Origin of the sequence: Bacillus sp. JJ722, assembly GCF_036963345.1 — a bacterium.
In the GTDB taxonomy this organism is placed as follows: Bacteria; Bacillota; Bacilli; order Bacillales; family DSM-1321; genus Bacillus_AD.
In genome coordinates this window covers 1-86,204 of record NZ_JBALMO010000007.1, presented here as the reverse complement: position 1 = coordinate 86,204, position 86,204 = coordinate 1, and the positions used below count along the sequence as shown (strand labels likewise).

Here is an 86,204-nt window from a genome sequence, read left to right as displayed (position 1 = left end):
TACGGAGCAAAACGGCCGCTTCCACTTTTCTTTAGTTCTATTCTTTCGTGTACAAGCATACATTTTGGATAGCATGTACCGGAGGTGTTAATAGTGCGTGTTTCGAATGTGACAGTGCGAAAACGATTGCTTATTTTTTTTCTTATTGGTTTATTAGTATTTATATTGATTGATTTGCGGCTTGGTTATGTACAGTTGTATTTAGGCAATAAGCTAACTGGGAAAGCGAAAGATTCATGGAGTCGAGATATTCCTTTTGAGCCCAAAAGGGGTGAGATTATCGATCGAAATGGTGTAGCACTTGCGACCAATTTAAGTGCACCCACTGTATATGTTGTTCCGAGACAGGTTGAGGATGCAGGTGAAACAGCGGCGAAGCTAGCGAATGCTTTGGATATGAAGGTTGATCAAGTATATAAGGAAATTACAAAAAGTGAAGTGTATGTGCGTCTATCGAAGGGGAGAAAGATTTCTCATGAAAAAGCAAAAGGAATAAAAGCATTGGATTTAAAAGGTGTCTTCATTGCAGAAGATTCCATCCGATACTATCCATTTGGAAAATATTTATCACATGTATTAGGATTTACAGGTATCGATAATCAAGGGTTAATGGGAGTCGAGTTAACCTATGATGAGGAGTTAAGTGGAGAAAAAGGACATGTTCGCTTCTATTCAGATGCAAAGGGTAAGCGGATGGAGAATATGGTTGATGATTATAAGGAGCCAACTAATGGTAAGAACCTGCAATTAACGATTGATAGCAAAGTACAGACAATTATGGAGCGAGAAATGGATATTGCAGAAGCAACCTACAATCCAGATGGTATTGTTGGTATAGCAATGAATCCAAACAATGGTGAAATACTTGCAATGTCAAGTAGGCCTACTTTTAATCCTTCAAAGTATCAAGAAGTCAATCCGGAAGTTTATAATCGTAACCTCCCGGTATGGAGTTCATATGAACCTGGTTCTACGTTCAAAATTATTACTTTAGCTGCGGCACTAGAAGAAAAGAAAGTAAATTTACAACATGAAAGTTTTTATGACCAAGGTTATACGAAAGTGGCAGGAGCTAAACTTCGTTGTTGGAAAGCGGGAGGGCATGGACATCAATCGTTTCTAGAAGTTGTTCAAAACTCATGTAACCCTGGTTTTGTAGAGTTGGGAAATCGTCTTGGTAAAGAAAAGTTGTTTTCTTATATAAAAAACTTTGGCTTTGGAACAAGAACAGGTATTGATTTAGCAGGTGAGGCGACAGGTATTTTATTTGATTTAAAGCGTGTTGGACCTGTTGAACAAGCGACAACAGCATTCGGTCAAGGTGTGTCTGTAACACCGATTCAACAAGTAGCAGCAGTATCAGCTGCAGTTAATGGAGGTACCTTATATACACCTTATGTTGCTAAGCAATTAATAGACCCAGTTAGTGGTGAGGTGACAATGCGCAAAAATGCCCAAGCAAAGCGCCGAGTGATTTCGGAGGAAACATCTAAACAGGTTAGAGTAGCTTTAGAATCAGTTGTAGCGCTTGGATCTGGTCATAAAGCGTATATTGAAGGTTATCGTGTGGGTGGTAAAACAGGAACAGCGCAAAAAGTACAAAATGGCCAATATATTAAAAATAATCATATCGTTTCATTTATCGGCTTCGCCCCAGCAGATGATCCACAAATTGTTGTATATATTGCGGTTGATAATCCGAAAGGAACTGTTCAATTTGGAGGTACTGTAGCGGCACCGATTGTTGGTAATATTATGAAAGATGCGTTGATTGCATTAGATGTAAAGCCACGTAAAGGCGGTTTAGACAAGAAAAAAGATATAAATGATCCTGTCATGGTAGAAATACCTAATGTTGTAGGAATGACTAACCAAGAGTTAGCTACACAATTATCGACCTTAAAGTTGGATATATCAGGATCAGGGAAAAAAGTTGTTAAACAAGCTCCAGAAGCAGGTGTGAAAGTTAAAGAAGGATCTACTATTAGAATATATTTAGGTGATTAAGTAGTATGTTTCATTATTGATTTATGAAATAGTTAATTTTATATGAGTGCACAGCATCTTAAAGAAAGCGACTGATTATTCAGTCGCTTTCTTTAGAAACATAAGAATGATATTTCGAAAAATGTATATTGTTAATAATATATGATATTCACATAGAAAACTTTTTAATTTTACGGTATGATAAACTATGTTTGAAATAAAGATTGAGGAGATTGAAGGAATGAAATTACATACACTACTTTCATCTTTACCTTCGTATAAAGGTGATAACAGTCAGAATCCAACTATTACTTCAATAGAAAATGATACTCGCAAAGTAAAGCAAGGAAGCTTATTTATTTGTGTTAAAGGTTATACAGTAGATGGACATGATTTAGCGCCAAACGCAGTGGAGAATGGTGCAGTAGCTGTAGTTGCTGAACGTGACTTAAATCTTTCAGTGCCTGTTATTGTTGTGAAAAGCACAACTCGAGCAATGGCTGTATTAGCTGATACTTTCTATAAACATCCAACTCAGAATTTATCTTTAATAGGTATTACAGGTACAAATGGAAAAACAACTATAAGTCACTTAATAGAGAAGCTATTACATGATGATCAGAAGAAAACAGGTTTAATTGGCACTATGTATACTAAGATTGGTGATGAGATTCAAGAAACGAAGAATACAACGCCAGATAGTGTGACATTACAAAAAATATTCCATGAGATGGTGGAAAACGGTGTCGATACAGCAGTTATGGAAGTTTCATCACATGCGTTGGAGCTTGGTAGAGTACATCGTTGTGATTATGATATTGCTGTATTTTCTAATTTAACGCAAGATCATCTAGACTTCCATAAAACAATGGAAGCATACAAACATGCAAAATCTTTACTTTTCTCTCAACTTGGGAATGCCTTTGATGAGAATAAACGTAAATATGCGGTTATTAATAAAGATGATGCTGCTGCAAATGATTTTATTAGAGCAACAGCGGCTCATGTTGTTTCGTATGGTATTGATCAAGATGCAGACGTTATGGCAAAAGATATTATCATTACGTCAGCAGGAACTAAGTTTACGATTGAAACAGTAAATGAAGCGTTACCTATTCAATTGCAGCTTATCGGTAAATTTAGCGTGTATAACGTTCTTGCAGCAACTTCTGTAGGTTTATGTCTAGGAATGAGCTTGCAACAAATAATTACCTCTCTAGAAGGCGTTTCCGGCGTATCAGGACGTTTTGAATTAGTAAATGCCGGTCAGGACTTCACGGTAATAGTTGATTATGCTCATACGCCAGATAGTTTAGAGAATGTTCTTGAGACGGTGAATGAGTTTGCAAAAGGAAAAACATATGTTGTCGTTGGCTGCGGAGGAGATCGTGATCGTACAAAACGTCCTATCATGGCAAAAATAGCATGTGAACTGGCTAAGCAACCTATTCTTACATCAGATAATCCACGTACTGAAGATCCAGAAGCAATTCTAAAGGATATGGTAGAAGGTGCTACAGGAGAACTATATAAAGTGATTGTCGACCGTAAAGAAGCGATTAATTGGGCGATACGCCAGGCTAAAACAAATGATGTAATATTAATTGCCGGTAAAGGGCATGAAACGTATCAAGAAGTGAATGGTATTAGAAGTCATTTTGATGATCGTGAAGTAGCTCATGATGCTATTAAAGAAGTTATGGGAAAATAATTTCATTTTCGATTTAAAAAACAATATATTTATGAGTGTGAAAGAATGGTTTAGAATCAAATTGATGCTGACAGTTTTAATGATATAAATTTTTTGCATTAAAGGTATAAGCAATACATTATTATGTGAATCGTTTTACGCACTGAGAAGGGAAGTCAAAGAATAATGATGGAGCAAGTAATTTTTTTCACAATACTAACAGGATTTTTAATAACAGTACTATTATCTCCTGTTTTTATTCCTTTTCTTAGACGTTTGAAATTTGGTCAAAGTATACGTGAAGAGGGGCCACAATCGCATCAAAAGAAAACAGGGACACCTACGATGGGTGGAATTGTTATCCTGTTATCTATCACTGTTACAACGCTTGTAATGGTAGGTAAATATTCTGAAGCATCAACAAATATCTTTCTGTTATTATTTGTTACATTAGGTTTTGGTGTACTTGGATTTTTAGATGATTTTATTAAAGTAGTAATGAAGCGTAATCTTGGATTAACTTCATTGCAAAAACTAATTGGTCAAATTGTGATCGCCGTAATTTTTTATTTAGTTTATAAAGGTACAGCTGGCTTCACTCCAGAAATTGCTATTCCAGGAACAGACATTGCACTTAATGTTGGCTGGTTTTATGTTGTGATTATTATATTCTGGCAAGTAGGATTTTCGAATGCGGTTAACTTAACTGATGGGTTAGATGGTTTAGTTTCAGGTACGGCTGCTATAGCATTCGGAGCGTTTGCTGTTCTTGCATGGAATAACGGGCAATATGATGTTGCAATCTTCTCTGTTGCGATTGTAGGAGCATTACTAGGATTTCTTGTGTTCAATGCACACCCTGCTAAAGTTTTTATGGGAGATACAGGTTCATTAGCTTTAGGTGGAGCGTTAGCAACTGTTGCTTTATTAACGAGTTTCGAGTTACTTCTTGTTATAATAGGAGGAGTATTCGTTATTGAAACACTTTCTGTTATTCTGCAAGTCGCAAGCTTTAAAACAACTGGTAAGAGAATCTTTAAAATGAGTCCTCTTCATCATCATTATGAGCTTAGCGGTTGGTCTGAATGGAGAGTAGTTGTAACGTTTTGGTCAGTCGGTTTATTACTTGCCGTACTGGGAATTTATTTAGAGGTGTGGTTATAGATGAAAACTCCAGAAATATATTTGCGAAAGAAAGTTCTTGTACTAGGACTTGCGAAGAGTGGTGTTACCGCAGCGCAACTACTTCATAATCTAGGAGCCTTTGTTACAGTTAATGATAAAAAGCCATTATCAGAAAACCCTGAAGCAAAAAACCTATTAGAGCAAGGAATAAAGGTTATTTGTGGGGAGCATCCACTTGAGCTTCTAGAAGAAGGCTTTCAAGTCATTGTAAAGAATCCAGGCATTCCTTATAGCAATCCTTTAATTAAAGGAGCAATACAAAAAGGAATTCCTGTTTTAACAGAAGTAGAGCTTGCTTACCAAATTAGCGATGCACCAATTATCGGCATTACAGGTACAAATGGAAAAACAACAACGACGACATTAATTCATGAAGTATTACAAGCAGCAGGAAAAAAACCTCTTATTGCTGGTAATATTGGTACGGTAGCGTCTGGAGTTGCGATTGAAGCAAAGCCTGACAATACAATTGTAATGGAGCTATCATCATTTCAATTAATGGGTACACATTTATTTAAGCCGGAAATTGCGCTTATCACAAATCTATATGAAGCTCATATTGATTATCATGGTGATTTCGATGCTTATTGTGAAGCGAAAAGTAATATTACGAAGCAGCAAACTAAAGAAGATTATTTAGTATTTAATGCAGATCAAGAAAAGGTAGTGGAGATTGCAAAACAATCATCAGCAACTATGGTTCCATTTTCTTCAACGCAAATCGTGGAAGACGGTGCATACGTTGCTGATGATTGGGTTATGTTTAGAGGAGAGAAAGTAATTGCGTTATCTGAAATTGTTCTACCTGGACTGCATAACTTAGAAAATATTTTAGCAACAGTGGCTGTATGTAAGTTAAAAGGTACAGACAATGAAGCAATTTATGAAGTATTAACGACATTCCAAGGTGTTAAGCATCGATTACAATTCGTAAAGAACGTGAATGGTCGTCGCTTCTATAACGATTCAAAAGCAACGAATATTTTAGCGGCTACAAAGGCGCTTATGTCTTTCAACGAGCCAACTATTTATCTTGCTGGTGGATTAGATCGTGGGAATGAATTTGATGAATTAATTCCAGCGATGAAAAATGTCAAAGCAGTTATTACATTTGGACAAACTGCACCAAAAATTGAAAGAGTAGCCAAGGAAGCAGGTATATCGACTATTGTACGTGTCGATACTGTAAAAGAGGCTGTTCCAGTAGCTTATGAGCATTCGATGGAAGGGGATACGATTCTACTGTCACCTGCTTGTGCAAGCTGGGATCAATTTAAAACTTTTGAAGTTCGAGGAGACATTTTTGTAGAAGCTGTGCATAAGCTTAAATAAGAGCTTGTACATGGTGATGACAGGTACTTATTGTAGACAAAGATTACGAATGTAATGGTTTACGAGATGTACATACTTTACTTGAATGAATTTACTAGAGGGCTTTAACAGCTAGAGTAGTGCCATACAAGATTTCAGTCTTCTGTATGGATACTCTAGGTGAGAAAGCCCTTTTTTAGACCACAGAAAGTGAACTGTCACTTCAAAGATTTTTTCTGCTTAGGAACTGGTTCAGGCTCTAATATGATCGTCAGAGGTGTAGTAATGTGCACACAAAAAAAAGCCATCCAGATTTCGTATTAATCATAGTCACCTTAGCATTACTATCCATAGGTTTAATTATGGTTTACAGCGCAAGTGCAATTTGGGCGGCGTACAAGTTCGATGGCGATTCATTTTATTTCGCTAAGCGTCAACTTCTCTTTGCAGGAGTTGGAGTATGTGCAATGTTTTTTATCATGAATATTGACTATTGGACTTGGCGTACATGGGCAAAAGTTTTAATTATTATTTGCTTTGCGCTATTAGTGGCGGTGCTTGTTCCAGGAATCGGCATGGAGAGAAATGGATCGAGAAGCTGGATTGGTGTAGGTGCGTTCTCTATTCAGCCTTCGGAGTTTATGAAACTGGCAATGATTGCTTTCTTAGCGAAATTTTTATCTGAGAGGCAAAAATACATAACCACCATTAAGAAAGGCTTAGGGCCATCATTAGGATTCGTATTTCTTGCTTTCGGTATGATTATGCTCCAGCCTGATTTAGGTACAGGTACGGTAATGGTTGGAACATGTATTGTTATGATCTTTGTTGCGGGGGCTAGAATTTCTCATTTTGCTTGGTTAGGAATAATAGGTGCTGCTGGCTTCATAGCTCTCGTATTGTCGGCTCCTTATCGTATTAAAAGGATTACTTCTTTCCTCGATCCATGGGAAGATCCGCTTGGCTCGGGTTTTCAAATGATTCAATCGCTATTAGCTATCGGACCAGGTGGATTGTTCGGGTTAGGTTTGGGACAAAGTAGACAGAAGTTCTTTTACCTGCCTGAGCCGCAAACTGATTTTATTTTTGCGATACTTTCTGAAGAACTTGGATTTATTGGAGGTAGTTTTGTCATTTTGTTATTTGCTCTATTATTATGGAGAGGTATACGAATTGCTTTAGGTGCTCCGGATTTATATGGGAGTTTTCTAGCTGTAGGTATAATAAGCATGGTGGCCATTCAGGTAATGATAAATATTGGAGTTGTAACAGGATTGATTCCTGTTACAGGAATTACACTTCCTTTTCTAAGCTATGGTGGATCATCGTTAACTTTAATGTTAATGGCTATTGGGGTGTTATTAAATATAAGTCGACATTCCCGTTTTTAATTAGAAGTGGAAGTTCCGGACTGGTTCCTCCGACTGAGTTATGAAGCAACATGATGAGTGGATAAAGTCGATTGGATATTGACTATTTAGGAAGGATAATGAAATCCATTAGAGGTTGCTTGCTTGAGACGGAAATAAGCCTCTTGTAAATGCTTAACCTTAAGAAACCTTGCTAACCAAGTAGGGTTTCTTTTCTTTTTGTAGAATACATATTTCATGAAGAAAAATCGCGACTTATGTACTATTGTTATTACGACCCCTAGCCTTCTAATGCTGTTTATTATGTAGTAGAATGGGGTATATGCATCAAGCATGGTGTATAGGGTGAATTATTATATTGTTAGATTACGTATGAGGTGAATTTATGAAGATTGTAATAAGTGGTGGTGGAACAGGGGGACATATATATCCAGCACTTGCTTTAATCAGAGAAATACAGAAAAAACATAAAGATTGTTCTTTTTTATACATTGGAACTGAAAAAGGACTAGAAAGTCAGCTCGTACCTAGAGAGAATATTCCTTTTAAATCGATACATATTACAGGATTTAGAAGAAAGCTTTCTTTTGAAAATGTGAAAACAGTTATTCGTTTTGTGAAGGGTGTATCAGATAGTAAGAAGATGCTTAAAGAATTCGGAGCAGATGTTGTCATTGGTACAGGTGGTTATGTGTGTGGACCAGTAGTATATGCAGCTGCCAAATTAGGAATTCCTACAATCATTCATGAACAAAATAGTGTACCTGGATTAACTAATAAATTCTTAAGTCGTTATTCTACGAAAATTGCAGTTTGTTTTGATGAAGCAAAAGCATTCTTTCCAGCTGAGAAAACGGTACTAACTGGGAATCCGAGAGCTTCTGAAGTGCTTGCTTATTCTGGTAGAAAAGGCTTAGAGACAGTTGGATTAGATCCGAAGAAGCCAGCAGTATTAGTAGTTGGAGGAAGTAGAGGAGCTCGACCAATTAACGAAGCAATTCTTAAGGTAATGTCTCAGTTAGGTGAAAAACCGTACCAATTATTATATGTAACGGGTGACGTACACTTTGAGAAGGTACAGGCAGAGATGAAGTTAATAGGAAATCCTGTAAATGTAGTAGTGAAACCTTTTGTTCATAATATGCCTGAAGTTTTAGCAGGTGTTGATTTAGTAGTAGCTCGTTCAGGAGCTACGACTTTAGCAGAATTAACAGCTCTTGGAGTACCAAGTATATTAATTCCAAGTCCATATGTAACAAATAATCATCAAGAGAAGAATGCAGACTCGTTAGTCGATAAAGGAGCCGCAACAAAAATTCTTGAAAAAGAGTTAACAGGTTCTAAATTAATTTCTATGATTGATGAAATTCTACTTTCTAAAGATGAGTTGCAAAAGATGAAAGAGGCAGCTAAAGGTCTTGGTGTACCCGATGCAAGTGAACGAGTACATCGCTTAATGGAAGAAATAGTGGCAAAGAAAAAATAAGAAAAACTCGTCTTACCAATCATATATGCGAATGATAGAAGCAGGTGACGATATGTTATGTAACATGTTTCACAATAATAATCCTGTATATATTTGATTGGTAAGATGCCATGTTTTTCTAAAAGTGGAAATACACTACTTCATTTAACAAGTGTAAGTAGTAGCTCGATTGACTTGAGAGGTGAGTGTAGTGGAGAAAGGAAAAATAGTATCATTAGAAGATCGAATACCAAAGTTAAAGCAGCGTAGAAGAAGAAAAGCCAATCGAAGAGCCATTTTTCTTTTGTCTGTTTTCTTCATTCTGCTCATACTCGTTTTATATTTACTCTCACCTTTGAGCGACGTAAAACAAATTAAAATCTCCGGTAATCGCTATCTAACTAGTGAAGCTATTATATCTTCAAGTGGTATTACTAGTTCGACTAGTGTTTGGAAATTGGACAAAAAAGGTATTGTAAAACGCCTTGAGCAGTTACCGGAAGTAAAATCGGCTAGTGTTCAATTAGTGTTACCTAATTCTGTTGAGATTAAAGTAGAAGAATATGACCGCCTTGCCTATCTTGTTCAAGGATCAGATTTTCATCCGATTCTTTCAAGTGGAGAAGTGATTGCGCCTTTGAAAGATGGCCATATACCGGTTCATGCTCCTTTATTAATTGGATTTAAAAAAGGGAAGGAATTAGAATCGATTGTTGAAGCGTTGGATAAACTACCAGAAGAAATCACAAATGCGATTTCTGAGATCCATTATGATCCAAGCGATACAGATGAATATCGTGTCCGATTATATATGAATGATGGATACGAGGTGATCGCAACATCTCGTACATTAGCGGACAAGCTTATTCATTATCCATCGATTATTAGTCAACTTGGACCGAATGATAAGGGTGTTATTGATTTAGAAGTAGGATCTGTGTTTATACCGTATCAATCGTCAGCTTCCAAAAAATCTGATCAAGAAAAAGGAGGTCAAGATAAGAAAGATGAAGCTGAAAGGTAAACGTGTTATTCTTTCGCTTGTCTTCTTAGTTCTAGGTTTTATGATTGCCTTTTCCTATAATCTGACGAGTAAGAAAGAGAAACAGGAAAGTTTAAATGAGAATTGGAATACTGAGTACCAACTTCGAGAGCAATACATAGAGCAAGAGGAACAAAATCGTAAGTTACAGCAGCAAGTTATAAATACTCAAGAGAAAATAGCTAATATGGAAACAAATTTAGCTCAAGAAGAACAAACACTTGCTGATCTTGCCGAAGAAGCAGAGAAATATCGAATGTTTCTAGGGAAAATAAAAGTGCAAGGTGCTGGGGTTGAAGTAACATTATCAGATGGAGAGTACGATGCAGCTAAGTACAACATAAATGAATATATCGTTCATGAACATCATGTATTTAATGTTATTAATGAACTTTATATTTCTGGAGCAGAGGCTGTTGCTGTTAACGGACAAAGATTGAAGCACGATTCTTATATCGTTTGTAATGGTCCTGTAATTACTGTTGATGGCGAGCAACACCCTGCTCCTTTTGTCATTACAGCAATTGGAACGCCTGATGTGTTAGAGGCCGCATTGATGTTGACAGGGGGAATAAGAGATCAATTGGTCAATGACAATGTTGTTTTTGCTCTCGAAAAGAAGGACAAGATTACTATGAATCCAATTATGGGCAGCTAAGTTAGTTGTGAAAGTTTGGTGTTGATTATGAAATGGAACAATCGGATAGGCTTTATACTCGTATCAACAATCATAGGTTTTATGTTAGCTGTCCAATTTAAATCGATTCAAGAGCCTGAAAGAAGAGATACGCGGGATACATGGGAGCTTAAATCAGATTTACTGTATGAACAAAAGCGTCAAGCACAATTACTGAGGGATATTACTGAATTAGAAACTCAACTTGCTAGTTATGAAACAGAGTTAAAAACAAGTAAAGAACAAGCGTTAATAGACGTGGTGGATGGTTTAAAGAAAGAAGTGGGCATTACTGATGTTACAGGCCCAGGCGTTATTATTACAATTGATGCTCTAACAGATGATACATTATTATTACAAGGGGCTAAACGAATTACACCAGATTTATTGAGAAGACTAATAAATGAATTGAATAAATATAATGCTGAACATATTTCAATTGAAGGTCAAAGGGTTGTTAATAATACTGTTATTCGAGATATTAATGGGACAACGAAGATTGATGGGTATGCGCTAAATACTTTTCCGATAGAAATTAAAGTAATTGCTGCAGATGCCGAAATATTAAGGGACCGATTAAAAGTAGCACAAACTGTTGAAGAGTTTTTCATCGAGAATCTAACCCTTACGATATCTCAACCGTTAACGACGGTTACGGTTCCTGCTTATCGAAATAAAATTCATGTAAAAAACATGGAACCTGTGAGGTAAAGAAGGAGGATAATTATCGTGTGGCTTCCAATTTTCGGTTTGTTGATAGGTATTGCAGTGGGATTGCTGACGGATATTCAAATACCAGCAGATTATTCTAATTATTTATCGATAGCATTATTAGCTTCTCTTGATACTTTATTTGGTGGAATTCGTGCGCATTTGCAAAATGTATATGACGAATTAGTTTTTGTTTCAGGATTCTTTTTTAATATTATATTAGCTGCAAGTTTATCTTTTCTAGGTGTACATCTTGGTGTAGACTTGTATTTAGCAGCAATATTTGCATTTGGAGTAAGATTATTTCAAAATATTGCTGTAATAAGACGAATTTTATTGTCAAATTATACAAATAGAAGAAAAAAACAAATACAAAACGAGTAAAGTGTGTTATTTTAGTGAAAAAAGTTTGCTCTAAAAAAGGGATAATCCTCAAAGTGACGAATTGATAGATATAGTCTTTTATTAACATTTATACTATTCTATTTACATAAGCTTTTTTAGGCAGAATAATGTTTATTTATATAATTTTGAGTTAAGGAGGTGCCATGGAATGAGCAACAGTGAAATTTATGTAAGTCTTGACATCGGTACATCCAGTATAAAAGTTATCATTGGGGAAATAGTAAATGATGTTTTTAACATACTAGGTGTTGGTAATGTTAAATCTGCAGGGTTACGTAAAGGTGCAATTGTCGACATTGATGAAACAGTTCATTCGATTCGTAAAGCAGTAGAACAAGCTGAGCGAATGGTAGGCATGGAAATTAGTAAAGTTATAGTAGGAATTAGTGGTAACCATGTGCTACTGCACCCATGTCATGGTGTTGTAGCTGTTTCAAGTGAGAATAAAGAAATAACACAAAATGATATTGTTAGAGTACGTGAAGCTGCAGAAGTTATGACAATTCCTGCGGATCGAGAAGTAATCGATATTATTCCGCTACATTATAAAGTAGACGAGCTTGATGAAATCAACGATCCAAGAGGAATGATTGGTGTTCGCCTTGAAATGAAGGGAATATTAATTACTGGTCTAAAGACATTACTACATAATACTCTACGCTGCGTTGAAAAAGCAGGATTAGAGATTGTAGAAATTGCGCTTCAACCATTGGTAGCGGGATCACTAGTTCTTTCAAAAGATGAGAAGGAATTAGGCGTAGCTCTTGTTGATATTGGTGGTGGCTCTACAACAGTAGCAATCTTTGAAGGTGGACATTTAATTTCTTCCAATGTAATACCTATAGGTGGAGACACGATAACAAAAGATTTATCAATTGTACTTCGAACAACTATGGACAATGCTGAAGATTTAAAGCTAAAACATGGACATGCATACTATGATGATGCTTCTGAAGAAGAAATTTTTCACGTTCCGATGATTGGAAGCGATCAAAAACAACCATGTAATCAATTAATGTTAGCAGAAATAATCGAAGCGCGTTTAACAGAAATTTTTGAGCTTGTAATAGAGCAATTAAGAAAAAATGGCTATCAGGATATTCCTGGAGGGCTTGTGTTAACTGGCGGTGTTGTTAAAATGCCAGGTGTACTTGATTTAGCTCAATATGTATTTCAAAATCGAGTAAGAACAGCAGAGCCAAATCATATTGGTGTGCGTGAACCACAATATACCACAGCAGTTGGGTTAATCAAGCACGCTTGTCAAAAAGCAAAACAACAAGGAATTTCATTAGGAAATTCTACAACAACAATCACAGAAAAACCTGAAAAACGGGTTAAACAAGAACCAGAACCTGTATTGGTGAAAGAAAAAAGTCCAAGACAACATAATGAAAAAGGTAAATTTAAAAAAATAATCGATTATTTCTTTGAATAAGACTAATCCAGGATAATGGTGGAGCTAGGAGGATTATCATGTTAGAGTTTGAGTCTAATTTAGATGCATTGGCAACAATAAAGGTAATTGGCGTTGGTGGAGGCGGAAACAACGCTGTAAATAGAATGATTGAGCATGGGGTTGAAGGCGTAGATTTTATTGCTGTTAATACAGATGCGCAAGCTCTTAATCTATCAAAAGCTGAAGTGAAAATGCAAATTGGTGGTAAGCTAACTCGTGGTTTAGGAGCGGGTGCTAACCCTGAGGTTGGTAAGAAAGCTGCTGAAGAAAGTAGAGAGCAATTAGAAGAAGCACTTCGCGGTGCGGATATGGTTTTCGTTACTGCTGGAATGGGCGGTGGAACAGGTACAGGTGCAGCGCCGGTAATAGCAAATATTGCGCGTGAATTAGGCGCTTTAACTGTAGGTGTTGTTACTAGACCATTTACGTTTGAAGGTCGCAAAAGGGCTACACAAGCGTCAGTGGGAATAGGCTCGATGAAGGAAGCAGTTGATACATTGATTGTAATTCCTAACGACCGCTTACTTGAAATCGTTGATAAGAATACACCAATGTTAGAGGCATTCCGTGCAGCAGATAATGTACTCCGTCAAGGTGTACAAGGTATCTCAGATTTAATTGCTACTCCGGGTTTAATCAACTTAGACTTTGCGGATGTAAAGACAATTATGAGCAATAAAGGTTCAGCATTAATGGGGATTGGTATTGCTTCAGGTGAGAAAAGAGCTGCAGAAGCAGCCAAGAAAGCAATTATGTCACCATTGCTTGAGAAATCAATCGATGGTGCTCAAGGTGTCCTCATGAATATTACGGGCGGTACTAATTTAAGTCTATTTGAAGTTCAAGAAGCGGCTGATATTGTAGCAACTGCTTCTGATCAAGAAGTAAATATGATTTTCGGTTCTGTTATAAATGAGAACTTGAAAGAAGAAATTATTGTAACGGTAATTGCGACTGGATTCAGTGAGTTAGAAGCGCAACAGAAGTCTCCAAAACCAGGTGGCTTTGCAGGAGGGCGTACGCCATTAACACCACCACCTGTTACTGAAAAATTAAGAGCTACAACCCGTACTGAACCAACAGAGCCAACAAGAACAAATAATAGTGGAAGCGATGATTTGTTAGATATACCAACATTCTTACGAAATCGAAATCGTAAATAATAATTAGGTGAGTGATTACCTATAAAAAAATCGTACTTCATAATGAAGTGCGATTTTTTTTATGGAAAAGGTTCTACGATTTTCAACATTAATAGAGAATATATCTATTCCTTTTAAACGCTAATTACTAGTCATAAACTATATTTCGTAACATATAGTGAAACAAACAATGACAAAATTCTTAAAAAAAAACGCTTTTTTAAGAACTATAAAGTGACATACTTTTCCAGTTCTTGTGCGTTATACTTTGGCAATACAGAAGAATTTCAGATAGGAGGGGCGAGAGTGGTAGCGTATATAGATTTAATTATCCTTTTAAACTGGTGCTTTGATAGTTTACTTCTCTATTGGACTTCGATTCTCTTAAAGAGGAAGACCTCTTTTAGACGTATTGTTCTTGGAGGGGGTATAGGTTCTATTTTAATTCTATTTTTTTTTTCACCATTTTATAACTGGGCAAATTCTGTATTTGTAAAAATTCTGTTTTCTTTACTTATGATTTTCATTACCTTTGGATTTTATCGGTTAAAAACTTTTTTAAAGGCAAGTGCAATGTTTTATTTTATAACATTTTTAACAGGTGGAATTTTATTAGGATTTCATTTTCTATTTTCATTTGAATTTTTGGCTGCAGATACTACATATTTTTATACACCGAAGAGCTATGGAGACCCAGTCAGTTGGCTGTTTGTTTTAGGAGGATTTCCTGCAGCTTGGATCTATTCAAAACGAATATTTGGAGAAATGGAAATGACCAATTTATTACATGAAGGTATTTTAAATGTTGAAATAAAAATTAAAGATTGCTTTCTTACTTGTACGGGATTTATAGATACCGGTAATCAACTATATGAACCTATTACGAATACACCAGTCATGATTTTATCAGTTTCACAACTTCAGGAGCGTATTCCAAAGGATGTTATGGAATTACTTCAAGAAACAATAAGCTCTAACAACATTTCTAAAAGCATTCACAGTAGTTGGGGAGAGCGAATGCATATTATCCCTTACAAAGTATTAGGGATGGATCAACAATTACTGATTGCATTTCGACCAGATTGGATTCAGTTGTCTATAGGTGATAGAAGAGGTCGAATTCATAGAGGTCTAGTTGCATTAACATTACAGACGGTTTCTCATGATGAGACGTATAACTGCATCGTTCATCCGCGTATGGCTGCATCAATACAAGCGCGGGATGCATCGTGAAGAATTTCGAGAGCCATTAATACACTATACTCAATAAATTATTCTTTTAGAAGGAGGAAAAACGTGTGAGAAGAGTGCTTTTTAAAATCATGTACTTTTGGTACAAACTTCTTGTGAAGTTGAAAATTAAAACGGATGAGATTTATTATATTGGCGGTAGTGAGGCGTTGCCACCACCTTTAACGAAAGAAGAAGAGGAGGTATTAATTCACCAGCTACCGAAAGGAGATGAATCTGCTCGCACCATTCTTATTGAACGGAATCTTCGGCTTGTTGTCTATATAGCCCGTAAATTTGAAAATACAGGAATAAACATTGAAGATTTAATTAGTATTGGAACAATTGGGTTAATTAAAGCGGTTAATACATTTAATCCTGAGAAGAAAATAAAATTAGCAACCTATGCTTCAAGATGTATAGAAAATGAAATTCTTATGTTTTTAAGAAGAAATAATAAGATACGCTCAGAAGTTTCATTTGATGAGCCTCTTAATATTGATTGGGATGGCAATGAGCTATTATTATCGGATGTATTGGGAACAGAAGAGGATATTATAACGAAGGACTTGGAAGCGAATATTGACAGAAAGCTACTAACAAAAGCTTTGCATCAATTAACAGATCGTGAAAAACAAATTATGGAGCTTAGGTTTGGATTACTGGGTGGGGAAGAGAAAACGCAAAAAGATGTGGCGGACATGCTTGGAATTTCGCAATCTTATATATCTAGGCTTGAGAAGCGAATAATAAAACGATTGCGAAAAGAATTTAACAAGATGGTGTGAAAAAAACTCGGTTAGCAGCCGAGTTTTTTCCCGTGTTAGCTTTAAGTAAACCTCGTTTTCCTCCTTACAAAAAGTCAAAATCAATTCCCTTTTCAACTCTTCGTTCCTTTAATACAGAGGAATGGATAAGTTCATTCAGAGCAAAACGGTCACCTCCACATTTCAATTGTCTAACCTTATGTCTGCCATGCTCGGTCGTAAGCCAATCTGTTTTGAAAACCAAAAGCGAGTTTTCAAGAGCAACTTGTCTTACGCCTGCCGCATGGCTCCTTTTTGGGGTAATGGTAATATGAAAAATGGACTAACAATATGAAGCGTAGAGTTATATGTAAACAACACTTCGACCAAAAAGGAACGACAACGGTTTTTCTTTTGTTCAGTTCCGGTGCCCAACTCCTAGTGGACTTCGCCATACTCCCTACGATAAGTCAACATCGAATCGACTACCGTCTCTACGTGTTTCCTTTATCTCAGTCGAATGGCTCCAGTCCATACGGAGTAAAATACGGTCACCTCCACATTTCTTTTTTGCATATTTTTTTCCGGACAGGGAGATACTGATTTTTGTACAGCATCCCCTGTAAGGAGGGAAATATTTTGTCTCGTAATAAAGTTGAAATTTGTGGTGTAGATACATCGAAATTACCGGTTTTGAAAAATGATGAAATGCGTAAGTTGTTTAAAGAATTGCAAGATGGAGAACTTTCAGCTCGAGAAAAGCTGGTAAACGGAAACTTGAGACTTGTATTAAGTGTCATTCAACGATTTAACAACAGAGGGGAGTATGTTGATGACTTGTTTCAAGTAGGCTGTATAGGACTCATGAAATCGATTGATAACTTTGATTTAAGCCAAAATGTAAAATTCTCAACATATGCTGTACCAATGATAATAGGTGAAATAAGAAGATATCTTCGCGATAATAATCCAATTCGTGTGTCACGTTCATTGCGAGATATTGCTTATAAAGCCCTGCAAGTGAAAGAAAAATTAATGAGTCAAACCTCAAGAGAACCTACAGCTGAAGAAATTGCAAAAGTACTTGAAGTATCTCATGAAGAAATTGTATTCGCTCTCGATGCTATTCAAGATCCAGTAAGTTTGTTTGAACCGATCTATAATGATGGTGGAGATCCTATATATGTAGTTGATCAATTAAGTGATGAGAAAAATCGAGACACTCAATGGATTGATGAAATAGCATTGAAGGAAGGCATGCGAAGACTGAACGAACGTGAAACGATGATTATCCGAAAGCGATTTTTTCAAGGTAAAACACAAATGGAAGTGGCAGATGAAATCGGTATTTCACAAGCCCAAGTATCAAGACTTGAAAAAGCGGCAATTAAACAAATGAATAAGAATATTCAACATTAAATACATAAAGACCAATTCTGATGAATGAATTGGTCTTTTTTCTGTCGTTTTTTATACATTGTACGAACATGATTTTCATATAGTGTATAAAGCTCAGCTTTGAGGGGTGGAAATCACCAATCATTTGTTGAACAGGATAAAATGAGAGACAAGGAGAAATCTTACATGATGAAAATATCTCAATTTCAAACGAAGGACATTGTTAACCTTTCTGATGGGAAAAAATTAGGGATTCTTCATGATTTGGAGATACATTTGCCTACTGGTCAAATCAACGCTTTGATTGTAACAAACCACGGAAGATGGATTAACATGTTTCAAAGGGAAGAAGAAATAATAATTCCTTGGAACAAAATTAAAAAAATTGGTGAGGATCTCATATTAGTGGATTATGGGAGTTCGACTGATCTTGTCAATATATTAGATAAATAATGTTATTACTAGGATGCCATAGGAAACATATGATAAAATATTAAAAAATAAAAAGGGTTGTCATGTATGAGTGAAATATTTAATAAGCAAGAGGAACAATATTTTTCTATCCCACAATGGGAACAGATGAATAAGCAATTAGTAGTAGGTTTTACTACTAAAAATGGTGGAGTAAGTACGGGTGCTTTTAGCACATTAAATACTGGATTTCATGTTGGAGATGAGCAGAAACTAGTTGTTCGAAACAGAGAAGTGATTGCGAACAAACTTAATTTTCCTTTAGCACATTGGGTGGGTGCAGAACAAACCCATAAAACGAATATAGCATGTATATCAGATGTAGAAAAAGGATTAGGGTCCGATGATTATGAATCAGCTTTAAAAGATACAGATGGTTTGTACACTGATACTGCGGGTATATTATTAACGCTTTGTTTCGCAGATTGTGTTCCTATTTATTTCTTTGCACCATCTAAGTCATATATCGGTATTGCTCATGCTGGCTGGAAAGGATCAGTGTCAGGTATTGCAGCTAAGATGGTTCATAAATGGCAAGCAGAAGGTATTGAGCCGAGTGAAATAAATGTCGTAATTGGACCATCAATATGTCAAGAATGTTATGTTGTGGACGATAAAGTAATTAAAGAAGTTAATAAAAGAGTGGAAGAAGACGGTGAAAAGCCATATAATTTAATCAGTGAAGGGCAATATAAGCTGGACTTGAAAAAATTAAATGAAATGATTTTAAGAGTAGCTGGGGTTCAACATATTGCTGTGTCGAATCTTTGCACATCATGTCAAGAAGATGTATTCTTCTCTTATAGAAGAGATGGTGGCAAAACAGGACGGTTAATGAGCTTTATCGGTTGGAAGGAGGCATCTTTGTAAAGTGAAAGTAATAGAAAACCTTTCTGTTATAGAGCGTAAAATACAGGAAGCATGTGAGAGAAGTAATAGAAAGAAAGAAGATATCCATATTATAGCCGTTACGAAGTATGTCTCGCCTGAAAGAACAATAGAAGCTGTAGAAGCGGGAATAGGTCATATTGGTGAGAATCGAATTGAAGGATTAATGAATAAACAACAGCATTTGAAAGAAGGCCCTAAATGGCATTTCATAGGGTCCCTTCAAACGCGAAAAGTAAAAGATATAGTTAATTATGTTGACTACATCCATTCATTGGACAGGCTATCTTTAGCTAAAGAAATTCAAAAACGCGCGAAAGAACAAATACCATGCTTTGTGCAAGTGAATGCATCTGGAGAGGAGTCAAAGCACGGGTTGTCACCTAATGAAGTCATTCCATTCATACATCAATTGCAAGATGAAGGACTAGATAAGATTAAAGTGATTGGTCTAATGACAATGGCTCCATTCATAGAAGATGAGAAGATACTACGCAGTTGTTTCCGTACTTTAAAATCACTGCAACAAGAAGTGATTAATCTACATATTGAAAATGCACCTTGTGAGGAATTATCTATGGGTATGTCGAATGATTTTGAAGTTGCCATCGAAGAAGGCTCAACGTATATTCGTATAGGAACTGCACTTGTTGGTGAAGATTCTTAAGGGAGGCTATATAAATGTCAATTGGTTCAAAATTTAAATCATTTTTTGCTCTAGATGATGAATATGAATATAGAGAAGAAACACAAGAAGTTGAGAAGGAAGCTGAAATTCCTATGAAATCTATGTCTAAAACACAACCTCAAAGTACCCAAGTACCTCAAAATGTAGTAAGTTTGAAAAGTGTACAACAAAATTCTAAAATGGTGCTAGTTGAGCCAAGGGCCTACTCTGAAGCCCAAGGAATTGCTGATCACTTAAATTCAAGAAGATCGGTAGTTGTGAATTTGCAAAGCATTTCACATGATCAAGCGAAGCGAATTGTAGATTTCCTTAGCGGTACAGTGTATGCTATTGGTGGAGACATTCAACGAGTTGGTACAAATATCTTTTTGTGCACACCTGAAAATGTTGATGTGTCTGGAAATATATCAGGCGCTCTCCAAGAAGATGATACTGAAGGTTTAAGGTGGTAAGTGAATGAGTTTAGTATTGAATATAATTTTGAATGTAATTCAAATTTACTCATATGCATTGATTGTGTACATTTTGATGTCATGGTTTCCAAATGCTCGTGAGTCGGCAATCGGTCAGTTTTTAGGTCGTATATGTGAGCCTTATTTAGAAGTGTTTAGACGTTTTATCCCACCGATTGGAATGTTAGATATCTCTCCGATTGTTGGTTTCTTAGTTTTAAATCTTGCTTCGCAAGGTCTAATTCAAATATTCTATTGGTTAGTTTAATTAAACAGTAAATAGAGGCTGACCTACAAGACTAGTGGATGGGCTTGTAGTGTTAGCCTTTATATTTATCCTGTTCTAACTAGCGCTAATACTCCTACTTCAATTAAAAGTTGAGTATAAATAAGTGGGAGATAAGCGCTGGCAAGAACCTGATGAATTCAACGATTCTCCCTTCAATCGAAGTAGTATGCTAGAAAGGACTTTTCATGAGTATTTATCAACATTTTCGTAATGAAGAGAAAAATTTTATTGATACCGTTTTGGATTGGAAAGAAAGTGTAGAAACGTTTTATACTCCGAAACTGACTCACTTTTTGGATCCGCGAGAGCAGCAAATACTTACATCGATTATCGGTCATAATGATGATTGTTTGTTGCGTTTCTTTGGTGGCTATCCGTTAGCAGAGCGTCAACGAGTACTCCTATACCCTAATTATTACAGTCCATCTGAAGATGATTTTCAAATGACATTAATTGATATATCATATAATCGTAAGTTTCATACGTTACAGCATCCACAAATATTAGGAACTCTTATGTCCTTAGGAATAAAGCGTGAGAAATTTGGTGATGTTCTCTTAAATAGTGAAGGGGCACAAATAATTGTTTCGAAAGATATTAATGATTATGTGATTGCTAATGTAACGAAAATCGGTCAAGCTGGTGTTACATTAATTCCGAAAACTTTCAAAGATAGTCTTGTTGTAGAAGACTCTTGGCAGGAAGTGATGATGACAAGCTCTTCATTACGAATTGATAGTTTATTTTCATCAATGGCAAATATTTCACGCAAGAAAGCGCAAGATTATATTGTTGGTGGAAAAGTAAAAGTTAATCATCAACAAATAGAAGCCAATGACTTTGAATGTCATGAAGGTGATATTATTTCAGTAAGGGGCTTTGGTAGATATCGAATTATGTCAATCGATGGAAAGACAAAGAAAGAAAAATGGCGTATAGTGTTTGGGAAACGAAATTAATAGTAAAATTTGAAGCATTTACAAATGTCCTGTCAAAACGTAGAATAAAAGTAATTAATGAGAATATTTTAATTTAATATGGAGGTGCAATAATGCCTTTAACGCCACTTGATATACATAATAAGAGTTTTAATAAAGGCTTTCGTGGATATGATGAAGATGAAGTAAACGAATTTCTAGAACAAGTGATGAAAGATTATGAATTAGTTCTTCGTGAAAAAAGAGATTTAGAAGAACAGTTGGTGAATGCTCGTGAAAAATTAACCCATTTCAGTAACATTGAAGATACTTTAAATAAATCGATTATCATTGCGCAAGAAGCTGCAGAAGAAGTAAAGAGAAATGCGCAAAAAGAATCTAAGTTAATTATTAAAGAAGCTGAAAAGAATGCGGATCGTATCGTTAATGAATCATTATCGAAGGCACGAAGAATTGCCTCTGAAATAGAAGAATTGAAAAAGCAGTCTAAAGTATTCCGCACAAGGTTTACGATGCTTGTAGAAGCTCAATTAGATTTAATCAAAAATGAAGATTGGGACCATTTAATGGCATTTGAACATGATGCAAATGACGTTTTATTTCATGAGGACGAAGAGTAATATTGACGACAGTTATACTTTTCGTATATAATTCCAAACAAGATAATATTATTTAAACGTTGAAAGGGACAGTAGGTTTCTTTATACACTTACAAAAGCAATAGTTAATTGCAACAAGCGAATCGAGGTTGGTGGAAGCTCGATGTAAGAATAGAAACGGAAGATCACCCTGGAGTTCTTAAATGAATCTATTTTTAGTAGTAGTTTAGGCGTGTTGTTCGCGTTAAGAATGTAAATAGAGCGGATGTTAATTTACAATTGAACATCAACCAGGGTGGTACCACGGGAAAAAGCCTTCTCGTCCCTTTTTTAGGGATGAAAAGGCTTTTTTTATTTCGTATTTACCTAGTTAAAATCGCTAAACAGGCGCTTGCGCTTTTCTAACATGAAAATAATATTGAATAGAATTTTTTAGGAGGGTCATAAAAAATGGATTATAAAGATACATTATTAATGCCAACGACAGAGTTTCCAATGCGTGGAAACTTACCAAAAAGAGAACCAGACATGCAAAAAACTTGGGAAGAGATTGACATCTATAAGAAAGTTCAAGATCGTACAAAAGGTCGTCCAATGTTTATATTACACGACGGACCTCCATATGCTAACGGTGATATCCACATGGGGCATGCGTTAAATAAAATTCTAAAAGACTTTATCGTTCGTTTCAAATCAATGAGTGGCTATAATGCACCATATGTACCAGGTTGGGATACGCACGGTCTTCCAATTGAAACAGCTTTAACAAAAAGCGGTAAAGTAAATCGTAAAGAAATGAGCGTAGCGGCTTTTCGTAAACTTTGTGAAGAGTATGCTTATGAGCAAGTTGCACGTCAAAAAGAACAATTTAAACGATTAGGCGTTCGTGGTGATTGGGATAATCCATATATTACATTGAAGCCAGCTTATGAAGCGCAACAAATTAAAGTGTTTGGAGATATGGCTAAGAAAGGCTATATCTATAAAGGATTAAAACCAGTTAACTGGTCACCGTCAAGTGAATCAGCTCTAGCTGAAGCTGAAATCGAATATCAAGATAAGAAGTCAGCATCTATTTATGTTGCGTTTGATGTAACAGATGGTAAAGGTATACTTGATGAGGGAACTAAGTTTATTATTTGGACAACTACTCCTTGGACAATTCCTGCAAACCTTGGAATTTCTGTTCATCCACAACTTGACTACGTAGTAGTTGAAGTAGAAGGAAATAACTACTTAGTAGCTAAAGACTTGTTGTCTGCTGTTAAAGAAGCAATCGGCTGGGAAACTGCAAACGTTGTTAAAACAGTAAAAGGTAACGAGTTGGAATACATTATTGCAAAGCATCCATTATATGATCGCGATTCATTAGTCATGCTTGGTGAACACGTAACAACTGATGCTGGTACAGGATGTGTACATACAGCTCCAGGTCACGGGGAAGACGACTTTATCGTTTCTCAGAAATATAAATTAAAAACTTTATGCCCTGTCGATGAGAAAGGTCATATGACTGACGAAGCTCCGGGGTTTGAAGGTATGTTCTATGATAAAGCAAATAAAGCAATCACAGAAGCTTTGGAAGAAAAGGGAGCGTTATTAAACTTAACGTTTATTACTCACTCTTATCCGCATGATTGGAGAACGAAAAAACCGACAATTTTCCGTGCGACTGCACAATGGTTTGCTTCTATCCATGACTTCCGTGAAGAATTATTGCAAGCTATTAAAGAAACGAAATGGTACCCAGCATGGGGAGAAACTCGACTGTTTAACATGGTTCGTGACCGTGGAGACTGGTGTATCTCTCGTCAACGTGCATGGGGCGTTCCAATTCCTGTTTTCTATGCAGAAAATGGTGAGCCAATTATCACTGACGAAACAATTAATCATGTATCAGACTTGTTCCGTGAACATGGTTCGAATGTATGGTTTGAGCGTGAAGCGAAAGATTTATTACCTGAAGGCTTTACACATGAAGGAAGCCCTAACAGTATCTTTACAAAAGAAACTGATATTATGGATGTATGGTTTGACTCAGGTTCTTCACACCAAGCTGTATTAGAAGAGCGTGACGACCTAATAAGACCAGCTGATTTATATCTTGAAGGCTCTGACCAATATCGTGGTTGGTTTAACTCTTCTTTATCAACAGCTGTAGCAGTGACTGGTAAAGCACCATACAAAGGTGTTCTAAGCCACGGATTTGCACTTGATGGTCAAGGTCGTAAAATGAGTAAATCATTAGGTAACACTATTATGCCTGCGAAAGTAATGAACCAATTAGGCGGGGATATTCTTCGTCTATGGGTTGCTTCTGTTGATTACCAAGCAGATGTACGTGTTTCTGATCCAATCTTAAAGCAAGTGGCTGAAGTTTATCGTAAGATTCGTAACACATTCCGTTTCTTACTTGGAACACTAGATGGTTTCGATCCGAAAGCAGATAGCTTAACATATGAAGAGTTACGTGAAGTTGATCAGTTCATGCTTGTGAAACTGAACAAATTAATTAAAAATGTTACGAAAGCGTACAATGATTATGAATTTGCTAACATTTATCACAATATCAATAATTTCTGTACATTAGATTTAAGTGCATTCTACCTTGATTACGCAAAAGACATTTTATATTGTGAAGCGCCAAATAGTTCAGATCGTCGTGCTATCCAAACAGTATTGTATGATGTACTGCTTTCCTTAACAAAGCTTGTATCACCAATTCTTTCTCATACAGCAGATGAGGTTTGGGCTTATATTCCGAACGTGGAAGAAGAAAGTGTTCAGCTAACAGATATGCCAACACCGAAAGAATATGCAAATGAACAAGAACTAGAAGAGAAATGGAATAAGTTCATGGATCTTCGCGATGATGTTCTAAAAGCATTAGAGGAAGCACGTAACGCAAAAGTTATTGGTAAGTCGCTAAATGCAAAAGTTTCTATGTATGTTACAGCTGAAACAAAAGCATTACTTGAAACAATTCAAGAAAGCTTTGAACAATTATTCATTGTTTCTCAGTTTGAAATTGCAGGAGATAAAGATGCGGCGCCAGCTGATGTTGCTTCATTTGAAAACTGTACAATTGTTATTTCGAAAGCAGAAGGGGAAACATGTGAGCGTTGTTGGAATGTATCAGAGGCTGTTGGGTCTGTGGAAGAACATCCAACATTATGTCCTCGTTGTGCATCAGTCGTGAAAGAAGCATACACTAAGTAAAAACACTAAAGCGTGCTGACTTCCTTTGGTAGTCAGCCGCTTTTTGGTTTAATTATGGTGTTGTTTTAGTATAGCCTACCCCACTATTAAAGAAGATACGGAGCAGAACGGGCGCTTCCGCTTTTCTTACATTGTGTTTATTTTTCACATTGTGCTACAATTCAAGATAGCGAAATTTTTTACAAGTTGGGGGATGACTATCATTTACTATTTATTGGCATTAGTAATAATAGCTCTAGATCAGATTACAAAAATTTTAATTGTGAAAAACATGGATTTAGGGGAAAGTATAACAATCATTGAAAATTTCCTATATATAACGTCGCATCGTAATCCAGGGGCAGCTTGGGGAATACTACCAGGGAGAATGTGGTTCTTCTATATCATTACAGTCATTGTGGTAATTGCTTTAGTGTACTATATTCAAAAAATGGCTAAAACACATATTCTATTAGGTATTTCACTTGGACTGATGTTAGGTGGAGCAATTGGGAATTTTATCGATCGGGTTATTCGAAAAGAAGTTGTTGATTTCGTAGATACGTACATTTTTGGGTATAATTTTCCGATTTTTAATGTAGCAGACGCAGCTTTAACTGTAGGTGTTGCGTTGCTAATGATTTTTATGTTTTTTGAGGAAAAGTTGTTGAAGGAGAAAAAGAATGGATAAAGTATTATACATCGTTAGTGAAGACAATAAAGGCGACCGTTTAGATAAGTTTATATCGGTCGTAAACGATCAGTTTTCACGTACACAAGCACAGTTACTTATTAAAGATGGAAATGTGCTTGTAAATGAGCACAAAGTGAAAACAAATTATAAATGTCAAACAAATGATAAAGTGGAAATTACAATTCCAGAACCAGTTGAATTAGATATTAAAGCGGAAGAAATGAATCTTGATATTTACTATGAAGATGAAGATGTGTTAGTGGTGAATAAGCCTAAAGGTATGGTAGTTCACCCTGCCCCCGGACATACAACAGGAACGCTTGTGAATGGATTGATGGCTCATTGTAAGGATCTTTCAGGCATTAACGGTGTTTTGCGTCCTGGAATCGTTCACCGCATTGATAAGGATACGTCAGGGTTACTGATGGTAGCTAAGAATGATATGGCGCATGAAAGCCTTGTACAACAATTAGTTGATAAAACCGTTACAAGAAAATATCGCGCATTGGTACATGGTGTCATTCAACATGATCATGGAACTATTGATGCACCGATTGGTCGAGACAAGAAAGATCGTCAAAGTCAGACTGTTGTATCTGATGGTAAGCAAGCTGTCACTCATTTTACAGTCATTAATAGGTATAACGATTTTACATTTGTAGAATGTCAACTTGAAACAGGAAGAACGCATCAAATTCGTGTACATATGAAGTATATCGGCTATCCTTTAGCTGGGGATCCTAAGTATGGACCGAAGAAGACACTTGACTTAGGAGGCCAAGCTTTACACGCTGGTGTGTTAGGTTTTGTTCATCCACGTACAAATGAATATTTGGAGTTTTCAGCTCCACTTCCAACCTATTTTAAAGATTTATTAGAAAAACTAAGTAAAGATCATTGACAAAGTAATTTAAAGACAGTAATATATAAACAGTTGAACATGAACCTTTAATAACAGTCCCGTGAGGCTGAGAAGGAAACGGATGAACCTAACGTGCAACACGTCTTTGCCGTGTGCTTAGGTATACCTAAATCCTCTTGCTACGGGCAAGGGGATTTTTTTGTAGAGTATAAGTCGGGAGGTGCCTAACATGAATGAAAAAGCAGTTGTTCTAGATGAACAAGCAATAAGAAGGGCATTGACTCGAATTGCCCATGAAATTATTGAGAAGAATAAAGGAATCGAAGACTGTGTTTTAGTTGGCATCAAAACGCGTGGAATATTCATTGCGAATCGATTAGCGGCCAGGATTGAACAAATCGAAGGAAAAGCGATAGATGTGGGTGAATTAGATATCACGCTTTACAGAGATGATTTAAGTAGCAAGAACAATGATGGTGAGCCATTCGTGAAGGGATCGAACATTCCAATTGATATAACGAATAAGAAAGTTATAGTGGTTGATGATGTTTTATATACAGGAAGAACAGTCAGAGCAGCACTTGATGCATTGATGGATCTTGGAAGACCATCACAAATCCAACTGGGTGTCCTAGTAGACCGTGGACATCGAGAACTGCCAATTAGAGCAGATTATGTAGGAAAGAACGTACCAACTTCACAACTTGAAAAAATCACAGTTTCATTAGAAGAAGTTGATAAGTTAGATAAAGTCAGTATTTACGATAAATAATGACCCTTTTAATGTCAGTCCAGAGAGGCTAACAAAGGGAAGGAATCGTATATAGGACACCTCGAGTAGGTGAAGACTATATGATTGTCCTTACTCCTTTGTGCCCTCGTGAAAACGAGGGTATTTTATTTGAAAAGGTGGGGGAAACATGCAACAGCAACAACAAAAAATCATACTAGACGTAGAGGAAGTACCGAAACCAAGTAAATGGTTAATGCTTAGTATTCAGCACGTATTTGCCATGTTTGGATCAACAGTGCTTGTACCATTCTTAACGGGGATGAGCCCAGCAGTAGCTCTAGTATCAAGTGGTTTAGGAACACTGGCATACTTAATCATTACAAAAGGTCAGATTCCAGCATATTTAGGATCATCATTTGCCTTCATCGCACCAATAATATCAGCGAAAGCTCTTGGTGGGCCAGAATCAGTTATGCTCGGGTGTTTCTTAGCAGGTATCATATATGGAATTATCGCACTTATTATTCGAAAAGCAGGCATAAACTGGTTGATGACAATATTACCACCAGTAGTAATTGGACCAGTTATAATGGTAATTGGTTTAGGCTTAGCGGGAACAGCTGTTAATATGGCAATGTATAGTAACAATGGAGCACCTGCAGCAGAATTAGAATATAGTTTGACACATTTCTCAGTAGCACTTGTAACTTTAATAGTAACAATCATATGTAATGTATACATGAAGGGCTTCTTAAAACTTATACCAATCCTGATAGGAATCATTGCAGGATACTTAATGTCTCTAGCGCTAGGAATTGTAGATTTAAGTGGTGTTAAAGAAGCAAGTTGGTTTACGGTACCAGATTTTCATGTGCCTTTTGTCAACTATGATCCAGCCTTCAACTGGGGAATCGCTATTGCGATGATTCCAGTGGCCGTTGTAACATTATCAGAGCATATAGGTCACCAAATGGTATTAAGTAATGTAGTAGGAAGAGATTTTATTAAGAAACCAGGGCTTCATCGTTCAATTGCAGGTGATGGAGTTGGAATTGTAATCGGATCCCTTATTGGTGGACCGCCGCTTACATCCTACGGTGAAAATATTGGAGTTCTAGCGATTACACGAGCATTTAGTGTATATGTAATCGGAGGAGCGGGAGTTATCGCAATAATGTTTGGGTTTGTAGGGAAAATTTCAGCACTTATTAGCTCAATACCACAAGCAGTAATGGGGGGGATTTCAATCCTGTTATTCGGAATCATTGCTTCAAGTGGATTGCGAATGTTAATAGATAATCGAGTTGATTTCTCGAAAAATAGAAATCTAATGATTGCCTCTGTCATTCTAGTAACAGGAATTGGCGGCGCGGTATTGAATATCGGTGAATTTTCACTATCTGGTATGGCGCTAGCAGCGATCATCGGTGTAATCTTAAACTTGATTTTACCAGGTAAAGAAGAACCAAAAGATATGTTTGGAAATACAGATTCAGTAGCATAATCACCTTTTAAGAAAGTCCGGAGAGATTTATAAGGGTGTAACAGAAATAGTATGCGCACAATCAATAAACAAACCATTAAAATGGATGTCTATTAAGTGCACGGATTTTTCTGTAAAACACCCTAAACGAAAAATGTTTAGGGTGTTTTTTTCTAAAAAATGTTCGTTTAATCGTAAAGGAGAGGAATCACTAATGAACCATTTGCTAACTACGTGTGAATTATCAACAACTGAAATTTATAACATTTTAAAGGATGCTGCAAGCTTTGCAAAAGGGGAAGTGTGGAGGCCAAAGACTCAAATTTTTACAGCAAATTTATTCTTCGAAAATAGCACAAGAACGAAGTGTAGCTTTGAAGTGGCTGAAAGAAAATTAGGATTTGAAGTAATTCCTTTCGAAGTTTCAACATCAAGTGTGCAAAAAGGAGAAACACTTTACGATACGGTAAAAACATTAGAAGCAATTGGAGTTAACGCTGTTGTAATTCGACATCCCGAAGATCAATATTTTGATCAACTTGTGAATAAAGTAAATATTCCAATCATTAACGGAGGTGATGGCTGTGGTCATCATCCGACACAATGTTTACTGGATTTATTAACAATCTATCAAGAATTTGGTGGATTTCAAGGTTTGAAAGTGGCAATAGTTGGAGATATACAACATAGTAGGGTAGCTCGATCTAATGCTGACACATTAACACGATTAGGTGCTGAAGTAGTATTCTCAGGTCCTAAAGAGTGGCATGACGCTAGTATTACTACTGGAGAATACGAAGACTTTGATCAAGCCGTTCGTACCGCAGATGTTGTAATGCTACTAAGAATTCAACACGAACGTCACGATTTTGAAATGATGAGTAGTAAAGAAGTATATTTACAAAAATACGGTTTAACGAAAATTAGGGAGCAACAGATGAAACCGGCAAGTATCATCATGCACCCAGCACCGGTAAATCGTAATGTTGAAATAGATGAAGATTTAATAGAATGTGAACGCTCTAGAATTTTTAAACAAATGGAAAACGGTGTGTATGTTCGAATGGCAGTATTAAAAAGAGCATTAGAATCAGCAAAATCTCAAGGGGGAATTGAAAATGGCACTCATCATCAAGAATGGTCAATTGTTTAATAAGGAAGGTAAACTTGAGGCAAAAGATCTTAAAGTAGTGAACGGACAAATCATAGAGATTGCTAATCAAATTAGTGACAATAGCGCAGAAATAATTGATGCAACTGGTCTTGTCGTTTCTCCTGGATTTGTAGATTTACATGTGCATTTACGTGAGCCTGGTGGGGAGAAGAAAGAAACAATTGAAACAGGAACGAAAGCAGCAGCTCGAGGTGGCTTTACAACAATTGCAGCTATGCCTAATACAAGACCAGTTCCAGATACGAAAGTGACAGTAGAAAGCTTAATGAATCGTATCGAGGAAACAGGCTGTGTGCGTGTGCTACCATACGGGTCTATTACAATTCGGGAAGCTGGTAAAGAATTAACAAACTTTGCAGAGTTGAAAGAAGCAGGAGCGTTTGCTTTCACAGATGATGGTGTTGGAGTCCAATCAGCAGCAATGATGTTAGAAGCAATGAAGCAAGCAGCAAAAATTGATGCAGCAATTGTAGCACACTGCGAAGAAAATACACTCATTAATAAAGGTTGTGTACATGAAGGTAAATTTTCGAAAGAACATGGGTTAAACGGAATTCCTTCTGTTTGTGAATCTGTACATATTGCCCGGGACATTTTATTAGCTGAAGCTACAGATTGCCATTACCATGTATGCCATATTAGCACGGAAGCGTCAGTGCGTGTTGTACGTGATGCAAAGCGCGCTGGAATTAAAGTAACAGCGGAAGTTACTCCGCATCACTTACTATTAAGTGAAGAAGATATTCCGGGTGTGGATACAAATTATAAAATGAATCCACCATTAAGAGGAAAGAGAGATCAAGAAGCTTTAATCGAAGGATTGTTAGATGGAACCATTGATTTTATCGCAACGGATCATGCTCCTCATACAGCTGAAGAAAAAGCAGAGCATATAGAGTTAGCTCCATTCGGAATTGTTGGACTAGAAACAGCATTCCCATTATTGTACACACATTTTGTAGAGAAAGACATTATTACTCTAGAACAATTGCTTGCTTTCTTAACAAAGAAACCGAGTAAAGCATTTAAATTACCTTACGGTGTACTTGAAGAAGGTAGTGTTGCAGACATCGTATTACTTGATCTACAAGAAGAAAAAGCAATTGATGTAAATGAGTTTGCTTCAAAAGGTAAAAACACGCCATTTGGTGGATGGAACTGTAAAGGTTGGCCAGTATTAACAATGGTAGAGGGAACAGTAGTATGGCAAAAGGAGAGCGTAAAAGCATGAAAAGACAACTAATTTTAGAAGATGGTACAGTATTTGTAGGCGAGGCTTTTGGAGCCGATGTAGAGCGTATGGGTGAAGTTGTATTTAATACAGGAATGACAGGCTACCAAGAAGTATTATCTGATCCATCATACTGTGGCCAAATTGTAACACTTACGTATCCTTTAATTGGAAACTATGGGGTTAATAGAGATGACTTCGAATCTATAACACCAGCAATCTCTGGTTTTGTTGTAAAAGAAGTAGCAGACCTACCTTCAAACTGGCGCAGTGAGTGCACGTTGGATGAGTATTTTAAATTAAATCAAATCCCTGGAATTGCAGGTATTGATACAAGAAAGCTTACACGCATTATTCGTCAGCACGGTACTTTAAAAGGTGCGATTACGAATATGGAAAAGAAAGCTGAAGAAGTAATTGAAGTTTTAAAAGCAACGGTATTACCAAATGATCAAGTGAAAAAAGTATCAACGAAGAAAGCATATCCAAGCCCAGGGAGAGGTTCACGTGTAGTACTAGTAGACTTTGGTATGAAACATGGCATCTTACGTGAATTAAACAAGAGAGATTGTGATGTAGTTGTAGTTCCTTACAATGTTACAGCACAAGAAATTTTAAACTTAAGCCCAGATGGTATCATGCTTTCAAACGGTCCAGGAAATCCGAAGGACGTACCACAAGCAATTGAAATGATTAAAGAGGTACAAGGAAAAGTACCATTATTCGGAATCTGCTTAGGACATCAATTGTTTGCACTAGCTAACAATGCGAATACAGAACCATTAAAATTTGGACACCGTGGATCTAATCATCCAGTAAGAGATTTAGAAACGGGTAAAATAGCAATCACTTCACAAAATCATGGTTACACAGTTGAAGAAACATCATTAAAAAATACACCACTAGAAGTTACGCATGTTGCATTAAATGATGGAACAATCGAGGGGTTAAAACATAAAGAGTTCCCAGCATTTACAGTTCAGTACCATCCAGAAGCATCACCAGGTCCTGAGGATGCAAATGGCTTATTTGATAAATTCATTAACATGATTGAAACAGCGAAAGCGGAGGGAGAAAAACAATGCCAAAACGTACAGATATAAAAAGCATATTAGTAATTGGTTCAGGTCCAATCATCATCGGTCAAGCTGCAGAATTTGATTATGCAGGAACACAAGCGTGTATCGCATTGAAAGAAGAGGGCTATCGTGTAATTCTTATCAACTCCAACCCAGCAACAATCATGACAGATACAGAAATTGCTGATGCTGTATACATCGAGCCATTAACACTAGAATTCGTAAGCAAAATTATTCGTAAAGAACGTCCGGATGCGCTTCTTCCAACACTAGGTGGTCAAACAGGATTAAACCTTGCTGTTGAGCTTTCAGAAGCAGGTGTTTTAGAAGAGTGTGGCGTAGAGATTCTAGGAACTAAGCTATCAGCAATCAATCAAGCGGAAGATCGCGATTTATTCCGAAGTTTAATGAATGAACTTGGTGAGCCGGTTCCGGATAGCGATATCATCCATACATTAAAAGAAGCATATACGTTTGTAAATCGTGTTGGTTATCCAATCATCGTACGTCCAGCATTCACACTTGGAGGAACTGGTGGTGGAATTTGTACAAATGAAGAAGAATTAATTGACATCGTAACAAGCGGTTTAAAACATAGTCCTGTTACACAATGTTTAATCGAGAAAAGCATTGCTGGTTTTAAAGAAATTGAATATGAAGTAATGCGCGACAGCAATGATAACGCAATCGTAGTTTGTAACATGGAAAATATCGATCCAGTGGGTGTACATACAGGTGATTCTATTGTAGTAGCTCCAAGTCAAACTTTAAGCGACCGTGAATATCAGTTACTACGCAATAGTTCACTAAAAATTATTCGTGCTTTACAAATCGAAGGTGGATGTAATGTTCAGCTAGCTTTAGATCCAGATAGCTTCAACTATTATATAATCGAAGTAAATCCACGCGTAAGCCGATCTTCAGCATTAGCATCAAAGGCAACAGGTTATCCAATTGCTAAATTAGCTGCGAAGATTGCAGTTGGTTTAACACTTGATGAAATGATGAATCCTGTTACGGGTAAAACATACGCAAGCTTTGAGCCTGCACTTGACTATGTTGTATCGAAAATTCCAAGATGGCCATTTGATAAGTTCGAATCAGCTAACCGTAACTTAGGAACGCAAATGAAAGCTACAGGAGAAGTGATGGCAATTGGTCGTACTTTAGAAGAGTCGCTATTAAAAGCTGTTCGTTCGTTAGAATCAGGTATTTACCACCTTGGATTAAAAGAAGATGAAGTATTCGACGATGCCTTAATCGAAAAACGTATTAGAAAAGCAGGAGATGAACGCTTATTCTACATCGGGGAAGCATTGCGAAGAGGCGTAACAATTGAAACAATCCATGAGTGGAGTAAAATCGACTTATTCTTCTTGAAGAAATTCGAAAATATTATCAAATTAGAAAAAGAACTACAAAATGCTCCATTTGATCTTGAACTAGCAACTAAGGCGAAAGAATCAGGTTTTGCAGATATTACAATCGCTAAGCTTTGGAACACGAAAGAACTCAATGTTTATAACTGGAGAAAAGAAAACAACTTAATTCCTGTGTATAAAATGGTTGATACTTGTGCAGCTGAATTTGAATCTGAAACACCATACTTCTACGGCACTTACGAAGAAGAAAACGAAAGCATTGTAACAGATCGTAAAAGTGTAATAGTACTAGGTTCTGGTCCGATACGAATCGGTCAAGGTGTGGAATTCGACTATGCTACTGTGCATTCTGTATGGGCGATTAAACAAGCAGGATATGAAGCAATTATCATTAATAACAATCCTGAAACAGTTTCAACGGATTTTAGTATTTCAGATAAATTATACTTTGAACCACTTACAATTGAAGATGTAATGCACATCATTGACCTAGAGAAGCCTGAAGGGGTAGTTGTTCAATTCGGTGGACAAACTGCTATTAATCTAGCTGATCAATTAGTAGAACGTGGTGTGAAAATTCTAGGCACATCATTAGAAGACTTAGATCGTGCGGAAAACCGTGATAAATTCGAACATGCACTTACTGAATTGAATATTCCACAACCAAAAGGAAAGACAGCAACATCGGTTAGTGAAGCTGTAACGATTGCGACAGAAATCGGTTACCCAGTCCTTGTACGACCTTCATACGTACTTGGTGGAAGAGCGATGGAAATCGTGTATAAAGAAGCTGAGCTCCTTTATTACATGGAAAATGCAGTGAAAGTAAAACCAGAGCACCCAGTATTAATTGACCGCTATGTAACTGGTAAAGAACTGGAAGTTGATGCGATTTCTGATGGTGTAAACGTAGTAATTCCAGGAATTATGGAACATATCGAACGTGCAGGTGTCCACTCTGGAGATAGTATTGCTGTATATCCACCGCAAAACATCTCTCAAGAAGTGAAAAATAAAATTATTGATTACACAGTGGAGTTAGCAAAAGGTTTAAATATTATCGGACTATTAAACATTCAATATGTAGTAGCTAATGATGAAGTTTTCGTCATTGAAGTAAATCCACGTTCAAGCCGCACAGTACCATTCTTGAGTAAAATCACGAATGTTCCAATGGCAAACGTAGCAACGAAAGTTATTCTAGGTCAAAGTTTAGAAAGCCAAGGATATACAACTGGACTTGTACAAGAAAAGCAAGGGGTATTCGTTAAAGTACCGGTTTTCTCTTTCGCTAAATTAAGACGAGTAGACATTACATTAGGACCTGAGATGAAATCAACAGGTGAAGTAATGGGTAAAGATGCGACACTTGAAAAAGCCCTTTACAAAGGTTTAGTAGCATCAGGTATCCAAATGAAAGAACACGGATCAGTATTGCTAACAATAGCTGACAAAGATAAAGAAGAAGCATTATTACTAGCGAAGCGATTCCATAATATTGGCTTCCAACTAATTGCAACTAGTGGAACTGCATCGAAATTACAAGAACAAGGCATTCCAGTTAAAGTAGTTGATAAAATTGGTTCAGAAGGTCCTAACCTTTTAGACGTAATCCGAAATGGTGAAGCGCAATTTGTTATCAATACATTAACTAAAGGAAAACAACCAGAGCGTGACGGTTTCAGAATTCGACGTGAGTCAGTAGAAAATGGCATTGCATGTTTAACTTCATTGGATACAGCCGATGCAATTCTAAAAGTTATCGAATCTATGACATTCTCAAGCGAATCAATGAACGTGATTAAATAATAGAAAGGTGCAATCTAGTCATGAAAAACGAAAAATTAACGATCGTTAGTCAAAAAGAAATTGCACATTCCATTTTCGAGCTTACCCTTAAGGGTGAGCTCGTTTCTGAGATGAAACAGCCAGGACAGTTTGTGCATATTAAAGTAGCGGATAGCTTTGAACCACTTCTAAGAAGACCGATTTCCATTTGCTCAATCGACCAAGCGAACCATGAGTTTACGATGATCTATCGAGCGGAAGGAAGAGGAACAACCCTACTTACAGCTAGAGTAGCAGGAGAGCAAGTGGACGTATTAGGGCCATTAGGAAATGGCTTTCCTGTTGAAGAAGCGAATGTTGGCGAAACAGCTCTTCTAGTAGGTGGTGGAATTGGAGTGCCACCATTATATGAACTATCTCAAAGATTAGTAGAGCGTGGTGTTAAAGTCATTCATGTACTAGGTTTCCAATCAAAAGATGTGGCTTTCTATGAAGAAAAATTTGCGGCATTGGGTGAAACATACATAGCGACGGTAGATGGCACACTAGGAATAAAAGGATTTGTAACGGATGTAATTGAAAATCAAGGGATTGCATTTGATGTTCTGTATTCATGTGGACCAACACCGATGTTAAAAGCATTAGAAAACAATTACAGTGATAAGAAGTTATTCTTGTCACTTGAAGAAAGAATGGGATGCGGAATCGGCGCATGTTTCGCATGTGTATGCAAAACAAACGACGAACGCCCAGGACATAATTATAAAAAAGTATGTAGTGATGGCCCGGTATTCCGATCAGGAGAGGTGATACTATGAGCAGATTACACGTTGAACTACCTGGATTAAGCTTGAAAAATCCAATCATGCCTGCTTCTGGTTGCTTTGGATTCGGTAAAGAATATAGTGAACTATATGATTTGAACAAATTAGGTTCCATCATGATAAAAGCGACTACGCTTGAAACAAGATTCGGTAATCCTACACCTCGAGTAGCTGAAACACATGCGGGAATGCTTAATGCAATAGGGTTACAAAACCCAGGACTTGAGCATGTGATGAATAATGAATTGAAATGGTTAGAGCGATTCGACCTACCAATCATTGCAAATGTTGCTGGTTCACAAGAAGACGACTATGTAGAAGTGGCTAGACAAATCTCTACAGCTCCGAATGTAGCGGCATTAGAATTAAATATCTCTTGTCCAAACGTTAAAGAAGGCGGCATTGCTTTCGGTACGGATCCAGAAACAGCAAAGCGCCTAACGAAGAAAGTGAAAGAGGTATCGCAAGTTCCTGTTTATGTGAAGCTCTCTCCAAATGTAACGAATATCGCACAAATGGCTTTAGCAGTCCAAGATGGTGGAGCAGATGGATTAACGATGATTAATACATTGTTAGGTATGCGTTTAGATTTAATAACAGCACGTCCAGTTATCGCGAATAAAACAGGTGGCTTATCGGGTCCAGCAATCAAACCAGTTGCAATTCGTATGATTCATGAAGTAAGTCAACAAGTAAATATTCCAATCATCGGAATGGGTGGCATTTCAACTGCTGAAGATGTAATCGAATTCTTCTATGCAGGAGCGAGTGCAGTTGCAGTCGGGACAGCAAATTTTGTTGATCCATTTGTTTGTCCAACAATTATCGATAAACTTCCAGCTTTATTAGATGAACTTGGGTGTGAACATATTTCAGAATGCACGGGAAGGAGTTGGAAATAATGAATAAATCGCTTATTATTGCGCTTGATTTCAGTACAGCAGATGAACTAAAACAATTTCTTGATGGATTTCCAAATGAGCAGCTATATGTAAAAATCGGGATGGAACTATTCTATCAAGCAGGTCCAGCTATTATAAATGAAATTAAAAGCAGAGGTCATAAAATTTTCTTAGATTTAAAACTGCATGATATTCCAAATACAGTGAAGCAAGCAATGAAAGGCTTGGCTAAGTTAGATGTTGATTTAGTAAACGTACATGCAGCTGGTGGTAAGAAAATGATGGAGGCGGCATTAGAAGGCTTAATCGAAGGAACTCCAGAAGGGAAAAAGCGCCCGTTGATTATTGCTGTAACACAGCTGACAAGTACGACAGAAGTAGCGATGAAATCGGAGCAAAGAATCGCTATTTCCCTCGAAGAATCGGTAACATCGTATGCAACACTTACAAAAGAAGCAGGTTTAGATGGTGTGGTTTGTTCTCCCCATGAGGTGGAAAGGATTCATGAATTATTAGGACAAGATTTCTTAACGGTAACGCCGGGCATCAGAATGGCAAGTGAAGATGTACATGATCAAAAGCGCGTAGCAACACCAGAGAAAGCTAGATTACTAGGAACGAATGCAATTGTTGTTGGACGATCCATTACAAAGGCATCATCACCATTAGAAGCATACAAAGCAGTAAATAGAGCCTGGGAGGGAACAGAAGCATGAAAGTAAGCATTGCTGAAAAATTATTAGACATTAAAGCCGTATTTTTACAACCAAATGATCCATTCACTTGGTCTTCAGGTATGAAATCTCCAATATATTGCGATAATCGATTAACTTTATCGTATCCGGCTGTTCGCAAAGAAATTGCGAAAGGCTTAACGCAATTAATTCATGAGTTTTATCCAGGGGCAGAACTTATTGCTGGAACAGCGACTGCGGGTATCCCACATGCTGCTTGGGTAAGCGATGAAATGAACTTACCAATGTGTTACATTCGCTCAAAAGCAAAGGGACATGGAAAAGGCAATCAAATTGAAGGACTTGCCACTCCAGGGCAGAAAGTTGTGGTAGTAGAAGATTTAATTTCAACTGGTGGGAGTGTAATCACAGCTGTTAAAGCTCTACGTGAAGCTGGTTGTGAAGTATTAGGTGTTGTATCAATCTTCACTTATGAGTTAGAAAAAGGTCAAACACAGTTGGATGCTGAAGGCATTATTAACCATTCTTTAAGCAACTTTTCCACTTTAGTAGAAGTTGCTAAAGATAAAGGCTATATTGAAAGCAATGATGTAGAAAAGTTAACAAAATGGTGTGAGAATCCAACTGAAACAGCTTGGATGGAAAATTAATTAAGATATTTAATGTAAAACGCCTTGTCGATGAAAAATTGATAAGGCGTTTTTATATAGGATTATTTATTATTTTTATGTAATGCTTCAAATTCCTCACGTAAAATGGAATATAGCTTAATGTCTCTATGTTTTCCTTTAATGAATAGTCCTTTTCGAATAACTCCTTCTAATGTCATTCCGATTTTTTCCATTACTCTTTGTGAGCCAATATTTTCGGCTAAACACCTTGCTTCGATTCGAATCGTATTCATTTCATGAAAGCCAAACGATAGGACTGCTTGTGCTGCTTCAGTTACGAAGCCTTTATTCCAATAATGTTCAGACAATGCATAACCAATCTCTGCTGTTTGGTGTCTTGGTTGCCAAGCAACGAAATTGATTGTTCCTATTATTTTATTATTCTCTTTTAATTCAATCCCCCATGGAGCCAACCGATGAAGTGTATATTGCTGCAAGACAAAATGAATGTAGCCTCTTGTATCGGTTAATGTGCGGTGTGGTTCCCATGATACATACTGGCTTACGATCGGGTTTGATGTATACTCATACATATCTTCAGCATCTTTCAATGTGATTTTTCTTAGTAGGAGACGTTTTGTTTCAAGTATAGGTAGTTGTTCAAATATCGATCCAATTTCCATACAATCCTCCTATCTCGCTTCATGTTTTCATTATATACGCATGACAATTAAATAAGAAGAGTGTATATTTCTTAAAAAAAGAAAACAGGCTGTCCGAAAAGTGATTGAAAATCACTTTTCGAATGCCCTTTTACGCTTTGTTAGCCCTCCGAAGTAGTTTACGTGAACTAGATAAAACTGCTGATTATGTCAGAATACCTATATTTGGCGCTTTCGTCTAGATGAAACCCATGTTTCTTCTTAATAATTAAGGAGTTACTTTCCAATAAATCAAACAAGTATAGTTAATAGGATTTATCCCGTTCAAACTGGCGCTAAGACTCCCACTACAAAACGAAAGTAAAAGCGAAGACGTTTAAGTGGGAGATGAAGCGCCAGTAAGAACCCGATTGGTTCAACTAATAATCGGTGGGGGATGGACGAAAACCCCCACCGATTAAAGTTTCACTTTATTGGACAATCCCTTTTTCATGTTTTATTTCTTTAGCTTTAATACTCCATCCGCATCTGGTGTAACATAAATAGTATTTTGATTATCATATGTGACAAAGCCAGGTTTAGATCCTCTAGGTTTCTTTACGTGGCGGATTTGCGTGTAATCAACAGGAACACCGCTTGAGTTTCTCGCTTTACTATAGAAGGCTGCAAGCATAGCAGCTTCATGAATCGTTTGATCAGATGGTGAACTATTACGAATAACAACATGAGAACCTGGGATATCTTTCGTATGAAACCAAAGATCATCTCTGCTACTTAGTTTATTCGTTAAATATTCGTTTTGTTTATTATTCTTACCAACAAGGATCGTATCGCCATTTGAAGAAACATATTCATCTAGGACAGGCTTTGTTTCTTTTTTCTTTTTTGAGCCTTTTTTATGGCGCTGTTTTAGATAACCACCTTCTTGAAGCTCCTCACGCATTTCTTCAATGTCTTTTGGTTCGGCTGAGTCGAGCTGTTGTATCAAGGCATCGAAGTATTTTACTTCTTCCGTGGCTAATTGAATTTGCACTGTAACCACTTCAATTGCATTTTTCGATTTTTGATATTTTTTAAAGTAATTTTGTGCATTTTGCGAAGGGGATTTTTGAGGGTTCAACGGAATTTTAACTGTTTTACCTTCTTCATCATAGTAGTTAATTACTTCTATTTCAGACATCCCTTGTTCTAATTGATAGATGTTAGCTGTTAAAAGTTCACCGTATAACTTGAATCTTTCACCTTTTTCGCTTTCTTCTAAGGTTCTTTCAAGTTTAACGATTTTCTTCTCATTTTTTTCTTTTTCATTAATGATAAATCTTTCTAAGTCTTGAGCCTGCTGTTTAATTCGATCACGAGCAGCTTTACCGAAATAGAAACGATCTAACATTTCACTTAACGAATTAAAGTTTTTTGTCTGTCCGGTAATATGCTGTAATGGGATGCAATAAAAAATCTCTTTATTGTCCGTTTGCATAATGCATGGATGATATGTCTCTTGTTGGAAAAGAGACATGACTTGACTAAATGCTTGAACCACTTGATCTTGGGTAGGTAATTTGCTTTGGAATAATATTTCTTTTGCTAATAAAGGTGAAATACCACCAAATGCTTGAACAATTTGTTTATCAAGCTTCCCGGCGTTAAAGTCTAAAGCTTTTAATACATCCTCTGGATTGGCAGTCAGTGGATTTCGCTTGTTCTGTTCTGGAGGGAACTTATATTCCTGGCCCGGTAGGATAGCGCGATATGAATTCACAGCGTATGATACATGTTTAATACTATCTAGTATTAAATTTGTTTCTTTATTTAAAAGAATGATATTGCTATGACGCCCCATGATTTCGACAATTAAACTTTTATAACTAACATCACCTATTTCATCCCGACCTTTAATGTCAAAAATGATGATGCGATCTTGTTCTTTTTGATAAATATTTTCTATGATTGCTCCTTCAAGATGCTTGCGCAGAAGCATACAGAACATCGGTGGATCTTGTGGGTTCTCATATGCTTCGTTAGTTAGCTGTGCTCGGCTGTAACTTGGGTGAGCAGAAAGTAGTAGCTTATGGTTTTTCCCATTTGCTCGAATCATAATGATGATTTCATTTTGGTAAGGTTGGTGGATTTTGTTGATTCTGCCACCATTTATTGTTTGTGTGAATTCTTCACACATCGCTTTTGTAAATAGTCCATCAAATGCCATATTTGTATCTTCCTTTTCTTTTGTCTAGTTAAGGTTTTTGTTAAGTAAAAGTGAATCACTTCACTTCAGAAAGACCAATGATGGTTTTTCGCTGTATAACCTTATATCTGCCGCGTGTCTCCTTTTTATTTGGAAGAAATACAAAAAAGTAAAATCATCAATAAAAAGGAACCTTGACGGTTTTCTTAATTATAGCATTTTTTTACGGTTGTCTGAATAAGCATGGTTACAAGAAGGACAACTCTTAGCTGTTGTTTTGGAGAATGGGAGTGAGAACAATTCATGGTGTTTAGAGAAATGGACAAGGCGGAGCTCGAATCCACCTTGAAAACCAATGTGCAAAGCGGATTAGGTGAAGAAGAAGTAGAAAGAAGGTTGCAAGAGTCAGGTTTAAATGAATTGCAAGAAGGTGAGAAGAGGTCCGCGCTCTTAATGTTTTTTTCTCAATTTAAAGATTTTATGATTCTAGTATTATTAGCAGCTACGTTGATTTCAGGTCTGCTCGGCGAATATATTGATGCCATTGCCATCATTGCTATTGTTGTGATCAATGCAATTATGGGTTTTGTGCAAGAACATAAAGCAGAGAAGTCGCTTGATGCATTAAAAGAAATGTCTGCTCCTCAAGTAAATGCTTTACGTGAAGGAAAATGGTCGAAAATACATTCGAAACAAGTCGTTGTCGGAGATGTTTTGAAGTTTAGTACAGGCGATCGCATAGGAGCTGACCTTCGAATTGTGGAAGCTAGTTCATTAGAAATTGAAGAGTCAGCACTAACAGGTGAATCCATTGCAGTGAATAAAACAGGTGCATCCGTTTTTCATCATGTAAATAGTATTGGTGATGAAGAAAATATGGCGTTCATGGGGACGATGGTCGCTCGAGGAAATGGTGTTGGTATTGTAACGGCAACTGGGATGAACACAGAAATGGGACAAATTGCTGATATGTTGCAATCTGCAAAAGCGATGATTACACCATTACAACATAAGTTGGAACAGCTTGGGAAAATATTAATTGTAGTTGCTATTCTATTAACCATCTTGGTAATTGGATTAGGGGTTTTTCAAGGAAATAGTGTATATACGATGGTGTTAGCAGGTGTATCACTTGCCGTTGCTGCAATTCCAGAAGGGCTTCCTGCCATAGTAACAGTTGCTCTTTCTCTTGGTGTACAAAGGATGATTAAACAAAAAGCCATCGTACGTAAATTACCAGCTGTAGAGACTTTAGGGTGTGCGTCAGTTATTTGCTCAGATAAAACTGGAACTTTAACTCAGAATAAAATGACTGTAACTACTGTCTGGGATAGTGGGCATACATGGCATATTGATGGAAAAGGAAATGAAACGCATGGCTTATTTTCTCTGAATGGTCAAGCTGTCGATAAAATAAGTAAATCCATGCAGCAGCTGCTGACTTTTGGTTTATTGTGCAATGCATCAGAAGTAAGAGAAGTGGAAGGAAAGTTGGTTGTTGAAGGGAGTGCAACGGAAGGAGCAATGCAAGTTGCTGCTATAAAAGCAGGTATAACGAAGGAGCTACTTCTCCAACAATTTACAATTGTGAGAGAATACCCGTTTGATTCTACTAGGAAAATGATGAGCGTAATCGTAAAGGATGGAAATGGTCAATATTTTGTTGTTACAAAAGGAGCACCGGATGTCCTACTAGGGAAGTGCAAATCCATTCTTTGGGAAGAAAGAGCTAAAATAATTGATAATCGAAGCGTTGCAGCGGTTCAAGATGCAATCGATGATTTAGCGTCACAAGCGCTCAGAACCATTGCAATAGGATATAAAAAAGTGACTTCTACCTCAATTAATATGCATGAACGTGAAATTGAGCGAGATTTAACATTTATCGGTCTTCAAGGAATTATCGATCCTCCAAGACCAGAGGTAAAAGATGCAGTAAGTGAATGTAATAAAGCTGGTATTAAAACGATTATGATAACGGGAGACCATGTTGCAACGGCAACAGCTATCGCAAAACAGCTAGGCATTCTACAAAATGATGATATTGTTATTGAAGGTAGAGAATTGAATGAAATGAGTGTGGAAGAATTAGAAGAAGTAGTTGAACATGTTGCCGTATTCGCTCGCGTTTCACCTGAACATAAGTTAAAAATCGTAAAAGCTTTACAAAATAAAGGACATGTTGTTGCAATGACAGGGGATGGTGTTAATGATGCACCGGCCATTAAGGCTGCGGACATCGGTGTTGCAATGGGAATAACAGGTACGGATGTATCAAAAGAAGCTTCGGCACTTGTATTATTAGATGATAATTTCGCCACGATTAAAGCTGCAATAAAGGAAGGACGAAATATTTATGAAAATATTCGTAAATTCATACGTTACTTGCTTGCTTCCAATGTGGGTGAAATATTAGTTATGTTGTTCGCTATGTTACTTGCATTGCCATTACCATTAACGGCTATCCAAATATTATGGGTGAACTTAGTGACGGATGGCTTGCCAGCAATGGCATTAGGTTTAGACAAAGCTGAGGATAATGTAATGAAACGTAAACCTAGAAATCCAAAAGAAGGTGTGTTTTCAAGAGGATTAGGTTGGAAAATTATTTCTCGTGGTTTTTTAATTGGAGGGGCTACATTACTAGCTTTTATAACGGCGTTGAAAAATAATCCTGGCAATTTGGCATATGCTCAAACAATCGCTTTTACGACACTTGTAATGGCACAATTAATCCATGTGTTCGATTGTAGAAGTGAAAAGAATATATTTGCTCGGAATCCGTTCGGTAATAAATATTTAATAGGAGCTGTTCTCCTTTCATTATTAATGATTATTCCAGTCATTTATTTACCATCGTTGCAAGGGATTTTCGGAACAGTTGCTATTGTACCAAAAGATTGGTTGCTCGTATTAGGAATGTCAGCACTGCCAACTTTTTTATTAGCGGGTTCATTTTTCATAAGAAAAACACAATAATTTATGTTATAATTGTAAAGGTAGTAGAGTGTCCTCTATTACCTTTTTGTTTTTTTTACGCTATAAAGTACGATATGAATTTCAATAGAAAGAAGTCTAATTATAAAGTGAAAACTTTGGGCGGACGTTTAATCTTGTGCCTACAAAGCTCGAAACATAGCCCACAATGATGTGGTGGAATTGGAAGTGATTAACATGGTTGTTAGCATGACTGGATACGGTCGAGGAATTAGTGGAAACGAGAATTTGCGGATTATTGTTGAAGTGAAAACAGTAAATCACCGCTTTTGTGAGTATCATATAAGAATGCCTCGGCAGTTACTTGTTTTAGAGGATAAGATTAAGAAACAACTAGGATCTTATATGAGAAGAGGACGTGCTGAAGTTTTTATCACTGTAGAAGGTGATGGACTCATACATAAAAAGCTTGTTGTCGACTGGTCTTTATTAGATCAATATATGAATAGTCTAGATATTATTTCAAATAAGTATCAAATGCACCCGAATAATGCTCTTCATACTATTTCCCAGTTGGAAGATGTTTTTATCATCCAAGAGGAACAAGCTAACTCTCCTGAAATTGAATCGCATATTATGAATGCGGTTAATGAAGCTGGAGAAGAGCTAAAACGTATGCGGCAAGAAGAAGGTATGCAAATGAAAATAGATATTCAGCAACACCTAGATAAGCTTAGAGAAATTGCTGAAAAGGTAAAAGGCTTTGCTCCAATCGTTATTGGGCAATATAGAGATCGATTGCAACAAAGAATGACGGAATTTACTTCTGGAATGGTAGATGAAACGAGATTGCTGAATGAGGTTGCTATTTTTACAGATAAAGCGGATATTAATGAAGAGATTATCAGATTGAATAGTCATATTTCACAAGTGTTTGCAACGTTGAATAGTAATGAGGCAATGGGGAGAAAATTAGATTTTCTTGTTCAAGAAATGAATCGGGAAGTGAATACAATCGGTTCGAAAGCAAATGATTCAAACATTGCAATTAAAGTGGTTGAAATGAAAAGCTTGCTTGAAAAAGTAAAAGAACAAATTCAAAATATTGAATAATCATCGTTTATAGCATCTTAGAGAAGGTCAGACTAGTAATACGATAATTGGAGGATCATCATGTCAATAAAGTTGATTAACATTGGCTTTGGAAATATCGTCTCGGCGAATCGTATTATTTCTATTGTAAGTCCAGAATCTGCGCCTATTAAAAGAATAATACAAGAAGCGAGAGATAAAGGTTCACTAATCGATGCTACATACGGTAGAAGAACGAGAGCTGTAATTGTAACGGATAGTGACCATGTGATCTTGTCTGCCGTGCAGCCTGAAACTGTAGCTTCAAGGTTGCATGATAAAGATGATCAAGTCGAGGAAGGATAAGTGGGAAGAATGAAAGAAAAAGGATTGTTAATTGTATTATCAGGTCCTTCGGGCGTTGGAAAAGGAACTGTTCGAAAAGAGTTGTTTTCACAAGAGGATCTTGGTTTTCAATATTCGATTAGTATGACAACGCGTCAACCTCGTGAGGGAGAGGTTGACGGTGTCGATTATTTCTTTAAATCCCGCGGTGAGTTTGAAGAATTAATCAAGCAAGGTAAGCTTTTAGAATATGCCGAGTTTGTAGGGAACTATTATGGAACACCTGTTGACTATGTTCGTCAAACAATTTCGGAAGGAAAAGATGTTTTTCTTGAAATAGAAGTGCAAGGAGCTCGTCAAATTCGTGAGAAATTCCCTGAAGCATTATTCATTTTCTTGGCACCGCCAAGTTTATCTGAATTAAAAAGTCGTATTATTGGTCGTGGAACGGAATCCGAAGATGTGATTGCCAATAGACTTAAAACAGCAAAAGAAGAAATTGAAATGATGGATTTATATGATTATGTAGTAGAAAACGACACAGTCGAGTCTGCTTGTGATAAAATAAAATCCATTGTTGTTGCAGGTCACTGTAACAGAGAATATGTAGCAAAAAGATACTTAAAAATGTTGGAGGCTGAATAAATATGTTATATCCTTCTATTGATTCATTATTAAATAAGATTGATTCAAAGTATTCACTTGTATCGGTAGCGGCAAAGCGCGCTAGACACATGCAAGTTCACGAAGATCAACGTATTGCAAAACCTGTTTCATATAAAAATGTTGGGAAAGCATTAGAAGAAATTAATGCAGGTATCCTAACATATTCGCATGAAGCACCTGAACATTCTCAAAACTAATATAAACCACAGGAACCTTGTCCTTTTTCGACAAGGTTTTCTGTTTTTTTAAAATGTCTAGCTTCAGCACCCAGCGCCTAGTAGACTTTCCCCCTCCTCCTTACGATAAGTCAACATCGAATCGCTTTTAGCTCGTAGTGTTTATGCGGAGGTGGTCCGGTCTATACGTCGCTAACCAGGTGCTTTTAGCTTTTCTTAAATAGATGAAAAAAAGTTAAGCATCCTTCATAATAGAAACAGAATGTAACGGGAGGAAAGTAGAATGTTAAAGAACAAGAAGATTTTGTTATGTGTGACTGGCGGAATCGCAGTTTTTAAAGCAGCCGCATTTACTAGTAAATTGACGCAACAAGGTGCAGAAGTGAAAGTAATTATGAGTGAATCTGCGACAAAGTTTGTCACGCCATTAACCTTTCAAGCGTTATCTCGAAATGAAGTATATACAAGTATTTTTCAAGAAAACAATCCGAAGGTAGTTGCTCACATTGATTTAGCTGATTGGGCAGATGCTGTCGTAATTGCTCCTGCAACAGCTAATATTATTGGTAAGCTGGCAAATGGAATTGCTGATGATATGATATCAACCATTTTGTTAGCGACAACTGCTGATGTTCTTGTGGCGCCAGCGATGAATGTACATATGTATGCTCACCCTGCTGTTCAGAAGAATATGGATACGTTAAGAAGCTTTGGATATTCATTTATTGAGCCAGGAGAGGGATATTTAGCTTGTGGTTACACTGGTAAAGGAAGATTAGAAGAACCTGAGGCGATGATTGAATACTTAAATCGTCATTTTATAAATAAAATGAACAATCAAGATTTAGTTGGGAAAAAAATCTTGATAACAGCTGGTCCAACAAAAGAAAAAATCGACCCAGTTCGCTTCCTTACAAATCGTTCAACTGGGAAAATGGGCTATGCAATTGCTGAAGTAGCTGCTCAAATGGGTGCCGAAGTAACCCTTGTATCAGGTCCGGTTTCACTTGATGCCCCTAACAATGTAACTATTATTCGGGTAGAGTCGGCTCGCGATATGTATGAAGCAGTCATGAGTCAATATGATGACCAAGATGTTGTTATTAAAACAGCAGCTGTTGCTGATTATCGACCAAAAATTGTTCACGAAAGCAAAATGAAAAAGAAATTCGGGGATTTAAGTATTGAATTAGAACGAACAAACGATATTTTAATGGAGCTAGGTCAAACTAAAAAAGATCAGATTCTTGTTGGGTTTGCCGCTGAAACAGATAACGTGGAACATTATGCAAAAGCAAAATTAGAAAAGAAAAGAGCCGATATGATTGTTGCAAACAATGTTGCAGTAGAAGGGGCAGGCTTTGCAAGTGAAACGAATCAAGTGTCTATTTATAAGAAAGACGGAACAGTTACAGATGTTCCAATGATGAGTAAGCATGATGTTGCTAAAAAAATTCTCGGAGAAATTGCAAGTTTGTTAAAGAAGGATTGATATAAATGGAAATCGCGTCTGTTATTGTGGATGTTCCTACTAGACAAACGGATAACGCATACGATTATTTAGTACCAAGCGCTTGGGAAGGAATGGTTGTTCCAGGTATTAGGGTCATAGTTCCCTTTGGTCCAAGAAAAGTCCAAGGATTTGTAGTTGGTTTAAAAAACAGTAGCGACGTTACAAAATTAAGAGAGATTGATTCTCTATTTGATATAGAGCCCGTCTTAAACGAGGAATTATTACAGCTTGGGGATTGGTTAACGAAGGAAACATTATGCTTGAAAATCGCTGCTTATCAGGCGATGTTGCCAGCTGCTTTAAAAGCGAAGTACAAAAAATTCCTCAAATTAAAAACAGGCATTCAAAACATCGATTGCAATTTACAAAAATATTTCCACCAAAATGAATTGGTTGATTTCGAAGCTGCAATGGAGCATGCATTTGCCAAGCTTTTTAAGAAGGAGATTGAAGCAGGTCATATAGAAGTCGTCTACCAAGTGAAAAACAAAGGCAATAAGAAAACGGAAAGAAGCGTTCGGTTATTGCATAATGAAGAAGAACTTCATAATGATAAACGATCTTTAAATAAGAGTGCTCGTAAACAAATCAAGCTAATAGATTTTTTACTTGAACATCCTGCTACTCAACCTCTTCAAAAGCTGTTACAGATGTCTGGTTGCGGGGAAAGTGTTGTAAAAGCATTAGAGGAGAAAGGGATTGTCGAAATCATTCAAACAGAAGTTTATCGTGATCCTTTAAAAGAACGTGAATTTGCAACTAGCAGCCATCTTCCGTTAACAGAAGAACAATCTATTGTTTTTGAATCTGTTAAGAATAGTCTAGTAAATCATTTAGACGATGTTTTTCTTTTGCATGGAGTAACTGGTAGTGGGAAGACAGAAGTATATTTACAAAGTATTGATGTGGCGTTGAACCAAGGGAAAGAAGCAATTATGCTCGTTCCAGAAATTTCATTAACCCCTCAAATGGTTAAACGATTTAAAGAACGCTTTGGTGATCGGGTTGCGGTATTTCATAGTGGTTTATCCATTGGAGAAAAATACGATGAATGGCGCAGAATATATCGTAAAGAAGTACAGGTTGTTGTAGGAGCTCGTTCAGCTATCTTTTCACCTTTTCAAAACTTAGGAATTATCATTATAGATGAGGAACATGAAGGTAGTTATAAACAAGAAGAAACACCTCGTTATCATACACGAGATGTAGCGATTGAAAGAGGAAAATATCATCATTGCCCAATCATATTAGGGAGTGCTACCCCAACTCTTGAATCATTTGCAAGAGCGAAAAAATACGTTTACAAGCTACTCACATTAAAGAATCGTGTAAATAATAGACCGTTACCAGCAGTAGATATTGTTGATATGCGTGAAGAACTACGAAGTGGTAATCGCTCTGTTTTCTCAAAGCTTCTTTTAGAAAAGATTCAAGATCGTCTAGAGAAAAAGGAACAATCAATATTGCTATTAAATAAAAGAGGTCATTCTTCTTTTGTTATGTGTCGTAGCTGCGGTGATGTGACACAATGCCCGAACTGTGAAATCTCATTAACGTTCCATAAGTATAATAGTATGTTAAAATGCCATTACTGTGGTTATGAAGAACGGATGGGAACGAATTGTCGAGCTTGTGGCAGCGATGCTATTCGCTTTTTCGGAACAGGAACTCAAAAGGTGGAAGAAGAGCTTTTGAAGCTTATGCCAGAAGCAAGGGTTATTCGAATGGATGTTGATACGACTAGCAAGAAAGGAAGTCATGAAAAGCTTTTACAACATTTTCAATCAGGCAAAGCCGATATTTTGCTTGGAACACAAATGATTGCAAAAGGTTTAGATTTTCCAAATGTTACGTTGGTTGGTGTACTTTCTGCCGATACGATGCTTCATTTACCTGATTTTCGTTCATCTGAAAAAACCTTTCAATTACTTACTCAAGTAAGTGGACGAGCAGGAAGACATGAGCTGCCGGGAGAAGTTGTCATTCAGTCTTATACACCTGATCATTACTCAATTGTATTAGCAGCACAGCAGCATTACGAGACTTTTTTCGCTCATGAAATGGTAATAAGAAGGCAGAATTTATATCCACCTTATTATTATATTACACTCATAACGGTATCACATGAGGATTTAATGAAGACTATCTCTACGACAGAGAAGGTTACGAAATATATTAAGAGCGGATTGTCCCCACAAGCGATTGTTTTAGGACCTGCTGCTTCACCCATACCGCGCATTAATAATAGATACCGTTATCAATGTTTGATAAAATACAAACGTGAACCACAATTGAATGAAAAGCTTAAAAAAATCATTGAGCATTATCAACAAGAAATGGGCCAAAAAGGGTTACAAATTATTATTGATCAACACCCACAGATTATGATGTAGAAATGAGGAAGTAAATTGGCATTATTAAAAATTGTTACACATCCCAATGCTATTTTGGAAAAGAAATGTGAAGACGTGACGGTCTTTGACGATAAATTGGCAAAACTGTTAGATAACATGTATGACACTATGGTAAATGCGGATGGAGTTGGTCTTGCTGCACCTCAAGTGGGTGTTGCAAAACGAATTGCCATCGTAGAGATTGATCCTGAAGAAGGTACGTTAGAAATGATCAATCCAGAAATTATAGAAAGTAAAGGCTCTGAAGTGGATGTAGAAGGCTGTTTAAGCTTTCCTGGAATTTATGGAGAAGTAGAACGTGCTTATTCGATTACTATTCAAGCACAGGATCGTGATGGAAAAGTATTTATTCTGCAAACAGAAGATTTCCATGCCCGTGCAATTCAGCATGAAATAGATCATTTGGATGGGATTTTATTCACGTCAAAAGTAACTCGATATATAGATGAAGAAGAATTTGAAGGGTATGAAGAAGAATGACAAAAATTATATTTATGGGAACACCAGATTTCTCTGTTCCAGTGTTACAAAGAGTACTACAAGATGGCTATGAAGTAATTGCGGTCGTAACACAGCCAGATCGACCGGTGGGAAGAAAGCGTGTGTTAACACCGCCACCTGTTAAAGTAGAAGCGTTAAAGCATAACATTCCTGTTTATCAACCAGAAAAAATCCGCAATCGTGAAGATTTAGAAGAAATACTAGCATTGCAACCTGATTTAATCATTACAGCAGCATTTGGGCAAATCCTTCCGAAAGAGCTGCTAGAGGCTCCTAAATTAGGGTGCATTAATGTGCATGCTTCTTTGTTACCTGAATTAAGAGGTGGAGCGCCAATTCATTATTCGATTCTAGAGGGTAAAACAGAAACAGGCATTACGATTATGTATATGGCTGAAAAGTTAGATGCAGGGGATATACTTACGCAAGTAACGGTTGAAATTGCTGAAGATGATAATGTTGGAACCTTACATGATAAATTGAGTGCTGCTGGTTGTGAGCTTCTTTCAGAAACATTACCAAAACTTATTGCTGGCGAACTAACGCCTATTCCTCAAGATGACAGCAAAGCTACCTTTGCATCAAATATTAAGCGTGAACAAGAAAAGATTGATTGGTCAGTTGAAGGAGAAGTAATTTACAATAAAGTACGAGGACTAAACCCATGGCCAGTTGCATATACAACTCTTCAAGGTAAAGTGCTGAAAGTATGGGCTTCTGAAAAAGTAGAAAATCATGTCCAAGGTGCTCCTGGTGAAATTATTGCAATTGAAGAAGATGGATTTATTGTGAAAACGGGCAATAATATTTCTATCAAAGTTACAGAATTGCAACCTTCGGGCAAGAAGAAAATGTCTACATTTGATTTCTTAAGAGGTGCAGGTTCTCAATTGAAATCAGGAGAAAAATTAGGGGTCGAACATGAGTAAAAAAACAAAAAGCAAAAGTGTGAGAGAACTAGCACTAGATTTGATACTATCTGTTGAAAAAAATCAATCGTACAGCAATTTAGCTTTAAATAGTGTCATTAATAAAAATAACTTATCTTCTGCTGATAGCGGGTTATTAACAGAAATAACATATGGAACGATCCAACGAAAACTCACTTTAGATTATTTTTTAGAACCGTTTTTGAACAATAAAAATAAAATTGATGATTGGGTTATAATTTTACTACGATTGTCGCTGTACCAAATGCACTATTTAGATAAAATCCCTGATCATGCGGTTATTTTTGAAGCGGTAGAAATTGCGAAGAAAAAAGGTCATAAAGGGATTTCAAGCATGGTCAATGGCGTTCTTCGAAGCATTCAGCGAAAAGGTGTTCCATCTCTGGATCTAATTAAAGATGCTGAAGAGCGAATTGCGATTGAAACAAGTCACCCACTTTGGTTAGTGAAACGCTGGGCTTCTCAATATGGATTAGATAAAACTAGAGAAATGTGTGCCTTCAATCTGTTACCTCCTCAACAAACAGCTAGAATAAATGCTTTGAAAACAAATCGTGAATCATTAATCAAAGAATTGGAAGAAGAAGGTTATATGGTTGAAGCAAGCGATGTTGTCCCGGATGCAATAATCTGTCTACGTGGAAATCTCGCGCATTCGAAAGCATTCGAAAACGGGCTACTAACTATTCAAGATGAAAGCTCAATGCTTGTTTCTTATGCTCTAGATGCACATAATGATGATAAAGTTTTAGATTGCTGTGCGGCTCCAGGAGGAAAAACGACTTCTATTGCCGAAAAACTTACAAACGGATCTGTTGTAGCGCTGGATTTACATGAACATAAAGTGAAGCTTATTGAACAACAAGCCAATCGACTTGGATTGAAAAATATTACAACTATTGCTTTAGATGCAAGGAAAGCAACAGATACGTTCCAACAAGCGTATTTTGACAAAATATTAGTAGATGCACCTTGCTCAGGGCTGGGTGTAATGAGAAGAAAGCCAGATGTAAAATATACGAAGAGTGAAAGTGATATTCATAAGCTTGCGACAATTCAAATGGATATTTTAAATGCTGCCACTTCACTATTAAAGCCAGGTGGAACATTAGTGTACAGTACATGTACAGTAGACAAAGAGGAAAATGAAAAAGTAGTTCAGCAATTCTTACAGCAACATACAGATTTCATAGAAGACAATAAGATGAAGGATCGACTACCAGAAAGTATTCGTCCTTTTGCAACTGGAAATAAACTACAACTGTTCCCACAAGATGTTGAAAGCGATGGCTTTTACATTGCTTGTTTTAGAAAGAAGGTAAATTAATGAATCAAAAAGAAAATACAACTGTAGAAGTTAAACCATCCATTTATTCTTTACAACCAGATGAATTAAAAGAATGGTTGAAGGAAAACGGTGAGAAACCATTCCGTTCTGATCAAATTTTACAATGGTTATATAAGCAAAGAGTACAGAGTTTTGAGGATATGTCCAACTTATCTAAAGATTTACGTACAAAACTAGATGAGCATTTCACATTAACAACGTTGAAAACAATTATTCAACAAACATCAGCAGATGGAACGATTAAATTCTTGTTTGAATTGCAAGATGGTTACTCAATTGAAACGGTATTGATGCGACATGAATACGGCAATTCTGTTTGTGTAACAACGCAGGTAGGTTGTCGAATTGGTTGTACGTTCTGTGCTTCTACATTAGGTGGCTTAAAACGAAATCTAGAAGCTGGGGAAATCGTTGCTCAAGTTGTAAAAGTACAACAAGCATTAGATGAAATGGATGAGCGTGTAAGCTCGATCGTTATTATGGGAATTGGGGAACCGTTTGATAATTATGATAATATGATGTCATTCTTGAAAATCGTTAATAGTGAGAAAGGGCTTCATATTGGAGCGCGTCATATTACTGTTTCAACAAGTGGAATTATACCGAAAATATATAAGTTTGCTGATGAGGAAATGCAAATCAATTTTGCCATTTCATTACATGCACCAAACAATGAATTGCGCGGTAAGTTAATGCCAATTAATAGAGCGTATAGTCTGCCTAAATTAATGGAAGCTGTAAAATACTATACGGAAAAAACAGGCCGACGAATTACGTTCGAATATGGTTTGTTTGGTGGCGAAAACGATCAGGTGGAACATGCTATTGAGCTTGCGAATTTAATTAAAGGATTAAAATGCCACGTGAATTTAATACCTGTAAACTATGTACCAGAACGTGATTATGTAAGAACACCAAAAGAGCAAATTAAATTATTTGAACAAACGTTAAAGGATAAAGGTGTCAATGTAACAGTTCGTAGAGAACAAGGTCATGACATCGATGCAGCTTGTGGACAACTTCGAGCGAAAGAGCGAAAAGAAGAGACGAGGTGAACAAAATGAAAGCTGTTTTTAAAACAGACCGTGGCAAAGTTAGGCAGCATAATGAAGACAACGGTGGAATTTTTGAAACTGAAAATGGCTTTTTATGTATTGTAGCTGATGGTATGGGGGGACACCGTGCTGGGGATGTTGCCAGTAGTATGACTTTGTCGTATTTAAAGGATTCGTGGAGTCAAGCAGAGAAAATTTCTACACCAGAATTGGCTGAAGCGTGGTTGAAGGAACATATTCAAAAAGTGAATAAGGTTTTGTTTGACCATGCTACTACTCATGAAGATTGCCAAGGTATGGGGACAACGCTTGTTGCGGCTTTATGTACTGATCGGTTTACGACTATTGCTAATATTGGTGATAGTCGCTGTTACATCTATAATGAAAGCGGCTTTAAACAACTCACTGAAGATCATTCGCTAGTCAATGAATTAGTTCGAACAGGACAAATTAGTCGGGAAGATGCGATGCATCATCCAAGAAAAAATGTATTATTAAGAGCATTGGGGACGGAACCAACTGTAGAAATGGATATTTTAACGATTGTGTTTGAAGAGGGAGATTCTCTTTTATTATGTTCAGACGGACTATCTAACAAGGTTAGTGAACAAGATATGCAGGCTGTTATCACGCTGAATGAATCGATTGAGAATCAAGCTGAGAGTCTTATCTCGATGGCAAATGATAATGGCGGGGAAGACAATATTACGCTCGTGCTCTTACAATATAATAGTGATGAAAGAGAAAGCGGGTCATTATCATGTTAATCGGTAAGCGTATATACGGTCGCTACAAATTAGTCCGTATGATCGGCGGAGGAGGAATGGCTAACGTATATCTTGCTCAAGATATGATACTTGAAAGAGAAGTAGCTGTTAAAATCCTCCGCATGGATTTTAATAATGATGAGGAGTTTATTAAAAGGTTCAATAGAGAAGCACAATCAGCAACAAGCCTATATCATCCTAATATTGTTAGTATTTACGATGTTGGTGAAGAAGATGATATCTATTTCATCGTTATGGAATATGTAAAAGGATTAACATTGAAGCAATATATTCAACAGCATCAACATATTCCGGTAGAAAAAACGCTGGATATTATGCAACAAATAACGTCTGCTATTTCTCACGCCCATCAGCATGGTATTATCCATCGAGACATTAAACCACAGAACATCCTAGTAGATGAAGAAGATCATGTGAAAATCACAGATTTCGGTATTGCGACAGCTTTAAGTGCCACAAGTATAACGCAAACAAATGCGGTGTTAGGATCGGTACATTATTTATCACCTGAGCAAGCTCGTGGTGGAATGGCAAATAAGAAATCTGATATCTATTCTTTAGGAATTGTTATGTTTGAATTGTTGACAGGAAGGCTACCCTTTTCGGGTGAATCCGCTGTTTCGATTGCTTTAAAACATTTGCAATCATCTACGCCTTCACCGAAGAGATGGAATCCTCACATTCCACAAAGTGTAGAGAATGTTGTTTTGAAAGCAATGGCTAAAGACTCGTTTCATCGTTATGAAAATGTAGAAGAGATGAAAGCAGACTTAATGACAGCACTTTCGCCGGATCGAATAAATGAAAAGCCATTTATCATTCCAGAAGATATGGATGCTACGAAAGCGATACCCGTTATTACTGAGGATACAGTCATTCCAGAACATGGTGAAACGATAATTGTGAATAGTGATACACAAGAATATCAACAGGACTTTGACGAAGATGATGACGATGATAGTCAAGAAGAAGTTATTATTCATAAACCAAAAGCTAGTAGCCCGAAAGTAAAGAAGGTTAAACCAGCAAAAACAAAAAAAGTTAAGGTGAAGGAAAAGAAACCAAAGGGTAAGCTTATTAAAGGTATTCTTATAACGGTGATCATCTTAGCTATTATGAGTATCGTAGCATTTTTTACATTACCTAGGATAATGGAACCACCTGATGTTGAAATTCCAAATGTTCAAGGAGAAAATGTCAATGATGCTATTGCAATCCTTTTAGAGAAAAACTTCAAAATAAAAACGCATGAAGTTAGTGATGAGGAAATTGAAGAGAATAAAGTAATTAAGACGAATCCAGAAGCGGGAAGGTTAGTTAAAGAAGGAAAAGAAATTGATATCTACGTGAGTAAAGGTAAGAAAACAACAAAAATGACGGACTTCGAAAATCGTCATCTTGATGATGTTGTTTCTACTATTGAAACACTTGGATTTAAAGATGATTATGTGATAAATGAAGTCAATAGTGATGACTATGAAGCTGGTATGGTTATTGATCAAGACCCTTCTCCAGATACAGATGTTATTCCTTCTGAAACAACGGTACATCTAACGGTTAGTAAGGGACCGTCTCAAATTACATTGAAAGATTTATCGGAATTTAATCAAAGAATGCGAGAAGACTATGAAAATGAGACAGGTCTCCGTATTAAGGTTAACAAAGAAATAGATTCTGAAACAGTGGCTGAGGGACTTGTAGTGGATCAGTGGCCTAGGCCGTATGCAAAAGTAGATAAAGGAAGTACGGTACAAGTGGTTCTTTCTAAAGGTAAGAAAGAATTACCACCGAAAATAGTTAAAAGAGAAATAGTAATACCGTATGAACCAGACCCATTACAACCAGGTAAGCCGCAAGAAGTACAAATATACATTGAAGATATGAATAGAAGTATGACTGAACCAGCGGATGTTTTCAAAATTACAGAAAACGTTAAGAAAACAATTGAATTAACTATTCCTCCTGATGGAAAAGCTGGATATAAAATTATAAGAGATAATAGCGTTATTGATGATGAAGCAATACCGTATGAATGATGCAGATATGTTCGTAAACAACAGATGTTTTTTGGGGATATTCCTTGAAAAACATCTTGTTGTATGTGAGTGAATGAAGGCAGAAGACAAAATAGGAGTGAAGGTATGCCGGAAGGAACAATTATAAAAGCGTTAAGTGGTTTTTACTATGTAATTGATGGTGATAAAACGATACAATGTAGAGGTAGAGGTGTATTTCGAAAGAAGAAAATATCTCCATTGGTTGGAGATTCTGTAGTCTATCAATATGAAAATGAGCAAGAAGGCTATATTTTAGAAATTAAAGAAAGGAAGAATGAACTAGTTAGACCGCCAATCGCAAATGTGGATCGTGCGATATTGGTGTTTTCTGCTGTAGAACCATCATTTAGCACACTTCTATTAGATCGCTTTCTAGTCTTAATCGAAGCAAATCATATTGAAGCAATGATTGTCATTAGTAAAATAGATTTAGTTTCGGCTGATGAGAAAGCAACTATTCTACAGTATCAAGAAGATTATCAGAAAATGGGCTACAATGTTATTACCACATCATCTATAACTGCTCAAGGCATGGATGTTTTAAAACCGTATTTAAAGCATACTACAAGCGTTTTCGCAGGACAATCTGGCGTTGGTAAGTCTACGCTATTAAATACGTTAAATCCCCAGTTAGAATTGAAAACCGACGATATTTCTACTCATTTAGGACGTGGGAAACATACGACACGTCATGTGGAATTAATACCGATTGAAGATGGGTTAGTTGCGGATACACCTGGTTTTTCATCACTTGACTTTACTATTGATGAGAGCGAGCTAGCTGCTTGTTTCCCTGAAATCGATGAAATTGGCCAAGGTTGTAAATTTAGAGGGTGTCTGCACAATCAAGAACCAAAATGTGCAGTGAAAGAAGCTGTTGCGAATGGTGACATTAAACAATATCGCTATAATCATTATATGGAATTTTTAGCCGAAATAAAAGACAGAAAGCCGAGGTACTAATTATGGTGAAAATTGCTCCTTCTATACTATCAGCAGATTTTGCAAAACTTGGAGAAGAAATTAAAGATGTTGAGTTAGGTGGCGCTGATTACATTCATGTCGATGTTATGGATGGTCACTTCGTTCCAAATATTACGATTGGGCCATTAATTGTTGAAGCAATTCGTCCAATTACAAAACTTCCTTTAGATGTTCATTTAATGATTGAGAATCCTGATACATACATAGAAGCATTTGCAAATGCAGGTGCAGATTACATTACAGTACATGTAGAAGCGTGTAAACATCTACATCGCACAATTTCATTAATTAAATCTTTAGGTGTTAAGGCAGGGGTTGTATTGAATCCAGCTACACCTGTTAGTACAATTCAACATGTGATCAAAGATATCGATATGGTACTATTGATGAGCGTAAATCCTGGCTTTGGTGGACAATCCTTCATTCCAGAAGTGTTGCCGAAAATTCGTAGTGTGAAAGAAATGGCTGATCAATTTAATCCGACGCTTGAAATTGAAATTGATGGCGGTGTAAATGTAGAAACAGCTAAGCTATGTATCGAAGCTGGTGCAAATGTTTTAGTAGCTGGTTCAGCTGTCTATAATCAGAGTGATCGTAAGAAGGCTATTGAAGCAATAAGAGGTGTATAATAGGATTGAATAAATGAGTCGACAGATTTTTTGTCGGCTTTTTTACAAGATAAGAAAGTATATAATTTTGCGTGGTGTCTAGCTCCAGCGCCCAGCTCCTAGTGGACTTCGCCATCCTCCCTACGATAAGTCAACATCGAATCGCTTATCAGCTCTTCGTGTTTCCTTTATCTCAGTCGAAGGGCTCCAGTCCATACGGAGCTAAACGGGCGCTTGCGCTTTTCTCACATATACTTCGATTAAACAGGACCGGTGACGGTTTTGTAAAATGAAAGTAGGGATATATTAATGAAGAAAATCTACATAATGGCTGGAGGTCCAACAGGGAATATTCCTGATATCTCGCAATTTGAAGAACCAACAATGTGGGTAGGAGTGGATAAAGGGATTAGCACTTTATTATCTTTCGGAATAACTCCCAGCATTGTATTTGGTGATTTTGATTCAATTGATCAGAAAGACTTACAATTCATTACTAATTCTCAAACAAGCATCTTTCAGTTTCCCTCAGAAAAAGATGATACGGATTTAGCATTGGCTTTTGATTGGGCATTGAAACAACAGGTAGACTGTATCAAAATCTTCGGTAATACAGGGGGCAGAATGGACCATGCGATGGGAGGGATTCAATTATTGGTAGATGAGCATACATTACAAAGTTCAACGAAAGTATCGATTGAGGATCGCTGGAACTCAATGTATGCAGTAACCGCGGGTACATATAACCTACAAGAATGGCAAAAGTTCAAATATGTTTCATTTTTCTCTATTTCACCTACAGTTCAAGGTATAACTTTGGAAGGTTTTAAATATCCATTGAATAATAAAGAGTTGCCTTTAGGTAGTACTCTTTGTGTAAGCAATGAACTAATTTCTGAAAGTGGTACTTTTTCATTTATAAGCGGCATATTATTGGTGATAAGAAGCAATGATAGTGATGCTTAAATGAGAAGAAAATCTTTATTATTCATGAACTTATAAAACTTTGGTTTTGTTTTAGTGAGGAGGGAAACAATGAAGTTTTATACTATAAAATTACCGAGGATATTAGGTGGATTAGTGCGGGTGATGTTAGGTGCTTTTCGAAAAGGATAACTACGAGCGATCCTTATAAGGGAATAGGTTTATGTTCACATAAAAAATAAGAGGGTGTTCAAAAGAGATACTTTTGAAACGCCCTCTTATTTATATGTATTTAGTGAAGTCCTTCAACAAAATACAAAGGCATCCAATCCGTTGGATGCCTATTCATTATACGCGTTCAACTTTACCAGATTTTAATGCGCGAGCTGAAACGTACACGCGCTTTGGTTTACCATCTACTAAAATACGAACTTTTTGAAGGTTTGCACCCCAAGTACGTTTGTTAGCGTTCATTGCGTGAGAACGAGTGTTACCTGAAGAAGTCTTTCTGCCAGTAATTACACATTTACGTGCCATATATATATTCCCTCCTAACTAAAGCGAGCTTAAGTATCAATAGTTCTTAAGTCAAATATCAAATACTTAAATAATGTATCATACATAAAATAGAAATGCAATAGTTCTAGACATATGCTTTCAAGAAAAAAGCCTTGACATATTAATTAGGTTGTTGCTTTATAATAAGGACAGAGAAAAACTTTTAAAAATTTTATTGTTATAGTAAAATGTTTGTAGTCAAGCTGTATTTTCCAAAAGGGGGAATAACAAATGTCCATCGAATTAAAAACAAATTACGGACAAATTGATATATCGATCGATGTCATCGCTACAATAGCAGGAGGCGCTGCTGTTGATTGTTACGGTATCGTAGGCATGGCGAGTAAAAAGCAATTGAAAGATGGAATTGCAGAAATCTTAAGAAAAGAAAACTTCACAAAAGGTGTAATTGTTCGCCAAGAGGAAGATGCAGTTCATATTGATATGTACATTATTGTAAGTTACGGTACTAAGATATCTGAGATTGCTCATAATGTTCAGTCAAAAGTGAAATATACCCTGGACAAAACGGTTGGACTTTCTGTCGATTCCGTTAATATTTACGTGCAGGGAGTTCGTGTGACGAACCCGTAATAAGGAGGAAACATTTGTGTCAATAACTAGTATAGATGGAAAGCGTTTTGCAGAAATGATCATCATGGGTGCTCATCACTTGTCTGCCAACGCAAAGTTAGTAGATGCGTTAAACGTCTTTCCAGTTCCAGATGGTGACACTGGAACCAACATGAATTTATCTATGACTTCTGGAGCTAAAGAAGTAGAGAGCAACATTCAAGAACATATTGGAAAAGTTGGTTCAGCTCTTTCAAAAGGTTTGTTAATGGGTGCGCGTGGTAACTCAGGAGTAATCTTGTCTCAATTATTCCGCGGCTTTGCTAAAAAGATTGAATCCAAAGCTTCAATCAATAGCAACGAATTCGCAGCTGCATTTGATGCAGGGGTTGCTACAGCTTATAAAGCTGTAATGAAACCAGTTGAAGGGACGATACTTACAGTAGCTAAGGATGCGGCAAAAGCAGCGGTTCAATCTGCTGAAACAAATGAAGATATCGTTAAAGTGATGGAAGATATCGTTAAAGAAGCGAATGCATCGTTACAACGCACACCAAACCTTTTACCTGTACTTAAAGAAGTAGGCGTAGTAGATAGTGGTGGACAAGGACTAGTGTTCGTCTATGAAGGATTTCTTGCTCAATTAAAAGGTGAGAAACTTGGAGAAGGAATTACTTCATCTCAGCCTTCAATGGAACAGCTTGTAAGTGCAGAGCATCATATGAATGTTAATGAGCATATGAACGGTGAAGAAATTACGTATGGTTATTGTACTGAGTTTATGGTTCGCTTTGAAGCGGATAAAGTAAAAGACCATCCTTTTAAAGAAGAAGATTTCCGAAATACTTTAAGTGAGTATGGTGATTCACTTCTTGTTATCTCAGATGATGAAATTGTCAAAGTTCACATTCACTCTGAACAACCAGGTGAGTGCTTAAGCTATGGTCAAAAATTTGGTAGCTTAATTAAAATTAAAATTGATAATATGCGCGAACAGTTCTCGAGTGTTTATGGAGACGAATCAAGTAAACCACAACAACCGGTTCTTTCTAAGAAGAAAGAGGAGTACGGTATTGTAACTGTGGCTATGGGCTCAGGCATCTCGGATTTATTCAAGAGTATCGGGTCTAAAGCAGTTATCGAAGGTGGACAAACAATGAATCCAAGTACTGAGGACATTGTGAAAGCTATTCGTGAAGTAAATGCGAAGAATGTAATTATCTTACCTAATAATAAAAATATCATTATGGCTGCACAGCAATCAGTGGACCTTGTCGACGAAAATGTAATTGTGATTCCATCGAAAACAGTTCCTCAAGGGATGGCTGCGCTATTAGCATTTAATCCATCATTACAAGCAGAAGATAATGAATCAGCTATGACAGAAGCATTATCACATGTAAAAACAGGTCAAATTACATTTGCAGTTCGTGATACGAGCATTGATGGTCTTGAAATCGAAAATGGAGATTTCATGGGTCTTTCTGAAGGTAAAATTACGAATAAGAGTAAAGACAAGCTTGAAGCAGCAAAAGAATTGTTACAAAATATGATTGATGAAGATTCTGAAATCCTAACAATCATTTATGGTGAAGACGTGAATGGAGAAGAAGTGGAACAACTAGTCGCATTTTGTGAAGAAAACTTTGAAGATGTTGAAGTTGAATTGCATGATGGAAAACAACCACTTTATTCGTTTATTTTTTCAGTTGAATAAATCTTGTTCTATAGTTCACATTATGTAATATAGAAGATTTTATTTAATGAAACAGGTTTAGCTAAACAGGAATAGAAGATTTTTCTTCTATTCCTGTTTTTGGTCTTTTAATAAAAACAATACCTATACTATAATCAAATAGATCAAATGATTCTTTAATAGTAACAAAGGAATCAAATATTAATCGATAATTAGTGAGGGAAAAAATGTGAAATATAGAAGCGTTTTTGATATCATTGGACCAATTATGATTGGCCCATCAAGTTCACATACTGCAGGTGCTGCTCGTATAGGGAAAGTTGCCAGAAGTTTATTTAGAAAACAGCCTAAATGGGTAGAGATCTATTTCTATGGTTCGTTTGCTGAGACGTATAAAGGACATGGAACAGACGTTGCAATTATTGGGGGTATCTTAGATTTTGATACACACGATGAAAGAATCATCAAATCGATCGAAATTGCTAAGGAACAAGGTGTATCTCTTTCTTTCTCAGTTGAAGATGCTGTTACAGATCATCCGAATACAGTTAAAGTAAAAATGGGTGACGATGATGATGAACTAGAATTGGTTGGAATTTCAATCGGTGGCGGAAAGATTGAAATCATTGAATTGAATGGTTTTGTATTAAAGTTATCAGGTAATCATCCGGCAATTCTGGTCGAACATCATGATAAATTTGGTGCAATTGCAAGTGTATCTAACGTGCTGGCTCGTTATGAAATCAATATTGGGCATATGGAAGTTTCTCGAAAAGAGATGGGAAAGAAAGCTCTTATGACAATTGAAGTGGATCAAAACATTGATGATGTTATTTTAGATAAATTACAAATACTACCGAATATAATTAGTGTGACGAAAATCGTCGATTAATACAAAAGGAAGGAGGGGAATCGTTTGTTCAGAAATGTTGCAGAGCTAGTAGAATTAGCCGAAAGTCAAAATAAAAAAATATCAGATATTATGATTGAGCAAGAAATGAAAGTAACTGGGCTATCAAGAGAAGCGATTATCTCGAAAATGGAGCAAAATCTTGATGTAATGGAGAAAGCCATTGAAAGAGGTTTAGCTGGTGTACAATCACACTCAGGTTTAACTGGTGGAGACGCAGTATTATTACAATCGTATATACAGAGTGGTAAAAGTCTTGCAGGTCCCCTACTATTAGATGCAGTTAGCAAAGCTGTAGCTACTAATGAAGTAAACGCTGCGATGGGCACAGTTTGTGCAACGCCAACAGCTGGTTCAGCTGGTGTTGTTCCAGGTACATTGTTTGCATTAAAGGAAAAGCTACAGCCGACGAGAGAGCAAATGGTTGCGTATTTATTTACATCTGGTGCATTTGGCCTTGTTGTAGCTAACAACGCATCTATTTCGGGAGCGGCAGGTGGTTGTCAAGCTGAAGTAGGCTCTGCTTCTGGAATGGCAGCAGCAGCAATCGTTGAATTAGCTGGAGGTACGCCTTCACAATGTGCTGAAGCAATGGCAATTACTTTAAAGAATATGTTAGGTTTAGTGTGTGATCCTGTTGCTGGCCTTGTGGAAGTTCCTTGTGTGAAAAGAAATGCGATGGGTGCTACGAATGCGGTTGTCGCTGCAGATATGGCTTTAGCAGGGATTACGAGTAGAATCCCTTGCGATGAAGTAATTGATGCAATGTTCCGAATAGGTCAATCGATGCCAGTTGCCCTTCGAGAAACTGCAAAAGGAGGCTTAGCTGCTACCCGTACGGGAAAAGCATTAGAAGCATCTATTTACGGGTCGTCGCTAAATAAGAAATAATGATGATACAATCTCATTCTGTTACTGAGTTGAAGGGTGTTGGACCGGAAACGTCAGAAGCGCTGAAAGAAATGGGGATTATCACCGTTTCGGACTTACTAGAATATTTACCTTATCGCTACGAGGATTTTCGACTAAAAGATTTAGAGGAAGCTGCCCAAGATGAGCGAGTAACGGTAGAAGGTGTAATCCATAGTACACCTTCTACTGTGTATTACGCTAAGAAAAAAACAAGGTTATCATTTAAATTACTCGTCGATCGCTATTTGATTACAGTTATTTTTTTTAATCAACCATATTTGAAGAAGAAGTTCGAATTGCATCAAACTGTTACAATAACGGGGAAATGGGATCGAAATAGGCAAACTATTACGGCAAATGACTTCCAAATAGGGCAGAATAAACAACAGCAGAGTTTCGAACCGGTGTATTCGACTAAGGGAAGTGTAACAATAAAAGGTTTGCGTAAATTTATAGGTATGGCTTTTTCACAATTTGAGAATGAAATAATTGAAACTTTACCAGCGTATTTCGTGCAAAGGTATAAGTTAATGAGCCGCAAACAAGCATTGAGAGCAATGCACTTTCCGATTGATGAAAGTGATCTTAAACAAGCACGTCGAAGAATAGCCTATGAGGAGTTATTGCTATTTCAATTAAAGATGCAAGCGTTAAGACGTATTCAAAGACAAGGATCTCCGGGGATAAGTCATACATATGACGAGAATCGATTATCTAGCTATGTGGGAAGCTTACCTTTTCCATTAACTTCGGCTCAAAGTAGAGTAGTTCAAGAAATTCTTCAAGATATGAAGTCGCCACATCGAATGAATCGATTATTGCAAGGTGATGTAGGTTCTGGTAAGACTGTTGTAGCAACTATTGCTCTTTTAGCTTCTGTTACATCAGGCTATCAAAGCGCATTGATGGTGCCGACAGAAATATTAGCTGAGCAACATGCGGCATCTATTCAAGAATTGTTGAAAGATACTGGTGTGAAAACAGCATTATTTACTAGTTCTGTAAAAGGGAAAAAACGCCGAGAGCTTTTAGAAGCATTAAAAGTGGGAGAAATCGATATTCTTATTGGAACTCATGCATTAATTGGTGATGAAGTATATTTCGATCAGTTAGGGCTAGTTATTACAGATGAGCAGCATCGATTCGGCGTTAAACAAAGACGTATTTTACGTGAAAAAGGAGAAAATCCAGATGTGCTGTTTATGACGGCTACACCGATTCCTAGGACGCTTGCTATAACAGTATTTGGAGAGATGGATGTTTCAATAATTGATGAAATGCCTGCTGGGCGAAAGCAAATTGAAACGTATTGGGCGAAGCATAATATGCTTGATCGTGTATTAGGTTTCATGGAGAAAGAACTTCGAAAAGGTAGACAAGCGTATGTGATTTGTCCGCTTATTGAAGAATCTGAAAAACTAGATTTACAAAACGCGATTGAAGTGCATGATATGTTAGTGCAATACTTTGGGACAAACTATCAAGTTGGCTTAATGCACGGTAAACTGCCTACTGTAGAAAAAGATGAAGTTATGAAGCGATTTAGCGAAAATGAAACGCAAGTGCTTGTATCTACAACGGTGGTTGAAGTCGGTGTTAATGTTCCCAATGCAACCTTTATGTTAATTTATGATGCGGAGCGCTTCGGTCTATCTCAATTGCACCAATTGCGTGGACGTGTTGGTCGAGGAAGTGAACAATCGTACTGTGTCCTTGTAAGTGATGCTAAGTCGGAAAATGGTAAGGAACGAATGAGGATTATGACTGAGACGAACGATGGCTTTGTATTGTCAGAGAAAGATTTAGAATTAAGAGGACCTGGTGATTTCTTTGGTAGGAAACAAAGTGGCTTGCCTGAGTTTAAGGTTGCTGACCTCGTTCATGATTATCGAATGCTGGAAGTAGCAAGAGACGATGCGGCGAAACTCATAAATTCCAATGCTTTTTGGGAGGAAGATCACTATGCGCAATTGCGTTCGTATTTAGATTCTACGGGGATTTTAACACAGGATAAATTAGATTAAACTAGCGTAATTTGGTTTGTTATAATAAATAGATTGCAAGAATGTAACTATGTCTTGCAATCTTTTATTAATATATATATACTACTATTAGTACCTAGTCATAATACTTCGGATGGTGACAATATAAATGAGACGGAATAAGAAAGAAAGGCAAAGTATGCTGAAGGAAACGATACACGACAATCCGTTTGTTACAGATGAAGAGTTAGCAGATAATTTTTCTGTAAGTGTTCAAACGATTCGTCTTGATCGATTGGAAATGTCCATTCCTGAATTACGAGAAAGAATTAAGCATGTTGCTGAAAAAAATTATAGTGATGAAATTAAATCGCTGCCGATTGAAGAAGTAATTGGGGATATTATTGATATTGAGCTTGATCAAAGTGCGATATCTATTTTAGATATAAGTAAAGAGCATGTTTTTACTCGTAATGGAATTGCGAGAGGACATCATTTGTTTGCACAGGCAAACTCACTGGCGGTCGCTGTTACTAATGATGAATTTACACTTACTGCGAAAGCTAATATTCATTTTACAAGACCTGTAAAACAAAATGAACGAGTGATCGCAAAAGCGAAAGTAACCCAGCATGAAAACGATTCGAAAAGATCGATTGTAGAAGTAAACAGCTATGTTGGAACAGAACTTGTTTTTAAAGGTTCTTTTGAAATGTATAGATCGAATACGGATAAAAAGGATGACTTCAATGAAAATCGCAATTGATGCAATGGGTGGAGATCACGCGCCGAAAGAAGCAGTGCTTGGAGCACTTCGAGCAGTTAAAGAATACGATGACCTTACTATTTTATTAGTAGGTGATGAAAAGAAAATCTCTGAGTACATAACACCTCATGAACGTATCGAAATTCTTCATACTGAAGAGGAAATTTTATCGACAGATGAACCAGTTCGTGCTGTAAGAAGAAAGAAACAAGCTTCGATGGTACTAGCTGCACAAGCCGTTGCTGATGGTCAAGCAGATGCGTGTATTTCAGCAGGGAATACTGGGGCATTGATGGCAGCAGGATTGTTTGTTGTTGGACGCATTAAAGGAATTGAACGACCGGCTTTGGCGCCGACGCTCCCTACTTTAAATGGTGACGGTTTTGTCTTGCTTGATGTTGGTGCAAATGCTGAAGCAAGACCTGAGCACTTAGTGCAGTTCGCCATTATGGGTTCTGTATACGCAGAAAAAGTACGTGGATTAAAACAACCTCGTGTGGGCTTATTAAACATCGGAACGGAAGAGAAGAAAGGCACTGACTTAACAAAAACTACTTATGCCTTATTACAGGAGGCACCGATTAATTTTGTCGGTAACGTTGAGAGTAGAGATTTGTTAAATGGTGTAGCTGATGTTGTTGTAACAGACGGTTTCACTGGAAATATGGTTTTGAAAACAGTTGAAGGAACAGCGCTTAATATGTTCAAAATGATTAAAGAAGCTATGATGAGCAACCTGAAAAGTAAGCTTGCTGCAGCTGTTTTAAAACCCGAACTAATGAAAATTAAATCCAAAATGGATTACTCTGAGTATGGCGGAGCAGGGCTGTTTGGTTTAAAAGCGCCAGTAATTAAAGCACATGGTTCTTCTGATAGTAATGCATTCTTTAATGCAATACGTCAAACGAAGACTATGGTGCAATACGAAGTAGCTCAAACTATTACGTCATACATGGAAGAGAAAAATTCGAATTAACGTTTGAAGGAGAGAATGAAATGGCAAAAATCGCTTTTGTTTTTCCGGGTCAAGGATCACAGACAGTTGGAATGGGAAAGGAACTTTCTGACGAGTTTGCAAGTGTGAAAACATATTTTGATCGTGCGGATGAGGTGTTACAAGTTCGTCTAAGTGATATTATTTTTAATGGGCCAGGGGAAGAACTTACATTAACAACGAATGCTCAACCAAGCCTACTTACTACGAGCATTGCCATTTTATCTCGTTTAAATGAATTTAATATTCAAGCAGATTATGTTGCAGGACACAGCTTAGGAGAATACAGTGCTCTAGTAGCAGCTAATGTTCTATCTTTTGAGGATGCTGTTATGGCAGTAAGAAAACGTGGCGAATATATGGAAGAAGCGGTTCCAGCAGGCCAAGGTAGCATGGCCGCAGTATTAGGTGCTGAACGTAAAGCATTGGAAGATCTAACGGCTTCCATTACTGCTGAAGGTAATCCTGTTCAACTTGCTAATATTAACTGTCCAGGCCAAATTGTCATATCAGGCTCAGTTGAAGGAGTGAAGCAAGCTTCTGAAGCAGCGAAAAGCATCGGAGCAAAGAGAGCTATGCCATTAGTTGTAAGTGGACCATTCCATTCTAGTTTGATGAAACCAGCTTCTTCTAACTTACAAGCGACTTTTGAAACAATCCATTGGAATGATGCATCTATTCCTGTTATTTCTAATGTGACAGCACAGCCTGTAGAATCTTCTGAGGAAATAAAAGGCTTATTAATTGAGCAATTATATTCTCCCGTTCTATGGCAAGATTGTGTGGAGAAAATGATTGAATTAGGTGTTGATACATTTGTTGAAATTGGTCCTGGTAAAGTATTATCAGGTTTAATTAAGAAAATTAATCGCAGTGTACGCATCTACTCTGTTTCTAATGAAAGTGAAGTACAGGCTGTTGTAACGGCATTAAAGGAGGAAATGTAATCGTGAAATTACAAGATCAAGTAGCACTTGTAACAGGTGCTTCAAGAGGGCTGGGAAGAGCAATTGCTCTTGAGTTAGCAAGCCAAGGAGCATCCGTGATTGTAAACTATGCTGGTAGCGAAGATAAAGCAAAAGCGGTTGTAGAAGAGATTAAAGCTCTTGGACAACAAGCTATTGCTGTTCGTTGTAATGTAGCTAACAGTGAAGAAGTAGCTAGTATGGTAAAAACAGCTGTTGAAGAATTCGGTAAAATCGATATCCTCGTTAATAATGCAGGTGTAACAAGAGATAATTTATTAATGAGAATGAAAGAAGAAGAATGGGATACTGTGCTTGATACGAATTTAAAAGGTGTTTTCCTTTGTACGAAAAGTGTTACAAGACCGATGATGAAACAACGCAAAGGTCGCATTATCAATGTAGCTAGTGTTGTTGGTGTTGTTGGAAATGCAGGTCAAGCAAACTATGTAGCGGCTAAAGCTGGTGTAATAGGATTAACGAAGACAACAGCAAGAGAACTTGCTCCAAGAGGTATAACAGTGAATGCGATTGCCCCAGGCTTTATTACAACTGATATGACGGATCAACTTCCTGATGAAGTGAGAACAGGATTATTGTCACAAATTCCACTTGCTAGATTCGGTCAGCCGGAGGACATTGCGAAAGTTGTTTCTTTCTTAGCTTCTAGTGATAGTGCTTATATGACGGGTCAAACGTTGTGTGTTGATGGTGGCATGGTCATGTAATTGAAATGTTGGAAATAGTTAACTTATTCTAATATAAAAAAACGTATTTATTATCGTATCAAAATACAATATAATATAATGACTTGAAAGGAGGTGATTCGCAGTGGCAGATGTATTAGAGCGTATCACGAAAATCGTCGTTGATCGTCTTGAAGTTGAAGAGTCTGAAGTAAAACCAGAAGCTTCTTTCAAAGAAGATTTAGGTGCTGACTCTCTTGATGTAGTTGAGCTTGTAATGGAGCTTGAAGATGAATTCGGAATGGAAATCTCCGACGAAGACGCAGAGAAAATCTCAACGGTTGGAGACGCCGTTAATTACATAGAAAGCAATATGTAATTTATAATATAGTTAGACAAGGCCAACTCGAAACGAAGAAACGATTGTGATACTAGTAAATAGAACATTCTATTTATAGGTCACCTTTTCTTCGTAAGGGTGAGGTCTTTTTCTTTTCTATAAGCACAATTAACAGATGCCTCTTTCTTTCTGGACGTAATGTCTGTAAACTGTGCATATATAGTGGATTTTTTAAAAAGAATATTTTCTTTTTTTACAATCATTTTATATACTTAAGAATGTTGATTAATAATTTACTATAAAACATAAGCAATTGTTAAAAAGAGGGGTTGTTGTACGAATAATGCACGCATACCCTTTAAATTGTTAGATTTATGGTTTTGGAGGATATTATGCGGAAGAACGGAAAAGAAAGAAGAGCTCCAAGTAAGAATATGAAGTTTGAACATTTTCAAAAAGAAACAGGATTTCGTTTTACGAATGAAAGATTATTAAAGCAAGCATTTACACATTCATCTTATGTGAATGAGCATCGTCGTAAGCCTTATGAAGATAATGAACGGCTTGAATTTTTAGGAGATGCTGTTTTGGAGTTAACAGTTTCTCAATACTTATATAAGAAATATCCATTAATGAGTGAAGGGGAGTTGACGAAATTACGTGCAGCCATTGTATGTGAACCGTCACTTGTTCGATTTGCTCATTCCATGTCATTTGGTAAGCTTGTTCTTCTAGGAAAAGGAGAAGAGCTAACAGGTGGTAGAGAACGCCCTGCCCTACTTGCGGATGTATTTGAGGCTTTTATTGGAGCGCTTTACCTAGACCAAGGTATGGAAAAAGTATATAAGTTTTTACAATTCACAGTATTTCCTAAAATTGACGAAGGTGCTTTTTCTCATGTGATGGATTTCAAGAGTCAACTACAAGAACTTGTTCAGCGCGATGGATCTGGAGTAATTGAATACAAAATCCATCAAGAAAAAGGACCAGCTCATAACAAAGAATTCGTTTCAAAAGTCTCCTTAAATGGTGAAACGATGGGTACTGGTATCGGCCGTTCTAAGAAGGAAGCAGAACAAAATGCGGCTCAACAGGCATTATCAAATTTAAAAAACATCGAGAAGAAATAAATGTAGAGTATTGAAAGGGGAAATATACTTGTTCCTCAAACGTTTAGATATAATTGGATTTAAATCGTTTGCCGAGAGGATATCAATTGATTTTGTAGAGGGAGTTACAGCTGTAGTAGGCCCTAACGGAAGCGGCAAAAGTAATGTTACCGATGCCATCCGTTGGGTATTAGGTGAACAGTCTGCAAAATCATTACGCGGCACGAAAATGGAAGATATTATTTTTGTTGGTAGTGATTCAAGGAAATCGCTTAACTTTGCAGAAGTTACGTTAACTTTAGACAATAGCGATCAGTTCTTAAGCTTTGATTTCCAAGAAGTGAGTGTCACAAGAAGGGTATATCGCTCGGGCGAAAGTGAATTCTATATTAACAAACAAGCATGTCGATTGAAAGATATTGTAGAATTGTTTATGGATTCAGGTTTAGGTCGTGAAGCCTTCTCTATTATAAGCCAAGGTAAAGTTGAAGAAATCCTTAGCAGTAAGGCGGAGGATCGACGAACGATCTTTGAAGAAGCCGCAGGTGTATTGAAATATAAAACCCGTAAAAGGAAAGCAGAGCAAAAGCTTACAGAAACACAGGAAAATTTAAATCGTGTACAAGATATTGTATATGAATTAGAGGGTCAAGTTGAGCCTTTGAAAATACAAGCTTCGATTGCAAAAGACTATTTAGAGAAAAAAGAAGAATTACAACAATATGAAGTTGCGCTAACCGTACATGATATTGAAGTTCTTCATGAGAATTGGCAAACGCTCACACAAAACTATAAAGAGCATAAAGACACAGAAGTTCAAATGAACGCCGACTTGCAGAAGAAAGAAGCTGAAATTGTCAAACTGCGTGATCAAATTACTGCTTTAGATGAATCTGTTAGTGATTTGCAAGAAGTTCTTTTACTAGCAACGCAAGAACTTGAAAAGCTTGAAGGACGTAAAAATGTATTACAAGAAAGAAAGCAAAACGCTACACATACAAAGCAGCAAGTTGAAGATACGATACAAGAAGCAAATAAGCAGATTAAACGTCTACTAGAAGAGCAAGTGGCACAACAGAACATTCTGGATAATGCTAAAAAGGAAGTTGCAGTCATTAAGGCTCAACTAGTTGAGAAAGAAAATGTATTAGGTGTTTATAGTGAAGATTTAGAAGCAGAGATTGAAACATTAAAAAGTGATTATATTGAAATGCTAAATGGACAAGCTGCGGCAAATAATGAATCACGTATGCTAGAACAACAAATGGAACAAATTCTACTTCGAAATAATCGATTAGACCAAGAAAATCAAGGATTCCTGGAAAAACGTTCAGAAATCATCAAAAAAAGAGCTTCGTTATTAGATAGCCTTCAGCAGTTGGTAGAACAAATGGATCAAACGGCTGCTAAGTATTTTGAAAGTAAAACTCAGCTTGAAAAACTACAAGAAAAGTATCAAACGCAAGAATCAAAACTATATCAAGCTTATCAATTTGTACAACAAAGCAAATCTAGAATAGATATACTGCAAGGTATGGAAGATGAGTATGCTGGATTCTTTCAAGGTGTTAAAGAAGTACTGAAAGCCAAAAGTTTACAAGGAATCGAAGGAGCAGTCGCTGAATTAATGACTGTTCCAAAAGAATATAATACAGCTATTGAAATCGCTCTAGGTTCAGCTATGCAACACGTTGTAGTACAAACAGAAGAAAATGCTAGGAAAGCCATTCAGTTTTTAAAGCAGCATTCATTTGGTAGAGCTACCTTTCTGCCACTATCTGTTATGAAAGAAAGAAGTATACCTTCATCTCAGCTACAAACGATTGAACATCACCCTTCTTATGTTGGAGTCGCATCACAATTAATTGGTTATGATTTGAAATACACACCGATTATGACTAATCTACTCGGTACGGTTATCATTACAAGAGATTTGAAAGGTGCCAATGAAATGGCGCGACAGATCGGGTTTAGATATCGAATTGTAACGTTAGAAGGAGATGTTGTAAATCCAGGCGGTAGTATGACAGGAGGAGGCACTAAAGGGAAAAATTATTCTTTATTGTCTCGTAAAGGTGAATTAGAAGATTTAAAAGCGAAACTTCCACTTATGGAAGAGAAGACAGCTAAGCTAGAGCATGAAGTGAAGAAGATTAAAATCACCATTCAAGAGAACGCAGAAGCCTGTGATCATATTAGAAAGTTGCAAGAAGAGCTTCGTCTTCAAGAACAAAGTTTCAAAGGTGATTTACGTGAAGTAGAGATAGAAGAGCGTAATATGAATGATAGACTTTCTCTTTATGATCACGAAAAATCATCACTACAAGAAGAGAAACAACAAAAAGATAAACGTATGTTAGAGCTTGAAGAGTTTTTAACGAATTGCCGGAAAGATATTGATCAGCAAAAGGCACTTATTGAAGAACTCACAACTAAGAAACAAGATCAACAATTGTCTAAAGACGTTGTTCTTCAAGAAATAAATGAATTAAAAGTTCAACATGCATCCAAGAAACAACAGCTTCAAAATCTAGAAGATAAGCATGAACGACTTCTTCAAGATTTACAAGAGTGGCAAACGAAAGAAGCTGAAGCGAAAGAAAACATGACTCTCTTGTTTAACGATATGGAGAGCCATGATAGTGGTGAACAGCAGCTTGAGGCAGCAGTTAAACAAAAACAAAATGATAAAAATGAAACCGTACAACTCATTTCAAAACGAAGAGAAGAGAGAAGCAAGCTTCAATTAGTTCTAGATGATGGAGAATTAGAATTAAAGGAACTAAAGCGAGTTTACAAAGGTCATTTTGAATCATTAAAAGATGAAGAAGTAAAAATTAACCGTCTTGACGTTGAATTAGATAATCGCTTGCAACAATTGCAAGAGGAATATGTTTTGACATTTGAAGCGGCAAAAGAGCAATATTCATTAATCTATTCTCCAGAAGAAACGAGAAAGAAAGTAAAGCTTATTAAGTTAGCCGTCGAGGAATTAGGAACCATTAATCTTGGTGCAATCGATGAATATGAACGAGTTCATGAGCGTTTTAGTTTTCTGACTGAGCAGCGAGAAGATTTATTGGAAGCGAAGGAAACACTGTTCCAAGTTATTGATGAGATGGATGTTGAGATGAAGCGTCGCTTTGAAGATACATTTAATGGTATTCGTGATCAGTTTGAACGAGTGTTTCAACAATTGTTTGGCGGTGGCAGGGCAGAGCTTAAATTAACTAACCCAGATGACTTGTTAAACACTGGTATTGAAATAATCGCTCAACCACCAGGGAAGAAACTCCAAAACTTAAATCTGCTTTCAGGTGGAGAACGTGCACTAACAGCTATTGCCTTACTTTTCTCCATTTTAATCATTCGTCCAGTACCTTTCTGCGTGTTGGATGAGGTTGAAGCGGCATTAGATGAAGCAAATGTTGTTCGCTTTAGTGAGTACTTAAAGAAATTTAGTTCCGAGACGCAATTTATTGTGATCACACATCGTAAAGGTACGATGGAAGCAGCTGATGTATTGTATGGTATTACGATGCAAGAATCTGGTGTATCAAAATTAGTATCAGTTAGATTAGATGATAAAGAAGTAACAGAACATCTGAAATAGGAAGTGAAAGTATGAGTTTCTTTAAAAAATTAAAAGAAAAATTCACATCAACAACGGACCAAGCAGGCGAAAAGTTTAAAGAAGGTCTTGCGAAAACACGTGACTCATTTGCTGGCAAGGTGAACGATCTTGTAGCGAGATACCGTAAAGTAGACGAAGACTTCTTTGAAGAGCTTGAAGAAATTTTAATTACAGCTGATGTTGGTTTTAATACTGTAATGACGTTGATTGAAGAGTTGAAAATGGAAGTCAAGCGCCGTAATATTCAAGATACTAAGGAAATACAATCGGTAATCTCTGAAAAGTTAGTTGATATTTACCGTAATAAAGAAGATTCGGATCCTAACATATCATTACAAAATGATTTAACAGTTATCCTGTTTGTTGGTGTAAATGGTGTAGGAAAGACAACAACAATTGGGAAACTGGCTCATAGCTTTAAGAACGAAGGAAAAAAAGTTCTATTAGCAGCTGGCGATACATTCCGTGCTGGGGCAATTGAGCAGCTTGAAGTTTGGGGAGAGCGTGTAGGGGTTGACGTAATCAAACAAGGTGCTGGTTCAGATCCAGCAGCAGTTATGTTTGATGCGGTACATGCAGCTCGCTCAAGAAATGTGGATGTGCTTCTTTGTGATACAGCTGGTCGTTTACAAAATAAAGTAAACTTAATGAAAGAGTTAGAAAAGGTAAAGAAAGTAATTGAACGAGAAATACCTGGCGCTCCTCATGAAGTTATTCTTGTTCTAGATGCTACAACAGGACAAAATGCGCTAGTTCAAGCAAAAATGTTTAAAGAAGCAACAGATGTATCAGGTATTGTTTTAACAAAACTTGATGGTACGGCTAAAGGTGGAATTGTTTTAGCAATTAAAAATGAACTAAATATTCCAGTGAAATTTGTCGGACTAGGCGAAAAGATGGATGATTTACAGCCATTTGACGCTGAAAAATATGTATATGGATTGTTTGCTGACTTAGTAGACAATGAATAAATGAATGAACAACGGGCGCTTTTTAAAGTGTTCGTTGTTTTTTCTTTATTGTCAAGAAATTCTCTTGACATTGGGCTATTGAAAATGTAAACTATGGTTTGTAAAGGTGTTTTACTTAACAAGAGGGGGTATGTGGCATGACGCTCGAAAAAACAACGAGAATGAATTATCTATACGATTTTTATCAATCGTTGCTAACAGAGAAACAACAAAGCTACATGGCACTATATTACTTAGATGATTTCTCCCTTGGTGAAATAGCCGAAGAATATCATGTGAGTCGTCAAGCAGTATACGACAATATCAAAAGAACAGAAGCGATGCTTGAGCAATATGAAGCAAAGCTTTTACTATTTGAAAAGTTTCAAAAGCGAAGTACTCTAATTGATGAGCTGAAAGAAGATGTGAATAAATCATCATTTGACACAATAAAAATGCTTGATATAATAGCAGAGCTTGAGAAATTAGATTAGGAGGCGGCATGTATGGCATTTGAAGGATTAGCCGACCGACTGCAAGGTACGATACAAAAAATTCGTGGCAAGGGAAAAGTTAATGAAGCTGATGTAAAAGAGATGATGCGTGAAGTAAAGCTCGCTCTTTTAGAAGCGGATGTTAACTTCAAAGTTGTTCGAGAATTCGTTAAGCGCGTAAGTGAGCGCGCAGTAGGTCAAGAAGTTCTCAAAAGCTTAACCCCTGGTCAACAGGTCATTAAGGTTGTTAAGGAAGAATTAACAGACTTAATGGGTGGTGAGCAAAGCAAAATTGCAGTTGCAAATCGTCCCCCTACTGTCATTCTAATGGTAGGTCTTCAAGGGGCTGGTAAAACAACTACAACGGGTAAGCTTGCAAACCTTTTAAGAAAAAAATATAACCGTAAGCCTTTACTTGTAGCTGCCGATATTTATCGTCCAGCAGCCATTAAACAGTTAGAAACGCTTGGTAAACAGATTGATATGCCTGTATTTTCGCTAGGGGATCAGGTAAGCCCTGTTGAAATTGCTAAGCAAGCTATTGAAAAAGCGAAAGAAGAACATTTGGATTATGTTCTAATCGATACAGCAGGTCGTCTTCATATTGATGAAGATCTAATGACCGAGCTGAAAGATGTAAAAGAAATAGCAAAGCCAGATGAAATCTTTTTAGTTGTTGATAGTATGACTGGTCAAAGTGCTGTAGATGTTGCGGGTAGCTTTAATGAGCAATTAGGACTTACTGGTGTTGTATTAACAAAGCTTGATGGCGATACAAGAGGTGGGGCAGCGTTATCAATTCGTTCCGTGACGAACACTCCAATTAAATTTGTTGGTCTGGGTGAGAAATTGGATGCGCTAGAAGTGTTCCATCCTGAACGAATGGCATCAAGAATTCTTGGTATGGGTGATGTACTAACTCTAATCGAAAAAGCACAAGCGAATGTCGATGAAGTAAAAGCAAAAGAGTTAGAACAGAAACTTCGTACACAAACGTTTACATTTGATGATTTTCTAGAGCAGCTAGGTCAAGTTCGTAATATGGGACCACTGGATGACCTTCTGAAAATGCTTCCGGGTGCAAATAAAATGAAGGGGTTGGACAATCTCTCCATTGATGAAAAGCAAATCGGACATGTTGAAGCGATTATTAAATCGATGACATCTAAAGAAAAAACGAATCCAGAGATCTTGAACGCTAGCCGTAGGAAACGTATTGCAAAAGGAAGTGGTACTTCGATTCAAGAAGTAAACCGTCTTTTGAAGCAATTCGATGAAATGAAAAAAATGATGAAACAAATGACAAGCATGCAAAAAGGGAAGAAAAAAGGCTTTAAATTCCCTTTTATGTAAGGTTTTTAACACTGTTAAGAAAAAAACCTTTACAAACTATAAATAACTTTGATAATATATTATCTTGTTGAAACTAATCAGAAGAGGTGCTTTATAAAATGGCAGTTAAAATTCGTTTAAAACGTATGGGAGCAAAAAAATCTCCTTTCTATCGTATTGTTGTAGCAGATTCTCGTTCACCACGTGATGGACGTTACATTGAAATCGTAGGAACTTACAACCCAGTTGCTCAACCAGCTAAGGTTGAAATCAATGAAGAGCTTGCTCTTAAATGGTTACAAGACGGTGCAAAACCATCTGATACAGTTCGTAACTTACTTTCTAAACAAGGCATTATGGAAAAATTCCACAATGCAAAAAACGCTAAATAATAGCAAACGATGATGAAAGAACTCATCGAAACAATTGTAACGTCACTAGTTGATCATCCAGAAGCTGTCTCAATTAAATCAGAAGAAGATGATAACCGCATTACATTTTATCTATCTGTTCATAAAGAGGATATGGGTAAAGTAATCGGCAAGCAAGGGCGTGTAGCTAAGGCGATTCGAACTGTTATCTATGCAGCAGGATCATCACAGCAAAAGAAAATCTATCTAGAGATTTCCGAATAGGAGGGCTAAAACCCCTCCTTTTTTGGTATGATAAAATAAGAGTTGTATATAATAACACGTTTGTAAGATCTGAGAAATCATACATAATCAAGATTTAAGTTGAAAAATTAACTGGGAGGGGTTGCAATGAAGATTCTGCAAACAATAACTGTGAATCAAGTTTTAACTGTCACCAGCAAGAATCAACTCCTTGAAAGATATAAGAAACAGTATAATCAGTTACAAAAAGAAATAGATCAATTAAAATTCGAAATGAAAAAGCTTGAGAAAACGAAAAAGTTTCAGCCTATGACATTAACGAAACACTTCGAGAAAGAAATGTCTAATCGGGCGGAAAAAATGAAGCTTGTTGAGTTTCAAATGGAGCAACTTGATATCCTGCCAATAGGGAGCGAACTGAAGGAAAGGGATGTTCAAGCTTTCATTGATGTAGAAGTTGGAAGCGATTGGGACGAGTTGATGAAACCAAAAACAATCGTAGTAACTGATGGCAAAGTAACAGAAATTCGTTAGAGGTGTGAAAAGTGGAAAAGTGGTTTAATGTTGGAAAAATCGTTAATACACATGGTATAAGAGGGGAAGTTCGAGTTATTTCTCGAACAGATTTCGCCGACGAGCGATACAAAGTAGGAAATGTATTATTTTTATTTCAAAATAATCAAGAAGCTCCTATTGAATTAAAGATAGCATCTCATAGAAAGCATAAAAATTTCGATTTGCTGACATTTGAAGGCTATCACAATGTAAATGATGTAGTAGGATTTAAAGAAGGCCTATTAAAAGTGCCAGAATCCTATTTAACGCCTTTAGATCAAGACGAGTACTATTTCCATGAAATCATTGGCTGTAAGGTGCAAACTGTGGCTGGTGAGGAGTTAGGAACGATTCGTGAAATATTAACACCTGGGGCAAACGATGTATGGATTATTCAAGCTAAAAAAGGTAAAGATATATTAATACCATACATAGAAGATATTGTGAAAGAAATTAATATCCCAAATAAGACAATTATCATTGAACCGATGGAAGGGTTATTATAATGAAAATTGATGTTCTATCACTATTTCCTGAAATGTTCACTGGCGTCTTTGGATCTTCAATCTTGAAAAAAGCGGAAGAGAAAGGTGCGGCATCATACAATGTCTTGAACTTTCGTGATTTCTCAGATAATAAGCATAAGACAGTAGACGATTATCCGTACGGTGGGGGAGCTGGCATGGTGCTTAAAGCACAGCCAATCTTTGACGCTGTTGAACATTTAAGAAATGAAAATAAGTCAGCTAAACAAAGAGTTGTTTTACTGTGTCCTCAAGGAGAGCGCTATACACAAAAGAAAGCTGAAGAGCTTGCAAAGGAAGAGCATTTAATTTTTGTGTGTGGTCATTATGAAGGCTATGATGAACGAATAAGAGAACATGTAGTAACTGATGAGATTTCATTAGGAGACTATGTATTAACTGGTGGAGAGCTAGGGGCTATGGTTGTAATTGATAGCGTTGTAAGGCTTTTGCCGGGCGTGCTAGGTAATGAAGATTCACCTGTTAAGGATTCTTATTCTTCAGGTTTACTTGAGCACCCACATTATACGCGTCCATATGATTACAAAGGACATAAGGTACCTGATACATTAATGTCGGGTAATCATAAGCTTATTGAAGAATGGCGTATGAAAGAAAGCTTAAGGAGAACTTGGAATCGAAGACCAGATCTTCTTGAGTATATGGAATTATCGAAGCAAGAAAAAAAATGGCTGGATGAAATTAAAAAAGAGAATGAGCTATTGCAATAGCATTAGTTATATGATAAGATAATTTTTGTGATTTGAGGAATAAATCCTTGAATTACTTATAACGATGTTCCGCTGTAAGCAAGTAGACTTGTAAGAGCATCCGTAGGAGGAGTTGAAAAAGATGCAACAATTAATTCATGAAATCACTAAAGAACAATTACGCACAGATCTTCCATCTTTCCGTCCTGGTGACACAGTACGTGTACACGTTAAGGTAGTAGAGGGAACTCGTGAGCGTATTCAGATCTTTGAAGGTGTAGTTATTAAACGTCGTGGTGGTGGAATTAGCGAAACTTTTACAGTTCGTAAGATTTCTTACGGTGTAGGAGTTGAACGTACATTCCCTGTACACACACCAAAAATTGCAAACCTTGAAGTGGTTCGTCGCGGTAAAGTACGTCGTGCGAAACTTTACTACTTACGTAGTCTTCGTGGTAAAGCGGCTCGTATTAAAGAGATTCGCTAATTTTCCGAAACTAGCAGCTTAGCTGATATAGGTGGAAATAAACTTACGCAAAGAAAAAAGAGCTTGTTTAACAAGCTCTTTTTTTAACATTTATAGGACAGTAATTAGGTCATGTTTAATCGTTTTTATGGTTACATATACATTGTTTTATATTCATGAACGAAGTTCGTTTGTTATAATAGTATAGGTATAGTCAAAAATAAGAATAAATACCTTTATGGAGTTGGTGAGAAACAAATGACAAAGAAAAAGAATGAAGTTTGGGAATGGTTGAAAGCATTAATAATTGCTGTGCTGTTAGCTGCAGTAATACGCTATTTCCTATTAGCACCTATTGTGGTGGATGGTCTTTCCATGATGCCAACTTTACATGATAAAGACAGAATGATTGTAAACAAAATTGGCTATACGATTGGCGAACCAGAACGATTTGACATTGTTGTTTTCCATGCACCTGAGGAGAAGGATTATATTAAAAGAGTAATCGGTCTTCCAGGGGATAGAATAGAGTATAAAGATGATACTTTATATGTAAATGGTAAGCCATATGATGAACCGTATTTAGATGAATATAAGAAACAACAACAAGAGATCGAAGGTCCATTAACAGAATCATTCACTCTGCAAGAGCTAACTGGTGAGGCAACAGTACCGGAAGGTCACTTGTTTGTTATGGGTGATAACAGAAGATACTCTAAGGACTCTAGACAGATTGGCTTTGTATCTCAGGAAGATGTTTTAGGGAAAACAAGCATCGTTTATTGGCCGATGAAAGACATAAGAATTGTAAAATAGAAAGGTGGATACCAGTGACAATTCAATGGTTTCCAGGCCATATGGCCAAAGCGAGACGTGAAGTAACGGAAAAGCTAAAGCTAATAGATATTATATATGAATTAGTAGATGCAAGACTTCCTCTTTCTTCACGTAATCCAATGATTGATGAAATTATACAGCATAAACCAAGACTTATTTTATTAAATAAAGCAGATATGGCAGATCCTCAAAAGACTAAACTATGGTTGGAGTATTTTGCATCTAAAGGCTTAACTGCACTTGCAATAAATTCACAAGCGGGAAATGGACTATCCCAAATCACAACGGTTTCAAAAGAACTGTTAAAGGAGAAGTTGGACCGCTTAAAAGCGAAAGGTGTTAAGCCAAGAGCCATTCGTGCTATGATTGTAGGTATTCCAAACGTAGGTAAATCTACATTCATTAATCGTCTGGCAAAGAAAAATATCGCTAAGACAGGTAATACACCAGGTGTAACAAAGGCACAGCAATGGATAAAAGTAGGTAAGGAATTAGAGTTGTTAGATACACCGGGAATTTTATGGCCTAAGTTTGAAGACCAAGAGGTAGGGAAACGATTGGCTGTAACAGGTGCTATCAAAGATACTTTGTTAAACCAACAAGAATTAGCGATTTATGCTTTACGCTTCTTAGAAGCAGAATATCCAAATACATTAAAGGAACGCTATCAGCTTACAGAAATTCCGGAAGATGTGGTAGAGTTATTTGATGCGATTGGTACTAATCGTCGTGTTTTAGCTAGTCGTGGAATGATTGATTATGATAGAACAGCCGAATTAGTAATTCGTGATATTCGAGCTGAACGATTAGGAAGATTGACATTCGAACTTCCGTCAAAAGAAGAAGATTTTGCTTAAGCTCCTATTTAGGGGCTTTATTTTTTTGGGTATTAGCCGATAAATGAATTGATGGAAAGTGTGGAAAAGATGACAAAACAAAAGAGCATTAAAGAAATAAGTACATTATTACAAACTATCGATGAACCAAATGATCCATTTCTATTACAATGTAGTAAAGATGATCGAAAAGGTGTGATAAATGCTTTAAATAAGTGGGAGAGAGCATACGCTCAAAGGGAAAAGCTCAAAAGCAAATGGCAAGTAATGACGGAATTTGAGCGAGATGTTTGGGAACAAGGATATCAATACATAGCAGGAGTAGATGAAGTAGGGAGAGGTCCTCTAGCGGGGCCTGTGGTTGCAGCAGCAGTCATACTACCAAGAGAATTTCAACTGCTTGGTTTAGATGACTCAAAGAAAATAAATGAATCAAAGCGTAATCAATTTTATGACCAAATAAAGCAAGATGCAGTAGCTGTAGGTATAGGAGTAATGGATCATGATGTAATAGATGAAATTAACATTTATGAAGCAACGAAAAGAGCGATGCAAGAAGCTATTAATAACTTAATGATTCAGCCTAATTATTTGTTAATAGATGCAATGAAATTACCGGTGTCATTACCTCAGGAATCCATTGTTAAAGGAGACGCAAGAAGCGTATCAATCTCTGCTGCATCCATAATAGCAAAAGTAACTCGAGATCAACTAATGAATGAATATGACTTATTGTATCCCGAGTTTGGTTTTAAGAATAATATGGGTTATGGAACTAAGGAGCATCTTGAAGCATTGATTCAATGTGGACCAACCCCATGGCACCGGAAGAGCTTTGCTCCAGTGAAAGAAGTTATTCAATCAAAAAAATCATAGTATGATGCCAAAGTAGTTGAAAGGAAGTGTTGTCATGCAATCGGCAAGTATAGTTCAAAACCTTATACCGCAGCAAACATCTTCAGCTACGAATGTGTTAAAAGATGGTCAAATGATTACGGGTAAAGTCATTAAAATACATGGTAATAATACAGCAGAGATTAGTATCGGACAATCAAAAATAACCGCTGTAATTGATGCCCCAATTACTGTGGGGGAAAGATATTTATTTCAGGTTCAAAACGGTGGGGATGTCACTTCATTAAAAGTATTACCTTCAAATGGTAGTAATCAAACCGTAAAGGAATTGGCTGCGCAATTATTACAGCATTTTTCTTTACCTCAAACGAAAGAAAGTGTTTCTTTAGCACAATTTTTCCTGAAAAATGAATTGCCATTAACGAAAGAAAATTTCTCCCAGGCACTACAATGGATTCAATCAAATGGGGAAGTATCGAAAAGTCTACATATTATGAAAATAATGCGAGACCTTTCTCTTCCATTCACTAATGATGTTTTTAAAGCAATAGCTGCATTTGAAAATAAGGTGCCATTAAGTGTACTCTTCTCTTCTTTATCACAATCAGTCATGAATAGTGATAGTGAAACAGCTGTTTCTTTAAAGGCAGTACTATCGCAGTTGCTTCTATCAAATGTAGATAAAGCAGCTGAGAAAGTGGTACATAGAATGATTTCTACATGGCTTTCTTCAGATGGTAATGTTAAGGATAGTATGTTCCGACTATTACAAGAAGTAGGATTATTTTCAAAACAGGCTACATCATCAAATGTTTTAAAGCAAAGCTTACAGTTGTTGAATGAAAACAATACAATCGTGCAAAATCCGTCAATTAGAAATGCTGTAGATTTATTGGTGAAGATGCAAACAGCATCTGGAGCTGATCAAGTGAAACCAATACAGAATTCATTTCTGCAATTAGTGAATAACAGAGTATCCGAATTGTCTAGAAATAATAAAGAAATAGGTGTTTGGAAACTAATCCAACAAGAATTAAAAGGTAGTATACCAGGCAGTACGATTATAAATAGTGAACAAAGACTGCAAACAAACAATGCAGAGAGAGCAACAATCTTATCTAACCCAAATGCACTGGGACAAAACTCATATATGAAGATAATAAAGCACCTGTTTTCATATATTATTAGAACTGATCAAAATATGGTCCGATCTCATGAGTTATTACAGTTGTTTGCAAAAGCAGATATAGCTGCCAACCCAGCTAATCTTGATCAAGCAAGAAACTATATTGCCAATCAATTGTTGCAAGCTGTCGAGGGAAGACAAGAATCAGTAATGAAATATGATATTTTTGATAAACAATTATTTCAAACACTCATACAAGAAGAAGTAACAGCGTTAAGTGCCTCTAAATCGTCCATTTTTGCTAGCGAGATGAAAGGTGCCCTACGTATGCTTGGTATTGGTTTCGAACATTATTTGGCCAATATGGATCAATCGACAACTATAAAAGAAAGTGAGTTATTATCTTTAAAACCATTGCTAATAAAAATCATAAATGAAACACAATCTATGACTGTAAAAGATCAGGCAGAGCAATTGTTAAATAAAATTACAGCACAGCAAATTTTATCGCAGTCATCAGGTCCAATTCAGCACCTTATTACACAGTTCCCAATTACATTTCACCGATTTCAAACAGATGTAACAATGCAATGGAGTGGGAGAAAGAAAAAAGATGGAGAAATTGACCCGGCCTTTTGTCGTGTATTATTTTACTTGCAATTAGAAAATATTAATGAAACAATCATTGATCTCGTTGTGCAAAACAAAGTAATGAAGATTTCAGTTATAAACGAAAGAGCTAGTTTATTGCAAAATATCTCTAAACCTTTCATTCAGCAAGTAAAGGAGAGATTAGAAACTATTGGTTTTAAAATATCTTCTGTCTTATTTGAGCCTCCAAGTGCAATGAATCAGCCAGCGTTGCAAATTGAAAGAGAAAGTGCTGTATATGATACATCACCTTATAGTGGGGTGGATATAAAAATATGAAAGAACAAAGAAAAGAGGCCATAGCTCTAAAGTATGACCGAGAGAAAGATACTGTTCCTAAAGTTATTGGGAAAGGAAAAGGGAAAATTGCAGAAAGTATTATTGAGGCTGCAAAAGAAAATGATATACCAATTCAAGAAGATCCTTCTCTTACTGAGTTACTAGGTGAGTTAAATATAAATGAAGCGATTCCTGTTGAGCTATACGAAGCAGTTGCAGAAGTATTTGCATTTATCTACCAGGTAGACCGAGCAGCAGGAAAGTCGAAATGTTAATGAGTATAATCCAATAAAAAAATTTAAATTCACGTTAAAAAAGTGACTTTGGATTTTTTTAATATAAGAATGTAAGCGCAATCATCTTTAGCTTAATAATATTCAGGCTAACTAAATACTGTGAACTATTTTATTTAAAGAAATTTTTGTAATGAACAAAGCTTTTTTAATAAAACAATCAATAATGTATGAATAAAACAGATAATTTTTGTATAAAGAAGAATATATAATTGTTGAAGTAGTGAAAATGAGTTAGTGAGACAAATGAGTTGTTGATAATCATTGTGTGAATATATGGTGATTATTTGATTCTCAAAACTATTTTGAGAAATCTTTTTTTGGATTAAAATTTTGCGGTAATATTATAGAAAAAAATAGAAGTAAATTTATAGATCTTTTCAACTCATGTAAAATTAGATAGAGAAGTAAGCGCTTTTTTAAGAAAATAGATGGATAATCCAGTTATATAAGTGTCTAAAGCAAGTAATACACCTCGATTAAATTTCCGAGGTATATTACCTTTTTTTTGTTGGAAATTAGGGATAAATCGTGAATCACTTAATGTTTCATCTGTGTTAATACACAGAATACTGT

At 36.7% G+C, this 86,204-nt stretch carries 82 protein-coding genes and 1 other annotated feature; of the genes, 78 read left to right on the top strand and 4 right to left on the bottom strand.

All coding sequences use genetic code 11. The annotated features are described in order from the left end of the window. Nucleotides 1-93 precede the first annotated feature (93 nt). The 35 genes from V7014_RS01590 to pyrE all read left to right on the top strand — a co-directional run bounded on the left by V7014_RS01590 (nt 94) and on the right by pyrE (nt 38,836). Nucleotides 94-2,007 (top strand): stage V sporulation protein D, encoded by a 1,914-nt coding sequence (locus V7014_RS01590; protein ID WP_335503388.1) that lies wholly within the window; start codon nt 94-96, stop codon nt 2,005-2,007. A gap of 220 nt (nt 2,008-2,227) precedes the next feature. Next, nucleotides 2,228-3,697, top strand: coding sequence for a UDP-N-acetylmuramoyl-L-alanyl-D-glutamate--2,6-diaminopimelate ligase (locus tag V7014_RS01585; RefSeq protein WP_335503384.1), 1,470 nt, complete (start codon nt 2,228-2,230; stop codon nt 3,695-3,697). A gap of 165 nt (nt 3,698-3,862) precedes the next feature. Next, a complete protein-coding gene (gene mraY, locus V7014_RS01580) occupies nt 3,863-4,840 on the top strand; it encodes a phospho-N-acetylmuramoyl-pentapeptide-transferase (RefSeq protein WP_205060939.1) in 978 nt (325 codons plus the stop codon). After that, nucleotides 4,841-6,193 carry a UDP-N-acetylmuramoyl-L-alanine--D-glutamate ligase gene (gene murD / locus V7014_RS01575; protein ID WP_335503379.1) on the top strand — a complete coding sequence of 451 codons (1,353 nt, stop codon included), beginning with the start codon at nt 4,841-4,843 and terminating at the stop codon, nt 6,191-6,193. 266 nt (nt 6,194-6,459) lie between these two features. After that, nucleotides 6,460-7,563: a stage V sporulation protein E gene (spoVE, locus tag V7014_RS01570; RefSeq protein WP_335503376.1), complete on the top strand. Its 1,104-nt coding sequence runs from the start codon at nt 6,460-6,462 to the stop codon at nt 7,561-7,563. 364 nt (nt 7,564-7,927) lie between these two features. Beyond that, the gene (gene murG, locus V7014_RS01565) at nt 7,928-9,028 is read left to right on the top strand and encodes an undecaprenyldiphospho-muramoylpentapeptide beta-N-acetylglucosaminyltransferase (RefSeq protein WP_335503373.1); all 1,101 of its coding nucleotides are present in this window, start codon (nt 7,928-7,930) and stop codon (nt 9,026-9,028) included. 190 nt (nt 9,029-9,218) lie between these two features. After that, the gene (locus tag V7014_RS01560; RefSeq protein ID WP_335503371.1) at nt 9,219-10,031 is read left to right on the top strand and encodes a cell division protein FtsQ/DivIB; all 813 of its coding nucleotides are present in this window, start codon (nt 9,219-9,221) and stop codon (nt 10,029-10,031) included. Continuing rightward, nucleotides 10,015-10,707 carry a DUF881 domain-containing protein gene (locus V7014_RS01555; RefSeq protein ID WP_335503369.1) on the top strand — a complete coding sequence of 231 codons (693 nt, stop codon included), beginning with the start codon at nt 10,015-10,017 and terminating at the stop codon, nt 10,705-10,707. The genes V7014_RS01560 and V7014_RS01555 overlap by 17 nt, the downstream gene beginning before the upstream one ends. Nucleotides 10,708-10,734: 27 nt before the next feature. Then, nucleotides 10,735-11,436 carry a DUF881 domain-containing protein gene (locus tag V7014_RS01550; RefSeq protein ID WP_335503366.1) on the top strand — a complete coding sequence of 234 codons (702 nt, stop codon included), beginning with the start codon at nt 10,735-10,737 and terminating at the stop codon, nt 11,434-11,436. Between the two features lie 18 nt (nt 11,437-11,454). Continuing rightward, the gene (locus tag V7014_RS01545) at nt 11,455-11,820 is read left to right on the top strand and encodes a small basic family protein (protein ID WP_335503363.1); all 366 of its coding nucleotides are present in this window, start codon (nt 11,455-11,457) and stop codon (nt 11,818-11,820) included. Nucleotides 11,821-11,989: 169 nt separating this feature from the next. Further along, complete coding sequence (gene ftsA / locus V7014_RS01540; RefSeq protein WP_335503360.1) at nt 11,990-13,279, top strand: cell division protein FtsA; 1,290 nt, start codon at nt 11,990-11,992, stop codon at nt 13,277-13,279. A gap of 38 nt (nt 13,280-13,317) precedes the next feature. Beyond that, the gene (ftsZ, locus tag V7014_RS01535; RefSeq protein WP_335503357.1) at nt 13,318-14,463 is read left to right on the top strand and encodes a cell division protein FtsZ; all 1,146 of its coding nucleotides are present in this window, start codon (nt 13,318-13,320) and stop codon (nt 14,461-14,463) included. Nucleotides 14,464-14,748: 285 nt separating this feature from the next. Next, nucleotides 14,749-15,675, top strand: coding sequence for a sigma-E processing peptidase SpoIIGA (spoIIGA, locus tag V7014_RS01530; protein WP_335503354.1), 927 nt, complete (start codon nt 14,749-14,751; stop codon nt 15,673-15,675). A gap of 65 nt (nt 15,676-15,740) precedes the next feature. Beyond that, complete coding sequence (gene sigE, locus V7014_RS01525) at nt 15,741-16,460, top strand: RNA polymerase sporulation sigma factor SigE (protein ID WP_335503351.1); 720 nt, start codon at nt 15,741-15,743, stop codon at nt 16,458-16,460. A gap of 597 nt (nt 16,461-17,057) precedes the next feature. After that, the gene (sigG, locus tag V7014_RS01520; RefSeq protein WP_205060951.1) at nt 17,058-17,837 is read left to right on the top strand and encodes an RNA polymerase sporulation sigma factor SigG; all 780 of its coding nucleotides are present in this window, start codon (nt 17,058-17,060) and stop codon (nt 17,835-17,837) included. Nucleotides 17,838-18,002: 165 nt separating this feature from the next. Continuing rightward, complete coding sequence (locus V7014_RS01515; RefSeq protein WP_335503347.1) at nt 18,003-18,269, top strand: YlmC/YmxH family sporulation protein; 267 nt, start codon at nt 18,003-18,005, stop codon at nt 18,267-18,269. Nucleotides 18,270-18,335: 66 nt separating this feature from the next. Then, the gene (gene pgeF, locus V7014_RS01510) at nt 18,336-19,157 is read left to right on the top strand and encodes a peptidoglycan editing factor PgeF (protein ID WP_335503344.1); all 822 of its coding nucleotides are present in this window, start codon (nt 18,336-18,338) and stop codon (nt 19,155-19,157) included. A 1-nt stretch (nt 19,158) separates the two neighbouring features. Further along, nucleotides 19,159-19,842 (top strand): YggS family pyridoxal phosphate-dependent enzyme, encoded by a 684-nt coding sequence (locus tag V7014_RS01505; RefSeq protein ID WP_335503341.1) that lies wholly within the window; start codon nt 19,159-19,161, stop codon nt 19,840-19,842. Between the two features lie 14 nt (nt 19,843-19,856). Next, nucleotides 19,857-20,315: a cell division protein SepF gene (locus tag V7014_RS01500; RefSeq protein ID WP_335503338.1), complete on the top strand. Its 459-nt coding sequence runs from the start codon at nt 19,857-19,859 to the stop codon at nt 20,313-20,315. A gap of 4 nt (nt 20,316-20,319) precedes the next feature. After that, nucleotides 20,320-20,583 (top strand): YggT family protein, encoded by a 264-nt coding sequence (locus V7014_RS01495; protein WP_335503335.1) that lies wholly within the window; start codon nt 20,320-20,322, stop codon nt 20,581-20,583. Nucleotides 20,584-20,789: 206 nt separating this feature from the next. Further along, the gene (locus tag V7014_RS01490; RefSeq protein WP_335503331.1) at nt 20,790-21,563 is read left to right on the top strand and encodes an RNA-binding protein; all 774 of its coding nucleotides are present in this window, start codon (nt 20,790-20,792) and stop codon (nt 21,561-21,563) included. 92 nt (nt 21,564-21,655) lie between these two features. After that, complete coding sequence (locus V7014_RS01485; RefSeq protein ID WP_335503327.1) at nt 21,656-22,162, top strand: DivIVA domain-containing protein; 507 nt, start codon at nt 21,656-21,658, stop codon at nt 22,160-22,162. A 50-nt stretch (nt 22,163-22,212) separates the two neighbouring features. Next, nucleotides 22,213-22,471: a binding site (T-box leader), on the top strand. Nucleotides 22,472-22,591: 120 nt separating this feature from the next. Continuing rightward, the gene (gene ileS, locus V7014_RS01480; RefSeq protein WP_335503324.1) at nt 22,592-25,360 is read left to right on the top strand and encodes an isoleucine--tRNA ligase; all 2,769 of its coding nucleotides are present in this window, start codon (nt 22,592-22,594) and stop codon (nt 25,358-25,360) included. A 199-nt stretch (nt 25,361-25,559) separates the two neighbouring features. Beyond that, nucleotides 25,560-26,030, top strand: coding sequence for a signal peptidase II (gene lspA / locus V7014_RS01475; protein WP_335503397.1), 471 nt, complete (start codon nt 25,560-25,562; stop codon nt 26,028-26,030). Then, a complete protein-coding gene (locus V7014_RS01470) occupies nt 26,023-26,934 on the top strand; it encodes an RluA family pseudouridine synthase (protein WP_335503321.1) in 912 nt (303 codons plus the stop codon). The genes lspA and V7014_RS01470 overlap by 8 nt, the downstream gene beginning before the upstream one ends. Before the next feature lie 190 nt (nt 26,935-27,124). Next, nucleotides 27,125-27,667: a bifunctional pyr operon transcriptional regulator/uracil phosphoribosyltransferase PyrR gene (pyrR, locus tag V7014_RS01465; RefSeq protein WP_335503318.1), complete on the top strand. Its 543-nt coding sequence runs from the start codon at nt 27,125-27,127 to the stop codon at nt 27,665-27,667. A gap of 148 nt (nt 27,668-27,815) precedes the next feature. After that, entirely contained in the window at nt 27,816-29,132 is a 1,317-nt protein-coding gene (locus V7014_RS01460) for a solute carrier family 23 protein (protein WP_335503315.1), read from the top strand. Nucleotides 29,133-29,325: 193 nt separating this feature from the next. Then, a complete protein-coding gene (locus V7014_RS01455) occupies nt 29,326-30,264 on the top strand; it encodes an aspartate carbamoyltransferase catalytic subunit (protein WP_335503311.1) in 939 nt (312 codons plus the stop codon). After that, nucleotides 30,230-31,516, top strand: a complete 1,287-nt coding sequence (locus V7014_RS01450; protein WP_335503307.1) for a dihydroorotase — start codon at nt 30,230-30,232, stop codon at nt 31,514-31,516. Before V7014_RS01455 ends, V7014_RS01450 begins: the two co-directional genes overlap by 35 nt. Continuing rightward, nucleotides 31,513-32,619, top strand: coding sequence for a carbamoyl phosphate synthase small subunit (locus V7014_RS01445; protein ID WP_335503304.1), 1,107 nt, complete (start codon nt 31,513-31,515; stop codon nt 32,617-32,619). The genes V7014_RS01450 and V7014_RS01445 overlap by 4 nt, the downstream gene beginning before the upstream one ends. Next, entirely contained in the window at nt 32,598-35,786 is a 3,189-nt protein-coding gene (carB, locus tag V7014_RS01440) for a carbamoyl-phosphate synthase large subunit (RefSeq protein ID WP_335503300.1), read from the top strand. Before V7014_RS01445 ends, carB begins: the two co-directional genes overlap by 22 nt. Nucleotides 35,787-35,806: 20 nt before the next feature. Next, entirely contained in the window at nt 35,807-36,583 is a 777-nt protein-coding gene (locus tag V7014_RS01435; protein ID WP_335503297.1) for a dihydroorotate dehydrogenase electron transfer subunit, read from the top strand. After that, a complete protein-coding gene (locus V7014_RS01430) occupies nt 36,580-37,491 on the top strand; it encodes a dihydroorotate dehydrogenase (protein WP_335503294.1) in 912 nt (303 codons plus the stop codon). Before V7014_RS01435 ends, V7014_RS01430 begins: the two co-directional genes overlap by 4 nt. Then, complete coding sequence (pyrF, locus tag V7014_RS01425; RefSeq protein ID WP_335503291.1) at nt 37,491-38,207, top strand: orotidine-5'-phosphate decarboxylase; 717 nt, start codon at nt 37,491-37,493, stop codon at nt 38,205-38,207. The genes V7014_RS01430 and pyrF overlap by 1 nt, the downstream gene beginning before the upstream one ends. Continuing rightward, nucleotides 38,204-38,836 (top strand): orotate phosphoribosyltransferase, encoded by a 633-nt coding sequence (gene pyrE / locus V7014_RS01420; RefSeq protein WP_335503288.1) that lies wholly within the window; start codon nt 38,204-38,206, stop codon nt 38,834-38,836. Before pyrF ends, pyrE begins: the two co-directional genes overlap by 4 nt. A gap of 62 nt (nt 38,837-38,898) precedes the next feature. Here pyrE and V7014_RS01415 read toward each other — a convergent pair whose 3' ends face one another. Beyond that, nucleotides 38,899-39,480 (bottom strand): GNAT family N-acetyltransferase, encoded by a 582-nt coding sequence (locus V7014_RS01415; protein ID WP_335503285.1) that lies wholly within the window; start codon nt 39,478-39,480, stop codon nt 38,899-38,901. 475 nt (nt 39,481-39,955) lie between these two features. Then, nucleotides 39,956-41,665 (bottom strand): Rqc2 family fibronectin-binding protein, encoded by a 1,710-nt coding sequence (locus tag V7014_RS01410; protein WP_335503282.1) that lies wholly within the window; start codon nt 41,663-41,665, stop codon nt 39,956-39,958. Between the two features lie 282 nt (nt 41,666-41,947). On the opposite strand from V7014_RS01410, the gene V7014_RS01405 reads away from it, so the two are divergent. From V7014_RS01405 to spoVM, 17 genes are all read left to right on the top strand, one after another. Beyond that, a complete protein-coding gene (locus V7014_RS01405; RefSeq protein WP_335503280.1) occupies nt 41,948-44,623 on the top strand; it encodes a cation-translocating P-type ATPase in 2,676 nt (891 codons plus the stop codon). A gap of 195 nt (nt 44,624-44,818) precedes the next feature. After that, entirely contained in the window at nt 44,819-45,694 is an 876-nt protein-coding gene (locus V7014_RS01400) for a YicC/YloC family endoribonuclease (protein ID WP_335503393.1), read from the top strand. Nucleotides 45,695-45,754: 60 nt separating this feature from the next. Then, nucleotides 45,755-46,018 carry an extracellular matrix/biofilm regulator RemA gene (gene remA / locus V7014_RS01395; RefSeq protein ID WP_042348984.1) on the top strand — a complete coding sequence of 88 codons (264 nt, stop codon included), beginning with the start codon at nt 45,755-45,757 and terminating at the stop codon, nt 46,016-46,018. Between the two features lie 9 nt (nt 46,019-46,027). Next, entirely contained in the window at nt 46,028-46,642 is a 615-nt protein-coding gene (gene gmk, locus V7014_RS01390; RefSeq protein ID WP_335503277.1) for a guanylate kinase, read from the top strand. Nucleotides 46,643-46,644: 2 nt separating this feature from the next. Next, nucleotides 46,645-46,860: a DNA-directed RNA polymerase subunit omega gene (gene rpoZ, locus V7014_RS01385; RefSeq protein ID WP_205060977.1), complete on the top strand. Its 216-nt coding sequence runs from the start codon at nt 46,645-46,647 to the stop codon at nt 46,858-46,860. A gap of 262 nt (nt 46,861-47,122) precedes the next feature. Next, entirely contained in the window at nt 47,123-48,331 is a 1,209-nt protein-coding gene (gene coaBC / locus V7014_RS01380; protein ID WP_335503272.1) for a bifunctional phosphopantothenoylcysteine decarboxylase/phosphopantothenate--cysteine ligase CoaBC, read from the top strand. A gap of 5 nt (nt 48,332-48,336) precedes the next feature. Further along, on the top strand, nt 48,337-50,745 hold the full coding sequence (priA, locus tag V7014_RS01375; protein WP_335503268.1) for a primosomal protein N': 2,409 nt from the start codon (nt 48,337-48,339) through the stop codon (nt 50,743-50,745). 15 nt (nt 50,746-50,760) lie between these two features. Next, a complete protein-coding gene (gene def, locus V7014_RS01370; RefSeq protein ID WP_335503265.1) occupies nt 50,761-51,246 on the top strand; it encodes a peptide deformylase in 486 nt (161 codons plus the stop codon). Continuing rightward, the gene (gene fmt / locus V7014_RS01365; RefSeq protein ID WP_335503262.1) at nt 51,243-52,196 is read left to right on the top strand and encodes a methionyl-tRNA formyltransferase; all 954 of its coding nucleotides are present in this window, start codon (nt 51,243-51,245) and stop codon (nt 52,194-52,196) included. Before def ends, fmt begins: the two co-directional genes overlap by 4 nt. Next, nucleotides 52,189-53,544 (top strand): 16S rRNA (cytosine(967)-C(5))-methyltransferase RsmB, encoded by a 1,356-nt coding sequence (gene rsmB / locus V7014_RS01360; protein ID WP_335503259.1) that lies wholly within the window; start codon nt 52,189-52,191, stop codon nt 53,542-53,544. Before fmt ends, rsmB begins: the two co-directional genes overlap by 8 nt. After that, nucleotides 53,544-54,620 carry a 23S rRNA (adenine(2503)-C(2))-methyltransferase RlmN gene (gene rlmN, locus V7014_RS01355; RefSeq protein WP_335503256.1) on the top strand — a complete coding sequence of 359 codons (1,077 nt, stop codon included), beginning with the start codon at nt 53,544-53,546 and terminating at the stop codon, nt 54,618-54,620. The genes rsmB and rlmN overlap by 1 nt, the downstream gene beginning before the upstream one ends. Nucleotides 54,621-54,625: 5 nt before the next feature. Further along, a complete protein-coding gene (locus V7014_RS01350; RefSeq protein WP_335503252.1) occupies nt 54,626-55,387 on the top strand; it encodes a Stp1/IreP family PP2C-type Ser/Thr phosphatase in 762 nt (253 codons plus the stop codon). Beyond that, on the top strand, nt 55,381-57,444 hold the full coding sequence (pknB, locus tag V7014_RS01345; protein ID WP_335503249.1) for a Stk1 family PASTA domain-containing Ser/Thr kinase: 2,064 nt from the start codon (nt 55,381-55,383) through the stop codon (nt 57,442-57,444). The genes V7014_RS01350 and pknB overlap by 7 nt, the downstream gene beginning before the upstream one ends. Nucleotides 57,445-57,549: 105 nt before the next feature. Further along, the gene (rsgA, locus tag V7014_RS01340) at nt 57,550-58,428 is read left to right on the top strand and encodes a ribosome small subunit-dependent GTPase A (RefSeq protein ID WP_335503246.1); all 879 of its coding nucleotides are present in this window, start codon (nt 57,550-57,552) and stop codon (nt 58,426-58,428) included. 2 nt (nt 58,429-58,430) lie between these two features. Next, nucleotides 58,431-59,078 (top strand): ribulose-phosphate 3-epimerase, encoded by a 648-nt coding sequence (gene rpe, locus V7014_RS01335; RefSeq protein ID WP_335503243.1) that lies wholly within the window; start codon nt 58,431-58,433, stop codon nt 59,076-59,078. Between the two features lie 288 nt (nt 59,079-59,366). Continuing rightward, nucleotides 59,367-60,023 (top strand): thiamine diphosphokinase, encoded by a 657-nt coding sequence (locus tag V7014_RS01330; RefSeq protein WP_335503240.1) that lies wholly within the window; start codon nt 59,367-59,369, stop codon nt 60,021-60,023. A 69-nt stretch (nt 60,024-60,092) separates the two neighbouring features. Beyond that, entirely contained in the window at nt 60,093-60,173 is an 81-nt protein-coding gene (gene spoVM / locus V7014_RS01325; RefSeq protein WP_205061184.1) for a stage V sporulation protein SpoVM, read from the top strand. Between the two features lie 156 nt (nt 60,174-60,329). Here spoVM and rpmB read toward each other — a convergent pair whose 3' ends face one another. Beyond that, a complete protein-coding gene (gene rpmB, locus V7014_RS01320; RefSeq protein WP_205060988.1) occupies nt 60,330-60,518 on the bottom strand; it encodes a 50S ribosomal protein L28 in 189 nt (62 codons plus the stop codon). A 252-nt stretch (nt 60,519-60,770) separates the two neighbouring features. On the opposite strand from rpmB, the gene V7014_RS01315 reads away from it, so the two are divergent. From V7014_RS01315 to V7014_RS01190, 26 genes are all read left to right on the top strand, one after another. Then, nucleotides 60,771-61,133 (top strand): Asp23/Gls24 family envelope stress response protein, encoded by a 363-nt coding sequence (locus V7014_RS01315; RefSeq protein WP_042348967.1) that lies wholly within the window; start codon nt 60,771-60,773, stop codon nt 61,131-61,133. Nucleotides 61,134-61,149: 16 nt separating this feature from the next. Continuing rightward, on the top strand, nt 61,150-62,829 hold the full coding sequence (locus tag V7014_RS01310) for a DAK2 domain-containing protein (RefSeq protein WP_335503232.1): 1,680 nt from the start codon (nt 61,150-61,152) through the stop codon (nt 62,827-62,829). A gap of 208 nt (nt 62,830-63,037) precedes the next feature. Continuing rightward, entirely contained in the window at nt 63,038-63,700 is a 663-nt protein-coding gene (gene sdaAB, locus V7014_RS01305) for an L-serine ammonia-lyase, iron-sulfur-dependent subunit beta (RefSeq protein WP_335503229.1), read from the top strand. A 24-nt stretch (nt 63,701-63,724) separates the two neighbouring features. Beyond that, nucleotides 63,725-64,609 carry an L-serine ammonia-lyase, iron-sulfur-dependent, subunit alpha gene (gene sdaAA / locus V7014_RS01300; protein WP_335503226.1) on the top strand — a complete coding sequence of 295 codons (885 nt, stop codon included), beginning with the start codon at nt 63,725-63,727 and terminating at the stop codon, nt 64,607-64,609. Next, nucleotides 64,609-66,654 carry an ATP-dependent DNA helicase RecG gene (recG, locus tag V7014_RS01295; protein ID WP_335503223.1) on the top strand — a complete coding sequence of 682 codons (2,046 nt, stop codon included), beginning with the start codon at nt 64,609-64,611 and terminating at the stop codon, nt 66,652-66,654. The genes sdaAA and recG overlap by 1 nt, the downstream gene beginning before the upstream one ends. Before the next feature lie 127 nt (nt 66,655-66,781). Beyond that, entirely contained in the window at nt 66,782-67,378 is a 597-nt protein-coding gene (gene fapR, locus V7014_RS01290; RefSeq protein WP_335503221.1) for a transcription factor FapR, read from the top strand. Further along, a complete protein-coding gene (gene plsX, locus V7014_RS01285; RefSeq protein ID WP_335503218.1) occupies nt 67,362-68,354 on the top strand; it encodes a phosphate acyltransferase PlsX in 993 nt (330 codons plus the stop codon). The genes fapR and plsX overlap by 17 nt, the downstream gene beginning before the upstream one ends. A 20-nt stretch (nt 68,355-68,374) precedes the next feature. Beyond that, complete coding sequence (gene fabD / locus V7014_RS01280) at nt 68,375-69,319, top strand: ACP S-malonyltransferase (RefSeq protein WP_335503215.1); 945 nt, start codon at nt 68,375-68,377, stop codon at nt 69,317-69,319. Between the two features lie 2 nt (nt 69,320-69,321). Beyond that, nucleotides 69,322-70,065 carry a 3-oxoacyl-[acyl-carrier-protein] reductase gene (gene fabG, locus V7014_RS01275; RefSeq protein WP_335503212.1) on the top strand — a complete coding sequence of 248 codons (744 nt, stop codon included), beginning with the start codon at nt 69,322-69,324 and terminating at the stop codon, nt 70,063-70,065. Between the two features lie 103 nt (nt 70,066-70,168). Then, entirely contained in the window at nt 70,169-70,402 is a 234-nt protein-coding gene (gene acpP / locus V7014_RS01270) for an acyl carrier protein (RefSeq protein WP_042348957.1), read from the top strand. A gap of 395 nt (nt 70,403-70,797) precedes the next feature. Continuing rightward, nucleotides 70,798-71,493, top strand: a complete 696-nt coding sequence (gene rnc, locus V7014_RS01265) for a ribonuclease III (protein ID WP_438824848.1) — start codon at nt 70,798-70,800, stop codon at nt 71,491-71,493. Between the two features lie 28 nt (nt 71,494-71,521). Then, a complete protein-coding gene (gene smc / locus V7014_RS01260; RefSeq protein WP_335503206.1) occupies nt 71,522-75,085 on the top strand; it encodes a chromosome segregation protein SMC in 3,564 nt (1,187 codons plus the stop codon). 11 nt (nt 75,086-75,096) lie between these two features. Continuing rightward, nucleotides 75,097-76,077 (top strand): signal recognition particle-docking protein FtsY, encoded by a 981-nt coding sequence (gene ftsY / locus V7014_RS01255; RefSeq protein ID WP_335503203.1) that lies wholly within the window; start codon nt 75,097-75,099, stop codon nt 76,075-76,077. A 137-nt stretch (nt 76,078-76,214) separates the two neighbouring features. Beyond that, nucleotides 76,215-76,550: a putative DNA-binding protein gene (locus V7014_RS01250; protein WP_335503200.1), complete on the top strand. Its 336-nt coding sequence runs from the start codon at nt 76,215-76,217 to the stop codon at nt 76,548-76,550. A gap of 12 nt (nt 76,551-76,562) precedes the next feature. Then, nucleotides 76,563-77,903 (top strand): signal recognition particle protein, encoded by a 1,341-nt coding sequence (gene ffh / locus V7014_RS01245; protein WP_335503197.1) that lies wholly within the window; start codon nt 76,563-76,565, stop codon nt 77,901-77,903. Between the two features lie 98 nt (nt 77,904-78,001). Beyond that, entirely contained in the window at nt 78,002-78,274 is a 273-nt protein-coding gene (rpsP, locus tag V7014_RS01240; protein WP_042348949.1) for a 30S ribosomal protein S16, read from the top strand. A gap of 12 nt (nt 78,275-78,286) precedes the next feature. Continuing rightward, nucleotides 78,287-78,517 (top strand): KH domain-containing protein, encoded by a 231-nt coding sequence (locus tag V7014_RS01235; protein WP_335503192.1) that lies wholly within the window; start codon nt 78,287-78,289, stop codon nt 78,515-78,517. Between the two features lie 126 nt (nt 78,518-78,643). Next, nucleotides 78,644-79,030 carry a YlqD family protein gene (locus V7014_RS01230; protein WP_335503189.1) on the top strand — a complete coding sequence of 129 codons (387 nt, stop codon included), beginning with the start codon at nt 78,644-78,646 and terminating at the stop codon, nt 79,028-79,030. An 11-nt stretch (nt 79,031-79,041) separates the two neighbouring features. After that, nucleotides 79,042-79,557: a ribosome maturation factor RimM gene (gene rimM, locus V7014_RS01225; protein ID WP_335503186.1), complete on the top strand. Its 516-nt coding sequence runs from the start codon at nt 79,042-79,044 to the stop codon at nt 79,555-79,557. Beyond that, entirely contained in the window at nt 79,557-80,306 is a 750-nt protein-coding gene (gene trmD, locus V7014_RS01220) for a tRNA (guanosine(37)-N1)-methyltransferase TrmD (protein WP_335503183.1), read from the top strand. Before rimM ends, trmD begins: the two co-directional genes overlap by 1 nt. A 121-nt stretch (nt 80,307-80,427) precedes the next feature. Then, entirely contained in the window at nt 80,428-80,772 is a 345-nt protein-coding gene (gene rplS, locus V7014_RS01215; RefSeq protein ID WP_019242330.1) for a 50S ribosomal protein L19, read from the top strand. A 237-nt stretch (nt 80,773-81,009) separates the two neighbouring features. Continuing rightward, nucleotides 81,010-81,567, top strand: a complete 558-nt coding sequence (gene lepB / locus V7014_RS01210) for a signal peptidase I (RefSeq protein ID WP_335503177.1) — start codon at nt 81,010-81,012, stop codon at nt 81,565-81,567. Between the two features lie 14 nt (nt 81,568-81,581). Then, nucleotides 81,582-82,445: a ribosome biogenesis GTPase YlqF gene (gene ylqF / locus V7014_RS01205; protein WP_335503175.1), complete on the top strand. Its 864-nt coding sequence runs from the start codon at nt 81,582-81,584 to the stop codon at nt 82,443-82,445. A gap of 69 nt (nt 82,446-82,514) precedes the next feature. After that, nucleotides 82,515-83,300, top strand: a complete 786-nt coding sequence (locus V7014_RS01200; protein WP_335503173.1) for a ribonuclease HII — start codon at nt 82,515-82,517, stop codon at nt 83,298-83,300. Nucleotides 83,301-83,334: 34 nt separating this feature from the next. Beyond that, nucleotides 83,335-85,335 (top strand): hypothetical protein, encoded by a 2,001-nt coding sequence (locus V7014_RS01195; protein ID WP_335503171.1) that lies wholly within the window; start codon nt 83,335-83,337, stop codon nt 85,333-85,335. Next, complete coding sequence (locus tag V7014_RS01190; protein ID WP_335503169.1) at nt 85,332-85,610, top strand: EscU/YscU/HrcU family type III secretion system export apparatus switch protein; 279 nt, start codon at nt 85,332-85,334, stop codon at nt 85,608-85,610. Before V7014_RS01195 ends, V7014_RS01190 begins: the two co-directional genes overlap by 4 nt. 403 nt (nt 85,611-86,013) lie before the next feature. Here V7014_RS01190 and V7014_RS01185 read toward each other — a convergent pair. Next, on the bottom strand, nt 86,014-86,204 hold a 191-nt coding region (locus tag V7014_RS01185; RefSeq protein ID WP_335503167.1), incomplete at its 5' end, for a hypothetical protein.

What these genes read in the sequence shown, in the direction of transcription:
- V7014_RS01585 (WP_335503384.1), top strand. Translation starts at nt 2,228, where the DNA reads ATGAAATTACATACACTACTTTCATCTTTACCTTCGTATAAAGGTGAT.
- mraY (WP_205060939.1), top strand. Translation starts at nt 3,863, where the DNA reads ATGATGGAGCAAGTAATTTTTTTCACAATACTAACAGGATTTTTAATA.
- murD (WP_335503379.1), top strand. Translation starts at nt 4,841, where the DNA reads ATGAAAACTCCAGAAATATATTTGCGAAAGAAAGTTCTTGTACTAGGA.
- murG (WP_335503373.1), top strand. Translation starts at nt 7,928, where the DNA reads ATGAAGATTGTAATAAGTGGTGGTGGAACAGGGGGACATATATATCCA.
- V7014_RS01555 (WP_335503369.1), top strand. Translation starts at nt 10,015, where the DNA reads ATGAAGCTGAAAGGTAAACGTGTTATTCTTTCGCTTGTCTTCTTAGTT.
- V7014_RS01550 (WP_335503366.1), top strand. Translation starts at nt 10,735, where the DNA reads ATGAAATGGAACAATCGGATAGGCTTTATACTCGTATCAACAATCATA.
- ftsA (WP_335503360.1), top strand. Translation starts at nt 11,990, where the DNA reads ATGAGCAACAGTGAAATTTATGTAAGTCTTGACATCGGTACATCCAGT.
- ftsZ (WP_335503357.1), top strand. Translation starts at nt 13,318, where the DNA reads ATGTTAGAGTTTGAGTCTAATTTAGATGCATTGGCAACAATAAAGGTA.
- V7014_RS01515 (WP_335503347.1), top strand. Translation starts at nt 18,003, where the DNA reads ATGATGAAAATATCTCAATTTCAAACGAAGGACATTGTTAACCTTTCT.
- pgeF (WP_335503344.1), top strand. Translation starts at nt 18,336, where the DNA reads ATGAGTGAAATATTTAATAAGCAAGAGGAACAATATTTTTCTATCCCA.
- V7014_RS01500 (WP_335503338.1), top strand. Translation starts at nt 19,857, where the DNA reads ATGTCAATTGGTTCAAAATTTAAATCATTTTTTGCTCTAGATGATGAA.
- V7014_RS01495 (WP_335503335.1), top strand. Translation starts at nt 20,320, where the DNA reads ATGAGTTTAGTATTGAATATAATTTTGAATGTAATTCAAATTTACTCA.
- V7014_RS01490 (WP_335503331.1), top strand. Translation starts at nt 20,790, where the DNA reads ATGAGTATTTATCAACATTTTCGTAATGAAGAGAAAAATTTTATTGAT.
- V7014_RS01485 (WP_335503327.1), top strand. Translation starts at nt 21,656, where the DNA reads ATGCCTTTAACGCCACTTGATATACATAATAAGAGTTTTAATAAAGGC.
- ileS (WP_335503324.1), top strand. Translation starts at nt 22,592, where the DNA reads ATGGATTATAAAGATACATTATTAATGCCAACGACAGAGTTTCCAATG.
- V7014_RS01470 (WP_335503321.1), top strand. Translation starts at nt 26,023, where the DNA reads ATGGATAAAGTATTATACATCGTTAGTGAAGACAATAAAGGCGACCGT.
- pyrR (WP_335503318.1), top strand. Translation starts at nt 27,125, where the DNA reads ATGAATGAAAAAGCAGTTGTTCTAGATGAACAAGCAATAAGAAGGGCA.
- V7014_RS01460 (WP_335503315.1), top strand. Translation starts at nt 27,816, where the DNA reads ATGCAACAGCAACAACAAAAAATCATACTAGACGTAGAGGAAGTACCG.
- V7014_RS01455 (WP_335503311.1), top strand. Translation starts at nt 29,326, where the DNA reads ATGAACCATTTGCTAACTACGTGTGAATTATCAACAACTGAAATTTAT.
- V7014_RS01450 (WP_335503307.1), top strand. Translation starts at nt 30,230, where the DNA reads ATGGCACTCATCATCAAGAATGGTCAATTGTTTAATAAGGAAGGTAAA.
- V7014_RS01445 (WP_335503304.1), top strand. Translation starts at nt 31,513, where the DNA reads ATGAAAAGACAACTAATTTTAGAAGATGGTACAGTATTTGTAGGCGAG.
- carB (WP_335503300.1), top strand. Translation starts at nt 32,598, where the DNA reads ATGCCAAAACGTACAGATATAAAAAGCATATTAGTAATTGGTTCAGGT.
- V7014_RS01435 (WP_335503297.1), top strand. Translation starts at nt 35,807, where the DNA reads ATGAAAAACGAAAAATTAACGATCGTTAGTCAAAAAGAAATTGCACAT.
- V7014_RS01430 (WP_335503294.1), top strand. Translation starts at nt 36,580, where the DNA reads ATGAGCAGATTACACGTTGAACTACCTGGATTAAGCTTGAAAAATCCA.
- pyrF (WP_335503291.1), top strand. Translation starts at nt 37,491, where the DNA reads ATGAATAAATCGCTTATTATTGCGCTTGATTTCAGTACAGCAGATGAA.
- pyrE (WP_335503288.1), top strand. Translation starts at nt 38,204, where the DNA reads ATGAAAGTAAGCATTGCTGAAAAATTATTAGACATTAAAGCCGTATTT.
- V7014_RS01415 (WP_335503285.1), bottom strand. Translation starts at nt 39,480, where the DNA reads ATGGAAATTGGATCGATATTTGAACAACTACCTATACTTGAAACAAAA.
- V7014_RS01410 (WP_335503282.1), bottom strand. Translation starts at nt 41,665, where the DNA reads ATGGCATTTGATGGACTATTTACAAAAGCGATGTGTGAAGAATTCACA.
- V7014_RS01405 (WP_335503280.1), top strand. Translation starts at nt 41,948, where the DNA reads ATGGTGTTTAGAGAAATGGACAAGGCGGAGCTCGAATCCACCTTGAAA.
- V7014_RS01400 (WP_335503393.1), top strand. Translation starts at nt 44,819, where the DNA reads ATGGTTGTTAGCATGACTGGATACGGTCGAGGAATTAGTGGAAACGAG.
- remA (WP_042348984.1), top strand. Translation starts at nt 45,755, where the DNA reads ATGTCAATAAAGTTGATTAACATTGGCTTTGGAAATATCGTCTCGGCG.
- gmk (WP_335503277.1), top strand. Translation starts at nt 46,028, where the DNA reads ATGAAAGAAAAAGGATTGTTAATTGTATTATCAGGTCCTTCGGGCGTT.
- rpoZ (WP_205060977.1), top strand. Translation starts at nt 46,645, where the DNA reads ATGTTATATCCTTCTATTGATTCATTATTAAATAAGATTGATTCAAAG.
- coaBC (WP_335503272.1), top strand. Translation starts at nt 47,123, where the DNA reads ATGTTAAAGAACAAGAAGATTTTGTTATGTGTGACTGGCGGAATCGCA.
- priA (WP_335503268.1), top strand. Translation starts at nt 48,337, where the DNA reads ATGGAAATCGCGTCTGTTATTGTGGATGTTCCTACTAGACAAACGGAT.
- fmt (WP_335503262.1), top strand. Translation starts at nt 51,243, where the DNA reads ATGACAAAAATTATATTTATGGGAACACCAGATTTCTCTGTTCCAGTG.
- rsmB (WP_335503259.1), top strand. Translation starts at nt 52,189, where the DNA reads ATGAGTAAAAAAACAAAAAGCAAAAGTGTGAGAGAACTAGCACTAGAT.
- rlmN (WP_335503256.1), top strand. Translation starts at nt 53,544, where the DNA reads ATGAATCAAAAAGAAAATACAACTGTAGAAGTTAAACCATCCATTTAT.
- V7014_RS01350 (WP_335503252.1), top strand. Translation starts at nt 54,626, where the DNA reads ATGAAAGCTGTTTTTAAAACAGACCGTGGCAAAGTTAGGCAGCATAAT.
- pknB (WP_335503249.1), top strand. Translation starts at nt 55,381, where the DNA reads ATGTTAATCGGTAAGCGTATATACGGTCGCTACAAATTAGTCCGTATG.
- rsgA (WP_335503246.1), top strand. Translation starts at nt 57,550, where the DNA reads ATGCCGGAAGGAACAATTATAAAAGCGTTAAGTGGTTTTTACTATGTA.
- rpe (WP_335503243.1), top strand. Translation starts at nt 58,431, where the DNA reads ATGGTGAAAATTGCTCCTTCTATACTATCAGCAGATTTTGCAAAACTT.
- V7014_RS01330 (WP_335503240.1), top strand. Translation starts at nt 59,367, where the DNA reads ATGAAGAAAATCTACATAATGGCTGGAGGTCCAACAGGGAATATTCCT.
- spoVM (WP_205061184.1), top strand. Translation starts at nt 60,093, where the DNA reads ATGAAGTTTTATACTATAAAATTACCGAGGATATTAGGTGGATTAGTG.
- rpmB (WP_205060988.1), bottom strand. Translation starts at nt 60,518, where the DNA reads ATGGCACGTAAATGTGTAATTACTGGCAGAAAGACTTCTTCAGGTAAC.
- V7014_RS01315 (WP_042348967.1), top strand. Translation starts at nt 60,771, where the DNA reads ATGTCCATCGAATTAAAAACAAATTACGGACAAATTGATATATCGATC.
- recG (WP_335503223.1), top strand. Translation starts at nt 64,609, where the DNA reads ATGATGATACAATCTCATTCTGTTACTGAGTTGAAGGGTGTTGGACCG.
- fapR (WP_335503221.1), top strand. Translation starts at nt 66,782, where the DNA reads ATGAGACGGAATAAGAAAGAAAGGCAAAGTATGCTGAAGGAAACGATA.
- plsX (WP_335503218.1), top strand. Translation starts at nt 67,362, where the DNA reads ATGAAAATCGCAATTGATGCAATGGGTGGAGATCACGCGCCGAAAGAA.
- fabD (WP_335503215.1), top strand. Translation starts at nt 68,375, where the DNA reads ATGGCAAAAATCGCTTTTGTTTTTCCGGGTCAAGGATCACAGACAGTT.
- rnc (WP_438824848.1), top strand. Translation starts at nt 70,798, where the DNA reads ATGAAGTTTGAACATTTTCAAAAAGAAACAGGATTTCGTTTTACGAAT.
- ftsY (WP_335503203.1), top strand. Translation starts at nt 75,097, where the DNA reads ATGAGTTTCTTTAAAAAATTAAAAGAAAAATTCACATCAACAACGGAC.
- V7014_RS01250 (WP_335503200.1), top strand. Translation starts at nt 76,215, where the DNA reads ATGACGCTCGAAAAAACAACGAGAATGAATTATCTATACGATTTTTAT.
- ffh (WP_335503197.1), top strand. Translation starts at nt 76,563, where the DNA reads ATGGCATTTGAAGGATTAGCCGACCGACTGCAAGGTACGATACAAAAA.
- rpsP (WP_042348949.1), top strand. Translation starts at nt 78,002, where the DNA reads ATGGCAGTTAAAATTCGTTTAAAACGTATGGGAGCAAAAAAATCTCCT.
- V7014_RS01235 (WP_335503192.1), top strand. Translation starts at nt 78,287, where the DNA reads ATGAAAGAACTCATCGAAACAATTGTAACGTCACTAGTTGATCATCCA.
- V7014_RS01230 (WP_335503189.1), top strand. Translation starts at nt 78,644, where the DNA reads ATGAAGATTCTGCAAACAATAACTGTGAATCAAGTTTTAACTGTCACC.
- trmD (WP_335503183.1), top strand. Translation starts at nt 79,557, where the DNA reads ATGAAAATTGATGTTCTATCACTATTTCCTGAAATGTTCACTGGCGTC.
- rplS (WP_019242330.1), top strand. Translation starts at nt 80,428, where the DNA reads ATGCAACAATTAATTCATGAAATCACTAAAGAACAATTACGCACAGAT.
- lepB (WP_335503177.1), top strand. Translation starts at nt 81,010, where the DNA reads ATGACAAAGAAAAAGAATGAAGTTTGGGAATGGTTGAAAGCATTAATA.
- V7014_RS01200 (WP_335503173.1), top strand. Translation starts at nt 82,515, where the DNA reads ATGACAAAACAAAAGAGCATTAAAGAAATAAGTACATTATTACAAACT.
- V7014_RS01195 (WP_335503171.1), top strand. Translation starts at nt 83,335, where the DNA reads ATGCAATCGGCAAGTATAGTTCAAAACCTTATACCGCAGCAAACATCT.
- V7014_RS01190 (WP_335503169.1), top strand. Translation starts at nt 85,332, where the DNA reads ATGAAAGAACAAAGAAAAGAGGCCATAGCTCTAAAGTATGACCGAGAG.